This window comes from Actinoalloteichus sp. AHMU CJ021 (assembly GCF_002895405.1).
GTDB classification, from domain to species: domain Bacteria; phylum Actinomycetota; class Actinomycetes; order Mycobacteriales; family Pseudonocardiaceae; genus Actinoalloteichus_B; species Actinoalloteichus_B caeruleus.
Genome location: NZ_CP025990.1, coordinates 4,257,940 through 4,373,282 on the forward strand (window position 1 = coordinate 4,257,940; position 115,343 = coordinate 4,373,282).

Genomic DNA, 115,343 nt, shown 5'->3' on the forward strand with positions numbered 1-115,343 from the left:
TGTTCGACGGGGCCTCCGAGCACGAGACCGGGCATGACGCGCCCCTGCCCGGACTGCTCGCCGCCCACTTCCACCTCAGCCTCGACGGGAGCCGCGTCCTCAACTACGCGGAGTGGACCTCTCCCGAAGCCCACCGCTCCGCCATCCCGGGCCCCGAGGCCGACGACCCCCTTGCCGCCCACGCGGGGCGGCCGGGGGTGCGGGTGATCCGGTTCCTCCCCCACGGCCTCCGGGAGTCCCGAGCCTGACCCGGCGGGCGCCCACGTCCGCCGTGCCGGTGACGATGCTCCTCGTCCCCGGCCGAGTGGCACTCGCAACCCCCGCCGGGGCCCCCGCGTCCACCGGGAGACCGGACACCCGGACCACGGCGAGTTCGCGTCCACGCCCAACCCCGGGAGGGGGACCCGCCGAGGCGCTCGGCGGGTGGACCGGACCCCGGGTCGAGACGATTGAGGACACCACCGCGATGCCACACGACCTGTCCCGCCGTTCCCTGCTCGCACTGGCCGCGCTCGTCCCCCTGGCGGGCTGCGCGTCGACCGGAGCCGGGCCGGAACCCGCGGGCGGGGCCGTGCCCTCCCCACCAGCCCCGCCGGCCCCCTCGCCCTCGCCGGAGGAGCGGGAGGCGGCCTTCGAACGCGTCGAACGGGAACACGACGTGCGGCTGGGGGTGTACGCCCTCGACACCGGGAGCGGCCGCGCGCTGGTCCACCGCCCCGACGAACGTTTCGCGTACTGCTCCACGATCAAGGCAGTCGCGGCCGGGGCCGTCCTGCTGGTGAGTTCCGACGAGCGGATGGGCCAGGTGATCCCCTACCAGCAGGGCGACCTCGTCTCCCACTCACCCGTCACCGAGGCGCACGTCGGGGCCGGGCTGGGCCTGGACGCGCTGTGCGAGGCAGCCGTGCGGTACAGCGACAACACCGCGGCCAACCTGATGCTCACCGAACTCGGCGGACCGGCCGGTTTCCAACGGAGGCTGCGCGAACTCGGCGACGAGGTGACCCGCAGCGACCGGTACGAGACGGAGCTCAACGACGCCGTCCCGGGCGACGACCGCGACACCAGCACGCCCAGGGCGCTGGCGACGACCCTGCGGACCCTGCTGCTGGGGGACGCGTTGACCGACGAACGGCGCGCGGTGTTGGAGGACTGGATGTCGGGCAACGCCACCGGTGACGAGCTGGTGCGCGCGGGCGTTCCCTCGGACTGGCGGGTCGTGGACAAGTCGGGAGGCGGCTTCTACGGGACCCGCAACGACATCGCGGTGGCCTTCCGGCCGGACGCCCCGCCGATCGTCCTCGCCGTGCTGACCAGCCGGACCGAGCGGGACGCGGGAGGGCGGGCCGAGGCCGTCGCGGCGGCGGCGGCCGTGGTGGCCGACACCCTCGGCTGACCCCACACGGCCCGAGGGGGTCGGAGCCTCACCGCCGCCGCCCGCCCCCTGTGAGGACCTTTTCCGCTCGGCGTAACGCGGCGACCCCGGCCGGTAACAGGCGCTGCCTAGCGTGGCTCCCGCCAGCCGCGAGAGGAGACCGCCGTGCCGGTGACGACGGACGCCACTGCCCACCCGTCCGGTGACCGACGCCTGGAGCGCTGGGACCCGGAGGACCACGAGTTCTGGGAGCGGACGGGCCGGCACGTCGCCAGGCGCAACCTGCTCTTCTCGGTGCTCTCCGAGCACGTCGGGTTCTCGGTGTGGAGCGTCTGGTCGGTGATGGTGCTCTTCATGACGCCGGAGATCGGCTTCCACTTCACCTCGGGCGAGAAGTTCCTGCTGGTCTGCACGCCGACGCTGGTCGGTGCCCTGCTCCGGTTGCCCTACAGCGGGTGGGTGTGCCGCTTCGGCGGCCGGAACTGGACGGTCGCCGCCACGGCGGTCCTGCTGGTCCCGACGCTGCTGGCCGCGATCCTCGTGCAGCGGCCGGAGACCCCGTTCTGGGTCTTCCTCGTCGTGGCGGCGGTGGCGGGTGTCGGCGGCGGGAACTTCGCGTCCTCGATGACCAACATCAACGCCTTCTACCCCGAACGGCACAAGGGGTGGGCGCTCGGGCTGAACGCGGGTGGCGGGAACCTGGGGGTCGCCGCCGTGCAGCTGGTCGGCCTCGCCGTCATCTCGGTGGCCGGGTCGACCAGCCCCGCCTACGTCGCCGCCGTGTACCTGCCCGTGATCGTGCTGGTCACCCTGGCCTGCGCCGTGCGGATGGACAACCTGCCCGGGCTCCGCGCCGACCGCGACGCCCAGCGGGAGGCGGTCCGCGAACCCCACACGTGGCTGATCTCCCTGCTGTACGTGGGAACCTTCGGGTCCTTCATCGGCTACGGCTTCGCCTTCGGTCTCGTCCTCCAGACCCAGTTCGGGTTCAGCGCGGTGGAGGCCGCCTCCCTGACCTTCGTCGGACCTCTTCTCGGTTCGCTGAGCCGCCCGGTCGGTGGCTGGTTGTCCGACCGGTTCGACGCCGCCCTGGTCACGTTCTGGACCTTCCTGGCGATGGCGGCCGGCACCGGGCTGCTGGTCCTGGCCTCGTCCCAGGGGTCGTTCCGGCTGTTCATCGGGGCATTCACGGTGTTGTTCGTGCTGACCGGCGTGGGGAACGGCTCCACCTACAAGATGATCCCGGTGGTGTTCCGGGCGCGGGCGACCAGCCGGGCACCCGGGGCGGCGCCCGGGACGGAGGCGAGGTGGGTGCGCCGGATCACCGGCGCGGTGATCGGCATCGCTGGTGCCGTGGGCGCGCTGGGGGGTGTGCTGATCAACCTGGCGTTCCGCGCGGCCTACGGCGGGGAGGCGGGCACCGGGACCGGCGCGTTCCTGTCCTTCCTCGCCTTCTACGGACTGTGCGTGCTGGTCACCTGGGTGGTGTACCTGAGGGCTCCCCGGACCAGGAACGGCGCCCTCGCCCCCGAGCGGGGAGCCCCGGCGGCGGTGGGGGGTGGAGCGTGACCTCCACACCACCCGCGTCGGTCCCGCCGCCCGTGGTCGCGGCCACCGCCACCCACTGCCCCTACTGCGCACTCCAGTGCGGGACGGAACTCGTCGAGGAGGGCGGGGGAGGGGGAGGACGGCCCACGATCGGGGTGCGCCCCACCGACTTCCCCGTGAACCGCGGTCGGCTGTGCCAGAAGGGGTGGACGGCGCCGCGACTGCTCTCCGCCGGCGACCGGCTGCTGGGTCCGCTGGTGCGGGACCACCGAGGCGGTCCGTCGCGGCCCACCGACTGGCCGACCGCTCTCGACCGCGCCGTCGCCGGGATCCGGGCCGCCGTCGACCGCGCCGGAGCGGACTCGGTCGCGGTGCTGGGAGGGGGCGGGCTGACGAACGAGAAGGCCTACCTGCTGGGGAAGTTCGCCCGGGTCGCGTTGGGCACCAGCCAGATCGACTACAACGGTCGGTTCTGCATGTCCTCGGCGGCGGCCGCCGGGAACGCGGCCTTCGGCGTCGACCGGGGACTGCCGTTCCCGGTCACCGACCTGGAGGCGGCGGAGGTGGTCCTGCTCGTCGGGGCCAACCCCGCCGAGACGATGCCGCCGCTGATGGCCAGGATCGCCGCCGCTGACCTCGTCGTGGTGGACCCGAGGCGGACTCCCACCGCCGAACGGGCGGCGCTGCACCTGCGGACGCGGCCCGGGACCGACCTGGCGCTGGCCCTGGGCCTGCTGCACGTCGCCGTCGTCGACGGGCACGTCGACCGGAGCTACGTCCGGGACCGCACCACCGGCTTCGACGAGGCATGGCGGCACGCGGTCGCCTGGTGGCCCGAGCGGACCGAACAGGTCACGGGCGTGCCGGTGGCCGACCAGCGGGCGGCGGTGCGGCTGCTGGCCGCGGCGTCCCACCGCTACGTGCTCACCGGGCGGGGCGCCGAGCAGCACAGCACCGGGACCGACACCGTCAGCGCTGTCATCAACCTCGCGTTGGCGTTGGGCCTGCCCGGCCGGCGGGGCAGCGGCTACGGCTGCCTCACCGGACAGGGCAACGGGCAGGGCGGCCGGGAGCACGGGCAGAAGGCGGACCAACTACCCGGGTACCGCTCGATCGAGGACCCCTCGGCTCGGAACCACGTCGCCGGGGTGTGGGGGGTGCGCCCCGAGGACCTGCCCGGGCCCGGCCGCAGCGCCTACGAACTGCTGGACGCCCTCGGCGGGCCCGACGGGCCGAGGGCACTGCTGGTCTTCGGCACGAACCCGGTGGTGTCCGCCCCGCGAGCCGGGCACGTCACCGAACGCCTCGCCGCCCTCGACCTGCTGGTGGTGGCCGACTTCGTCCCCTCGGAGACGACCCGGATCGCCGACGTCGTCCTGCCCACCACCCAGTGGGCGGAGGAGGACGGCACGATGACCAACCTGGAGGGGAGGGTGCTGCGACGCCGGGCCGCGGTGCCACCGCCCCCCGGGGTCCGCACGGACCTGGAGGTGCTCAGCGCCTTGGCCACCCGGCTCGGCCAGCCCGCCGGGCGGTTCCCCACCCGACCGGAGGTCGTCTTCGCCGAACTGGCCGCGGCCTCCGCCGGCGGCCGCGCCGACTACTCGGGGATCGACTACGACCGGCTCGACCGGGGTGAGGCGTTGCACTGGCCGTGCCCCCGCACCTCGGGCGCGCCGCACCCCGGCACCCCGAGGTTGTTCCTGGACCGCTTCGCCCACCCGGACGGTCGGGCCCGGTTCCGGCCGGTCGCCCATCGCCCGGGAGCGGAGCCGCCCGACGATGGCTACCCGCTGTACGGCACGACCGGGCGCGTGCTCGCCCACTACCAGTCGGGGGCGCAGACCCGCCGCGTCCCGGAGCTCGCGTCGGTGGAACCCGTCCCCTACGTCGAGGTCCACCCCGACACCGCCGGCCGCGCCGGGCTCGCCGCCGGGGACGTGGCCCACGTCGTCACCCGGCGCGGTCGCGTCACCGCCACCGTGCGCCTCGTTCCCCACCTGCGGGCCGACACCGTGTTCCTGCCCTTCCACTTCCCCGAGGAGGGACGGGCCAACCTGATCACCAACCCCGAGCTCGACCCGGTGAGCCGGATGCCCGAGTTCAAGGTGTGCGCCGTCCGGCTCGAACGAGCGGGCGGAACCACCTCGCCCGGACCGGGTGGCCCCGGCGGCTCGACCGGAGCGGAGGAGGTCCGATGAGCAGGATCGTCATCGTCGGGAACGGGCCGGTCGGTCACCGGCTCGCCGACCGGACGGCCCGAGGCGGTGAGCACCACCGGGTCACGGTGCTCGGAGCGGAACGGTGTCCCGCCTACAACCGGGTGCTGCTGCCCTCGGTGGTCGCGGGGACCCTGAGCGGGGACGACACCCGGTTGCCGCCGCCGGGGCCGGCGGTCGTCGTGCGGGTGGGGGAGCGGGTCACGGACGTGGACCGGGACCGCCGCCGTGTGCGTTCCTCCTCCGGCGCGATCCACCACTACGACGTGCTCGTGCTGGCCACCGGGGCGCGACCGGTCTGGCCCGAGGCCCCGGGGCTGACCGGTCCCTCCGACCAGCCGGGGGCGGCGGTGGTCGCCCTGCGCACCCTGGACGACGTCGAGTACCTGGGACGCCGCCTTCGCACCGGGCTGCCCGTGACCGTCCTCGGCGGCGGGACGCTGGGGCTGGAGACCGCTCGGGCGTTGGCCGCCCGGGGAGCGAGGGTCGACCTGGTCCACCGGTCCCGCTCCCTGATGGAACGCCAGCTCGACGACGTGGCGGGCGCCGTCCTGCTGGCCTCGACCCGTGCCCTGGGCATCACCGTCCACCTCGGCCACCAGCCGGTGGGCTACCGCGACGGGCACCTCGTCCTCGACGACGGCCGGGAGATCCACTCCGAACTCGTCGTCGTCGCCGTCGGCGCCAGCCCGAGGACCGAGCTGGCCACCGGGGCGGGGCTGGTGGTGCGTCGCGGTGTCGTCGTCGACGACACCCTGACCACCAGTGACCCCCACATCCGGGCCGTCGGTGACTGCGCCGAACACGACGGCGTGCAGTACGGGTTGCTGGCCCCCGGCTTCGACCAGGCCGACGTCCTGGCCTCCCTGCTCACCCGCGCGGCGCCCGTCGCCGCCTACCGGGGTTCCAGCGCGGTGACGAGGCTCAAGGCGCGGGACATCGACCTCACCGCGCTGGGTGACAGCAGGGCGTCGGAGCCCGCCGACCTGGTCACGATGGCCGATCAGCGGCGGGGCCGCTACGCCCGGCTGGCGGTTCGTGACGACCGGGTCACCGGGGCGATCCTGATCGGGTTCCCGCGTGCGGCGGCCACCCTCGGGCAGCTCTACGACCGGGGTGATCCACTGCCGGACGACCCGTTCCACCTGTTGCTCGGTGAGACCACCGGCGGCGCCCAGGGCCAGGAGCTCGCCGAGCTGCCCGACACCGCCGTGGTGTGCCGGTGCAACGCCGTCTCGAAACGGGCGCTGGTCACCGCCTGGCGGGTGGGTGCCAGGGATGTCCCGGCCCTGAGCAGGGTGACCCGCGCGGGCACGGGCTGCGGTGGTTGCGCCGCCACCCTCACCGGCCTGTGCCGGTGGCTGGAGCGTGCCGGGCCGGCCGCCGCGCCGGCGGGGGCGGCCGAGGGCGAGAACGGCGGGGCCGCGGCGGAGCCGGAACCCGCTGGGACGGCCCGGGCGCCCGGCCAACCCGAGTCCCGCGACCAGGACGTCCCGTCGTGCCAGGTCCCGCTCGCAGCCGCTCCCGCCGCGCGCCGCCCGCCCCCGGCGTCAGGCGCCGGGGACCTGGTCCGCGCGGGTGCCGCCCCTCCCGCTTCCACCGCACGCCCCGACCTGGACGAGGAAGGTGTCGCATGACCCGCACCCTGGTTGTCGTCGGCCACGGCATGGTCGGTCACCGGTTCGTGACCGCGTTCCGCGCCCGCGACCACGAACGTCGCTGGCGGGTGATCGTCCTCGGTGAGGAGCGCCATCCCGCCTACGACCGCGTCGGCCTGTCGTCCTACCTCGACGGGCGGGGCCTCGCCGACCTGCGCCTCGACGACGGGGAACTCGCGGGGGACACGGCCGTCGATCTCAGGTTGGGGGTCGTCGCCGAGTCGATCGACCGGGCCACCCGCACCGTGTGGACCTCCGCCGGCACGCCGGTGCGCTACGACGCCCTCGTGCTGGCCACCGGTTCCCGCCCCTTCGTGCCCCCGGTCCCCGGGCACGACCTGCCGGGGTGCTTCGCCTACCGCACCGTCGACGACCTCGATCGGATCAGGGCCGCGAGCGGGGAGGCGAGGGACGGGGTCGTCGTGGGCGGCGGCCTGCTCGGGTTGGAGGCAGCCAACGCGCTTCGACTGCTCGGGCTGCGGACCCAGGTCGTGGAGATGGCGGACTGGCTGATGCCGTTGCAGGTCGACGAGGGAGGCGGTCACACCCTGGGGCGGCTGGTCGAGCGGCTCGGCCTGGTCGTCCACACCGGTAGTGGGACGGGCGCCGTCGAGGCGGGCCAGGACGGCAGGACCCGGGCGGTGCGCCTGACCGACGGAACCGAGGTCCCGGCCGATCTCGTCGTGTTCTCCGCCGGCATCCGGGCGCGTGACGAGCTGGCCAGGGCGGCGGGCCTGCCGGTCGGGGAGCGCGGCGGTGTCCTCGTCGACGAGACCTGCCGGACCGAGGACCCACGGGTGTGGGCGGTCGGTGAGTGCGCCGCCGTCGCGGGGCGCACCTACGGCCTCGTGGCACCCGGTTACGCGATGGCCGAGACGGTGGTGGACCGGCTGCTCGGGGGTTCGGCCACCTTCGGCGGGGCCGAACCCGCCACCAAGCTGAAACTGCTCGGCGTGGACGTCGCCAGCTTCGGCGACGCGCACTCGACCACCCCGGGCGCCCTGGACGTCGTGCACGCGAACGCCGCCAGCGGCACCTACACCAAGCTGGTGCTCAGTGACGACGCCAGAACCCTGCTCGGTGGGGTGCTCGTCGGAGACGCCGGCGCCTACCCCACGTTGCGGGCCCTGCTCGGGCGACCGCTGCCCGCCAGCCCGGAGGAGGTGCTGGCGCCGGTCGGGGGCGGCGGGCTGAGCGCCGACGCGGTTCCCGACGACGCCACCGTCTGCTCCTGCCACAACGTCAGCAAGGGAGACGTCACCGCCGCCATCACCGAGCACGGGTTGACCGACGTCGCCGGGGTGAAGCGGTGCACCCTCGCGGGCACGGGGTGCGGGTCCTGCGTGCCGATGCTCGGCGGCCTGTTGGCCGGGTGCGGGGTGGAACCGGACCGGGCGCTGTGCGAGCACTTCCGGCACACCAGGGCCGAGCTGTACGAGATCGTGCGGGCCACCGGCATCACCACGTTCTCGGAGCTGGTCCGCACCCACGGGGCTGGCAGGGGCTGCGACGTCTGCAAGCCGGTGGTCGCCTCCATCCTCGCCGGTCTCGCGGGTGGCCACGTGCTCTCCGAGGACCAGGCGGGCCTCCAGGACACCAACGACCGCTTCCTGGCCAACATCCAGCGCAACGGCACCTACTCGGTGGTGCCGAGGATCCCCGGCGGGGAGATCACCCCGGAGAAGCTGATCACGATCGGCGAGGTGGCCAGGGACTTCGGCCTCTACACCAAGATCACCGGCGGCCAGCGGATCGACCTCTTCGGGGCCAGGGTCGAGCAGCTCCCGCTGATCTGGCGGCGGCTGGTGGACGCCGGGTTCGAGTCGGGCCACGCCTACGGGAAGGCGCTGCGCACCGTGAAGTCCTGCGTCGGTACCGACTGGTGCCGCTACGGGGTGGGGGACTCGGTGGCGATGGCCATCCGGCTGGAACTGCGCTACCGGGGCCTGCGGGCCCCCCACAAGATCAAGGCCGGGGTGTCCGGCTGCGCCCGGGAGTGCGCGGAGGCCAGGTCGAAGGACTTCGGCGTGATCGCCACCGAGAAGGGGTGGAACCTCTACGTCGGGGGCAACGGCGGCTTCACCCCCCGGCACGCGGAACTGCTGGCCGCCGACCTGGACGACCGAGCGCTCATCGCCCTCGTGGACCGATTCCTCATGTTCTACATCCGGACCGCGGACCGCCTGCAACGCACGGCGGCGTGGATCGGGGCGATGGAGGGCGGGTTGGAGCACCTGCGCGCCGTGGTGGTGGACGACTCGTTGGGGATCGCGGAGGAACTGGAGGCGGCGATGGAACGTCACGTGGGCGAGTACGCCGACGAGTGGGCGGGGGTGCTGGCCGATCCCGAGAAGGTGGCGCGGTTCGTGTCCTTCGTGAACTCCCCAGACGTGCCCGATCCGACGATCCGGTTCACCACGGAACGCGGGCAGATCCGCCCGGGCGCCACGGACGGGCCCGTGCCGCTGCCCCTGCCGGTGATCCGTCCCGAGGCGGTGCGCGCATGAGGTGGCGCGAGGTGTGCCGGTGGGAGGCGCTGCGACCAGAACTGGGTGCTCCCGTGCTGGTGGACGGCCATCTCATCGCCCTGTTCCGCACGGAGGACGGGGAACTGTACGCCCTGGGCAACGTCGATCCGGTCAGCAGCGCCAGCGTGATGAGCCGGGGGATCGTCGGGGACCGAGCGGGGGAACCGGTGGTGGCGTCCCCCATGCACAAGCAGGTCTTCTCCCTCCGGTCCGGGCGTTGCCTCGATGTCACCCACCCGGAGTTGGCCCTGCCCACCTACGCTGTTCGACGACAGGGCGACGTCGTCGAGATCGGACTTCCGTGACCCCACCGCGCGACCCTCCACCGCCACTCGCCGGCTACACCGTCGGGGTGACCGCGGCCCGGCGTGCGGAGGAACTGGGTGCGCTCCTGGAACGGCGGGGAGCCCAGGTGGTGCACGCCCCGGCCATCAGGATCGTCCCCCTCGCCGACGACGCGGACCTGGTGGCGGCGACCCGACGATGCCTGTCGGGCCGACTCGACGCGGTGGTCGCCACCACCGGTATCGGCTTCCGGGGCTGGGTCGAGGCGGCCGACGGGTGGGGCCTCGGCGACCGGCTGATCGACCGGTTGCGGGGCGCGCGGCTCCTCGCCCGTGGCCCCAAGGCGCGGGGGGCCGTCCGCGCCGCCGGTCTGCCCGACGCCTGGTCGCCGGCGTCGGAGTCCTCCGGCGAGGTGCTCGCCCGGCTGCTCGCCGAGGGAGTGGCGGGCGCCAGGATCGCCGTGCAACTGCACGGGCAACCGTTGCCGCACTTCGTCGACGCCCTCCGCGGCGCCGGTGCGGAGGTCATCGAGATCCCCGTCTACCGGTGGACGCGGCCCGTCGACGTGGAGCCGTTGCGGCGACTCGTCACGTTGGCCTGCGCGGGGGAGGTGGACGCGCTGACCTTCACCAGCGCCCCGGCGGCCGCGAGCACGCTCAGCACCGCCGCCGAGATGGGGAGGCAGCGGGACCTGCTGGCCGCGCTGCGGGGCCGGGTGCTCGTGGCCTGCGTCGGGCCCGTGACCCGCGCCCCGCTGGAGGACCACGACGTGCCCGCCGTGATGCCCGAGCGGTACCGGCTGGGAGCGCTGGTCCGTGAACTCGCCGACGGGCTCGCCGTCCGCTCCCCCCGGCTGCCCGTGGCCGGGACCGAGCTCTGGCTGCGCGGGCGGGCCGTCGTCCTGGGCGGTGCGCTGCGGCCGGTGCCTCCGAGCGCCATGTGCCTGCTGCGGGTCCTCGCGCGGCGGCCGGGCCGGGTGGTCCCCCGGGGCGAACTGGTCGACGCGCTCCGAACCGCCCCCGGCGGCAGCCAGGACATCGACGAACACGCGGTGGAGACGGCGATGACCAGGCTGCGGGCCGCGCTGGGACGGGCCGATGTGATCCAGACGGTCATCAAACGGGGGTACCGGCTGTCCTACGACCCCCTCCAGGACGCCCCGCGCTGCCCTGGGGGTGCGGCCGAGCGCCCCGGGGCGCGCCGCTGAGGACCCGGGCGCCCCGTCCGGCCGACGACCTGGCACGGGGCCCGGCTCGGTTGGCCCGGCCCCCGCCCCGCGTGCCCTCCTCGCTCACACCGGCACCGTGCGCCTACCCATCGCCTCCACGGGCCGGCAGGCCGTCCGGTGCGCGATACCGGTGCGGTGGGCGATGGCCGCCGCCTCGGTCCGGTTCGACACCCCCAGCTTCCGCAGGATGCTGAGCACGTGCGACCCGACGGTGGCCCTGCTGATGAACAGCTCCACCGCGATCTTCGAGTTGGGCAGCCCCTCGGCGAGCAGCGCCAACACGTGCTGCTCGCGTTCGGTCAGCAGGTCAGCCGGCGCCGGCCCGCTCCGGAGCACGTTGACCAGGCTGGAGGCCTGGGTCGCGAGCACCTCGGGGGACAGGAACAGCTTGTGCTGCGCGGCCGAGTGCAGCGCGGCGGTGAGCACCCAGGGAGTGTCCGCCGTGGTCACCACGCCGGCGAGCTGGGACCGGAGCACGGCGTCGAAGTCCGTCGCGCCCTTGGGGTAGACCATGACCACGGGCGCGGGCTGGCCCTCGACCGCGGTGCGCGCCCTCAGGTCGACGAGGTCGTCGCCGTCCAACGCGTCGGAGTAGAGCAACCAGGCCGCGACCTCCGAGTTCGCCGAGTGGCGCAGGGATTCCCGCAGCGTCTCGTGCACCGCGTGGATCGAGATGTTGAAGCGGCCGAGGCCGAGCGCGATCATGAACTGGAGCTGGGTGTCGTTCTGCAGCCTGTCCCTGCTGCCGGTGATGATGTCGATGCTGAGCATGGGAAGCCTCCCGTTGCGAGTGGTCCGTGGCTGACGGAGTTGGTCGGGGGCGGTCTCGCCGCCCCCCGTCAGCCCGTGGCGCTTCCGCGTGCGTTCATCTGGGTGATGTCCATGCCGTTCCAACCTGTCGAGTTCGCCCCTGCGCACCCCAGCGAACCGGACCGCCGTTGAGTCGGCGTTGAGGATGCGTTGAGTGGTGGTGGCGTGACGTCCGGAACCGGGGGACCGCGCACCTCGCGAGCGGGCACGGGCACCGCCGACCCCGGACCGGGGTGGGGTGCCGGGTCGCGCCCGGGTGAGCCCGACGCTCGCGTCCCGGGCGGGGACGTTGGGAGGCGCGCGCCCGCCGACCTCGAACCTAGCGGCTACCCTCCGTGGCGACATCCGCCAGATCACCTAATGTCAGCTGTCCGGGGCTGGCCGGCCGATCGATGCCCGGTGCGCCTCGGCGCGGCGGACGCGCCGCCCCTCAGCAGGCCGCGCTGGGGCGCTCGCGGCGCGGATCGCACCGCTGCCGCACCCGGGCGAGGATCTCGGTGGCGGTCCGTTCCCGCCGATCGGCCCGCAGCTGACGCCAGAGCGTGACGGCCCGGGTCGCGGTCTCCTCGGCCGAGGAGTAGGCACCGGCGCGTTCGTGGGCCTCCGCGAGCCGGGTGAGGGCCATCGCCTGGAACGACTGGTGTCCGATGTCGACGCACCGGCGGTGGGCCGCCCCGAGCAGTGACAGGGCCTGGTCGTGGTCGCCCAGCCGGCTTCTGGCCTCCCCCGCGAAGCCGAGGAAGGTGATCTCGGCCAGCATCGTGTGCAACGACCGGGCCAACTCGACACCCCGCTCGGCCCGGCGGAGTGCTCTCGCCACCTCCCCCAGCCGCAGGTCGTGCTGTGTTCGCCCGTGCAGGTAGCGCAGTTCGCACCGGGGGTCGTCGACGGCGACCAACCGCGACTCGACGATGTCGAAGAGCTCGTCGGCCTCCGCCGTCCGGCCGGCGGCCGTGAGCGCGCCCGCCTCGCAGCAGAGGCCCTCCACCACCAGCGTCGGGGCGACCCCATCGACCCGTTCCGCCAGGGCCGTGAAGGCCCGGAACTCCCGCAGCGCGCCGAGCTGGTCGCGGAGCCCGGCGTGGCAGTAGCCCAGTGAGAGCCTGACCTGCAACATCTCCGTCGGTTCCAGGCTGCCGGCGTGGCGGCGGAGAACGTCCTCCAGGAGTCGGCGGGCCTCCGAGAAGTCCCCGAACTCGCCGATGGCCGCCGCCACCGCGAGCCGCGCCCTGGGCAGCAGGGGATCGTCCCCGGGCAGGGCGTCGGCGACCAGCCGCCACAGCGCGGTCAGCTCACGTTGTCGACCGAGGGATTCGAAGTAGGGCCGCACCGAGTCGAGGAGTCCCACGGCCTCCTCGAGCAGCCCGTGCCCCACCAGGTCGGCGACGACGCCGGACAGGGTGCGCTTCTCGCCGAGCAACCACTCCCACGGGGCCTCGACGATCGTCCGCACGGTCTCCTCCGGGACCGGTCGCGCCGTCACCGCCCTCGGACGCGGCAGGGTCGGGTACACGCCCGCCCGGTCCGCCGCGCGCTCGGCCACCTGCCGCACCCCGGCCACCAAGCGGCGCAGTACGTCGCGACGTTCGCCCACGTCCCGTTCGAAGAGCCGTTCCCTGGCGTAGTCCCGCAACAGGGAGTGGAACCTGTACACGGGCCACCCGTCGTACCCGGGGGCGTCGATGTCCAGGAGGTACCGGGAGACCAGCTCGTCCAGCGCCCGGTCCGCCTGCCAGGGGGCGAGCAGCCGGAACATCCAGTCGGACACCGTCTCGGTGTGCAGCACGCCCAGGGTGTCCAGCGACCGGGCGGCCACCGGGGTCAACGCGTCGTAGGTCGCGGAGATGGCGGCCCTCACCCCGGTTCCGCCGTCCTCCGCGCTGTCCAGCCGGGTGCGTTCCGCGCGCAGACCCCGCAGGAACGCCGCCAGCGGGAGGTGCGGGGTGGAGGCGAGCTTGCCGGCCACCACCCTGATCGCCAGGGGAAGGCCCTCGTACCGGGCGACGATCTCGTGCGCGGCCCCGCTCTCCCGCGCGGCCCGGTGCCGGCCGATGGTCAGCCCCAGCAGTTCGTAGGACTCCTGGTTCGACAGCGGGCCGAGCTGCACGTACCGCATCCCCGCGAGCCCGGTCAGGCGGAACCGGCACGTGATCAGCACGGAGCAGCCCGCCGTACCCGGGATCAGCGGTTCCAACGACTCCGGTCTCTCCCCGGCGTCGTCGAGTACGAGCAGCACCCGGCGATCGGCCAACCGGGACCGGTACAGCGACGCCCGTTCCTCCAGGGAAGCCGGCAGCAGTCCCGGCGGTACCCCGAGGGCGCGGAGGATCTCGCCCAGCAGCTCGATGGGCTCCTTGGGGTGGCCGGAGCCACCCCCGAGCCGGATGTAGAGCTGTCCGTCCGGGAACCACGAGCGGAGCTGGTGCGCCGTGTGCAGGGCCAACGCCGTCTTGCCCACGCCGGGTGGCCCGCAGATCGCCGCGACGGGCACCGCGGTGCCAGGAGCGGACTCCGCCAACACCGACCGAAGGGTGCGGAGTTGCTCCGCCCGCCCGGTGAAGTCGGCGATGTCCGCGGGAAGTTGGTACACGGGCTCGGACACCGGGAAGGCGTCGACCTCGTCGGTGGGGCGCCGGGCGCTGCCGACGCCCCTGGCGGGGGGCGCGGGTTCGGTGGGAGCGTGCTGGTGGCCGGCGGTCAGGATGGCCTGGTGCAGCTCGACCAGGTCGCGGCTCGGTGAGACGCCCTGCTGGTCCCGCAGCATCCCGTAGAACTCCCGGTAGGCCTCCAACGCCTCCGTGCGCCGGCCCGACGCGTGCAGCACCCGCATGAGCTGGCCCCAGCGCCGTTCCCGCCAGGGGTTCTCGCTGAGCAGGCGCCGCAGTTCCACCGTCAGCGTCACGTGCTCCCCGGTCGCCAGGTCGGCCTCGATCCGGTGGTCGAGGGCGAGGTCGCGGCGCTCGCCGAGCGCCCGGCGGGCCGCGGTCACCGACGGGGACGGGACGACGTCCGCCAGCGGTTCACCGGACCACAGGTCCAGTGCGTCCCTCAGCAGGGCGGTGGCGAGCGCGGGGTCCCCGGCCTCCAACTCGGCCACCCCCTCGGCCACCTGGTGGCGGAAGACCTCCGAGTCCACGTCCTCGGGAGGGCAGCGCAGGCGGTAGCCGGCCGGTTCGCGCACCAGCAGGGTTCCGCCGTCCGCACCGAGGAACCGGCGAAGCCGCATCACGTAGTTGCGCACCAGGTCGTTCGCCCGGGTGGGTGGTGTCTCGCCCCACAGCTCGTCCACGAGGCGGGACGTCGAGACCGGCAGGTCGCGGTTGATCAGCAGCACGGCCAGCAGCGACCGCCACTTCGGAGCGCCGACCGGGACCCAGGAATCGTCACGGCGGACGCGCAGTGGGCCGAGCACGCGGAATCGCATCGGTCCTCCCGTCCGTGAAACAGGGCATGGTGCGGTGCGCTGAATGCGCCGATCGTATGACGTGGGCTTCGTCCGGGAGGTTCCACTTCTCACGATCGTGGAGAACGGCTCGCGCCGTCGGCGCCGTGCGGCCACGCCCGGCTCGCCGTCGCTCGATCCGGGGGTTCCCGAGGGGCGAGACGCGGCCGAGCACCGCGAGGAGGACCATGATCAGCCCTGGTCAGGGGCGGTGTCGGTGTCGGTGTCGGTGTCGGTGTCGGTGCCGGTGCCGGGGGCCGGGTGGCCGGGGGTGCCCCGGCCACCCGGCGGTGAGGACGTCGTTCCGATCTCAGGCCGCCGTGCTCCTCGAACGCACCGAGCGCGGGTGCCTTCGCCGATAACGGATTCGGTCGTCCCCGGAATTCCGGGAATTCTCCCGCTCCATCCCGGGGACCCGGCTCACCCCGACCCGCGCGAGTCGGTGCCCAGCAGCGGCAACGCGATCGTCGCCACCTCGTGGGCCTCCTCGGCCACCTGTCCGTAGTCGGTCGTCCGTTGCCGCACGGGACGGCCGATCCCGGTCGCCAGCTCTCGGAGTTCGGTGATGCTCTTGCGGGAGCCGTGCCGCGATCCCGCCATGCGGCTGATCGTCTCCTCCATCAACGTGCCCCCGAGATCGTTCGCGCCACCCCGCAACAGCTGGCGGACCCCGTCGTCGCCGAGTTTCACCCAGGAGCACTGCACGTTGTCGATCCGGCCGTGCAGCACCAGCCTGGCGACGGCGTGCACGGCCCTGTTCTGCTCGGCCGTCGGGCCCGGCCGGGCGAGGCCCGCCAGGTAGATCGGCGCGTTGGTGTGCACGAAGGGCAGGGGGACGAACTCGGTGAACCCGCCGGTGTCGTCCTGGATGGCGGCCAGGGTCCGCAGATGGGCGACCCAGTGCTCCGGGGTGTCCACGTGGCCGTACATCATGGTCGCCGACGAACGGAGACCAACCCGGTGCGCCGTGGTGATCACCTCGATCCAGGTGGCGGCCGGGAGTTTGCCCTTGGTGAGGACCCAGCGCACGTCGTCGTCGAGGATCTCCGCGGCCGTGCCGGGTATCGAGTCCACACCGGACCGCTTCGCCTCGACGAGCCACTCCTCGATGGACATGCCGGTGCGACTGGCGCCGTTGACGACCTCCATCGGGCTGAAGGCGTGCACGTGCAGCCCGGGTGCGCGGTTCCGCACCGCCGAGGCGATGTCGAAGTAGGCCGTCCCGGGGAGGTCGGGGTGGATGCCTCCCTGCATGCACACCTCGGTGGCGCCCAACCGCCAGGCCTCCTCGGCCCGGTCGGCGACCTGCTCCAGGGACAGGGTGTAGCTGTCCGCGTCGCCGCGCCGCTGCGCGAAGGCGCAGAACCGGCAGCCCGTGTAGCAGACGTTGGTGAAGTTGATGTTCCGGTTCACCACGTAGGTGACCTCGTCACCTACGACGTCCCGTCGCACGTCGTCGGCGAGCCGGCACACCTCCTCGAGTTCCGCTCCCGTCGAGGTGAGCATCGCCAGCGCCTGGGCGTCGCTCATCGCCGCGGGGTCGTCCTCGGCGACCCGCAGCGCGGCACGCACGTCCCCGTCCAGCCGAGGGGGCGCCCCGGCCGCCGACCGGTCGAGCCTGGCCCGCAACTCGTCCCAGTCGCCGTAGACGCTGTCGAAGTCGTCGCGCCGGTCCCGGCTGCGGCCGGCGGTGTCGATGGTGTCGTGCAGGTCGGTCCGGCCGGACTCGGCCAGGCCCAGCTCGGGCTCCTGCCAGGGCGCCCCCCGCGGGATCGCGCCCTCCCTCGCCAGGCCGTCCTCGTCGGCGAGCGCGTCGACATGGGCCCGGAGACGCGGGTCCAGCCAGGGCTCGCGGAGGTAGGGCGGGTAGGCGGTCAGCCGTTCCCGCAGGACGAAACCCGACTCCGCGCAGCGCTGGGCCAGCTCGTCGATCTCCGGCCAGGCCCGCTCCGGGTTGACGTGGTCCGGGGTCAACGGGGAGATGCCACCCCAGTCGTCGATCCCGGCGCGGAGCAGGAGGGCGTACTGCTCGTCCACCAGGTTCGGCGGGGCCTGGATGCGGGCGGAGGTGCCCAGCACGAGTCGGGCGACGGCGATGGTGGCCGCCAGGTCCTCGACCTCCGCGTCGGGCACCCCGCGCATCGCGGTGTCCGGCTTGGCGCGGAAGTTCTGGACGATGACCTCCTGGATCCCGCCGTAGGCCCGCGAGATCCGCCGCAGCTCGAAGAGCGACTCCGCCCGTTCCTGGTCGTTCTCCCCGATGCCGATGAGGATCCCGGTCGTGAACGGGACCCCGCTCCGCCCGGCGTCCTCCAGGGCGCGCAGGCGCACCGCCGGTTCCTTGTCCGGGGAGCCGTAGTGGGGGCCGCCCGGTTCGGACCACAGCCTGGTGGCGGTGGTCTCGAGCATCATGCCCATCGAGGGGGCCACCGGCTTCAACCGCTGGAACTCCTCCCAGGTCAACACGCCCGGGTTGAGGTGCGGCAGCAGGCCGGTCTCCTCCAGCACCGCGATGGCGCAGGCGCGGAGGTAGTCCACGGTGGACGACCACCCGCGTTCGGCGAGCCACTCCCGGGCCGCGGGCCACCGCTCCTCCGGGCGGTCGCCCAACGTGAACAGCGCTTCCTTGCACCCCAGCCGCGCGCCGTCCCTGGCGAGGGCGACCACCTCGTCCCGTTCCAGGTACGGAGCCGCGACCCTGCCGGGCACGGTCGCGAAGGTGCAGTAGTGGCACCGGTCGCGGCACAGCCTGGTCAGCGGGATGAAGACCTTCCGCGAGTAGGTGACCACTCCCGGCCTGCCGGCCGCGGCCAGCCCGGCGTCCCGGACGCGGGCCGCGCTGGCCATCAGGTCCGTCAACGCCTCGCCCCGGGCCGAGAGCAGCACCCGTGCCTCGTCCACGTTGAGGGTGACCCCGTCCCGGGCACGACGCAGGGCCCGACGGAGTGCGGAAGAGCTCACCGGCAACGGCATGACACCACCTTCTTCCGGCGCCGCCCCAGCGCCGCCGGTTCGCCTGATCCGCTGGGAGGTCCCAGCCTGCACCCGCCGCCCTGGCTTGCCAAGTGATCGGTCGGCGTGCCGGCCGATCAGGTGGCCCGCCGGTGCTGCCGGGACCGTCCGAATCAGACCCAGAGCACCGCGATCGCGGCGTTCACGAAGGTCAGCGCTCCGGTTGCCAGGAACATTCCCGTCGAGGGGGTGGTCCGTCGGCGCGCCAGCAGGATCAGGACGACCACGGCGAGGGCGACGAGCAGTTTGATCCCGATCTTCATGTGGTCGACCGGGAGGTCCTGCGCCTCACGGAGCCCGACGAGGGCCGCTCCGGTGACGAGCTGGACGAGACCGCCCCACCACATCACCTCTCCGGGCTTGTGGTCCCCGGCGCGCCACTGCACGAGGAAGCCTCCCAGCAGCAGGGCCAGACCCACGAGATGGGCCAGAACGAAGAGGAGCCGCACGACGTCCATGGGGTGATCCGTTCCGTGGTGGTGGCGACGACCCCGCCTGGGTCCGCACCCGAGCGGCGGATCAGCCGCCACGTTGTGGTCAGTTCGGTGGCACGAACGTACCAACAGGATGAATCGGGCCCCTCGCACGAGGTCGCCAGATCGTGGTCGGTGTCACTCGGTGACGGTTGGACAGACGTCAGGGGCGGTCGGAGCACCGTGTGCTCCGACCGCCCCTGGTCGTGGAGGTGACGCCGGGCGTCAGCTACCGATGTTGGCCGGGCCGGCCTCCTGGGCCGCCTGGGCGCCCTCGGCCGAGCGGGTCTCGATGCGCTCGGTGATGTCGGCGTCGCGGGACTGCGTGGCCAGCGTCATGGTGCGGGCGGAAGCCTGCACCGGAGCCAGCTCGGCGCACTGACCCAGCGACTCACCGCGGACACGGTTGTCCGTGCCGCGCGGGGCGGGGTCGTTGTCGGTGCAGCTGAGGTCGCCGCGGACGATGTTGTTGCTCACGTACCCGTCGGCGCTGTTGCCCTCGAAGGACAGCCCACCACCGAACACGTTGGTGCCGCAGCCGCCGTAGGGCTGGGCGGCGCCGACCTGGAGGATCTGGCTGTTGCCGACGAAGGCGGCGTCGCCGTCGACCTCGGTGGAGCAGAGGACGCTGCCCTGCTCGGCCCCGCTGACGCGGAAGTCGCCGGTCACGACCGAGTCGTAGACGTCGGTGAGCAGGCTGCCCTCGGAGCTCAGGCTGCCCTCGACCCAGCTGGACTCGACCAGCACCTCGCTGTTCTGGGTCGCGACGTCACCGGTGATGTCCGAGTCGAAGCTGTAGAAGAAGCCCGAGTCGGTGGCGGTGGCACCGCTCAGCTCGCTGTCGTAGGCGTAGGTGCCGAAGGCGTTGGCGAGGGTCACCGAACCCGACACCGACGAACCGGCGGCGTCGAGGAAGCCGTTCTCCCGCACCGTGACCGAGCCGTTGATGGTCACGTCCTGGAGCAGCAGGTCGGAACCCTCGAAGACGGTGACGTCGCCGTTGATGACGGTGCCGGTCAGGTCGCACGACTCACCAGCGGGGACGACCAGGTTGTTGGGCACTGTCACGGCGCCGGCGGTGCCCACGCAGTGGGTCGTCAGCGCGGCGTGCGCGGCGGGGGCCGCGAGGAAGGTGGCCGCCCCGGCCAGGGTGGTCGTGAGGGCCGCGACGGCGGCGGTGCGCCGACGGGCGGGCTTCACACCCCGTCCAGTGGCCGTGTTCTGCTGCGCCGACGGAATTGCCGAGTTCGCGAGGTCCACGCTGTTCTCCTTGTTATACGCCTGTGAGCACCGGGTACAAATGTATGGGCGGGGCGCGGCAGGTCAACAAGACGGCAAAAAGGTTTGTCTGCCTGTGGCCAGGCTGTAACGGATTTGACCGACCGGAGTTATCGGTTCGTGTCCGACTTGGTGCACCGCGACGCATCTGTCTGGGACGGGCTCGTCGCTCCGCGTGCGCGGGACCATCGCCTGCCCGGGTGGTCGACCTGAAGGAGCCGCGGCCCCGGCGCCAGGGCGGGTGGCGCCGAGGTCCGCGAGAGTGCCGGGTCCGCGCAGCTCCCCGAGGGTGTTCCTCCTGTCGAGCTCCCGTCGTCGCCGTGCGGCGCGCCATGATTCCTGGTTCCGCTCCGTGTCCGCGTTCTCCCGTTCGGGGAACGGGTGACTCCCCGGCGATCCAGTGGGTGAATTGCTCACCTCGCGCGGGTGGCGGGAGGAGAGGTGGCGCGCAGCGGGTTGACCGGGTGGTGAGCCGCGGTTGGCGCGCCCGCCCGGTCGAAACCCCTCCCATTCACCGCCGCCATCGCGGGAATGGAAAAAAGCGGAACAATCGCCGGATGAACGGTTCGGCCTCCCGTGGAACCGTTCGGGAGTGCCATTGCCCGGCCGCCCGGCCGCCGGAATGCTCGACAGGATGCCGCCCGGCTGCGGCACCCGGCCGGCCGGCCTGGCTCCGGCGGCGGATTGTGGCCGTCCCGGACCGCTCCTAGTGTCGGAGGGCACGGGTGGCGGGCATGGGCGCTTCGCCTGCCGGGAGGGGAGCCGGCCCAGCTCCTCCGGTCCACCCCGAGCGCCGCCGAACGCACCCGTGGGGGGAACCATGAGAGGTCGACCCGGACTCGTGCTGGCCGCACTGGCGGCGGTCTTCCTGGCCGCGATCCCCACGACCAGCGGAACCGCCGGCGCGGAGCCCGGGAACTCGGAGGCCGCGGCGCCGACCGCCGTCGTCGAGGTCGCCGATGACTGGAACCCGCCGGCCCACCTGCGCCAGCCCCTCCAGGAGGTGTGGGACCACGTCGAGGCCACCTACCCGGACCTGCACGGCTTCCGCAACTACGGCTGGGACCAGGTCATGGCCAACGGCGGATACCTGAACTTCTGCGTGCGCTGGGACTCCTCGCGGCCGGTGTCCGAGGAGCTTCGGGACCGCATTCACGAGACCCTGCGTCGGCAGTACCGGAAATGGACGGACGTGATGCTCGACAACGGCCAGGGGCACAACGCCTGGCCCTACACCGAGGTGCCCGTCACGGTGGTGGGGTGGGCCGTCCGGGACAGGGACACCCTGCGATGGGATGACGACTCGGTCGACATCTACGTCAACGACATCCGCGAGGGCGCTCCGCAGTGCGCCGAGGAGTGCGGCCGGTTCTTCAACCAGGACGGCGACTACTCCCGGTGCCCCGGAGGAACGGCGCGGCACTACGACCAGTCGCTGTGGCTGACCGAGGGGATGAGCGGTGGCGCGGGCGGTGACTGGGGACAGCGCATGGGCAGCGAGTACTTCGTCGACTCGCTCGACGCGGAGAACGTCACGATCCTGTTGCACGAGATCGGCCACACCTTCGGCCTGGACGACTTCTACGACTGGACGCCGACCGGCGTCAGCGAGTTCATCATGCGGGCGGGCAGTTCGCCGCACATCACCGAGTTCGACGGGTGGATGCTCCGCGACTTCTGGCGGAACGTGAAGCACCGGTACGGCCTCTGACGGCCACGCCCCCACCCCGCCTCGGGCCGCCCAGCGGATCGGGTGGGCAGGGCCTGGCTGAGTCGAAGCCGGCACCGGCCGGTTACCTCGTCAGCGCGGCAGGGCCACCAGCTTCTCGGGGTTGACCACCTCGTACACCCCCAGCACCAACCCGTCCCGGATGGCGAAGGACGTCACCCTGCCCCCCGGTTCGTCGCGACCGCCCCAGCCCGAGCCGGCGGCGAGCATCATTCCGAGGTCGCCGTTGACCAACACCGCCCTGCCGGCCGTCACCGGCAGCGTGCCGTGCCGGCGCAGCAGGCCGAGGAACAGTCGCGCCACCTTCTCCGCGCCGACGACCACCCGGAGCGCCGTCCTGGCCCGACCGCCACCGTCGCTGATGAACCTGACGTCCGGGTGGAGGAGGGAGGTGACGGCGACGACGTCCCCGGAGCGGAGCGCCACGAGGAAGCGGTCCAGCACCTCCCGCTGTTCGACGAGGGCCGCGCGGGGAGGCGGGTCGGCGGCGGCCATCGTCCGTCGACCACGGACCGCGTGCTGCCTGGCCGTGGCGGGAGCGCAGCCCAGCGTCGCCGCCACCTCGTCGAAGGGCACCCCGAAGGCGTCGTGCAACACCACCGCCACCCGCTGCTCCGGCGTCAGCTCGTCGAGGACGACCATCGCCGCCATCCGCACGCCGTCCGCTCGCACCACGGCGGCCAACGGATCGTCCTCCCCGCCCTCGAGGGTGGTGACCAGGGGCTCCGGCAGCCACTGGCCCACGTAACGCTCCCGGCGCCGCTGGGCGGACCGCAACCGGTCGACGCAGAGCCGACCGACGGTGGTGGTCAGCCAGCCGCGCAGGTCCCGCACCTCCGCGAGTTCCGCATCCCCCAGCCGGGACAACCGGAGCCAGGCGTCCTGCACGGCGTCCTCGGCGTCGGCGCGGCTGCCGGTGAGGCGGTAGGCGACACCGACGAGGTGGGCCCGGTGGGTGCCGAAGGCCCGGGCCAACTCCTGGTCCCGCCCGTCGACCCCTCGCACCGCGTCCCCACCCACGGGCGGATCGTAGTACCGACGACCCGCTCCGCGACGGACGGCGGGTGAACGAGCCGACCGCGCGGCGTCGGGAGTCCCCGAGGGCAGGGGCCGGGCGCTTCGGGGTGGCCGAGCCGACGACGGTCTCGTCCTCGCAAGGGGAGTGGTACTCGTTGACCTCGGAAAAGGCGAGCGCGGACATCCCCGGCGCGCTGCTAGAGTCGCAGCGTGGCCACTGTGGGAGAGGGCGCGGACGCGCAGGGTGGTGTGCCGGACCCGACCGGCGCGGGTGCGCTCCTGGTCCAGGTGGGCGCCTACGCGGCCGGCTTGTTCGCCGAGAGGGCGGCCGCGCTGGGCCTGTCCGCGCCCCAGGTCAAGATCCTGCGAGCCGTGGACGCCGCACCGGGGCTGAGCCAGCAGGCGCTGGCGGACCTGCTCGGAATCCTGCCCAGCCGGGTCGTTGGTCACGTCGACGACCTGGAAGCCAAGGGCCTGGTCGAGCGCCGGCGGAACCCCGAGGACCGCCGGCTCCACGAACTGCACCTCACGGTGGCGGGAGCGGCGCGCATGGACGACGTCGACCGGATGGTCGCCGACCACGAGAGCGCGCTGTGCTCCTCCCTGTCCTCCGAGGAACGCCGGGTGCTGGCGGGGCTGCTGACGGCGATCGCGATCAGGCCATCCGGTGAGCAGGCGTCAGGAGGCCGGGGCACCACCAGGACGGCGGCCGACCGGGGCCACGCGACCCGCTGATCCGCGTCCGCTCCCCAGTGAACAGGACGAACGGGGACAGCGGAACCGGTCCCACCACGGGGATGGCGGAGCCGCCCGTGATCGGGGCCATCCCGCCGCACCCCTCCGCGCCTGGGGTGGCTCACGGCGAAGGCGCGACACGGCAGGGCGCACCCGGTGGCGCGCGTCGGCTCCGCCACCGGATCACCGGACGGCCAGCCGCCTGGCCCACCGCTCGGCTCGACGGCCACCCGGGCCAGCGGGAGTTCCTGGCGGACCTCGTCGTGGTCGCGGTCGCTCCGGCGGACCGGGAGGACGAGAACGCTGCGCCCGCGACGCGGCGGCGTTCCGCCGCGTGAGCCGACCGACCACGCCGGTGCGCGCCGGAGTCCCCGGTCCCTGGCCCGGGGCGGCGGGTCCGGCGGTCCCCGACCCGGGGCGGCCCGGTGCCGCGAGCGTTCCCCGGCCGGTCGTCCCGGCCTCGTCCGACCGGGGTCAGCGCCGGGACCAGTCGTGCCGGTCGGCCCCGGTGCGCAGCGCGCGCAGGCGTTTCCGGAGTTCCCCCGCTGCCCACTCGTCGTCGGCCCTGGCGCTCAACCAGCAGGTCATCAGCACCTCGCGGATGTCCGCGAGCCGCTGGTAACCGGGCCAGCGGCGGATGTCGTAGCCGTAGGCGTCCGAGAAGGCCCGGTACTCGGCCTCGGTGTGCCAGCCGAACCTGTCCGCGAAGAGAGCCGTCTGGAGCAGGTCCCACTCACGCGGACCCGTCGCCGCGTACTCGAGGTCGAGGAGCAGCGGTCGGCCCGCACCGTCCACCACCGCGTTCCCGGTGTTGGCGTCACCGTGCACCACCCCCGTCGGCAGCGCGAAGTCGAGGTCGGCCCAGTCGGCCCGAGCCTGGCGCACCCGCCCGCGCAGGTAGTCCAGGTCCTGCTCGTCGAGCGGGGCGGACGCCAGCCAGTGGTCGACGCGGGCGAAGGGGTTGAGGGCTGGCAGGTCCAGCTCCGGTGGTGCCGTGAGCTCGTGGAACCGGCGGAGCAGCGTGGCGAGTTGCCCGGTCGTGGCCGGGGCTGTGACCTCGACCGCCTCCCAGCAGGTGACGACCCGACCCAGCACCACCATCGGTTGGTCGAGGTCGAGCGGGACGGCGGCCGGGAAGTCCCGGGTCCGCAGCCACCGGGCGACGGCCACCTCCCGGCGTGCCGCCGGGAGCAGGGCCGCGGACCTGGCGATCCGGACGACGACCGGCCCGACGCGGTAGACCGCGTTGTCCCCGATCCGCACGAGCCCGGCGTCGGAGGCGGACATCCCCGTTCGCCGGCACACCTCCCGCAGGACCGTTCCGGCGGTGTCCGGGCTGAGTGGCTGGTTGCTGCTGTCGTGGTCGGGCGGCACCCGACGACCGTATCCCGGGTTCCGGCGGCGACCAGGGGACCGTGACCGAGGACGGTGGGAGGCGTGCGATGCTCCAGGAGGAGTGCGATGGCCCGGCGGAGGACGGAGATCGGTGTGGGCGAGTTCGACGAGTTGACGACGCCCGTGGTCGCGGCTCCGATGGCCGGTGGCGCGAGCACCCCGGACCTCGTCGTGGCCGTGAACTCGGCGGGTGGCCTCGGGTTCCTCGCGGGTGGCTACCGCTCCGCCCAGGAGATGCTCCACCAGGTGAGCGAGGTGCGGGGCCGCACCGACCGGGCCTTCGGCGTGAACCTGTTCGTGCCCGGCGAGGACCGGGCCGTCCCGGCGGAGCTCGACGAGTACCGGCGGCGGCTGGCACCCGAGGCCGCCAGGGTGGGTGTCGAACTGGGGGAGCCGCGCTGGGATGACGACGGTTTCCCCGCCAAGCTCGCCGCTCTCCTCGACGATCCCGTGCCGGTCGTGTCGTTCACCTTCGGGCTGCCGGACGCGAGCGCCGTCCGTGCGCTGCGCCGGGCCGGCAGCCTGGTGGTCGTGACCGTCACCTGCGTGGAGGAGGCCCGTGCGGCGGCCGAACGGGGAGCCGACGCGCTGTGCGTGCAGGGAGCCGAGGCCGGTGGGCACCAGGGGTCCTTCGACGACACCGAGGAACGGGTCCAGCCGCTGGCCTCCCTCCTGGCGGCGGTGCGAGCCAGTGTCCCGCTGCCCCTGTTGGCCGCCGGCGGCCTCGCCTCGCCGGCCGCGGTGCGGGCCGCGCTCGGTGGGGGAGCGGTGGCCGTCCAGGTCGGCACCGCCCTGCTCCTCGCCGACGAGAGCGGCGCGAGCGCGACCCACCGGGCCGCTCTCGTCGATCCGGAGCCGAGGACGACGAGGGTGACGAGGGCGTTCAGCGGTCGTCGGGCGCGTGGCCTGGTCAACCGCTTCCTCGCGGCCCACGACGAGGCCGCGCCGGCCGCCTACCCGCAGGTGCACCGCATGACGGCGCCGCTGCGGGCGGCGGCCGCCCGCGCGGGGGACACGGGCACGACACACCTGTGGGCGGGCACCGGCTTCCGGTCCGCCAGCGCCCGCCCGGCCGCCGCGATCTGCCAGGAGCTGGTCGGCTGACCCGTCACGGGGCGGACGGTCGTCGTCGCCAGCAGCGGGAGTGCGGTGTCAACCCCAGCCCACGGCGTTCGGCGCCCCGCCGCCCGTCCTCGGCGCTCCCGTCCACCGGTCATGAGTACTGGTCGGCGAAGTCCACGGTGGGTGCCACCGGGGTGATGACGTCCACCAGCACGCCGTTGGGGTCCCGGGTGATGAAGTGGCGCTGCCCGAAGTCCTCGGTGCGGAGATCGAGCAGGCAGGGGAGTCCCGCCCGTTCCACCAGGCGCGCGTACTGGGCGTCCACGTCGTCGACTTCGATGTTGATCAGCACGCCGGTCGCGGTCGCGCCCCGGTGGCTCTCCGGCAACGTGGGGTGGTCGGCCGCGAGGAGGGCGAGCTCCTGGTGTGGCGCGCCGCGGTGGCGCAGGCTCACGTACCAGTCCGACTCGAAGGTGATGTCGAAGTCGAGGTGGAGGGTGTAGAAGTCGAGGCTCTCCCGCAGGCGGGTGGTGCACAGCACCGGATAGCAACTGGTCAGCGTCATGGTTCCCGTCCTTCCCTTCACATACCCTCGGTATGTGACCTGGGGGACGCTAGGACGCATACCCTCGGTATGTCAAACTGGGGTACCGGAAGGAGACCGATGGGAGCGACGACGTCGAGCAAGGCCCGGCAGCGCGAGGCGACGCGACAGGCGCTGATCACCACGGCCCGCGCGCTCTTCTCCAGGCGGGGATACGCGGAGGTGGGGCTCAACGAGATCGCACGGGAGCTCGCGCTGACCAAGGGCGCGCTCTACCACCACTTCGGCAGCAAGGCCGGCCTGTTCCGAGCCGTGGTGCGCCAAGCGCAGGAGGAGGTCGCCGACCGCGTCGTCGCAGCCGCCGAGCGGCAGGGTGACCCCTGGGAGGGCCTCCTCGCCGGCTGTCGCGAGTTCCTGGTCGCCAGCTCCGCCCCCGAGGTGCGGCGCGTCATGCTCGTCGACGGTCCCGCGGTGCTCGGCTGGGAGGAGTGGCGCGCCCTGGACGAGGAATCGTCGGCGCGTCACCTCGACGAGGTGCTCGACCAGCTGATGACCGCGCGCGTCATCGACCAGCAACCACGGGAACCACTGGTGCGCCTGCTCTCCGGCGCCATGAACGAGGCCGCGCTCTGGCTGGCCCGCGCCGACTCCCCGGCCCAACTGGAGGAGACCGTCGCCGCCCTGCGCCGACTGCTCGGATCGCTGCGTTCCTCCCCGGGCGGGTCACCCACCCGCCAGCCCCCGGTCGGAAGGACGGGCAGCGCCGAACAGCGGGCCTGACGGCGGCCTGGCGGGGAGTGCCTGGGAGTGCCGGGGCACGGGCGCCAGCACGGCCCAGGTCGGCGTTCCGCGCTCACCTCCCGGTCGCGGCGTTCACGACCGGGAGGCCGAGCCGCGGCGCGATCAGCAGGAGTCGTACTGGTACGTCGGCGACCCCGGCGGGGTGACGTTCACGTCCCGCAGGACCACCGAGACGCTGTCACCGATCTCGGCGCAGGTCGACTCGAAGTGCTGGCGTTCGTACTCGATGGCGATCAGGTTGTCGCCGAACACCTGCCGGTACAGCTGGCACTCCCGCCACATGCCGCAGTTCTCGGCGATCGCGAAATCGAACCCGATCTCCTCCAGCGACACCGCGCGCGGCAACTCCACCGTGTTCTTCTGGGCCGCGGCCATCCCCAGGTCGTGGGTGACCTCAGTCAGCCGGGCCGCGAAGTCCACCGCCTCGTCCTGCCCGAAGGGGACCAACTCCTCGACCGGCGTCCCGTCGAAGCGCATCCACGAGTCGAGGTTGTCGAACTCCACCGCCGAGAACCCCTTGTCGGCGCAGGTCTCCAACATCGGCCGCAGGTGCTCGACCGCGTCGATCCGGTTGCCCTCGGTCGAGATGTCGACGAGGTACTCGCCGCCCCAGTTCGGGTCGTCGCCCAGTTCGAGGAGCACCAGGTGGGACGGCCAGTTCGACAGCTCATCGGGTCGTGTCCCGGACCAGTCCGGTTGGGTCTGGAAGGCGTTGACGTAGCAGATGCCGTAGACGTCCTGCGGGACGGAACCGTAGTACCAGTCGCGGGACACCACCGTCACGTCCTCCGGTAAGGGGTACTCACCGCCGATCTGGTAGTCGAAGGAGGCGTTGACCGGCGGCGCGGCCCACCCCTGGGCGTCCTCCCGCGCCACCGTCGTCGATTCCGGCTCAGCCGGCTGCCCGGCGGCGGACCCGTACGCGCAACCCGTGGCGAGCAGGCACAGCGCGAGGGTGGCCGCGGTGGAGTGTCGGGACATGCTCTCGTCTCCTCGCAAGCGACTCGTGCGGTCGTCCCGCGCCGAGCGGGACCTCCCAGCCCGGCGCGAGAACGGGGCGGAGCGTACGACAGGTTGATCTTCCTGCCTACCGCCAGCCGGGCCCGTGGTGTGCGACGGCACACCCGGCCGGCCGCCGGCTCTCGGGACACCGGACGTGCGAGGCACCCGGCCCGAACACTCCCGCTTCCTGGCCGACCAGGGCCGAACCGGGGGCGGGGCGGATGCCGGGGGCGAGCGAGCATGTCCCATCGCCCCCTCGTTCGGACCAACGTGGCCACCCTGACGGTCCCGCCCACCACCAGGGCGTCGGCAAAGACTTCGGTCCCACCGCAGCGACTTCTCCCGGTAGGCCACCCACGCTGGAACCGACCGACCGGGACCGGGACGGGTGGCCAGCCGGAGCGGAGGGCAGCGCCGGGGCCCCTCACCCGGCGCCATGCTCCGAACCAACCCTGGGGGCCAGATGCGCGTGCTGTTCGCAGGTCTTTCCTCGATCGGCCACTTCTTCCCACTCCTTCCCCTCGCGACGGCGATCAGCCGGCACGGACACCACGTCGGCTATGCCATCGACGCCGGGCTGCACGGACGGGTGGCGGCGTTGGGGCTGGAACCGGTCGCGGCGGGGATGTCCATGCCGGCGGCGTTCGAGGAAGCCGCCCACCACGTGTTCGGGCGACCCGTCCGCATCGCGGACCTGCGCCCGGAGCAGATCCCGGGCTACCTGGCCGTCGTCTTCGGCTCGGTGCTCCCGCGCCGCTACGCGGATGACCTGGAGGTCGCACTGCGACGGTTCCGCCCCGACCTCCTCGTCTACGACGCGGTCTGCCCTGGAGCTGGGATCGCGGCAGTGGCGGTGGGCGTTCCCGCGCTTGCCCACGGACTGGGTCACCGCACGCTCACCCAGCTCTCACCCGAGTACGTGAGCAGGGTTCGGGACTTCGCGGCCGAACGGAAGCTGCGTCTCGACCTGACCGACCCCAACCCCCTCGGACATCCCTACCTCGATATCTACCCGCCCTCGATGCAGGACCCCGACTTCGTGGCCGGCGCGAGACGAGTCGAACTCCGTCCCGTCCCCCACGTCGACGATGCCCACCCGCTGCCGCCCCTACCGGCCTCCACCGGTCACCGCCCCCGGGTCTACGTCACCTTCGGCACCGAGGCCGGGGCGGAGGGCGCCTCGGCCGCGATCCGCGAGACGGTGGCGGGTCTCGCGGTACTCGACGCGACGGTCCTCGTCGCGACCGGTCCGAAACTCCCCGTGGACGTGCTGGGGGCCCCACCGGACAACGTCATCGTCCGTCCTTGGGTGGCGCAGGCGGCCGTACTGCCCCACCTCGAACTCGTCGTGAGCCATGCCGGTTCGGGAACGATGCTCGGCGCGCTCGCCAAGGGCCTGCCCCAACTGCTCCTCCCGCGAGGAGTCGACCAGTTCGTCAACGCCGACGCCGTCCTCGCGGCCGGCGCCGGTGAACGGCTGCTGCCCGAGGAACTCACCGCCTCGGCGGTGGCGGCCTCGGCGCGACGCCTGCTCGCCGAACCGACGTTCCGCGCGTCGGCGCGACGGGTCGCGGACGAGATCGCCGCGATGCCCGGCCCGGACGAGATCGCCGACCACTTGCCCGACATCCTCGCTCAGCTGACCGCGTGACCGCGTGACCGCGTGACCGCGATCGCAAGCCAACCGTCCACACCCGCGAAGGAGCGTCCACGATGGACGAGGTGCCGTCGAACCGGCTGATCAACCCCAAGGTCCTCAGCGGCGACCCGGGCCCGCCCCGCATCACCCCCGAGGACGCCCGGTACGAGGACCTCGCGCTCCGAGTGAGGAACGAGCGGTTCGAACACCGTCCCCGCTACTTCCGCGTCCCCCGGACGACCGAGCAGGTCGTGACCGCCGTCACCGAGGCAGTGCGGGCGGGGGACCGGATCACGATCCGCAGCGGAGGCCACTCGATGGAGAACTCCGTCGGCGAAGCCAGCGACGGCGTGATCATCGACCTGTCCGCCATGAACGGCGTCTACCACGATCCCGGGAGGAGGGCCTTCGTCGTGGAATCCGGTGCCACGCTGGGCGAGATCTACCGGGTCCTCTACCTGACCTGGGGGGTCACCATACCGGGAGGCTGGGGGCACTCGGTCTGCGTCGGCGGCCACATCCAGGGCGGGGGATACGGGGTGCTCTCCCGCAGCCTTGGCTCCGTCGTCGACTACCTGTTCGCCGTCGAGGTCGTCGTGGTCGACGCCGACGGCACGGCACGCGCGGTCATCGCCACCCGGGACCCGGCCGACCCCCACCACGAGCTGTGGTGGGCGCACACGGGCGGCGGCGGTGGCAACTTCGGCGTCGTCACCCGGTACTGGCTGCGAAGCGCCGTGACCCCGGGTGACGACCCGGCCCAACTCCTACCCCCACCGCCCGCCACCCTGCTCACCGGTGTGCGCCGCTGGACCTGGGACGGGCTGACCCGCGACGCCTTCCACCAGCTGATGGACAACCACGGGCGGTGGCACCAGGCCAACAGCTCCCCCGGCTGCCGGTACGCCGCACTCGCCTCCCGACTCGTGGTCACCGGGCGGGGCGACCAGGAGGACGGCGAAGCCGTCGTGGTCGCCGCCATGATCGACGGGGGACCGCCCGACGCTCGCCGCATGCTGGCGGACTACCTCGACGAGGTCGGCGACGGAGTGGGCGGTGAGCAGCACATCGGACAGGCGACACCGTGGCTCTACACGATGATGCCCCCTGTGCCCGATGGCGACGCCCACCGGGGAGCGGAGTACGACCGGTACAAGGGCAAGGCCGGGTATCTCCGGCGGGGCTTCACCCGCCAGCAGATCGACACCGTCTACGACTACCTGACCAGCCCCCGGGCCGGAGTCGAACTCGCCAGGCTGTGGCTGCTCGCCTACGGCGGCCAGATCAACGCGGTCGACCCGGCCGCGACCGCGCTCGCCCAGCGCGACTCCGTCCTCAAGGCCGTGTACATCGCCATCTGGTCCGACGCGGCGGACGACGCCGAGAACCTCGACTGGATGCGGAGGTTCTACCGGGACGTCTACGCCGAAACCGGAGGTGTTCCCGTTCCCGGTGAGGTCCACGACGGTACGTACATCAACTACCCCGACACCGACCTGGCCGACCCGGCCTGGAACACCTCCGGCGTGCCCTGGCACTACCTGTACTACAAGGACAACTACGAGCGGTTGCGACGGGTGAAGCGCGACTGGGACCCACGCGACGTGTTCCGGCACGCCCTGTCCGTCCGCCCGGCCGACCCGCCCGGCGAACCCGCACCCACCCCTTGAACCACCCGGGGGGTCAACTCGTGATCCGCCAGCTCCTCGCGTGCTCGTACTGGTCGTACAGGCGGGAGAAGATCCCGCCCGTGTTCCGCAGATCCGCCGGTGTCCCGACCTCCGCGATGCGCCCCCTGTCGAGGGCCACCACCTGATCGGCCGTGGCCAGCGTCCCGGGGCGGTGGGCGATCACGATGACCGTCCGTTCGGGGTCCACCGACAGGTTCGCGATGGCCTGGCTGACGGCACTCTCGTTCTCGGGGTCGAGCGCCGAGGCCGCCTCGTCGATGAGCACCACCCGGGCCCGCTTGAGGAAGGCCCTGGCGATGGAGACCCGCTGACGTTCGCCACCCGAGAGCTGGGTGCCGCCCTCCCCCACGCGGGTCCGCCACCCCGCCGGCAACCGTTCGATGACCTCGTCGAGGCGGGCGTTGCGAGCAGCCTCCTCCAACTCCGCCCGGCTCGCCTCCGGCCGGGCCAGCCGGAGGTTCTCCTCGATCGTCGTGTCGAACAGGTAGACGTCCTGGAAGACGATCGCGACGTCGTTCAGCAGGACCGGGTGGTCCAGCTCCCGGACGTCCACGCCGCCCACCAGCACGCTGCCGGAATCCACGTCGAAGAACCGCGCCACGAGCCGGGTGATCGTCGTCTTCCCCGACCCGGAAGGCCCCACCAGCGCCGTGGTGGTGCCCGGCCGGCACCGGAAGGAGACATCGGTCAGGGCGGGTGTGTCCCCGTAGGAGAAGGTCACCCGGGAGAACTCGATGTCGGCGCTCCGGAGAGAGCGCACCGGGTTCGGGTGGTGGGGGAGGGCGGGGATGCGCAGCACCTTCTCGACCCGCTCGGCGAGGTAGTCCATCGCTCCGATCCCGGACGCGTGGTCGATCATCGCCCCGAGCGGTTCCAGGAAGCGGATGGCCAGGATCAGCAGTGCGAGGGAGTCCGCCACGGACAGCGTGCCGGACAACAGGAACTGGACCCCGAGAACCAGCACCACCACGTAGCCGATCATCACGACCCCGCTGTAGGAGAGGTCGGGGAACAACATCCGGTCCAGGCCACGCCGGTACTGCGAGCGGTGGTCGTCCAGCGCCTCCCGCATCCGCGCGCTGCCCGTGGAGCTGGTGCCCGCCGCCCGGAGCACCGGCTGCGCCTGGCCGAACTCGATGGCGCGTCCGGCCACCTCGTTCGCCGCGATCTCCATGTCGACCGACACCCGGGCAACGGTCCGACGGGAGACCCGCATCACGGCCAGGGCGAGCGGGAGGGTGGCCAGCAGCACCAGCGCCAGGCGCCAGTCCACGGCGAAGGTCACCCCGATGACGGTGACGGGCACCAGGACGCAGGTGATCGCCGGTGCGGCGACGGTCACCGTCAGCTGGGACAGGACGCCCGTCACGTTCGTGACCGTGCGGACGAAGGTCGCCTTCCTGTCCGAGGTGAACCATCCCAGGGGAAGGGTGGTGACGTGGCGCATCAGGTGGTGCCGGAGCTGTTCGGCCAGCTTCATGCTCGCCGTGAACCCCAGAGGCGTGGCCACCACGCTCAGCACCGCGTACAGGGCCAGTCCGAGTCCGCCAACGACGAGCCACGGGGCGGCGGCCGCGAAATCTGGCTCCGGGCGCAACACCGCGCGCAGGATCGGGATCAGCAACCCGAGCAACAGCCCCTGCAGCACGGCGAGGACCGCCGTCATCAGCCACACACGGACCATCAGGCCGGGATGGGGCCACAAGCGGTAGAGCCTGCGAATCACCTGCTGTCTCCGTTCTGCTGGGCACGCCACATCCGGGCGTACAGGCCTCGTCGTCCGAGGAGTTCCGCATGGGTGCCGTTCTCGACGACGCGGCCCGCCTCCAGAACGAGGATCTGGTCGGCGTGCTGGATCGTGTGCAGCCGGTGGGCGATCACGACCACCGTCTTCCCCGCGACGAGCCGGGCGAGCGCGTCCTGCACCGCGGCCTCGCTGTCCGGGTCGAGCGAGGCCGTCGCCTCGTCGAGCACCACGATCGGTGCCCGCGAGAGGATCGCCCGCGCGATGGTCAACCGTTGACGCTCGCCACCGGACAGACCGCCCGTCCCCGACTCCAGCACCGTGTCGTACCCCAGCGGGAGCCGCTTGATGACCTCGTCGATCTGTGCTGCTTCCGCGGCCTCCCTGACCTCCTCGTCGGTGGCACCGGGGCGCCCCACCCTGATGTTCTCGGTGACCGTGTCCCGCAGCAGGGTGACGTCCTGGAACACCAGGGACATCGACGCCAGCAGGGTCCTGGAGGAGATATCCCGCAGGTCCACGCCCCCGATCCTGATGGCGCCGGCCGTGACGTCGTAGAACCGGGGAAGGAGGCTCGCGATGGTGCTCTTCCCCGCGCCGGACGGCCCCACGATGGCGGTGACCGTGCCGGGCTCGCAAACCGTGTCGATCTCCGCCACGGCGTTGGTGACTCCGTCATAGGAGAAGGACACCCGGTCGAACTCGATGCGGTACCCCTCGGGTTGGCGGGGGTGGTCGGGTTCGGGCAGCGGTGGGTGCCTGAGCAGGCTGTCGATGTGGCCGGCGGCCATCCGTGCCATCCGGAGACCCTGGGCACCGTGGATCATCGGGCTGAAGGAGGTGGGCAGGCCCACTCCCACCACGAGGAAGGGGAGGAGGTCCGCCACGGGGAGCCAGCCGGCGGCCACGAAGGCCAGCCCGCCGGCCATCACCACCCCGAAGACCGCCATCTCGGATCCGAGCACCCGGTTCACCGCGGAACTCCTGCGGTGGCCCGCCATCCAGGCCCGGTAGGCCGCGGTGTGTTCGGCCATCGCGTCGGCGAACCGGCCCAGGACCCGTCCCTCCGTGCCGCCGAAGGTCTTGACCACGCCGATGCCGTCGACGTACTCCACGCTCGCCGCGCTGATCTGGCCCTCCGCCGCGATGAGACGGGACATGTGCTCGGGCAGCGAACGCATCGACATCCGGTAGGTGATCAGCGTCAGCACGGGCACGGCCAGGGTGACCAGGGCCATCCGCCAGTCCACCAGGAAGAGGTAGGTCGTTCCGACGACCACCGCCACCGCCGCGCCGAGCAGGCCGCCCAGCGCGTGGGCGAAGAGCTCGTGCATCTCCTCGAGGTCGTCGGTCATCGCCTTCTTGACCCGCCCCGACCCCGCCGCGCGGAACCAACCCAGCGGGACGGTGCCGAGTCGCCCGACGATCCGCACCCGGAGGCTGTGCAGCATCTGGGCGTCGGCCTTGTGCCCGACGTGGGTGGACAGGCCGAGCAGCAGGAGCCGGAGGAGCGCGCCGCAGGCGCCGGCGATGGCCCAGGCCCACACCGTGCTCGCCACCGGACCACCGGTGTTCCCCAGTACGGTTCGCGCGATCTCCGCGACGGCCACGAACGGCAGGAAGCCCGCGGCGGCCGCCACGGCGGAGAACACCGCGCAGGTGATGAGGTGGCGTCGCACCGGGCGGAGCATCCGGGCCGTGTCGCGGATCGGAAGCAGACGGGGCTCGTTCGGTTCGGCCCTCGGCTGCTGCTCATCAGATGCCGGGGCGCCGGCGGGCTCGAATTGCTCCGCCGTCGTCTCCGTGCTTTTCATGAGGATCCCTCGCTCCGCTCGTCCTTCACCTTCCCGTCCCGCGGCTCTCGACATCCTCCGTTGGTGGCGAGTGACGCGGGCGGCACCCGGGTCGGCCAACAGTCGCGGAGGGCACGGATCAGCGACTCCATGTCCTGCGACGAACGAATGACCGACGGTCAGTCACCAGTGAGGTTAGTCTAAGCTAAGACCACGCGACCACGGGGTCCCGTGACACCGGTGCCGACGCGTCGGCCGCGTGGGCTCGCCGGGCGAGCCCGGCGAGCGGTGGCGGGGCCTGTGCTGGGCGTGCGTCAGACCGGCTCGCGGGGAATCCACGGCGGCGGCGCGTCCTTGGTGTTGAGCCCCTTGTCGACGAAGGCGATGTTGCGGTAGCAGTGCACGCCCGAGACATACCGTTCGGTCATCGACGGCGTGTGTTCGTCCAGCGAGCGGTACTCGAGCAGGTTCAGCCCGTCGAGAAGCGCCTTGACCCGCTCCACCGAGGTGCCGGTCACCCCGCTGCCGGGCGGGCCGCCACCGAAACCCTCCCAGTACGAGGTGTGCATGTCCTCGATGACGTAGATCCCACCCTCCCTGACGTGGGGGAAGAGGGCGTCGAAGGAGGTCGACACGTGCTCGTTGACGTGGCTGCCGTCGTCGATCACGACATCGAAGGGCCCCAGTTCCTCGGCGAGCCGCCCCAGGAACTCAGGGTCGTTCTGGTCGCCCCGGATGGTGCGCATCCTCGGACCGCGGATGGTCGACTTGTCGTGGATGTCGAGTCCGTAGACGAGGCCCCTGCGGAAGTAGCGTTGCCACATCCGCAGGGATGCCCCACCCGCCGTGGGGTCGTCGTACCCGCCGACGCCGATCTCAAGGAGGCGCACCGGCTCGTCCGCCAACCGCCGGAAGTGCTCGGCGTAGTGCTGGGTGAACCAGTGGAGGAAACCCCACTTGTCGGAGCCGAACCGCACCGCGAGGTCGTCCAGGCTCACGGGAGCCGACAGGCAGCCGGAGAGCACGGCCTGGATCGCCTCGGCATAGGGCCGCTGCGCCTGGAACATCAGGTAGCTGTCCTCGCGCGGGTCCCGCCCAGGAGGGGTGAGCAGGGATTCGACCTGCCTGGTGGTCCCGGATGGCCTGGTGGCGGGGCCGTACAGCGCGGTGACGAGGTCGGCGATCTCGAAGCGGACCAGCGCACCGGGGTCCCCGGCTCGCCCGGCGGTCACCTCCAGCTCTCCCCCGTCGAAGGAGAAGGTGTGTTCCGACCTGCCCTCGCCCCGTCGTAGTTCGAGCACCAGCGTCGCGGTCACCCCGCTCGGCGGTGCGCACCGGCTGACGATCTCGTCGATGACCAGCGGTACCACCGTCTCCAACGTCAGTTCGTCGACCAGCGCGCCGATCTCGTCGGGGGGTCCCGCCGCGGCGCGCAGCAGGGCTTCGACCGTGTTGCCCGGGGCTTTCCTCTGCATCGGTACTCCAGGGATCGTCGTGGCTGGGGGCGGCCGACGTCCGCCCTCGGCAGCCGACCGCCTGGTTACAGGCTGATGGTCGCCACGGCCGAAGTCCCTGCGGTGGGACCGAAGACTATGCCGAAGGTGCCGCTCCGAGGCGGTGGCGCGAACCAGGGCGGTCCCCCGCGGTCCCCTCCCGCTGCCGTGGTCCACCCGCGCCCACCGGTCCACGGCCGTGTCGTGGTACCGCTCCGCCCAACTGGGTGGCCGACGCCGGTCCCCGTCCTGATCTCGCCTGGGTCCGGGGCGGTCGGTCACGGAAGGAGGCAACCATTAGCCCCGATCGTGTGATGGTCCGGGTGATCCACGATGAGTAATCTGATGACGACCACGACTCGTGTGGTCCAGAACGTGGTGAGGATTCGGTGGATCGCGTCCCGATCTGGGAAACCGAGCTGCCACGGTCGTTGGACTCGAATTGCCAGCCGATCCGATTGACCCCATTGTTCGCGGAAACAGCTGACCGACGGGCGACGGGGGCGGAATGGCCGTGAGAAACGATTCCACGCTGCGTGACTCCTTCGCGTTGTGCCGTCGGGTGCACGCCGTTGGCGACCGCCTGAGCTTCCTCACGGTGCGTGCGCTCCTGCCGGCCAGGACCCGCCCCCACGCGCACGCCGTCTACGCCTTCTGCACCACCTCGGACCGCATCGCCGACGAAGGGGAGACCCCGGGCTCACGGCGGAGGCACTTCCACCGGTGGGCCGAGGAGTCGTTGCGCGAGCTGCGCAGGGGGCACAGCGATCACCCGCTCCGCCGAGCGGTGGTGCACACCAGCAGAGAACGGGACCTCGACCCCACGCTCTTCGAGGCCTTCCTCGACGCGACGGCGCGTGACGCGGCCGGCCCCGCCGAATTCCCCACGTTCGAGGACCTCCGCCAGTTCCTGCGCGGGGTGGCCGGGGTGCCCGCTCTGCTGGGAGTGCGGCTCCTCGGCGTCGTCTCCGAGGAGGCCGATCGGCTGGCCTCGAAGATGGGGGAGGTCTTCCAACTGGTCGACATCACCCGCGACTTCCCGGTGGACCTGCCACGGGGGCGGGTCTACGTGGCGGACGAGGACCTGGCGCGGTTCTCGGTCAGCCGGTCCGAGTTCCGACGCGGCCTCCCCAGCCCCGCCCTCGACGACCTGGTGCGCCACCTCGCCTCCCGGGCTCGGGAGATGTGCCGGGAGGGGGCCGCCCTGGTGCACCACCTGCCCCCGGTCGACCGGCCCTTCATGGCCGCGGCGACCAGGGTGATGATGACGCACTTCGAGCTGGTCGACCGGGCTGGTGCCCGGGCCCTGCGCCAGCGGGTCGAGCTGTCCCGCTCCACCCAGGCCCTGGTGCTCGGGACGCACCTCCTCGGTGCCCGCCGTGAGAAGGGACGGTTCGGTTCGTGAGGAAGACACGTCCGTTACCCGGCTCGCCACCGGGGACACCCCCGCCCGAACCCCGCCCGGGCGTCGGAGCGGCACCCGGGACGGGTCCCGCGAGTGGCGGCCGGACCCGCGATTCCCCGGCACGCGGATCGGGTCCCGGTGGCCTCGGAGCTCTCGGGAACCCGCCCGACGTGGGCGGCGGCCCCCGTGCCGGCGGCGGAGTCGTCGCCCACCCGGCAGGCGGTGACCACGACCCCGTGCTGCTGGTCTCCTCGGTCAGCAGGTCCTACGGACGACAGCGGGTCCTGACCGACGTCAACCTGGGTGTCCGGCCTGGGGAACTGGTCGGGGTGGTGGGGGAGAACGGAGCTGGAAAGACGACCCTCCTCCGGATACTCGCCGGGCAGCTCCGCCCCGACGGCGGGACGGTGCGAGTGCGGGGTTCCCTGGGGTACTGCCCCCAGCAGGCGGTGGTGAACGAGGCCCTCACCGTCGGCCAACACCTCAGGCTCTTCCAGGTCGCCTACCGCCTCCAGAACGACCACCGCGCACGGGAACTGGCCGAGCGGCTCGGGCTCACCCGCTACGAGCGGGTCCCGGCCGGTGTGCTCAGCGGCGGGAACCAGCAGAAGCTGAACCTGGTCCTGGCGCTGATGCACGACCCCGCCGTGGTGCTGCTCGACGAGCCGTACCAGGGCTTCGACTGGGAGACCTACCTCCGGTTCTGGGACCTCGCCGACGACCTGCGGGCCAGGGGCCGCGCGATCCTGGTGATCTCCCACCTGGCGCACGACATCGAACGTCTGGACCGGCTGCACCGCCTCCGCGCTGGTGCGCTGCGCGGGCCGGGAACGGAGGACCGACGGTGAGGACCGCCGGGACGGTCGCCTGGCTGACGCTGTACGAGCTCAGCCGGAACCGGCTCGCCATGCTCCTGCTGCTCGTGTTCATCCCCGTGTGGATCAGCCTCGCCCACCTGGTGTTCTCGCCGGTACCCCTCGACTTCACGCACCGGTCGACGGGGACGCTGCTCCAGGTCAGCGGTCGGGAACTCACCATGATCAGCGGCTCGCTGAACGCGGTCACCCTGCTGATGGGGTTCCTGATGTTCAGCGCCACCCGGCGGGCGAGGATGTTCGACCGGCGTCTCACCGACGCTGGCTGCCCCCGGCGCGCGCTCCTGCTGGCCAAACTCGTGGCCCTGACCGTCGGCTCGCTCCTCGTCGCCGGCTGGGCCACCCTGGTGATGTTGGCCTACTGGGACGTGCGGCAGCCGTGGCTGCTCTACCTGGCCCTCGTGGTGTCCGGGCTCATCTACGGCGGGATCGGCATCGTCCTCGGGGTGTTCCTCCCGGACGACCTGGAAGGCATGTTCACCATCATCATGGTCAGCATCATCGACCTCGCCCTGCAGAACCCGATCGCGAACCCCGCCGCCGACGCGGCGCTCATCGTCTACCTGCCCAACTACGGCCCGATGCAGCTCGGGGTCGCCGCCGGCTTCACCGACCTCGTACCGCGTGCCCCGCTGCTGAACTCGCTGGCCTGGTGCGTCGGCTGCGGGCTCGTCGGCCTCGTGGTCTTCCACCTGCGCACCCGGCGGCACCATTCCGCCGAGGGCCCGTCGGGCACCCGGCAGCAGGGGTGGTCCGACCCGGTCCGGCCCTGACCGACCTGGTGGCGCCCGGGGTCACGTCCCGGTCGGCGCGAGCGCGACGCCTGGCGCGGGTGTTCGCCCGCCGCGGCACGGGTACGACGGTTCGGTCCCGGGGGGTGCGCCACCCCTCAGGCCCGCGCGACTGGCGGTCGGTCGCCGAGAGCGTGGAGAGGAGTCGCCGCGTCGGGATCCGGGCCCCCGCCCCCGCCGCCTTCATGGAGCTCCGTCCTCGGCGTGGTGAACGCCCCGCGCCACCGGGGCGAGCCCGTCAGCGGCACCGGCCACCAATGCCTCGTCGAGCTCGCCGTCGGGGCGGTCGTCGCGTCCCGGCCGGTGGTCCCAGGCGGTGACCCGTCAGGAACAGAACGGGTCCTCGTACTCGTCGAGCGCGATGACGGCCATCGCCGTCTCCACCCCGCCAGGGCGCAGGATGTGACGCATCCGCGCCACGTCGAGGAAGGCGTTGTCGAGCGGGTGGGCCATGAGTCGGGACAGCGCCGCCGCGTACTTGGCGGCGGAGTCCTCACCGGGCATCTCGATCGACATCTCCGTGCGGGTCTCGAACAGTTCGTGCGTGACCCCGTCGGGCAGCCGTTCCGGCGGCACCTCCTCGAGATCCACCGGGACCTTCACCAGCCAGTGCGGACCTTCCGGAGTGTGGTAGCGCCGCCGCTGCTCCCGGGTCTCGATCGCCGAGCACCGCCAGGGCGCCCCCGATACCCGTGCGCCCAGGCCGTCGGCCAGCGACGCGAGTCGGTTGACGACCTCCCAGACCGCCTCGTTGAGCTCGTCCCAGTCGTACCACGCCTCGTGGGTCTCGCCGCGCTCCGCGGCTCGGGCGGGGACGGCGGCGGACAGCGCGAACGTTGCCGGTGTCGCCTGTTCCCGCACCTGCGGCCACGCGTCGACGAACACGCGAGCGTCGTCGAGCGCGGCGTCCTCGGCCTGACGCTGGCGGCGGATCGCCTCCCGGTGGTTCCGCAACAGTTCCGGCGTGTCCTCAGGGTGCGCCAGGGCGTGCCGGACGAGGCGGACGGCCAGCCCGGCCCGGCGCAACGTCGCCACGAGCAGCGCCCTTTCCACCTGGTCGAAGGTGTAGCGGCGGTACCCGGTCCTGGGGTCGACCTCCGCCGGCACGACCAGGCCCTCGGAGTGGTAGAAGCGCAGGGTCTGTGCCGGAAGTTGGCACACCTGGCTGAAATCGCTGATGGACAACACACCAGGAGCGTGGACCCTGCGGTAACCAGAAGGTCAAGCCCGGCGGCGGTAGGAGTGCCCGGCGCCACTGCCGTTCCCGCCGGGGAGGCGCACGGCGCACTCCCCGGGAGTGCGTGACGACCGCGGCGCGAACCAGCGGCGGTGGGTGCGCTCGGCGTCCACGCCCCAGCAGGTGGCCGGCCTGGCCGTCCTCGGCCCGGAGGTGCGAGTTCCCTGGAACTTTCCCGGCTCCCCGTCCGACTGTGTACGTGGGGGACGACCGGGAGGGCGCGATGGTCTCGACGACAACGACCGATGGCACTGGGCGGCGGCCTTCCGAGCCGCTGGCGGACCTGCGGGCCGCCGTACCGGACGCGGTCGCGGCTCTGCTGCTGACCGGGGCGATCTTCGCGTTCCTGCACCACCGGGTGCGGACCGGCGTCTCGGCCACGCTCGAGGTGATGCCCTACCTCGCCGACGCCAACGCCTACTGGATGTACTGGCTCTGCCAGGCCTTCGGCTGGTCAGCGCTGCTGTGGGCCTGGATGACGACGATGCTGGGCCTGGTGCGCTCCGCCCGGCCACCCCGCTGGCTCCCGGTGCCGCCCGCCCGGATCGAACGGTGGCACCGCGCGACCAGCCTCACCACCATCGGCCTGATGTTCGCGCACGCCTTCCTCTTCTTCACCGAACTCGTGCGCACCAGGGAGCCTGGGGGCGGCTGGGTCGGCCGCACGTGGAACGCGTTCGTCGAGGCCTTCGTGCCCGGCGGCTACTCCTCCGGCACCGGACGGGTCGCGATCCTGCTCGGGTTGCTGGCGTTCTACCTGGCCATCCCGCTCAGCATCGCCTTCTACCTCCGGCACCGCACGGGCGGGAGGACGTGGCGGGCGCTGCACCGATTCGTCATCGTCGTCTACGTCCTCAGCGCCTGGCACACCCTGCTGTACGGCACGAACGTGTGGTTCGACGGGTGGCCGAGGACGACGCTGTGGCTGCTCCAGATACCCGTGGCCGTCCTGCTGCTGGTCAGGCTGCTCGCCCCGGCCCGCAGGTCCGAACGCCTCCGCCGCCTGGCCGGCTGGCTGGCCGTCGGGCGGCGGGCGGTGGCCCTGCTGGCGGTGTCCGCGTCGATCCTCGTGGTGCTGGCGGTGGTGGTCACCGGACGGGACGGCGGTCGAACCCCCGGGGTCGACGGCGCCGGCCTCTCCGTGCACCCGTGGATGGTGTGGCTCGGGACAGCCGTGCTCCTCGTCGCCATGGTGGTCGCGGTCGCCGTGGTCCGGGCGGCGGAGCGGAGGCGGGTGGCCGAGCGCGGTGGGCCGAGGAGCTGATGTCGCGGGGGCCGCCGGCACCGGCTCGCGCCTCAGCCGCCCGCCCGACCAGCATGACCAACCGGCCCCCACGAACGCGGATCCGGCTCGGTACCGAACCCAGGTCGAGACGGGCACGCCGTGCCCGTCTCGACCTGCGGACCGCCCTGGTGGGGAGCACAGTGGGGCACATGGATCGGATCGCCGACGTCTGGGGGCCGCGCACCCCGCACGGCAAGGGGACGGTCTGGCCGGCCAGGGTGGACGAGTACCTGGCCGACGGCCTCTCCGGGGACGAGGTGGACCGGTGGGTCCCCAGCGCCTGCGTGCTGTGCAGCAACGGGTGCGGCTGCGACATCGCGGTGAAGGACGGCCGGATGGTGGGGGTGCGGGGGCGGGCGACCGACGTGGTCAACCACGGCCGGCTCGGACCGAAGGGCCTCTACGGCAGCACCCCGTGGGCGTCGTCCCCCGACCGGCTGACCCGCCCCCTGGTGCGGGAGGCGGGGCAGCTGGTCGAGACCGACTGGGACACCGCGATGGGTCGGGTCGTGGAGGTCTCACGCCGGTTGCTGGCGGAGAAGGGGCCGCTGACCCACGGTTTCTACAGCACCGGCCAGCTGTTCGCCGAGGAGTACTACGTCCTCGGGGTCATCGGCAAGGCCGGGCTGGGAACGCCGCACATGGACGGGAACACCCGCTTGTGCACCGCGACCAGCGCGGCAGCCTTCAAGGAGTCCTTCGGCGCTGACGGGCAGCCCGGTTCCTACACCGACGTCGAGCACTGCGACGCGCTCTTCCTCTACGGCCACAACATGGCCGAGACGCAGACCGTGCTGTGGATGCGGGTGCTGGACCGCACCCGATCACCGGACCCGCCGGTGGTGGTCTGCGTGGACCCGAGGCGGACCCCGGTGGCAGTGGAGGCGGAACGCACCGGCGGGGTCCACCTCGCACCCCGGGTCGGCACGAACCTCGCGTTGATGAACGGGCTCACCCGCGAACTGTTCGCCAACGGCTGGGTCGACGAGCGGTGGGTCCGAGACCACACCCTGGGCGTCGAGGAACTGCGCGGAATCGTCGAGCCCTACACCCCGGAGGTGGTCGCGCGGACCTGCGGGGTCGACGCCGACGACCTGCGCAGGGCGGCCCGGATCTTCGGGGAGAGCCGCGACGTCCTGTCGACCGTCCTCCAGGGCTTCTACCAGTCCCACCAGGCCACCGCCTCGGCCGTGGCCGTGCACAACCTCCACCTGTTGCGCGGCCTGATCGGTCGACCCGGGTCCGGTGTCCTCCAGATGAACGGCCAGCCCACCGCCCAGAACAACCGGGAGTGCGGCGCGGACGGCGACCTGCCCGGATTCCGCAACTGGGAGAACCCGCGCCACGTGGGGGAGTTGGCGGAGCTGTGGAACGTCGACCCGTTGACCATCCCGCACTGGGCGCCACCCACCCACGCCATGCAGATCTTCGGCTACGCCGAGGAGGGCAGCATCGGGCTGTTGTGGGTCGTGGGAACCAATCCGGCCGTGTCCATGCCCGAGTCGGCGCGCATCCGCCGGATCCTGGGCGGTGACCAGTGCTTCGTGGTCGTGCAGGACCTCTTCCTCACCGAGACCGCGCGGCTGGCCGACGTGGTGCTACCCGCCGCCGGCTGGGGCGAGAAGACGGGAACGTTCACCAACACCAACCGGGTCGTGCACCTGTCCGAGAAGGCCGTCGAACCCCCCGGTGAGGCGAGGAGCGACCTGGAGATCTTCCTGATGTACGCCGACGCCATGGACTTCCGCGACAGGGACGGCGCGCCGCTCGTCCCGTGGCGGGAGCCCGAGGAGGTCTTCGACGCCTGGCGGGAGGCGAGCCGAGGTCGACCCGTGGACTACACGGGACTGACCTACGCCAGGCTGCGAGGGCCCACCGGGATCCCGTGGCCGGTCACCGAGCACGCCCCCGACGGAACGGACCGGCTCTACCACGACGGGGTGTTCCCCACCCGCACCGACGAGTGCGAGACCTACGGCCACGACCTGCTCACCGGCGCGGTCGTCACCGAGCAGGAACACCGGGCGATGCGCCCCGACAGTCGCGCGTTCCTCAAGGGAGCGCACCACACCCCGCCGCACGAGGAACCAGGGCCGGAGTACCCGATGCTCTACACCACCGGCCGGACCGTCTACCAGTTCCACACCCGGACCAAGACCGGCCGGTCCCCCTCGCTCCGGGCGGCGGCACCCGACGCCTGGGTCGAGCTGTCCGAGGTCGACGCCGCCCGGCTGGGAGTCAGCGAGGGCGACGTGGTCCGGGTGGAATCGCCGAGGGGCGCCATCGAGGTCAGGGCCCGGGTCGGGCGGGTGAGACCGGGAACGGTGTTCGCGCCCTTCCACTACGGCTCCTGGGACCTCGACGACGCCGATCCCGAGCACCAGCACCGGCAGGCCAACGAACTGACCATGACCGTGTGGGATCCGGTGTCCAAGCAGCCCTACTTCAAGACGGCGGCCTGCCGCGTCGTCCGGGTTCGCGGCGGTGACGGCCCCGCGCCGGCGCCCACCACGGCGGCGTCCGCGCCGGTCGGCGGTGGCGTTCCGGGGACGTCCGGCGGGGCGCCGACCACCACGCGGCTGACGGACACCCCGGGCTACCCGGACGACCCGGCGGTGGACGCGGCCGGCGGGACCGGAGGCCGATGATGCACCTCGCCACCTACGTGGGGCTGGCCCACCGGTCCGAGCGGACCCTCGCCGAGTCCCTCCGCGTCGTCGGGGAGGGCCACGCCCGCCACCCCGACGTGCTCTTCACCTGTCGCACCCTCGCCGGGTTCAGCGACGACCACGTGCGCCAGCTCGAGCCCGTCGCCCGCCGTTACGGCGAGCAGCACGGGGGCGACGTCGAGGAACCCGACCGCCTCCACGCCGCCGGGCTCGCCGAGGTCCGCTCCGGGCCGGTCGGCCTGCTCCGCGACCTCCAGGACCTGCACGTCCTGGGCACTCTTGTCCTGACCACCTGGACCGTGATCAACCAGGCGGCCCAGGGGTTGCGGGACCACGAGCTGCTGTCCATCGCGCGGAGCGCCAGCGGGCAGACCTCCCGTCAACTGTCCTGGTTGAACACCCGCATGAAGGCGGCCGCACCGCAGGCGCTGATCGTCGCGCCGTGACCGCGTGCGTCGCCCTCGGATCCGGTCACCACGTTCCCGGTCGGGGTTGGTGTCCCCCGGTCCCTCCTCGTGGGCACCGGCGAGCTGGGCGGGCGCACCGGCTCGTCGTGACGGGTCGCGGCTCGAGGGCGGCCTGGACGGACCAGGAGCGCCCCGCTCCGAGGGGTGCGGCCCGCCGAGCGGGTCCGCGACCGAGGACGCACGGCGTCGAACGCGGACCGCCTCGTCCGACGAGGAACTCCCACCGACCCACCATGCCGGGGCCGTTGCCACCGGCCCTGCTCGGGACCCAGCGGGGACGCACCGCCTCGGAGTCGCGGTCTCCGAGCCGCGCACCGGGTGAGCGAGGCCGGGTACGACGAGGTCCGCGCCCACCCCGATGGCCGCCCGGTCCCCGGCGGGCGACGCCCGCTAGTCCTACCCGAGCACCGCCGCCTCGCCGACCGGGCCTTCCCGGAATGCCTCATCGTGAGTCGTCGCCCGGACCGCAGTTCCGTTCCGCCCGGCCAGGGCGATCGCCCTCGCCCGCTGGGGACCGGCGGAAACGGGGCGGATCGAGTGAGAACGCCGCGGTGAACGACGACGTGGTGGTGCCCCCGGCAGGATTCGAACCTGCGACCTCGGGATTAGAAGTCCCTCGCTCTATCCACTGAGCTACGGAGGCGTGCGCCAAACGCGCGGACAGGTTAACCGGTGTGAAGTCGGTGTTCAGCTTCAGCGGTGGACCGTTGCCGAGCCGGTACCTAACCGATGACGACCGCACACCTTCCCCGCGTGAGCCGGGGGAAGCCTAGTGGTCACCGCCCGGCTGACCGGCTCCTGGGCTGGCCAGGTGGAGATCGTTTTACCAGCCGAAACCCGGATGGGTTGCCACCTGATGCCGTGTCCGTGTGCTCTTGGTCACGGCGATTCACTCCCGGGCGGCTGACTCCGGTGCCGTCGCCGGGAAACCGCACGTGGCCGTAAGGACGGCCGGACCGAGCCGGGGGCATCTGTCCTAGGCTCGCGCCGTGTCCCCCACACTCACCACGGAACGGGTCGAGGCCGACCGGAAGGAACCGGCTCGGCGCTCCGCCGTCGGCGTCCTCGCGGTCGTCCTGCCGGGTACGGTGCTCGCCGCGCTGGTCGCGGCCCTCGTCCTGATGCTGTCCGCGACCGACACCTACCTGGCGCTCGGCCTGCCCGATCCCGGGGACGTGGTCCGGTACGGGTTGCCCGTGGCCCGTGTCGTGGCGGAGGTCGGTGCCGCGGTCACCATCGGGTCGTTGCTGCTCGCCGCGTTCCTCACCCCTCCGCAGCGCTCCGGGGAGCTCGCCGCCGACGGGTTCGCGGCGGTGCGCATCGCGAGCTGGGCCGCCGCCGCGTGGGCGCTCGGCGCGGCGGTCACCGTGCCCCTCAGCCTCGCGGACGCGGTCGGGTGGCCGCTGGCGCGGGTCCTGGACTGGGAGATGTTCGGCGAGCTGCTGGGTCAGCTGGAGCAGGCGCGGGCCTGGGCGTGGACCGCTGGTCTCGCGCTGGCGGTCGCGGTCGCCTGCCGGGTGGTGCTCACGTGGTCGTGGGCCGTCGCCTGGTTCTTCCTGTCGTTGGCCGCTCTCCTCCCGGTGGCGATGACGGGGCACTCCGCCAGCGGAGGCGCGCACGACGTCGCCACCAACAGCCTCCTGTTCCACCTGTTCGGCACGATGCTGTGGGTGGGCGGCCTGATCGCCCTGGTCACGCACGCCCTGCGAGGCGGCCGTCACCTCGGTCTGGCGGCTCGACGGTTCTCCCGGCTCGCCCTGGTCTGCTGGATCGCCATGGGCGTCTCCGGCGTGGTGAACGCCCTGTCCCGCCTCCGCCCCGACGAGTTGCTGACCAGCACCTACGGTCAGCTGGTGGTGGCCAAGGCCGTGGCCATCCTGCTGCTCCTCGTCTTCGGCTACCTGCAACGGGAGCGGTCGGTCGCCGAGATCGAGCGCACCGGCTCCGCAGGGCCGCTGATCCGCCTCGGCGCGGTGGAGATCCTGTTGATGCTGGTCACGGTGGGTCTGGCCGTCGGTCTGGGACGGACTCCGCCGCCCAGGGAGGTGGCCAACACCGAGATCAGCGCGATGGAGCTGGTGCTGGGCTTCGAGCTCGACGGGCCGTTCACCTTCGGGCGGATGGTGTTGGACTGGCGTTTCGACCTGGTGTACGGGACGTTGTCCCTGGTCCTGGCCGGGTTGTACCTGGCGGGTGTCCGCCGGTTGCGGCGGCGGGGCGACGCCTGGCCGGTCGGGCGGACGGTCGCCTGGTTGGGTGGCTGTGCCACGGTGCTGATCGCCACCAGTTCCGGTCTCGGCAAGTACTCGCCGGCGATGTTCAGCGCCCACATGGGTGCCCACATGATGCTGGCGATGCTCGCCCCCATCCTGTTGGCCCTGGGCGGTGCGGTGACCTTGGCGCTGCGCGCCCTGCCCACCGCCGGGAAGGACGGCCCGCCGGGGCCGAGGGAGTGGCTGCTGGCGGCCGTGCAGTCGCCGGTGACCCGGGTGCTGGCCCACCCGCTGGTCGCGCTGGTCCTGTTCGTCGGGTCCTTCTACGGCCTCTACTTCTCGGGGTTGTTCGACGTGGCCCTGGACCAGCACTGGGCGCACCTGGCCATGAACGCCCACTTCCTGGTGACCGGCTACCTGTTCTACTGGCTGGTGATCGGGGTGGACCCCGCGCCGCACCGGTTGGCGCCGATGGGGCGGCTTGGTCTGATGTTCGCGTCGATGCCCTTCCACGCGTTCTTCGGCATCATCCTCATGGGGTCCAGCACCATCATCGGGGAGTCCTTCTACCGGGGGTTGTCCCTGCCGTGGGTGTCCGACCTGTTGGAGGACCAGCGACTCGGCGGTGGGTTGTCCTGGGCCAGCGGGGAGGTCCCGGTCCTGGTGGTGATCGTGGCCCTGCTCGTCCAGTGGGCGCGCAGCGACGCCAGGGACGCCGCTCGTTCCGACCGGCGGGCCGAGTCCGACGGGGATGCCGACCTGGCCGCCTACAACCGGATGCTCCGCGACCTCAACGGCCCCGGGAAGTAGCGGAGTCGCCCTCGCGGACCTCGGCCGTCGTGTTCCGCCAGCGGGCGAGGCGGTGGGCTGGGGTCGGGCGGCGTTCGAGCATCTCGGCCTCGCGGGGCGTGCCTGGCGCGACGGCCTGGACGCGGTGGCGGGAACCGCGCGTCGCCGGTGTGTACCGCTGGGTGGTCGTTCCGGTCGACGCACCCCCTCACGGGTGAAGGGGTGTCGCCTCCCACCCGAGTTGTCCACAGCCCCCGGTTATCCACAAGGCGGCCGGCGGTGAGCTGCCGGGAGCCCTCTCGATGGGCCAGCCTGGCTTCCGGAAAACGAACACGAGGGGGCGGGGCGGACCACCGGCGTCCACGGCGGTGCGGCGGACCGCCGTCGGCGCGCGGTGCCGGTGCCTGCCCGGCCTCCCTCCGCTCACCGGAAGGGCTGCGACAGTGAACGAGACGATGACGACCGTGGTGGGAACCGTGATCAGTGAGGTCCGGGCTGGCCAGACCCGGGAGGGGCACGCCTCGGCGAGCTTCCGGGTGGCCAGCAACGAGCGCCGGTACGACCGGGGCACCGGGCAGTGGGTCGACGGGGATCGCCTGTTCCTCACGGTGCGGTGTTGGCGCCAGCTGGCCGAGAACGTGACGGCGGCGCTGCGCAAGGGCGATCCGGTGGTGGCCCAGGGGCGCCTTCATACCCGTGACTACGACATCGAGGGGCAGCGCCGGTACGCGGTGGAGCTGGTGGCGACGACCCTGGGCCCTGACCTGGCTCGGTGTCGCGTGGACCTGCTCCGCGACCGGCGGGAGATCCCGGCCGGGGGCGGTTCCGACTCCTCGGAGCCGGGGGCCTCCCCTGTTCCTGGGGCGGGCGGTGACGGCGCCCCTGGAACCCGGACCGCCCCGGGTTCCTCTCCCAGCCGGGTTCCCGACCACCCCGCTGCCGCGCCGTTGGTGCCCGCCTGAGCGGGTGGGCGCGGCAGGACGGTCCCCCTGCCGCGCCCACCTCGGTCGGTCGGGTGAGTTCGGGGTGGCCGCGCCCGGCGAAGGCGTCTCGCCGGCGGGTACCGCCGTCCGGCCGCCCGCTCGCCCAACCGGGGCTGGACGAGGACGCCGCCTCGTCCAGCCCGTGGCCGTGGGGGGAAGCGGAGCGACCGAGGCGAGGCCCGGTGACGTCGACCGGCGCCGACGGCGGTTCGGCTCGGGAGGGGCGCCGTGCCGGGGACAGCGCGACCGGAAGGGGCTGGCCGGTGTCCGGGGGCTGGCCACGGACCGTCGGGTTTCGGTTCGGCGGCCTTCTCGCGGCGGGCCTCCGCCGGTGGGGAAGGCCGCGAGGAAACGCCCTCGCACCGCCTGGCGGCCGCCGCCGGGGCCCTGGTCGAGGGCGCCGCAGCGGGGGATCGTCGCCGTCCGGTTGACCGACATACCGGGTGCCACGGCCACCGCTCTACGATCGCGGCCATGGCCGAGTTCATCTACACCATGAAAAAGGTGCGCAAGGCACACGGTGACAAGGTGATCCTTGACGACGTCACCATCATGTTCTACCCCGGCGCCAAGATCGGTGTCGTCGGCCCGAACGGGGCCGGAAAGTCGTCTGTGCTCAAGATCATGGCCGGACTCGACCAGCCGAACAACGGTGACGCGTTCCTGTCACCGGGCTATTCGGTCGGGATCCTGCAACAGGAACCGCCACTCAACGAGGACAAGACGGTTCTCGGCAACGTCGAGGAGGGCGTTGGGGAGATCAAGACCAAGCTGAACCGCTTCAACGAGATCGCTGAGCAGCTCGCCACCGATTACACCGACGAGCTGATGGAGGAGATGGGCAGGCTCCAGGAGGAGCTGGACCACGCTGACGCCTGGGACCTCGACTCCCAGTTGGAGCAGGCGATGGACGCCCTGCGGTGCCCGCCGCCGGACGCCGACGTCAAGGTGCTCTCCGGCGGTGAGCGCCGCCGGGTCGCGCTGTGCAAGCTCCTGCTGAGCAAGCCGGACCTCCTGCTGCTCGACGAGCCGACCAACCACCTGGACGCCGAGAGCGTGCTGTGGCTGGAGCAGTTCCTCGCCAGCTACCCCGGTGCCGTGCTCGCCGTCACGCACGACCGGTACTTCCTCGACAACGTCGCCGGTTGGATCCTGGAGCTCGACCGGGGACGCGCGTTCGTCTACGAGGGCAACTACTCCACCTACCTGGAGAAGAAGTCCGAGCGGCTCGCGGTGCAGGGCAAGCGGGACGCGAAGCTGCACAAGCGCCTCCAGGACGAGCTGGCCTGGGTCCGGTCGAACGCCAAGGCGAGGCAGGCCAAGTCGAAGTCCCGTCTCCAGCGCTACGAGGAGATGGCGGCCGAGGCGGAACGCACCCGCAAGCTCGACTTCGAGGAGATCCAGATCCCGCCGGGTCCGCGTCTGGGCACGGTCGTCGTCGAGGTCGACAAGCTCCAGAAGGGCTTCGACGACAGGGTCCTGATCGACAACCTGTCCTTCGACCTGCCGAGGAACGGCATCGTCGGTGTCGTCGGCCCGAACGGGGTCGGCAAGACGACGTTGTTCAAGACGATCGTCGGGCTGGAGGAGCCGGACGCCGGTTCGGTGAGGGTGGGCGAGACCGTCAAACTCTCCTACGTCGACCAGGGCCGGGCCGGGATCGACCCCAAGAAGACCGTGTGGGAGGTGGTGTCCGACGGGCTCGACTACATGCACGTCGGCAACGTGGAGATGCCCTCCCGCGCCTACGTGAGCGCGTTCGGTTTCAAGGGGCCGGACCAGCAGAAGCCGGCGGGGGTGCTTTCCGGTGGGGAGCGGAACCGCCTCAACCTGGCCCTCACCCTGAAGCAGGGTGGGAACCTGATCCTGCTCGACGAGCCCACCAACGACCTGGACGTGGAAACCCTGTCGTCGTTGGAGAACGCCCTGGAACAGTTCCCCGGCTGCGCCGTCGTGATTTCCCACGATCGGTGGTTCCTGGACCGGGTGGCTACCCACATCCTTGCCTGGGAAGGTACGGATGAGAACCCAGCGCAGTGGTTCTGGTTCGAGGGCAACTTCGAGGGGTACGAGCAGAACAAGGTGGAGCGCCTCGGCGTCGAGGCGGCCCGCCCGCATCGGGTCACCCATCGCAAGCTGACGCGCGACTGATCGGAGACCGGATGACGGCGGCCTGGGGCGCCGCGCCAGCAGGCGACGAACGTGACTCACTCGTGCGTGCGGCACGGGAGTTGCGCTGGAGCGCGCCCGAGGTCGCCCTCGTCCTCGCCGACCGGGCGGCGGCGATGGGTGGGACGGCCCGGGACCTGACCTGGTCCCGGGCCCAGTCGGTGGCCTGTTATGCCCTGAGCCGGCTCGATCGCGAACCGGCGGCGGCCGAACGGGCCGTGCCGGCCCTGCGGCTGCTCGAACGGTGGTTCGCCGGTGCTACCGGGACCGCCCGGGCCGAGATGTCGGAGGAGACCGAGCTCCTCGCCGAGCTCCGGGTGCAGGTGGCCAGGAGCGCTCGTCGACTCGGGTCGCCGGCGGTCTCGGTGCCGCTCCTGCGTCCGGTGCTCGCCGCCGGGGGCGTGGCGTCGGGTGCGCGGGCGGACGCCTTGCTCGAACTGGCATCGCTGTTACCAGGGGATACCGGGGAGTCGGAGTGGGCGCGGGTGCTCACCGAGGCGGAGGAGCTCTGCGACGGGGGCGAGGCGGACCGTGACGCCACCTGGTCGCGACGCGCGGCGGTGCGGGGAGCGTGGGCTCGACGCCAGCGGAGGGCGGGCGATCTGGACGCCGCGATCCTGTCGGCGCGGGACGGTCTCCGGCTGCTCGAGCAGCTCGACTCGCCGGCCCGCGACAGCGGGCGGGTTCGGGGGCGTCTCGTCGTGGAGCTGGTCAACGCGCTCCTGGACTCCGGCCAGCCCCGCATGGCCGTCGCGGTGTCCGAGGAGCTGCTGGCCGCGCCGGCGAGGTTGCCGGCCCTGTCCTCGCACGGCTGGTTGCGAATCCTGCTGGCCACCCGCGTTCGGCTGCCGGCTGGGGACGCCGAATGCGCTCGGGAGCTGTTGGTCTCCGTGGCCGAGGACGCCAGGCACCACCGCCTGGACCCGCTGTTGTCACAGGCCATGCGTGAGCTGTCCTTCGTGCACGAGAGGCTCGCCGAGACCACCGAGGCCCTGGACTGCCTGCGGGCCGCCCATGCCGCGGAGCGTCGGGCGCAGCGGGAGGTGCGGACCGCGCGCCTCCGGCTGGCCGATGAGTTCGCCGACTCGGCGGAGGGGAAGGACGGGGTCGGCGACCTGCTCACCGTGCTGGGGGAGGCGGACCGGCTTGGTGCTTCCTCCTCGTCTCGCGTCGCCGGCCGCCGTCGACGGGAGCGTCAGCAGGACTCGCCCTTCCTCAGCCGGTTCCGGGTGGGCCGAGGTGTGGGCCAGGACCCGGAGGTCTGGGATGGGGGCGCAGCGGCCCTAGCCTCGGGCCGTCCTGGCGGAACGCGGTCGTCCGCTCCCGGCCAACCGCTGCCCGAGGACCCGGCGTCCACCCGGGCGGCTGACCGGGCCGCCAACGAGCCTGACCTGTCGCGCGCCGGGGGAGCCCTCCCCGGGGGGACTTCCGTTGGTTCCACCACCGAGCCCTCCGCCGTGGACGGGCCGGAACCCGAGGGGGGGCCTGGCGCGCCGCTCGGGGCCGACGACCTGGTCCCCGGGGAGGCGGCCGGCCGGTGGTCCGATGGTGGCCGGAGGTCGGTCGACGAGGGCAGCGGCGGTCGGCGCCGCGCCGCCGCCTGGGACGTCGAGCGTGCCGGCACGGATCAGGTTGACGCGGTGGAGACCGAGCCCGCTGGCCGTCCCCCCGCGTGGTCGTCCGCCGACGATCCCTTCGACCAGTGGGACCCGGGCATCGGGCTGCCGGGTGCCGGTGAGCCGGCGAGCTGGTCGCCCGCTGGCCAGCCAGGCGCGCCACCGCTGCCCCCGGCGGCTGACCCCTCGGGTGGGGGCGGCTTCCTCGCGCTGACCGGCGGTGCCGTCGAGGAGGCACGGCGTGGCCTGCTGGGCAGCACCCTCGACCTGTTCCGGGGCATCGGCGCGGCGGAGCGGCGGGACCACGGCGCGACCCCTCCCTCGGGGCGGGGCCCCGGGGACGGGGAGCTCGAGCTGGCTGGCCCGCCTGACCACGGTGCTCGGGGTTTGCCCGACGGCGGACCACCGCCGGTGGTGTCGTCACCTCCCTCGGATGAGCCGGGGGAGCTGCCCTTCGATCCTGCGGTCGATCCGTTCTCGGTGCCCGTGGAGTCGTGGTCGGCCGGCGAGGGCCCCGCTCCCGAGGTGGCCCACGGACCTCCCCCCGACGACCCGGCTCCCCGCGGGTTCCTGGCGGGCGGGCGCGATGACCACGACGAGTCCGGCGGTGCCGACCGCGACCGGCCAGCGGCCGGCTCCACCCCGCCCACCCCGTCCGCCTCGGCTCCGGGTGAGCCGGGTGCCGTGGACGCCGCACCGGCCCGGCCCTGGGCGGTCGGGCTGCCCGTCGAGACGGGACCGTCCACCGAGGGGACAGCCGTCGGCCCTGCCGCACCGCGCCAGTCCTGCCCGCAACACCGGGGAGGGGGCGGTGCCCCGGTCGGAGACGTGGCGAGGGCATCGGGGGCCTGGGGCGCCGGGCACGAGCCGGACCTCGGGGCGAAGCCGCCCCGAGGTGGGGCATTCACCGGGCCCGGCCAGTCAGCGGCGACCGTTCCGGCGGCCGGCACCCGGTCGAGCGGTGGTGCGGACGGGCCGCCGCCCGCCGAGCGGCCGGACGGCACGACATCGGCTGGTCGCGGTACCACGACATCGGCTGGTCGCGGTACTGGGGCGCGGGGGGAGAGCGCTTCCTCCAGCCCAGCTGCCGAGCCCATGCCGGTGGCCTCGGCCGATCCGGGGACGCACTCCCCGGTGGCGAGCGGGGACGATCTGGGCGGGGCCAGTCTCGCCGAGCTCCTCGCGGGAGCGATGGTCGCCTACGAGACCACCCGCCAGTCCCTGCGCCGGCGGATCGACCAGGAGCGTTCCCGGCAGCGAGCACATCTGCGGGCGGTGCCCACCGATCCCTCGGAACCCCCGGACCTCCCCCATCCCTCGGTGACGGGCGGGCAGGGGCCCGTGGCGGCCCCTGCCGTCGGGGCCGACCACCCGCCCCGGGGCCTGACCCCGCCGGCGGGGGCGGACGCGGAGCCCCCGTCGAGCCCAGCGCCCACCGATGCCACGTCAACCGCCGAGGGCCCGCCCCCCGCGTGTTGGGTCGACCGGCCGACGGGGGTGGACGGCGGTGAGGGGCGGCGCGCCAGCGGGTCCGGCCGGAGCCCGGGCGGTGCGTGGTGCGCCAGGGGCGATGCGAACCCGACCGATGGCCAGGGCACGGACGACGCCCCCGCCGGGAGCGCGGCAGCCGGAACCGGACCGGGCCACCACCCTGAGGCGCTGACCGAGGATGCCCGGCCGCACGCGTCTCCCGGCGGCCGGCACTCGGCGTCGGCGGGACGGAGGGGGGAGGACGGCGCCCTCGTCCCGACGAGCGAGGCAGGTGAGAACGCCGTACGAGAACCACCCGGGAGGACCGCGGTCAGTGAGGGACCATCACCGGGTGGGGACCTCTCCTGGCGGACGAGCCATCACCAGGAGTTGGCCGGGGCAGCTGAGACCCCGGTCCCCGAATGGCGGGTCGCGCCGTCCCTGCCCCACGAGGTGTCGGGGCCTGGCACGACGCGGTCCGAGGTCCACGGCGTGTCCGACGGCCCGGGCGCCCCGACCGGTTCCGCGGTCCCCCCTCCCCCCGATCCCGGCCGGGAGTACCTGCTGGATGGGCCAGGGGCGTCGGCTCCCGTCGTGGAGGCCGGCGGCGCCCACCCGGTCGCGGAACCCGCTCTGACCTGGGCGGTCGAAGCGGAGGTGTCCGGCCCGCCGGCCCCGGCTCCGGCGCCCCGGCACTCGTCCGTCCCCGGTGCGGAGACCGTCCAGGAGGAGGGGCTGACGACAGGGCGGCGGCGGAGGCGAGCGCGCCACGAGGACGGCACGGGGACGGCCCTCGAGCGGCCGGGAGGCGCCGTCGAAGATCAGCACGCCGCGCCGGTGCTCCCGGCGTACGGAACCACCATCGGGAGCCCGACTCGGCGGCACGGCCGACCCGGTGGCGCGCCCACCTCAGCCGCCCCGACGCCCGGTGCGGACGAGGAGGCGGCCCCCACCATGACCGGCGGGGCCTCCGAGGTGCTGAGGGGGCGGCATCGCGGCTCGGGGGACGACGACGTCGATCCGGGGCTCGACCGGTGGGTCGCCGCTCGGCACCAAGCGGACCCGGACCAGGACCCGGACCCCAGCGGCCCGCTCGTGTCCGGTCGGGCCGCCCACCGGACTCCGGAGCCGACGCGTTCCGGCGGTACGCACCGGGCGACCACGGATGCGCGCCACCACGGGGAGCCGAACGGTTGGCGGGCGCCGTCCGGTGGCTCCCCCACCGGGCCGCCGGAGGCGGAGGGTCCCCGGCCGCGAAATCGGCGGTGGACGCCGCCGGCGGACTGAGGCGTTCCCCGCCGACCGCCCCGCGCGCCACCGCCCGCCCTCCGAGCGTGAGGGCATCTCGCACACCACCTGAGCTGGGGCACCACCCGTCGGGGCCGGCACCGGAACGGGACCACCCGGGACACCAACCGCGGTGGGCGGCCTCGGCCAGCGCACGCGGGAAGCCCCCGAGTCCGGTTCGAGTGGAGCGGACGAACGTGTGCTGGGTCTCGCTGGCCCGTCTCCGGCGGAGCGTCGGCGGGACCAGGCTCTAGCATCGTGGGCAGTTTCCGCAACGGATCGTCAGACCGCGGTCACCACCGTGCCGCCTGTCGTCCGCGTCTACCCGTCGGCCCGCCACCACCGGGGGCACGCTTAGGGTGGAGACGGTCGCGGTACAACGGGGTACCGCACAGTGTGGAGTCGTTTGGTGATGAGCTCAACAGGAGCACAGTCTCAGGCCGCGGGTGACGCGGCGAGGATGTCGACCGGTCCGGTGGACCGGTCGACCGGGTCGGACGTCAATCGCGAGGACCTGCTCAACGAGGCCGCGTCGGCGGTGCCCGACGTCGAGGACCTGCTGCGCCTCTACTACCGACACGTTCCCGGCGACGAGCTGGCCGACTACGACCCCGCCGGGTTGGCGGCCATCCTGCGCGCCCACCTCGACCTCGCCCGTTCGCGGGTGCCGGGGCGGCCGGCGCTGCGGTCGCTGACCCCGGACGGCCGGGTGTCGGAGACCGTCAGCACCGCCATCCAGCTGGTCACCGACGACATGCCCTACCTCGTCGAGTCGGTGGTGTCCGGCCTGAACCGCCAACAGGTCCAGGTGCAACGGGTGGTGCACCCCATCGTCGTGGTGCGTCGCAACCTGGCCGGTGACCTGCTCGAGGTGCTGGCCGACGCCGATCCCACGTCCCCGCCACCCGACGCGCTGGTGGAGTCGTGGATGTACCTGGAGATCGCCCAGCTCCGGGACGGCGAGGTGCTCGGGGAGGTCGAGCAGCGGCTGTACGCGGTGCTCAACGACGTCCGCGAGGTGGTGGAGGACACCGACCGGATGACCGAGCGGGCGCACGCCCTCGCCGCCGAACTGCGGCGGACGCCGCCGCCGCTGGACCCGGACGAGGTCCGACGGGGCGCCTCACTCCTGGACTGGTTGGCCACCGGCCACTTCACCTTCCTCGGCTACCGGCACTACGAGTTGGTGCACGGCACGGGCGACGGGGACGAACCCGCGTTGCGCGTCGTCCTCGGGTCCGGTCTGGGGGTGCTGCGGCGGGACAGCCTGGACGCCAAGGGGCTGGGAGCCGCCCCCGACGGCGGGGCGCACGCCCTGGCCCCCACCCTGCTGGTGCTCACGCAGGGGAGCGAACCCTCCGCCGTGCACCGGGCGACCCACCCGTACTTCGTCGGTGTGAAGACCTTCGACGACCAGGGCAACGTCAACGGCGAACACCGCTTCCTCGGGTTGTTCACCCCGGCGGCGCTGCACGCGGACGTCCTCGACATCCCGGTCGTCGCGGACAAGGCCAGGGAGGTCGTGCGGCGGGCGGGGTTCCCCCTGGAGTCGTACTCGGGGACCAGGATGTTGGAGGAGATCCAGAACTACCCGAGGGCGGAGCTGTTCTCCACCGAACCGGACACGCTGTTGGAGACGATCTCCGGCGTGCTCGCTATCGCCGAGCGCCGCATGCTGCGGCTGTTCCTGCGCCGCGACCCCTACGGCCGTTTCTACTCCTGCCTGGTGTACCTGCCGCGTGACCGGTACACGACCACGAGCCGGTTGGCGATGCAGGAGGTGCTGCTCCGGGAGCTGGGGGGCCACAAGCTGGAGTACAGCGCCCGCATCGGCGAGTCGCAGCTGGCCCGGGTGCACTTCGTGGTGAGCACCACTCCCGGTGAGCCGGTCCAGGTCGACACCGCCGCCCTCCAACAGCGGCTGCTGGAGGTTTCCCGCACGTGGGAGGACCTCATGGTGGAGGAGGTGGTTCGCCGCAGGGACGACCCCGAGCGCCTCGCCGACGACGAGACCACGGCCTCCGAGACCGCCCTGGAACGGGGCCGCCAGTACGCGTCGGCGTTCTCCGAGGCCTACAAGGAGGACTTCACGGCCGCCGAGGGGCTTGACGACCTGCACCGGTTGTTCCGCCTCGGCGGGCCGGGCGACCTCGACATCTCGTTCTACGCCCCCGCGGACTCGGCGCCGGGGGAGCGCCGTTTCAAGCTGTACATGGTGGGCGAGCGGGTCACGCTGTCCCAGGTGTTGCCGGTGCTCCAGCGGATGGGCGTCGAAGTCGTCGACGAGCGGCCCTACGAGGTCAACCGGCACGACGGCGTCCAGTGCTGGGTCTACGACTTCGGGCTCCGGCTCGACCCCCGCGCCCTCGCGGAGGGGGAGCGGGACCAGCTGGCCGAGGTGCAGACCCGCTTCCAGGAGGCGTTCGTCGCGGCGTGGCGCGGCGACGTCGAGGTGGACGGTTTCAACGCCCTCGTGCTGCGGTGCGGGATCACCTGGCGGCACGCCGCGCTGCTGCGCGCCTACGCGAAGTACCTGCGACAGGTGCGCACCCCCTACAGCCAGGACTACATCGAGGACACCCTGCTGGGCAACCCGATGCTGACCGGTGCGCTGGTGCGCCTGTTCGAGGCCCGGTTCGACCCGGAGGTGTCCGAGGAGGGGCGGGCGAAACTCGTCGACGAGCAGACCGAGGAGATCACGGACCTCCTCGACGAGGTCGCCAGCCTGGACGTGGACCGCATCCTCCAGTCCTACCGCGCGTTGATCATGGCGACCCTGCGCACCAACTACTTCGTGCGGGACGCCACGGGGGAGCCGCTGCCGTACTTCGCCTTCAAGCTCGACCCGGCGTCGCTGCCGGACCTGCCCCAGCCGCGACCGGCCTTCGAGATCTTCGTCTACTCGCCGAGGGTGGAGGGCGTGCACCTGCGGTTCGGTTCGGTCGCCCGGGGCGGCCTGCGGTGGTCCGACCGCCGTGAGGACTTCCGCACCGAGATCCTGGGGTTGGTGAAGGCCCAGGCGGTGAAGAACGCCGTGATCGTGCCGGTGGGCGCGAAGGGCGGCTTCGTGGTGAAGAGGCCGCCGACGCGCACCGGGGACGCGGGGGTGGACCGGGAGGCGCTGCTCGCCGAGGGCATCGCCTGCTACCGCACGTTCATCTCGGGCATGCTGGACCTGACGGACAACCTGCGGGACGGGGAGGTCGTGCCGGCACCCCAAGTGGTGCGGCACGACCCGGACGACACCTACCTGGTGGTCGCGGCCGACAAGGGCACGGCGTCGTTCTCCGACATCGCCAACGAGGTGGCGTTGTCCTACGGCTTCTGGCTGGGGGACGCCTTCGCCTCGGGCGGGTCGGCCGGGTACGACCACAAGGCCATGGGCATCACGGCCCGGGGCGGGTGGGAGAGCGTCAAACGGCACTTCCGTGAGCTCGGCGTCGACACGCAGCGGGACGAGTTCACCGTGGTCGGTGTCGGTGACATGTCCGGGGACGTCTTCGGCAACGGGATGTTGTTGTCCCCGCACATCCGGTTGGTGGCCGCCTTCGACCACCGGCACATCTTCGTCGACCCCAACCCCGCGGCGGCCAGCTCCTACGCGGAGCGGCGACGCCTGTTCGACCTGGGGCGGTCGAGCTGGGACGACTACGACCGCAGCCTGATCAGCGCCGGAGGCGGGGTGTGGTCGAGGACGGTCAAGTCCGTTCCGCTGAGCCGGCAGATGCGCCGGGCGCTGGGCCTGGCGGAGAGCGTGACGAAGCTGTCCCCGCCGGAGCTGGTGCGGGCGATCCTGCTGGCACCGGTGGACCTGCTGTGGAACGGCGGTATCGGCACCTACGTGAAGGCGGCGGACGAGAGCCACGCCGACGTGGGGGACAAGGCCAACGACATCGTGCGCGTCGACGGCCGTGACCTGCGGGTCCGCGTGGTGGGCGAGGGAGGGAACCTCGGCCTCACCCAGCGGGGGCGGATCGAGTTCGCCCGGACGGGCGGCAAGATCAACACGGATGCCTTGGACAACTCCGCCGGTGTCGACTGCTCCGACCACGAGGTCAACATCAAGGTGCTGCTCGACAGGCTCGTCGCCCGGGGCCTGTTCGACCGCGAACAGCGCAACGAGCTGCTCGCCGAGATGACCGACGAGGTCGCCAGCCTGGTCCTGGCCGACAACTACGAGCAGAACCGGGTGTTGGGGGTGGCGCGCTCGCACGCGGCGCCGATGCTGTCCGTGCACGCCAGGTTGCTCCACCACCTGGAACAACGGCACGGGCTCGACCGCGAGTTGGAGGCCCTGCCGGACTCCGAGGAGATCAAGGCCAGGGAGAAGGCGCGGGAAGGGTTGTCCAGCCCGGAGCTGGCCACCGTTCTGGCGCACGTCAAGCTCGCCCTGAAGGACGAGCTGCTCGCCAGCGACCTGCCCGACCAGGAGATGTGCCTGCGCCGGCTTCCCGCCTACTTCCCCACGCCGCTGCGGGAGCGGTTCGACGCCGAGATCCTCCGGCACCCGCTGCGTCGGGAGATCGCGACGACCCTGCTGGTCAACGAGGTCCTCGACGGGGCTGGGCTTTCCTTCGCCTACCGGTTGCTGGAGGAGACCAGCGCCACCGCCACCGACGCCGTTCGCGCCTTCGCCGTGGTGAAGGAGGTTTTCGGGATGGGGTCGCTGTGGCGGGCGATCGACCAGCTGGACAACGTCGTTCCCTCCACGGTCACCGACGAGCTGACGCTGGAGACGCGTCGGTTGCTGGACCGGGCGGTGCGCTGGCTGCTGGCGAACCGTCCCCAGCCGTTGGCGGTGGGAGCGGAGGTCACCCGCTTCGCGTCCACGGTCGCCGAGTTGGGTCCGAAGGTCCCGGAGCTGCTGCTGGGCAGCGAGCGGGAGGTGGTGTCCGGGCGGGCCGCGGAACTCGTCGACCAGGGCACCCCGCCGGAACTGGCCAGCAGGGTCGCGGCGTTGCTGAACACCTACTCGCTGCTGGACATCGTGGAGGTGGCGGAACTCGCCGAGCGCGACGGCGGGGTCGAGCGGGAGCGCAGCCCCCAGGAGGCGGCCGAGACCTACTTCGCGGTGTCGGCGCACCTGCGGATCGACGAGTTGCTCCACTCGGTCAGCGCGCTCGAGCGCGGGAACCGGTGGCACAGCCTCGCCAGGCTCGCGTTGCGGGACGACGTCTACTCCTCGCTGCGGCGGATCGCGTTGGACGTGCTGCGCAGCAGCGAGCCCGGTGACGCGGCCGCGGACAAGATCGCCCAGTGGGAGCAGGCGAACGCCTCCAGGCTGGCCAGGGCCCGGTCGACGCTGCGGGAGATCGACCGGTCGGGGCGCAACGACCTGGCCACCCTCTCGGTCGCGGCCAGGCAGATCCGGAGCATGGTGCGGTGACGGGTGGACCTCGCCGCGGTTAGGCTGCCGGGAATTCGTACGGATGTGAACGAAAGGGCGCGCTGACTTGGCCGCGTACGTCACCGACATCGCACCTCGCTGGTCCGACATGGACTCCTTCGGGCACGTCAACAACGCCAAGATGGTCACGTTGCTGGAGGAGGCGAGGGTGGGCCTGCTGTTCGATCACCCCGCCGGTTCCGGCCTGGACGAACTGTCCAGGGGGGTGGTGATCGCGCACCTGGCGATCGACTACCACCTGCCCATCGTGGTCACCGGGGCGCCGCTGCGGGCGGAGATCGCCGTGCGCGAGGTGCGCACGGCGTCCTTCACCCTGGACTACGCGCTCCGACAGGGGCCCGGGGCGTCCGACCCGGTGGCGGCGTCGGCGCGGACGGTGCTGGTGCCCTTCGACGTCGACGCGGGCCGGCCACGACGGCTGAGCCCCGTCGAGGTGGAGTACCTGAGCAAGTGGGTACCGGGCCCGGAGGGACCGCGCTACGAGCCCCGCCGGCCGAAGGCCACCGGGGCGGCCTCCGAGGGGTCGGGGGTCGGCGGTGCCTGAACTCCGACTGGCCGACGGCAGCGAACGTGACGATCTCGGCGCGTTCGTGGCCAGGGCCGTCCGGCTCGACCAGCAGTGCGCGATCCGGTTGCGGACGCGGTCGGGGGAACCGGGAGCCGAGGTGCTGGACGCGTGGATGGCCACTCCCTTCGACACCCTGGTGACGAGGTCGGTGCGGGGAGCGGTCCACCCCAACGACCTCACCGTGCACGGGTCCGAGCTGTTGGCCTCGCTCGCCGTCAGCAGGGGGGACGGCGTCGACCCGGGCGCTCCCCAGGACCTGTTGTGGCGTTCGGCCCTTCCCCCCGCCGACGGGTGGGTCCGCGTCGACGACCTGCCGGCCGGGGTGGTGTCCGACCTCGCGGACCGTGGGGTGGCGGTGGCCAGGGAGAACGCCGGTCCCAAGGGGAATCCGCCTGCCTCGCTGTTGGACCAGGCGGTGCTCACCGTCAGCGGTTCCGGATTCGAGGTGAAGGTCCCGATGCGGTGCCTGTTCTCCCTGTCGGGGATGGGCTTCGTGGGCGGCGCTGACTCAGACGACCTGATCAGGGTCAGCGCCACGGACTCCTGGTTGCGGATGGACGCGCGTTTCGGAGCGGTGGTGCGGCGGCGGCACGCGCTGCTGCCGTTGCTGTTCTGAGCCTGTGGGTCGACGGGTGCCCGGCCGGCCCTCCACGGGGAGGGCCAGCCGGGCACGTCGAGGTCAGTGCAGCCAGGCCGCCGTGTTCGGGGGGAGCTCCCCGTTGTCGTCGAGCGGGCCGCTGGCCAGCAGCACCTCTCCCGGCGGCAGCGGAACCGAGGCGTCAGAGGTGTTCAACGCGCAGATGAGCCGCCCCTCGCTGCGGCGGAACGCGAAGCAGCGGTCCGGCGCCCCGTACCACTCGACCTGGTCACCGGCGAATCCCGGGTGGGTCCGGCGGATCTCCATCGCCCTCCGGTACAGGGAGAGCATCGAGTCCGGGTCCTCCAGCTGGCGTTCCGCCGTGAGCGCGGCCCACTCCTCCGGCATCGGCAGCCAGCTCGTCTCACCGGAGGAGAAACCGAAGGCGGGCTGGTCGCCCTCCCACGGCATCGGGATGCGGCAGCCGTCCCGCCCCCGGTCGGTGCCGCCCGACCGCCGCCAGATCGGGTCCTGAAGGGCCCAGTCGGGCAGCTCGACGTTGGGCAGCCCGAGCTCCTCCCCGTAGTACAGGTAGATCGTGCCGGGCAGGGCGAGCTGGACGAGGGCCATGGCCCGTGCGCGCCGCACCCCCAGGTCGCCGCCGCCGTAGCGGGTGGCGTGCCGGGGAACGTCGTGGTTGGACAGCGTCCAGGTGGGCGGAGCTCCCACCTCGGCGACCGCGGCGATCGAGTGCTCGATCGCCGCGCGGACCTCCCCGGCGTCGAAGGACGCCTCGACGAGCCGGAAGTTGAAGCCGAGGTGGAGTTCGTCGGGACGGACGTACCGGGCGAAGCGGTGGTCCTCCTTCACCCAGATCTCCCCGACGGCGACCTTCCCGCTGTACTGGTCCAGCGTCTTGCGGACCATGCGGTGGATGTCGTGCACACCGTCGTTGTCGAAGCGGGGGTCCAACCGGTTGTCGTGCAGGACGGCCGAGCCCTGGTCGGCGTCCTCGGACATGTCCGGCAGGTCCGCCGGCTTGGCCATGCCGTGCGCCACGTCGATGCGGAAGCCGTCGACGCCCCGGTCCAGCCAGAACCGCAGCGTCGTCTCCAGGTCCAGCCAGACCTCCTGGTTGGCCCAGTTCAGGTCCGGCTGTTCCGGCGCGAACAGGTGCAGGTACCACTGTCCGTCGGCGACGCGGGTCCACGCCGGGCCGCCGAAGATGCTCGTCCAGTTGTTCGGGGGCAGCTCACCGTCCGAGCCGAGCCCGTCCCGGAAGATGTAGCGGTCACGTTGCGGGCTCCCCGGCGGTGCCACCAGCGCCTCCTGGAACCACACGTGCTGGTCGCTGCTGTGGTTGGGCACCAGGTCAATGGTCACCTTGATGCCGGCGGCGTGGGCGTCCTCGATGAGCCGGTCGAAGGCCGCCAGGTCACCGAACTGGGGGTCGACGTCCCGGGGGTCCGCGACGTCGTAGCCGTGGTCGGCCATGGGGGAACGGAAGAACGGCGTGAGCCACAGGGCGTCCACCCCGAGTAGCTCCAGGTAGCCCAGCCGTTGCCGGATGCCCTCGAGGTCTCCGACGCCGTCACCGTTCGAGTCGGCGAACGAACGGACGTACACCTGGTAGAAGACAGCGTTGCCCCACCAGTCGGGCCCGTCGATGGCCTCGCGCTGAATGTCGGCGGATCGTCGCACAAAGAGCCATATTGCCATCTCCGAGGCGCGGATTCTCCCGTACGGGTGATCCATTTCGGGTGATCCACGTCGTTACTGCGTACACCTCGCCTCGTTGGGCCGTCCGCAGTAGTGGTCACCGTCGCCGGTTGGGCCGACCGGATCAGGGGGGTGGAGGTGAACCGATCAGGAAGCCCGACGGGTGGGTGGTGGCGCGGGGAGGAGGTCCCGGACCCCTCACTCCCAGCTGTTCAACAGGCTGTGCGCGGCCATGTCCAGGTACTTCCAGAGCTGGTCGCGGTGCTCCTCGGAGAGGTCGGCCTCGTCCACGGCCACCCGCATGCACCGCAGCCACGCGTCCCGCTCGGCCGGCCCCACGTGGAAGGCGGCGTGCCGCATCCGCAGCCTCGGGTGGCCCCGGCGGTCGGAGTAGGTGTGCGGACCGCCCCAGTACTGCTCGAGGAACAGGCGCAGGCGCTCCTCGGCAGGGCCGAGGTCCTCCTCGGGGTACATCGGCCGCAGCAGGTCGTCCTTGGCGACCTCCTCGTAGAACCGGCCGACGATCGCGCGGAAGGTCGGCTCGCCGCCCACCGCCTGGTAGAAGTTCTCGGGTGCTGCCACGTTCTCCATCCTCACCCACGTGCGCCGCGGACCGACGACCGCCCGTCAGGGCTGCTGCTGTTGCTGGTAGAAGGCACGGCCGGCGGGGTAGGGCGCGGTGATGCCCTCCCGGTCGTAGACGTCCTTGATCCTGGCCCGCAGCGAGCGCTGCACGGCCCACTGGCGTCCGGGCCGGACCTTCACGGTGAGCCGGATCGTGATCGTGTCCGCCGTGATCTGGTCGACGCCGAGCATCTCCGGGGGTTCCAGCACGTCCGCTGAGAAGCTGGGTTCCTCGGCGGCCTCGGTGGCCGTGTCGAGCGCGAGTTGGATCGCCCTGTCCACCGGAACGGTGTGGGCGACCGGCAGGTCGACGACGGCCACCGAGAAGCCCTGGCTGAAGTTGCCCACCCGCAGGACCTCGCCGTTGCGCACGTACCAGACGGTGCCGTTGAGGTCCCGTAGCGTCGTCACCCGGAGGCCGACGGCCTCCACCGTGCCGATCGCGTCACCGAGGTCGACCACGTCACCGACGCCGTACTGGTCCTCCAGCATCATGAACATGCCGGACAGGAAGTCTCGGACCAGGTTCTGCGCGCCGAAACCGATGGCGACGCCCACCACACCCGCCGAGGCCAGGATCGGGGCCATCTGGATGCCGAGTTGGTCGAGCACCATCAGCGCGGCCACCCCGTAGATCACGAAGCTGGCGACCGACTTGAGCACCGAGCCGATGGTCCTGGCGCGCTGGGCCCGACGTTCCGACAGCAGCGGCCCCAGGGCGTCCGGTGCCCGCTCCCGCAACGGCGCCAGCAGCGCCGGCACCCGGCCCTCGCCGCCACCCCTGGTCGCCCGGGAGATCATCCGGTGCACCAGCCAGCGGAGCACGAACGCGGCGATCACGATGAGGGCGATCGCGATGCCGTTGACCACGAGCGGGGACAGCTCGGCGACCGTCGCGTTGCCGGTCACCTCGAAGACGCGGTCGCAGATGGACCCGTCCTCGTTCACGCACGCGGGCTCGGGGCCGGGGGAAACGGTGGACACGTCGGCCATGCTAGCCACCCGCGACCGGGGACCCGGTGTTGTCTTCGTTACCCGAGCGTGACCTCCGGGGTGGTGTCGTCGCCCGGGGCACGCGAGGTGGGACGGGTGCGAGGTCACAGGGGGGCCGGATGGGAGGCTCGCGAGGACGCCGAGGGCGAACGACGAGGTCAGAGAAGGGCGGAGGGTCATGGACCTGTTGCTGTTGTCGAACTCCACCAACCACGGGCGGGGCTTCCTCGAACACGCGGGGGACGAGGTGCGGGACTTCCTCACCGGGGTGGACCGGCTCGTGTTCGTCCCCTACGCGCTGGCGGACCACGACGGGTACACCGAGAAGGTCCGCACGGCGCTGCGGGACGTCGTGGAGGTCGTCGGGGCGCACGAACGGGAGGACCCCCGGGAGGCGCTGGCGGGAGCCCGAGCGGTGTTCGTCGGGGGCGGCAACTCGTTCCGCCTCCTGTCGAACCTGCGCACCCGGGGACTGCTGGACGCGCTGCGGGGACAGGTGCGGTCGGGGCACCTGCGCTACATGGGGGCCAGCGCCGGGACGAACATGGCCTGCCCGTCGCTGCGCACCACCAACGACATGCCGATCGTGCAGCCGCCCTCGTTCGAGACGCTGGGTCTGGTGCCCTTCCAGATCAACCCGCACTTCCTGGACGCCAGCCCGGGCAGCACGCACATGGGGGAGACCAGGGAGCAGCGGATCGCCGAGTTCCACGAGGAGAACGACGTCCCCGTGCTCGGCCTCCGTGAGGGCGCCTGGGCGCGGGTGTCGGGGACGGCCGCGACCCTCGGTGGCGAGACCGGAGCGGTCCTGATGGAGCGGGGCCGGCCGGCCCGCGAGCTCGCTCCCGGCAGCGACCTCGGGTTCCTGTTGGACGCCCACCCGAGGTTCGACGAGCCGGCCCGCTGAACGGGACACCGGCAGCGGGGGACGGGGCCGGTCACCGCACCCGCCCCGCCCCTCCCCGGCCCACGCCCGGTGCGCGCGGGGTCAGCCCCCGGTCTGCAGGTGGGTCATCGGCCCGTACAGCTCGACGAGGCGGTCGAACTCGGCGGTGTCGTGGAACGAGCAGGTGCCCCGACCGAACCGCTTGGCCACCTCCACGCAGAACCGGACGGCCTGCTCCACCACGTGCGGGTCGGTGGCCCCCGTCGCGGAGCCGGCCACCGCCGTCTCGGTGGTCAACGCGACGCCCACCACGGGCGCCGTGGTCGCCGTCGCCGGCTGGAGGATCGAGTTGACGTGGTACACGCCGTTGCCGTAGGGCGTGATGTCCTGGGTGGTCAGCGGGAGGACGGCCGGGAGCCGGCCGGTGACCTGCTCGACGATGCCCAGCAGGTCCTCGCTGGTGCGCAGGATCCAGCCCTGCCGGACAGTCGGGGAGATCGCGAACCCGTGGTGGTTGAGCACCCGGTTGCCCTTGGTGGTGTCCACCGACAGCACCGCGTCGGCGTCCGCGCTGACCTCGTGCTCGTTCATCTGGCCCATGTCGACCGGCGAGCCCATGAACGGGACCGGGTCGTGCGGCATCGTGGGGGCGTCGGGGCACACGTGGGTGGAGATGACCACGTCCCCGGCGAGCACGTCACCCCGGGCGCGCATGGCCGAGAGCTTCGCCGCCGTGGACAACGCCGTCAGCGCGCCGTCCCCGTCGGAGACGAAGCCGATCTGCTCGGGCCGGGCGCCGAGCCCGCCCAGCCGTCCGATCACGCCCAACGTGGGCGCGGTTCCCCCGGCGAGGCGGCCCTGAGAACCCGGAACGACGCACCGCAGGAAGTCGGTGCGCCCCGACTCGCCGGTCACCCTGGTGACCTCCACCCGGTCGGCTTCGTGGGACCGGAGCCACTCGGCGGCTGCCTCCCCGTCCACCCCCGGGTCGTCGAGCAGGTCGTAGGCGTCCATCACGTGTCGCAGGCTCATGCCTGGTCTCCTTCCTCGTAGCGTTCCCGCCCTCCCAGGGCGAGCGTGGCGACCGCGCCGCCGGCCAGGACCGCGTCGACCACGGGTACTCCCAGGTGGGAGCGCACCCACGGCGCGAGGCGGATCGTGGTGAGGCCGGTGCAGGCGAACAGCAGCACCTCGGCGCCGGCCGCGACCAGGTCGGCGGCGGCGGCGCGGGCGGCGGCGGCGCCCTGGTCGGTGAGCAGGTCGGTCGTGCGGGTCACGCCGTCCGGTCGGCGGGCCGCGACCAGGCGCGCGCCGAGGACGTCACCGACCGCCGGGGGGACCTCGTCGGTGATGCCGAGGACACCCACCCGGTCGCCGGTGGCGAGCGCGGCCGCCGCCGCGGCGGAGCCCGCCCCGATGACCGGGATGCCCACCGCGGCCCGGGCCTCGCGCAACCCGGGGTCGGCGGCGCAGCTGATCAGCAGTGCCGCGCAGCCGGTGCCGGCGAGCGCCCGCGCGGTGTCGACGATCTTGGGAACCGCCAGGGCGTGGCTGGCCTCGTCGTGCACCCCGTACGGCTGGTCCGGGATGCACGCCGACCGGGTCGGCACGTCCCACTCGCGTTCCACCGCCCTGCCGTGCGCGGCGACGAGGTCGGCGTCGGTCGAGCTGACCACGCGGATGACGCCCACCGTGGCCCTGCCGTCCTGGTTGACGGCGGTCATGCGATCACCTCCGCCGCCAGCCGGGCCACCACCGAGCGGGCCAGTGCCACCGGCCGGCCGCTCGCGTTGGCCGCCAGCCGGCGCATCCGTTCCGAGTAACCCATGCAGTCGAGGACGATCCAGTCGGCGCCGCGGTCCGCGAGGTCGGCGGCCGCCCTGGCCACCCCCTGCTCGGCCAGGGCGGCCGGCTCCGCGTAGGGGGTGGCCGCCTCGACGAGCACCCGGTCGGCCGCGTCCCGCCACGTGCCGGCCGCCGTGTCCCGCTGGTCCGGGAGGGGGCACACCACGCCGAGCGTCGCCGCGCCGGCGGCGCTGACCAGGCCCCGCACCCCGTGCACGACGAGGGGCTGGGCGGTGATCAACGGGCGCCGGTGGGGGATGTCGACGAGGTGGCCGGTGCACACGAGCAGGGTCGCCGTGACCCCGGCCTCCTCCACCCAGCGCACGGCGGCCCGCAGGTGCGGCGCCACCAGCGCCCCGTCGAGCGCGACGCCCCGACCGTCGGCGAGGCGGGTCGCCAGCCGCTCGACAGTGGTCTCGCCCGGTGCCAGTGCCGCGATCTCCGCCCGGCCCAGGTCGTCCAGCGCGCCGCGCTCGACGACCTCCACCCGACCCAGCCGGGGCAGCAGCTCCGGCACCAGGTCGACGCGGGGCGACTGGCCGATGGTGACCACGCCGAGCCGGGGGAGACCGCCGGTCACGACAGTCCGCCAGCCATCGCCAGCAACCGGTCCAGGACCGCCGCGTCGGCGCGGACGCCGTCGTGGGCGTAGTCGTTGGTGATCCACGGTCGCAGACCGCGCACCGCCGACGCCGTCGCCAACGAGTGCTCCCGGGCCACGAACATGTCGTCGTAGTACACGGCGGCGAACGCCGGCACCTCGTTCGCCGCCAGCCGCGCCGGGTCGTACAGCGCCGGCCAGTCCGTGCGGGAGGCCAGCAGTTCGGCCGTCTCCCGCAGCGGCGTCAACGCGGGCACCTCAGCGAAGTGCAGCGGGTAGATCATCTCCCCGGTGAACAGGAAGTCCTCCGCGTCCACCGCGAACTCCGGCCGGCGCTGGTACTCGCGTTCGGCCGCCCACGACGAGGCCGTCCCCTGGTTGTAGATCGGCTCGTGCAGCACCGCGTACAGCGGGTTCGCCGCGAAGGACAACGCGGCGCCCAACTCGGCGAGGAACGTGTCACCCAGCCGGTCCCGACCCGGCGAGCCGGCGAAGGCCTGCTCCAACAGGAAGTGCAGGGAGTCGAAGCCCGACCTCGTCCCGAGCTGGATGCCCGCCGTCTGGAACCGCCGAGGGGTCAGGACCTCCCCCGTCGGCAGCCGGGTCTCCCCGGCGGAGAGGACGTCGACGACCCGCCGGACCAGTTCCCGGTCAGCGGGGTGCCGGGCGAAGTAGAGCTCGTTCTGCTCGACTGTCCGGTCGTAGGTGAGCCGGTACACGTCGTCGGCCGTCCCGGCCAGCGGGGGCAACCCGCCGGTGACGAACGCCTCCCGCAGTCCCTCCGGTGCGAACGACAGGTAGCTGAGGGTGACGAACCCGCCGAAGCTCTGGCCGAGCACGCTCCACGGTTCGTCACCCCCGAGGTGCCGGCGCAGCACCTCGGCGTCACCGACGATCGAGTCGGCCCGGAACAACGACAGGTAGTCCGCCTGGGCCTCGGGGCCACCCACCTCCGCCAGGGTGCGCCGGTTGGCGGGAGTGGACAGCCCGGTGCCCCGCTGGTCGAGGAGCACCACCCGGTAGTCGCGCAGCGCCCTGCCGAGCCAGGTGCTCGGGGCGGTGGGCCGCTGTGCCCGGTTGCCGGGACCTCCCTGGAGCCACAGCAGCCTGGGCAGGTCCCTCCCGGCGTTCGCCGAGGAGACGACCTCCCTGGCGAACACCTCGATCGAGCCCCGCGCGGGGTCCCGGTGGTCGAGGGGGGACTCGACCACGTGTTCCGTGATGACCATGCCTGCTTGGCGGTACTCGTTCACGCGCATGCTCAGTACCCTGACACGCCGAGCTCGCGGCAGATCTCCACCAACTCGGGGTGCACGTAACGACCGTCGATCTCGATGGCCTCCCCATCGAGGTAGATGGAGGGGTTGAGCAGGCTGCCGTCAGTGTGGGCCGCCGCCACCCAGGGCTCGCCGCCGATCCACGCGCCCTTCGTGCCCAGCCCCAGCTCGACGCACCCGAACACGCGCTCGTCCTCGACGATGCGGCCGGTCGGGCGCAGCACTCCGGGGTTGAAGCCCAGCGACCAGTGGGCGATCCGGAACATGTTCGGGTCGTCCAGGCCCTCCATCCAGCGGCGGAACACCGTGGCGTCGGCGTCGCCCTCGATGCCGGTGACGACGCCGTCCTTGACGGGCATCCGCACCGGGGTGCGGAGCAGGCCCAGCTCGTCGGGCGGCCACACGGCGCCGTCGAAGACGAGGACTCCCTGCTGCGTCTCCTCCAGCGGGTTCCAGGAGATCTGCCCGGCCAGCATGATGGTCTCGCCGGGGCGCTCGGCCGGCTTGCCCCGCAGGTTGATCGGGCGATCCCCGTTGCGGGCGGTCAGGTCGGTGCCGGCCGGGGTGGTGATCCGCACCTCGTCGGCCTGCTCCAGCAGGCGCACCAGCGCCTTGCCCAGGCGCATCGTGCCGGCGAAGTCGACCCGGCCCACGGTGTCGACCAGCATCGCCACGTCCATGCCGGTGAGGTTGACGTAGCGGGGCTTGCCGGTCTCCATCGCGTGACGGAACGCGTTGCTGTGCATCAGGTAGCCGACCGCGTACTCGATCCACACGTCGGCCGAGGCGATGGCGCCGGCCACCGGCGACGGTGGCTCCATCGCCGAGCTCGGGTTCGTCGGGTACCGCACCACCACGGGGCTGGCGCCAGCGGCCTGCACGGCCTGCGCGGTCAACTCGGCGACGCGGTCGTCGCCGGCGGTGTCGACCGTGATGACCACGGACTCACCGGGCTTGACCAGCATGATCTCCTCGACGAGCTTGCGCGCTCCCAGCGCGGCCTCGTAGCTGAGATACCCGCTCCGGGACTCCACCCGGTTGACGACCTCCACGGTGAGCTCCTCTCAGTGCACGCCTGCCGGCGTGCTCGGTGTCGTGTTCTGGAACAACCCGGGGGGCCGGTCCGGCCCCCCGGGACGGATCAGGACCGCAGGACCTGCGCGGTGGCGGCCACCGAGTCCCCGGCGATCAGGCCGGCGCCGACGAGGGACAGTTCCTGGTCGGCGGCGGCGCCGCGAACCCGGCGGTAGATCACCCGTCCGAGCAAGGCGGCGAAGACCAGCCAGCACGCGTTGACGCTGCCGACCAGCAGGCCGGTGGCGAGCAGGACGCCCATCTGCCGGCGGGAGCCGCCGATGAGCTGGATCAGCGCGCCGGGCACCGCCCAGATCAGCATGTTCGTCAGCACGCCGTCCGCGCCGAGACCGGCCTTGATGGTGTCGGCGTAGACCGTGGCGACCGGCGGGATGCTCCCGCCTTCGAGGAAGGACCGCCACAGCAGCGCGACCATGCCCAGCGCGACGAGGCAGCCGATGGCCGAGGCGAGGTACTGCTGGCGGCGGCCCGCCAGCTCGAAGGCGGTGTTCTGCTCCTCGCGGCGGAGCATCCACCCGGCCTTGAGGTCGTAGCCCATGTCGGCGAACGCCGGTCCGGTGGTGGCCGTGTAGGCGGTCAGCAGCACCAGGGGCACGGTGGGAATCCCCACGAGGAGGCCGAAGACCAGGAAGATCAACGTGACGGCGAAGGCGGGGAACCAGCCGGCGTGCATGGCGGCCAGGCCCACGATGATCTCGTGGACCAGGGCGGCGAAGCCGGCGAAGAGGACCCAGCCGATGAGCGCCATCGGGCTCATGTCCGCCCACAGCCCCGAGAGCACGGCCAGCAGCACCGCGCCCAGCACGAAGAGCGCGAAGCCCTCCCCGAAGGCCCGGCGCAGGCGGGCCGGGTCCACCGTGGGACGGCCGGGCTCGACCTCCTCGACGGCCGGCTGGCCGGCCTTGGACGCGGTGGCCGCTGCCCGGGCTGCCGCCTTGGCGGAACGACGTCCCACCAACAGGTGGATCGCCTGCCCGAGGGCGACCAGACCGGCGCCGATCATGACGCCGTGCGGGATGTAGAGCGCGGTCAGGTCGACGTCGAACAGGCCGGGTCCGTACTGGTTGACGAACAGCCCGACACCGAACATCAGCAGCGCCCACATGTTCCCGATGAGGGCGACACCGGCGGCGGACATCGCCAGCCCCGCGAAGGCGCCGACGACACCGACCACGGCGCCACCGGCGAGGATCAGCGCCCGCCGGCCGCCCCGGTCGCCGGCGAGGATGGTCTCGGCGGCGGCGACGCCGGGCGGCCAGGTGCCGGTGGCGGGGAGGAAGGCGCTGTCGAACGCCCGGTAGAGCACCCAGATGTCGATCATCAGCCCGGCGGCGCTACCGATCAGCATCGGCCACACCAGGTCGGGACGCCCGAAGGCGAAGGGGATGGCGATCGGGGTGAGCAGTGCGTTCGCGGCGGCGAAGGTGGCGGCGGAGATCGCGCTCTGCGTCAGGTTCTGCCGGTGGATGCTCCGCATCTTGCTGAGCCCCAGGATCGACACCCGGCCCAGCAGCATGGCGAGCAGCGCGCCGATGACCGAGGTGTTCGCCGAGATGCCCAGCGTGGTGATGAGGTGCAGGCCGATCAGCGCCCCGAAGGCGCTGAGCGCGACGATCAGCACGAACGTCAGCGGCTCGAACACCGTGGGGTGGTGGAGCGGACGAGCCGGGGTGGACCGAGTCCGAGACATACCGGCTTCCTTTCTGGGACGAGCCGCCGCGACGGGCACTGCTCGGGTGGGGATCAGATCGGGAGCGGAGCCCCCAACCCGACTGCGGATCAGTCGGGTTGGGGGGCTCCGGGTGGGGAACCGAAACGCTGGGTGAGCGCGTCGGCGGCTGCGACGACCCGTTCGGCGATCGCGTCGAGTTGGGGGCGCAGGTGCGCGGCGGCGCCGACGACGGCGACCGAGCCGAGGACGGTCCCGTGGGCGAACACCGGAGCGGCGACCCCGACGACCCGGGCGTCGTGTTCTCCGAACGAGACCGCGTAACCGCGCTCCCGCACCTCGGCGTAGCGCCGTCGCAGCTCGGCGCGGGTGCCGATCGTCGCGTCGGTCGCTCCCTCGAGCTCGGGTGCGAAGAGGGCCGGGATCTCCTCCTCCGGGTAGAAGGCGAAGATCGCGTGCCCGCTGGCCCCGCCGTGCCCGGGGAAGAGCTGGCCGACCGCCGAGGTGTACCGGAACGGGCCTGGCTGGTCCACGGCCACCGAGCACCGGTAGCGGCCCCCGTCGGCGACGTTGAAGACCGTGCTCTCCCCTGTCGTCTCGGACAGGTCGAGCAGGATCGGGCGGACCACCGTGCTGATGCCGTCGCCACGCTCGGCCAGCCGGCCCAGGCCGACCAGCGCCGGCCCGAGGCGGTAACGCCGGGTCCTCGGGTCGGCGACCAGGAAGTCCCGTCGCGCCAGGGTCGCCATCAGGCGCTGAACCTGGGACTTGTCCAGGTCGAGGCGCCGCGCGAGGTCGGAGACCCCGTGCTCGGGTTCCCGCTCGGTGAACGCGGCGAGCACCAGCAGCGCGCGGTCCGCGGTCTGTAATACGCCGCTGGGGGCGCGGGAGGACGACGACATGAACGCTCCGAGGGAGGAATCGTTGCGATAATCGCAACGGCGTTTCATTTATGTCACCCATAACAGGCCCGCTACGGCTTGTTGTCAAGACAAGAAGCCCGGGAAACACGCGAACGAAATCTGGATGACGTCCCACTGTCACCCGTCCAGCTGGGAGCGGCTGGACCACCTCGGCGCCGAGACGCGGTCAACCCACGACTCCCGGCCTGGTCACGGGGCCTGCACCGGTACAGCCCTCGCGTCGGGCGGCTGGCCGCGGCCCATCGAGCGGTGGGCCATGAGGAACCCGTCGCCGAGGGCGACGGCGGGCACACGGACAGCGAGAGCACCAGCCGTCGTCACCGACGGTGACGGGCTGGTGCCCAGGATGGAGCCGTCCCGTCGCCGGCCACCACCTCCTCCGTCACCTCCTGGTGCCCCCACGTTCACGTGGCCGCGCCAAGCTCGTGGGTCGACCATCGACGCGGGGAGGTTCAAGGTGAACAGCGTGTCCGGGGACGGTGCCGCCGACCGGCTGTCGCGGCAGCTGGGGACCGGGGGAGCGGTGGTCGTCGGCCTCGGGGCGATGCTGGGCGCCGGGGTCTTCGCGGTCCTCGCCCCCTCGGCCCAGGTCGCCGGTGCCAACCTGCTGCCCGCGTTGGCTGTCGCGGCCCTCGTGGCCTGCTGCAACGCGATCTCCTCCGCCAGGCTGGCCGCACGCCACCCCGAGTCCGGCGGCGCGTACGTCTACGGGCGGGAGCGGCTCGGGCCGTTCTGGGGACACCTGGCCGGCTGGGGCTTCGTGGTGGGCAAGACGGCCTCCTGCGCCGCCATGGCGCTCACCGCCGCCGCCTACCTGCTCCCCGCCGCGAGCGGCCCAGGCCGCACGGCACTCGCCGTGGGGGTCGTGCTCGCGCTGACCGCGCTGAACTACCGGGGAGTGCGGAAGTCAGCGGCGCTGACGAGGGCACTCGTCGCCATCACCCTGGCGGTGCTCACCCTGGTGGTCGTTCTCGCCCTGACCTCGGACGGCGCGGACGCCGCCCGCCTGGCCCCACCCGCCGGCACCGGCGGAGCGGGCGTGCTCCAGGCCGCCGGTCTGCTGTTCTTCGCCTTCGCCGGTTACGCGAGGGTGGCGACCCTGGGGGAGGAGGTGCGCGACCCGAGCCGGACCATCCCCCGCGCGGTCGCCGTGGCGCTTGGCCTCACCCTCCTGGTGTACGTCGCGGTCGCCGGTGCCGCCCTGGCCGCGGTGGGACCGGCGGAGCTGGCCGCCGCCCCCGACCCCCTCGCCACCGTGGTCGCCGCCAGCGACGTGCCCTCCCTCACCCCGCTGGTCCGGGTGGGGGCGGCCGCGGCCGCGCTCGGGGCGCTGCTCGCCCTGGTCCTGGGCGTCTCCCGCACCGTGTTCGCGATGGCCAGGGATGGGCACCTGCCCCGCCGGCTGGCGGCGGTGCACCCCCGCTTCGGAGGCCCGCACCGCGCGGAGGTCGCGGTCGGGCTGGTCGTCGCGGTCCTGGTGAGCCTCGTGGACCTGCGCGACGCCATCGGGTTCTCCTCGTTCGCGGTGCTCGTCTACTACGCCATCGCCAACGTCGCCGCGTGGACCCTGTCCCGCGAGGAACACCGCCCGCCGCGAGTCGTGCCCGCGACGGGCCTGCTCGGTTGCCTGGTCCTCGCCGTCACCCTGCCCGCGGGTTCGGTCCTGGCCGGGATCGCGGCACTCGGCCTCGGCGTCCTCAGCTGGGCCGGCCGGCGCTGGGTCGGCGGCCGACGACGACGCTGAGCGGGGTGCGGGGCCCGGACCGGCGCGGCCGTCAGCCGAGATCCAGACCGGTGGCCTCCGCGAGGAAGGCGAGCTGGTCCACGGACAACGCCACCGACCGCGACACCGACCTCGCGCCGTGCCCGACCTCGGTCTCGCGGCGGAGCAACACCGGGCGCTCCGCCGGCTCACCCGAGGTCGCGTGCTGGAGGGCCGCGCACATCTTCCTGGCGTGGCAGGGATCCACCCTGGTGTCGGAGTCGAAGACCGTGAACAGCACGGAGGGGTACCTCGCCCCGGAGACCACGTGGTGGTAGGGGGAGTAGGCCAGCAACCAGTCCAGCTCCTCCGGGACCTCGGCGCTCCCGTACTCGTCGTTCCACGTGCGGCCGAGCAGGAAGTGCTCGTAGCGCACCATGTCCAACAGGGGGGCCGAGCACACCACCGCCCGGTACAACTCGGGCCGCTGGGTCAGCGCCGCGCCCACGAGCAGACCGCCGTTGGACCCGCCCATGATCGCGAGCTGCTCGGGCGTGGTCCAGCCCTGGGCCACGAGGTGTTCCGCCGCCGCGTGGAAGTCGTCGAACACCCGCTGCTTGTGCTGGCGCATCCCGGCGCGGTGCCAGTCCTCGCCCTCCTCACCACCCCCGCGCAGGGAGGCGACGACCCACACGCCACCGGCGGCCACCCACGCCAGTGCCGCCGACGAGTAGCCGGGGCGCCGGCTGACCGAGAACCCGCCGTAGCCCGTCAGCAGCGTGGGACGAGGGCGGTCCGGCACGCCCGCCGGGGAGACGACGAACATGCGCACGAGCTGCCCGTCGGCCGAGTGGTACGAGATCTGGTCCGTGCGCACCTCGGGGGGCCGCACCGCTCCCGGTGCCGGACTCACCAGCCCGGCTGGCCCGGTGAGCACCGAGTGCTCCAGCACTCCCGGCGGCGTGACGAAGTCCGTCCACCCGATCCAGATGCGGTCCTCGTCGTGCCCCGTCTGGTCGTCGACGGTGGAGAGGCCGGTGACCGCTCCCGGCCCGGGCAGCGGCACGTCTCCGAGCGGCTCCCCCGTCGTGGGGTGGTGCAGCGACAGTTCCGACCTGGCATGACGCGAACGGAGCACGACCAGGCTGGACGGGTGTTCTGGGCCACCTGGCAGGTACCGCGCCCCTTCCAGGACGGCGTCGGGCTCCTCCGGGACCAGCTCGCGCCACTCGGCACGCTCCGGCCGTTCCGGGTCGGCCACGCACAGCCGCCAGCGGGGCGCGCCGTCGGTCGTGCGCACCACCAGAACCCCGGTCCGGTCCACCCAGGGGTCGACCCGGATCCCGTCACGCTGGTCCACCAGTTGGGTCAGGGTGCCGCCGGCCTGGAGGTCCGCGATCCACACCGAATCGCGGGGGGCGGTGCCCGGGCGCGCGGTCACCAGCAGCCACCGGCCCCGGGGGCACACCCGCACGCCGTAGTAGTTCGTCGGGTCGAGTCCCTCACCGAGGACGACCTCGTCCTCCGAGCTGTCCTGGCCCACGACGTGCCGCAGGACCCTGCGGTGGAACTGCTCCTCACCGGCGGGGACCCGTTCCGGCGGCAGGCGGCGGACGTAGTAGAACTCCTTGCCCCCCGGTAGCCAGGCCACGGCCGAGTAGCGGCACCGGTCGATGGGGCCGTCCACCCGCTCGCCGGTCCGCACGTCCACCACGAACAGCACGGAGTGCTCGTCGCCGCCAACGGACAGCTGGTACGCGAGCAGATCGCCCTCCAGGCTGGGCGACCAGGTGTCCAGGGTGGTGCGACCGGACGGGTCGATCTCCGCGACGTCGATGAGTGGGCGTTCCCGCCAGGATCCGTCGTCGGCGCGTTCCCGGACGTGGAGCACGACGTGGTCCTGCCCGGGAACCCGCCGGGTGAGGAAGGCGCGGCCGGCGCGCCAGGTCGGAACGGAGACGGAACCGGCCGAGGTCAGCTCGGTCAGACGGGCGTCGAGCGCCTCCCTGCCGGGAAGTCCGTCGAGGCGACGCCGCGTCAGTTCGTCCTGCTCGCGGTGCCAGGACTCCGTCTCGGGGGAGTCGCCCCGTTCCAGCCACCGGTAGGGATCAGGGACCGGTCGGCCGTGCAGGTCGTCGACGAGATCGAGCCGACGTGCCCGGGGGTAGCCATCGACTGCGCCGTTCGGGGGTGCGGAGCTGGCGGTCACCCGCTGACCTTAGAGAACCGGGCGCGGTCGGCCGCCGTCAGGTTCGGTTCCACCACGTGGCTCGCTGTGAGTTGCGACACGAATGGGCGGGTCCGGGGGACCTGTTTTCGGTGTATCGGCTTTTCACAGGTGCGCGGAAGCCACCAGATGTGGTCGACTAGTCCACGCTAGCGGTGGAGGTGGTCGAGTGCCCGACCGACAACCCACTCCGATCGGCGTGGCTGACGGGTTCGCATCCCGGTCCGTCCTGCGTGCCCCACGGCCGCACGCGGACGCCGCGGCCGACGGTGGAGGAGAACGACACGGCCCAGTGGGCGTGCTGGCGCCAAGTATGGACCATGCCCGGAGAGCATCGACCGGCGGGTCGATCATCCCGGCACGTCGGCGGGTCCTGCTGCTCAACGCGACCTACGAGCCGTTGACCGCCCTGCCGTTGCGCCGGGCGGTGGTGCTGGTGGTCTGTGGGAAGGCCGAGGTGGTGCACCGGGACCCAGCTGGCAGTGCCCTGCGGGCGGCCGCCCTGGTGCAGGAGGTGCCCTCGGTCATCCGGCTCAGCCGGTACGTCCGGGTCCCCTACCTGGGCCGCGTGCCGCTGACCCGCGCCGGTCTGATGCTGCGGGACCGGCACCGGTGCGCCTACTGCGGTGGCCGTGCCGACACCGTCGACCACGTGGTGCCCCGGAGCCGAGGGGGGCAGCACGTGTGGGAGAACTGCGTGGCCAGCTGCGCGCGTTGCAACCACCGCAAGGCTGACCGCCTGCTCCTGGAGATCGGGTGGAGGTTGCGGGTCCTCCCGAGGGCGCCGCACGGGCCCCACTGGCGTCTGCTGGCGGGCGCCGGCGAGACCGATCCGCTCTGGTTGCCCTACCTCGGGGAGGCGGCCTAGCCGCACCCGGCCGAGGCGGGGTGCTGGCGGCTGCGGACCACCTCCGGTGGAGCCTCGGGCGTGGCCGAGCTGGAGGAGGCACGAGCGCCCGCCCATGTCCCGCCCGGTGCGCTGCGCCAGGTCGCGCGGTCGACCACTGGTCATGCTCGGGTGTCCCGGCTGCCGTGAGACCCCGGTCCGGCTCCGTGCCGAACCGGGGTCTCACCGGGAACACGCCGCCGAGGCTGGCGGCGGGCCAGCTCAGCGCGTGACGCGGATGCCGGCTTCGGTGACGCGGATGCGATCACGGGTGACCCGGATGCCGGCGTTGGGCGTGGAGTGGTTGGGGGTTCGGGGGGTGACGCGGATGCCGGCTTCGGTGACGCGGATGCCATCACGAGTGACGCGGATGCCATCACGAGTGACGCGGATGCCGGCCTTGGTGACGCGGATGCCGTCGCGGGTGACGCGGATGCCGGCGCGGGATGAGCGGTGGGGTGGCTTCTGCGGGGTGACGCGGATGCCTGCTTCGGTGACGCGGATGCCATCACGAGTGACGCGGATGCCGGCTTCGGTGACGCGGATGCCATCACGAGTGACGCGGATGCCGGCGTTGGGCGTGGAGTGGTTGGGGGTTCGGGGGGTGACTCGGATCCCGGATTCGGTGACGCGGATCCCGTCGCGGGTCACGCGGATCCCGGCGCGGGTCACCCGGATGCCCGCGCTGGTCGGTGCTGAGCACCCCGCACCGCTGGTGCGCCCCCGGCTCGGCACCCGCTCGCCGGCGCTCCCGCACCGGGGACCACCGGGACGAGAGACGAGGGCACCGGACGGCTGGGGCGCGAGTCCGCGCGTGCTGCTTCCACGACGAATCACCAAGTGGCCGGACATGCGGATCCTCCTCGGACAGCTGATCACGAGAATGGGAACGAGCTGGAACTGCGCGAGTGCTCGTCAGCATGCGCACGGGGCCCGGGCCGCCCACCACAGAAGCTAGGAGCGGGGTGGACGTGGCACAAGCGGCCAGGTGGCGGCCTGGCGTACGCCGTTTCCACCGGTGGGATGAGTAGCGGAGCGAGGGAAGTGCACGGGTAGTGCGCAAACGCTGTGACGCAACCGAGGGATGGCGGGGAAATGTCACCCACACAGCGAACTGTCGGTGAGTTGGTCACACCTGGTTCACCTTGGCCGAGTGGCTGGCCCGGGCCGCCGTCCGAGGACCCGCAGGAGGCGCTTGGCCCAGGTCATCGGTTACCGTACGGGCCGTGACCATCATGGAGACAACACTCGTCTTCGTGCTGATCCCACTCGTCCTCTATGGGCTGGTCGCGCTGCTGACGCTGCGGAAGCAACCCGTTCGCGACACACGCTACCGCCCGGGGCAGGAGTGGACGCACGAGCCGATCTGGTGGACCGCCAACCCGGCAGGGCTGCGCGGATCCCAGCGACACGTCGCCGAGGAACCGACCGAGGGCCTCCAGACGACGACGATCCAGGGAGGCGCCCGTGGGAACTGGTGAAGTGGCGCAGCGCAGTGCGGAAGCTGACGCCGAACTGGGGTACGGGGAGGCCAGGACGGTGACCGGGCGGGTCTCGGTCGCCAAACGGGTGCTGCCCGAGGAGTCGGACTCCCCGTTCGGGCACAACGAGCTCGCGCGACTCGACGAGGCCCTCACGCTCACCACGAGGGCTACCGGACTGGACTTCAGCATCTACCTGGGTGGGCTCGGCGAGAACACGCGCCGCCAGGCCGAGGAACTGCACGCGTCCCTCGGCGCGAGGGCGACCGACTCCGTGCTGATCGCCGTCTCGCCCGAGCAGCGGTCCGTGGAGTTGGTGACCGGAGAGGAAGCCGGCCGTCGCATCCCCGACCGCAGCTGCAAGCTCGCGGTGATGAGCATGGTGGCCTCCTTCAAGGAGGGCGACCTGGCCGGTGGCCTGCTGGACGGGCTGCGGATGCTGTCCGACCAGGCGGGCGTGGACATCCAGCGCGACTGACGCCGGGCGGGGCGGTCAGCGCGGCCCGCCCTCCACCACGTCCCACGTGCGCCCCGGCCGGTGCGGGCCCCGGGGACGACCGCCTTCCCCCCACCCGCGCGGCCCCCGCTCGGGGCGTGCCCGGTCGGCGCGTCCCGAGCGGGTCGGTTCCGGCCGAACTCCGGCTCGTACCGATCTCGGGTTCGCTCCGCCCCCGGAGGCGACCCGCCAACGGGACGCCTCCAGGAACGGTCCGCGTCACTGCCCGTCGAACTCCCGGGCCGCCAACGCCCGCACCACACCAGCACGCCCCTCGGACACCAGCCGGCGCAACGCGGGCGGGTGCTCGGCGGCGAGCCACTCGTCGGCGGCGGACACCGTCTCCTCCGACACGGCCCACGACGGGAAGAGCCCGACCACGGCCGGCTGGGCGCGTTCGATGGAACGCCTGCTCCACACGTCCGCGATCTCGGCGAAGTACCGCCCCACGTAGTCCGCCAACAGCTCGGACTGGCCCGGGTGCGCGAAGCCCGCGATGATGGCCTCGTTGACCGCGTTGGGCAACTCGTCGTCGAGCGTGGCCCGCCGCCAGGCCTCGGCCTTGTCGGCGGCCGTGGGGCGCAGCGCCAGTGCCCGCTCGGCCTGTCGGCGACCCGTCGCGGTGTCGTCCCGCTCCCGCTCCGCCTCGACCTCGTCCGCGCCAGCCGAGCCGTGGGCGACCAGCGCCTGGAGCAGCCGCCAACGCAGGTCGGTGTCCACCGTCAGCCCCTCGGGGACGTCCACCCCGTCGAGCCAGCCGCGTACCGCCGCCTGCTCCGCCGCACCCAGCACCGCGCCGCTCAGCGAGTTGACGAAGGCCAACTGGTGGTCCGATCCCGGCTCCGCCGTCCTGACCAACTCCAACACCCGGGAGCTGAACCGCGACCAGCCCTCGGCCCGCCAGTCCTCGGCGGCGTAGAAGTTCAGGGCGGTCTGGGCCTGGAGCAACAGCCGTTGCACCACGCCGACCTCCGGTTCGCGGTGCACCCCGTTGAGGACCAGGTTCACGAAGTCCCTGGCCTTCAGCTCCGCCTCGCGTGCCATCTCCCACGCCGCCGACCAGCACAGCGTGCGCGGCAACGACTCCTCGACGTCGGAGATGCGGTCGATCAGGGTGGTCAACGACTCCGGGTCCAGGCGCATGTGGCAGTAGGTCAGGTCGTCGTCGTTGACCAGGACGAGCCGCCCCCGGTGCTGCCCGACCAGCTCCTCGACCGGGGTCCGCTCGCCGGAGACGTCCAGCTCGACCCGCCGCACCCGGACGAGACGGCCGGTCGCCGGGTCCTCGTCGTACACGCCCACCGCGACCCGGTGGGTGCGCAGTTCTCCGGCACCGGGCCTGGCCGGTCCCTGGATCACGTCGAAGGAGGTGAAACGGCCCTCGGAGTCCAGCTCGAAGCGGGGTCGCAGCGAGTTCAGGCCGGTCGTCTCCAGCCACTCGGCGCTCCACCAGGACAGGTCGCGGCCGGACGCCTGCTCCAGTGCGGACAGCAGGTCGGCGAGGGTGGCGTTCTCCCAGGCGTGGCGCTCGAAGTAGAGCCGCAGACCAGCCAGGAAGTTCTCCAGACCCACGTAGGCGACCAGCTGCTTGAGCACGCTGGCGCCCTTGGCGTAGGTGATGCCGTCGAAGTTGACCTCCACCGCGTGCAGGTCGGGGATGTCGGCGGCGACGGGGTGCGTCGAGGGCAGCTGGTCCTGCCGGTACGCCCAGGACTTCTCGATGTTGGCGAAGGTGGTCCAGGCGTGCGTGTACTCCGTCGCCTCCGCCTGAGCGAGCACACTGGCCCAGGTGGCGAACGACTCGTTGAGCCACAGGTCGTTCCACCAACGCATGGTGACCAGGTCGCCGAACCACATGTGGGCCATCTCGTGCAGCAGCGTCTCGCACCGGCGCTCGTACAGGTACCGGGTGACCCTGGACCGGAAGACGTAGTCCTCCAGGTAGGTGACGCAGCCGGCGTTCTCCATCGCTCCGGCGTTGAACTCGGGCACGAAGCACTGGTCGTACTTGCCGAAGGGGTACCGGACCCCGAACGCGGAGTTGTAGAAGTCGAAGCCCTGCTTGGTCTCGGTGAACAGCCGCTCCGCGTCGAGGTGCTCGGCGAGCGAGGCCCGGCAGTAGAGGCCGAGGGGGATGCCGTCGTGCTCGTCCCGCCACTCCGCGTAGGGGCCCGCCACCAGTGCGACCAGGTAGGTCGACATGCGTTCCGTGCGCCGGAAGACGTGGCGCACCCCGCCGTCGGCGGTGTCCTCGGTGCGATCCGCCGCCGCGTTGGAGATCACCTTCCAGTCGGCGGGCGCGGTCACGACGAGGTCGTAAACGGACTTCAGGTCGGGCTGGTCGAAGCAGGCGAACATGCGCTTGGCGTCGGCCGTCTCGAACTGCGTGTACAGGTACACGCCGCCGTCGACGGGATCGACGAACCGGTGCAGGCCCTCGCCGGTGTTCATGTAGCGGCAGTCGGCCACCACCACCAGCTCGTTGTCCTCGGCGAGATCGGGCAGCGCGATCCCGTCCTCCTCCCGGTAGGCGCTGACGTCCAGCTCCGTCCCGTTGAGGACCGCGCGCTCGACCCGGTCGGCGACCAGGTCGATCCAGCTGCTCGCGCCGGGTGTCCCACCGCGGAACCGGACGGTCGTCGTGGAGCGGAAGGTGTGCTCCCCCGGCTTCCCCCGGCCGTCGGTGAGGTCCAGTTCGACGGCGTAGGACTGCACGGAGAGCAGGGCGCTCCGTTCTGCGGACTGTTCTCTGGTCAGGTTCGGTGCGGCCACTGGCTACCTCGGTTACACGACGTCGTGGGTGAAGGGACACCGCATCCAATCACGATCAACCGGTGCCGTGCGGCCACGGCTCGCCGTCGTGCGGGCCGCCGCCAGGGTCGCCGTCCCACCGAGGGCGGGGAAACCGTCGGGGTGGGCTGGTAGGAGTTGGCGCGCGTTTCGGAGGCCGATCCAGTCCGGCGCCGGGAATAGGACCGGCGACGGCGGTGGTTGAGTGCGGACGTAAGCCCCACCCCGGCACCGATCAAGTTGGAGGCGTGACAGTGTCCGCAGACTCCCCGTCCAAGCCGCGCGTTCGTTTCTGGTTCGACCCGGCGTGCCCGTTCGCCTGGATCACCTCCCGGTGGGTGCTCGAGGTCGAGAAGGTGCGGGAGATCGACCTCTCCTTCCACGTCATGAGCCTGTCGGTCCTCAACGAGGATCGGGACCTGCCCGCCGAGTACCGGGAACTGATGACCAAGGCCTGGGCGCCGGTCCGGGTCGCCGTCGCCGCGGCCGCTCAGCACGGCGAGGAGGTGCTGCGCCCGCTCTACACCGCGTTCGGCACCCGGATCCACCTCGAGAAGGACCGGGACTACGACCGGGTGATCAGCAAGTCGCTGGCGGAGGTGGGTCTGCCGGCCGACCTGGCGGACGCCGCGACGAGCACCGAGTACGACGAGCGGCTGCGCGCCAGCCACCACGAGGGGATGGACCCGGTGGGGATGGATGTCGGCACCCCCGTCATCCACGTCGACGGCGTCGCCTTCTTCGGCCCCGTCCTGACCAGCATCCCCCGGGGTGAGGAGGCGGGGGCGTTGTTCGACGCGTCCCGGACCCTCGCGGCCTACCCGCACTTCTTCGAGTTGAAGCGGACCCGCACGGGAACGCTGGACTTCTCCTGACCGGTCAACTCCAGCCCCAGTTCATCCCGTAGATGCCGGCGGCGAGATCGACCTCGATCATGGCGGCGGCGTTCGACGCGCCCAGGGGGACCTCGCGGACGTCCTGCCTGGGCGCGTCCCCGCTGGCCTGGTAGTAGCGCTGGCAGTGGGTGGGCAGCGAGGTGGGGGCGAACTGGACCTGGAGGACGTACTGCCGGGTGGGGAAGAGGAAACGCCGGTCGTGGTACCCGGCGGGCTCCGAGGGGGGCAGCTCCATCTCGTACTCGAAGACGGTCGGTTCGCCGGTGCCCAGGACGCGGTCAAGGACGAGTTCGGCCATCACGAAACCGCTGGCCGGGTCGCGGTGCACCTCCCCGAGGGTGCAGTAGCGGGTGCTGATGGCGGCGGCGGTGCGCTCGGGATCGTCACTCCGGTACACGAGGAACGTGCTCGACACCCCGTCCACCGCCGCCTGCATCACCATCCTGGTCCGGATCGCCAGCTCGTCGCGCCGCGCGTCGACCACCAGCAGGTCGTGCACGGCCAGCGGGATGAGCTGGTCGGGGGAGGGCACTCCGAGGCTCGCCCGCAGGTCGCGCAGCGTCTCCTGGTCACCGAAGAGCTGGTCCATGTCCAGGCTCCTCGGTGTCCGGGACACCCATCGACCCCGGGGGCGTCGCGGGCCCAGCAGGGCGGTGAGGGAGGAGTCGGGGAGGGCGAGCACCTCCTCCAGGATCTGGACGCCCCGCAATGATTCGGGACGTTCCGGTCGGCTCCGACCGTGCCGCCAGTAGCTGAGGGTCGTCAGGCTGATGCGCACGCCCCGCTCGGCCAACCGGTGCTGGATGCGGTCGAGGCTCAGACCGCTCGTCTCGATGGCGAGCCGCAACGCGTCGCTGAACGGTCCGTGTTCGAGGGCGTCCTGGAGCTCCCGGTGCAGGGAGTCCCGGCGTGGTGGACCGGACGTGGAGGACGGTGGCCCGGTGACCCGCCGGTTCGGTCGCATGTCCACCTCCCCTCGGTAGCGCGACGTCCGTCGCCCTGAGCACCGTTGCGGCACAGGATATGCCACCCGGGCAGCACCCGCCGTCAAGATCAACTGGCGGGACGTGATTGGTCAGAGGGACGGGCAGCCGTCGTCGCGCCACCAGTCGGGGGGCTGGTCGGAACCTCGGGGCGGGTCGCGCGCACCCGCGCCGCGATGACCGCCATCGTCTCCTCGGGATAGGGCGGCTCCCCACTGCCGGGAGCGGCCCGGTCGGGCGAGCCGGACTGGCACGACACCACCGCCCGCTCCACATCGTCGGCCTGTGCCAGGACGAAGGCCGCGTCCACCGGTTCCCCGTGACCGGGCACGACCACCCCGTTCGCCGGAACCAACCCGGCGAGGCGCCGGAGGGCGCCCGGCCACTCCAGCGGGTAGGAGTCGCCGAAGTCCGGTGGCGCGCCCTGCTCGACGAGGTCACCGGCGAACACCGTGCCGGTGTCCGGTACCTCGACCACCACGTCGTGATCGGTGTGGCCGCGCCCGAGGTGGCGCACCAGCACCGTGCGGCCGCCCAGGTCGAACGTGGTCGGGTCGGCGGGGAGCGGACGTGGGAGGACGGGGCGACGGACCCGGTCCAACCGGTCGGCGATCGCCGACCGCCCCTCGGCCCGGTACCGGGCCACCCACTCCGTGCGCTGCGCGGCGGCGGTCCGCTCCAACGCCTCGACGGCGTCGGGGTGCGCCCACACCGGGCACGGCAGGAAGGCCTCGCTCCCGAAGCAGTGGTCGAAGTGGACGTGGGTGAGGACCACCGTCCACGGCAGTTCGGTCAGCGCGCGCACCTCGGCCGCGAACTCGGCCCCCTGTTCCCGGTCGCCCCGGGTGTCGACGACCAGGCAGCGGTCGCGTCCGACGACCAGGCCGACGGACAGGTCCAGTTCCCGGTACCGGCGCGCCCACACCCGGTCGCCGACCTCGATCCAGGTCCCGGCGCCGATGTCCTCGTCCTCGTGCGGTCCCACCCGTCCAGTATCGCGTGGCGGGCCACGGCGCGGAGCGGCCGTGGACGTCCCTCGCGTGGGCGGGTCCCGGCCGTGCGAGGGGCTCAGCCTCCCCGGAGCACGCCGTCCCGCAGCACCGGCACCGCATGGGAGACGTCGTGGCACCCCGCGAGCTCGAGGTCCGCCCCGAAGCCCGCCGCCCGCAGCTCCCGGCCCGACACGCTCTCGGCCAGCACGGTGCCCAGGGCGCCCGCGTACGACTCGAACGCGGTCGCGGCCACCTCGGCCTCCGCCGAGACGTCGATCAGCGGCTCGACGGCGCGCAGGGCCGAGACGATGGAACCCGCTCCCAACAGGTCCTCCACCGCCGGTCGCGGCGTGTCGTCGGGCCACCGCTCACCGGCGGCGATGACGCCCACCGGCCGGCCGGCGCGCCACGCCGCAGCCGCTCCCGCGACCGCCGCCGCGTTGCGCGGGCACCCGACGAGGACGGTCGCGGAGGATCCCGCCGCGAGGGAGCAGAGCGTCGCCCCGTTCGGCGACGGCAGGGCCAGCAGGGTCCGCGTCTCCAGCGTGGACAGGGATTCGGGGCTCAACGACCAGCCCGCGCCGCGCTGACGGCTGGCCAGCACCGCTCCGGCCCGCGCGGCCGCCTCCGCCGCGCGGGCGTCCCGCCAGCGCAGGGGCAGCACCGAGGCGCCACGCCCCACCGCGACGTCCACGGCGGTGGAGAAGGAGAGGACGTCGACCACCACCAGCACACCGCAACGGGGGGCGAGGTTCGCCATGCCCCGCTCTCCCCAGTCCAGCCTGACATCGAAGCCAGCCTGTTCGAACACCCCGTCGCCCGGCGCCGCCAAGGTCACGGCGCGATGGTGGCACGGCGGGACGTCGTGGCGGGGGCACGGGTTCCCGTGCGGCCCGCGGCGTTTGGCAGACTGCCCCCGTGCGCGTCTACCTGGGAGCCGACCATGCCGGCTTCGAACTCAAGGAACACCTGGTCGGGTGGCTGACCGAACAGGGCCACGAGGTCGTCGACGTCGGCCCCCACGCCTACGACCCGTTGGACGACTACCCGCCGTTCTGCGTGGAGGCCGCCCGCCGGGTCGTCGCGGACCCGGGCAGCCTGGGCATCGTGCTCGGTGGCTCCGGCAACGGTGAGCAGATCGCCGCGAACAAGGTCCCCGGGGCCCGTGCCGCCCTCACCTGGAGCGTGGAGACCGCGCGACTGGCGCGGCAGCACAACGACGCCCAGTTGGCCGGGGTGGGCGCGCGGATGCACACCCGGGAGGAGGCCACCGCGATCGTCGCGGCCTTCCTGGAGACACCGTTCTCCGGCGAGGACCGGCACGGTCGACGGCTGGAGCTGCTCGCCGAGTACGAGCGCACCGGCACGCCGCCCGCCCTGCCGGCGTCCTGACCCCGCACGCCGGGCGCCTGGCCCCGGTCCCGGCGGGGCACGAGGACGCGGGCCGGCGCCGAGGAGGCCAGGTCCTCGCCCGCCGACCGAGGAGGCCCTGATGCCGGAAGGACACACCCTGCACCGGCTGGCCCGACGTCACCGGGAGCTCTTCGTTGGAGCCCCGGTGGAGGTCACCAGCCCGCAGGGACGGTTCGCCGCCGAGGCGTCGCGGTTGGACGGTCGGGTGCTGGTCGCGGCCGAGGCCCACGGGAAGCACCTGTTGCACCGCTACGAGGCCGCCCCGGTGGTGCACATCCACCTCGGTCTGTACGGGACGTTCACCGAAGGAGCTCGCCCCGCGCCGGAACCGGTCGGGCAGGTGCGCCTGCGCCTGGTCGGCGGTGACCACTGGACGGACCTCCGGGGGCCCAACACCTGCCGCCTGCTCGACGACCACGAGGTCGACGCGCTCGTCGACCGGCTGGGACCCGATCCGCTCCGGCCCGACGCCGACCCCGAGCGGGCGTGGGCGCGGCTGAGCCGGTCTGGCAGGTCCGTGGCCGCGTTGCTGCTCGACCAGTCGGTGCTGGCGGGAGCCGGCAACGTCTACCGGGCCGAGGTGCTGTTCCGGCACGGCGTGGACCCGATGACACCGGGCCGGCTGATCGACCGCGAGCTGTGGGAGGCCCTCTGGAAGGACCTGGTCGACCTGATGGCCGACGGGGTCCGCACCGGACGCATCGACACGGTCGCCGAGGAACACGAGCCACACCGGATGGGGCGGCCGCCCCGCCAGGACCGGCACGGCGGCGAGGTCTACGTCTACCGGCGGGACGGGCAGCCCTGCCTGGTCTGCGGCGTGGAAGTCCGGATGCGGGACCTCGGGGGCCGCAAGCTGTACTGGTGCCCGAGCTGCCAGCCGGAGCGTTGAGCACCGGGGCCGGCCGTCGACGTTCCGCCTGGTGACGCGGCGGCGGAGATCGGACGTCGCCGTGCTCGCCATCGCCGACGCGGCTCGCCGGGACTTGGCGGGGCCAGGACGATCTCCACGACGGGGCGGCCGTCGGACCCGTCGCGGGGTACCCGCTGACGAGGGGACACCAGACCACGGTTCGGGTGCCCGGCAGGCCCCTCGGCCCGACGCCGTGAGCACGCGGTGCGCGTCCTGGACGGGGAGGCTGTCGGCTCCACACGGAACGAAGGGCCCCGGGCGAACCCGGGGCCCTTCGGCGCGATCAGTCTGGGGCGATCACCTCGACGGAGTACTCACTCCATCCCGATGTCGAAGTCCATGTCCCCGCCCATGTCGCTCATGTCGTAGTCGCCCGAGTCACCGGAGTCACCCGAGTCGTCGCCGCCCGAGTCGCCGGAGTCGTCACCGTTCTCGTCGGCCGCCGCCTCGACCACGACGACGTCCGGCACGCCCATCATCCCGGAGAACAGGGCGGTGAACAGCAGCGCCGAGCCCATGCCCCACGCGCCGGCCACCAGCGCCGGCTTCCACCAGGGCTCGCTGTACCAACCCTGCGGAACGGGCCGCCCCGCGACCTCGCCGCCGGGGTAGTAGTGCGGGGTCTGCTCGCCGGGGTTGGGGGACGCGGCGAGCTGCCGGCCCTCCAGCTCGATCTGCCGGTCCTCTCCGACCGAACCCGCCCGCGACTGGCCGTTGAGGTCGGGGAGCTCCGGGCCCGGGTCCATGCCCATCGCGGTCCTCGCCGCGCGGACGTAGTAGAGCCCCTCCATCGCGGTGGCCGTGACCAGCGCGCACTGTTCGGTGCTCTTGGCCTGCTCCATCTGCGAGCCGGCGGCGGTGTAACGCTCCGAGGCGTCCGCCAACGCCTGCTGGGAGGCCTCGTTCGAACCGACCAGGTTGATCACCTGCCCGCCGAGCCGCTCGACCCAGCGGCGAGCGTCCGCCTGGGCGTTCTCGAGTTCGCGTTGCCGCGCGGCCGCCTTCTGCCTCAGCATGAGGGCGACACCTCCGACCACTGCCACCAAGAGCACGATCAGAATGATTGTGCCCATCATCGTTCCTCCTGCCTCGGGCGCGTCCGCGTGTGTGCGAACCGGACGAAGTTGACGTTACCCGTCGGGTGTCAGCTCACGATCAACACCCGGAGGTACCGCGCCCCGAAGGGGACGTGCGTCCGAACGACCTCGCGGGGCTGGGCTGGGCCGCGCTCGACCGTCCGCGGGGACCCGCCGCCCCGGAGGCCCGGCAGGGTTCAGAAGTCGATGAGGCAGTGCGGGGACCGATCGGCGAGGAAGGCGCGGGTCAGGGCCCGCACCGAGCCCCTCCGGTGCTCGGAGACGAGGCCCGCGGCGGCCAGCGCGGTCAGCGTGGTCCCGCCGAGGTAGGCGGCGGCGAGAGCGCTGATGTCCAGCGAAAGCGCGGGCTCGGCGTCGGTGCGGCGCACCTCGGCTCGCCCGTCGGCGTCCACCGCCATCCGCCACCGCCCCGCGTTCCAGGGGCACAGCCGGTCCGAGACCTGGAACACCACGTCGGCCTCGGCGGCGTAGGCGCGGGCCGGCAGGGCGCGGTCGAGGTCGACGATCCGCAGCCACAGCGCGTCCTCCACCTCGACCCGGGCTCGCCGGGGGTCGGCGAGGAACCACCGGATCGGGTCGTCCACGGCGGCGCCGAACCACTGGACCTCGCTGACCAGGTCGATGTCGAGCAGGTAGCGCCACAGCGCCGCGGCGGCCACGGCGTCCAGGGACTGGATCTCCAGCACCTCCACCCGCGCCCTGGCCTCCCGCCTGCCCTCGCCGTGGAGCAGGCGGTACACGGCGTACCCCCGGGGGTGCGTGGCGAAGCGGTAGGCGGTCCGGTCGGCACGGGGGGTGTCGGCCAGCCAGAGGTCCCAGACCGGGGCACCGCGGTCCAGCCACCCCACGCGGCCGGCGGCCCGGTCGTGGAGCTCCCGCAGCCGGGGCAGCGCGTCCTCCCTCGGCGCCTCCCGCACCGGGTCCGGGCCGGTGTCGACGTCGGCCCGGAACTCCGCACCCCTCGGTACCCGGATGTCGGCCCACTCGGTGGCGGGCGCGTAGCCGTAGCGCCCGTAGATGCCCGCCTCGGACGCCTCCAGTCCCGCCACCGGCTCCGCGCCGGCCTCGTGCAGCGCGTGGAGCTGCGCGCGCATCATCATGCGCATGATGCCGCGGCGGCGGTGGCCCGGCTTCACCCCCACGTGGGTGATGGCGGCCAGCGGTCAGGGTTCCCCGCCCGGCACGGTGAGGGTCCTGGTCATGACACCGCAACTGCCCACCTGCTCGGCGCCGTCGAAGACGCCGTGGTGGCGTTCCAGCTCCAGCACCCGCCGCAGCAGCGGTTCGCGGTCGGGGTCGGGGTCCTTCAGGAACGCGGAGACGAGGACGGCGAGGTTCTCCGTGAAGTCGTCGTCGGTGAGCTCGCGGACGCTCAGCTCGCTGGTCATGGCTGCTCCCCTCGTGTACCCGGCGCCGGCGTGCCCCCGTTGCCCCCCGGAGGCCCGGTCCCACGCCAGCGCGCGGCGGCCGCCACACCGCCGGGGCGGCCGGGAACGTCGGTGCTCCCGTCGATACTGCCGGGGTGGCCCACTCCGAACCAGCGCGACGCGACCCGGTCACCGCCGAGGACCTGGACAGGGCGGCAGAGGGGGTGCTGGCCGTGCTCGCCGCCGCCACGGACCGGGAGTGGCGCGAGGTGCGCGCCGCCGGGCTGGACTGGACGTGCCACGCCACGGCGGAACACGTCGCCGACGACCTGTTCTTCTCCGCCGTCACCCTGGCCGGGCGGAGCCACGAGCAGCTGGCCTGCTGGCTCCGGGCCGAGGACGGCGCGACCGCCGCCCAGCTCGTGGAGGTCATCCGGGCCAGCGCCGCGCTGCTCACGGCCGCCTTCCGCACCGCGCCACCGGGGGCACGGGGAGCCTGCGCCGACGGCCGAGCCGATGCCGAGGGGCTGCTCGCGGTCGGGGTCGCGGAGCTGGTGCTGCACGGGTACGACCTCGCGCTTGGTCTCGGGTTGGACTACCGGGCCCCGGTCGACGTGGCCCGTCGCCTGCTGGGACGGCTGTCCCCGCAGATCCCCGAGGAGGGCTGGTCGGTCGACTCGTGGCACGTCCTGCTCTGGTCGACCGGCCGGGCTGACATCCCCGGCGTGGACGCGGTCGGGCGCTGGCAGTGGCAGGTCGAGCCGCTGGACGAGCCGAGGCCGGATCTCGCGCCCGTCGTGACCCGCGCCCGGTAACGCCTTCGTCCCTGTCCCGCTGCCCCTTCCCCCGCCCAGTGACGCGGATGCGGGCGAATACCCGGTACTGGTTCCGCGAATGCGGAACTACAGTGGGGGTTGGCCGGTGGATCGCGCAGGAGGGGGAGACGGGTGCGGCGACGAGCGGGTGGGACCGGTCGGGCCTGGCGGACACCCGTCGCGGTGGCCCTGGTGTCCGGGCTGGCGGTGGCGGCCTGCTCGGCCCCCGACCAGGACGTCGCCCAGGTCGGGGAGACCTCCCGGTCCGCGGTGGTGTTCGCGGCGGCGTCCCTGACCGAGGTCCTCACCGAACTCGGAGCGGAGTTCGAACGTGGCCACCCGGGCACGAGCATCGACTTCAACTTCGCGGCGAGTTCCGCGTTGGCCCAGCAGATCGCGGCCGGGGCGCCCGCCGACGTGTTCGCCTCGGCCAGCCCCGAGCCCATGGACCAGGTGGTCGACCTCGACCTGGTGGCCGAGCCCCCCGTGATCTTCGCGGCCAACCGGCTCCAGATCGTGGTGCCGTCCGGGAACCCGGGCGGGGTGATCGGCCTCGCCGACTTCGCCGATCCGGACAAGGTCATCGCGCTCTGCGCGCCGGCGGTCCCCTGCGGCGGCGCCGCGCGGGAGGTGCTTGAACTGGCGGGCATCGATGCCAAGCCCGACACCTACGAACGGGACGTGCGCGCCACCCTCACCAAGGTCAGACTCGGTGAGGTGGACGCGGCGCTGGTGTACCGGACGGATGTCCTCGTCGCGGGTGACGAGGTGCGGGGGGTGGACTTCCCCGAGTCCGAGCGGGTCGTCAACGACTACCCGCTCGCGGCCCTCGCCGAGGCATCCGACGCCGACCTCGCCTCCGCCTTCGTCGACTACCTGCGGTCCCCGGCCGCCGAGGACGTGCTGCGGACCGCCGGGTTCGACGTCCCGTGAGCGGCCCACCGGCCGGCGCTCCCCGGCGGGGGACGGCGGAGCGGGGTGGGGCACGGCCCCGCAGGGCCGGCGCGGTGGCCCCGGCGCTCCTCCTCGTGCCCGCCCTGTTCGGACTGGCGTTCCTGCTGGTTCCCCTGCTCGGACTGGTCCTGCGGGCGCCGTGGGGGGAGTTGCCCGCGCAGCTGGGCAGCCCGGAGGTGCTCGGCGCGCTGCGGCTGTCCCTGGTGTGCGCGACCGCCGCCACCGCGCTCAGCCTGCTGCTCGGGGTTCCGCTGGCGTGGCTGCTCGCCCGGTCGACCTTCCCCGGGAAACGGCTGGTGCGAGCCCTGGTGACGGTTCCGCTGGTGCTCCCACCCGTCGTGGGTGGCGTCGCCCTGCTGGTGGTCTTCGGTCGGCGTGGCCTGGTGGGGGAACACCTGCACGAGTGGTTCGGGGTGTCCCTCCCGTTCACCACCGGCGCGGTGGTTCTCGCCGGGACCTTCGTGGCCATGCCGTTCCTCGTCGTGTCCGTGGAGGGTGCGTTGCGCGCCGCCGACGTCCGGCTCGACGAGGCCGCCGCCACGCTGGGCGCCTCCCGCTGGGTCACCTTCCGCCGGGTGACACTGCCGCTGGTGGCGCCGGGCGTCGCGGCCGGTGCGGTCCTCGCGTGGACCCGGGCCCTCGGGGAGTTCGGCGCGACGATCACCTTCGCGGGCAACTTCCCCGGCCGCACGCAGACCATGCCGCTGGCCGTCTACCTGGCGATGGAGTCCAACCCGGAGGCCGCGATCGTGCTCAGCCTCGTCCTGCTGCTCGTGTCGGTCGCGGTGCTGGCGCTGCTCCGCGAGCGTTGGATGGGAGGTGCGTCGAGGTGACGCTGTCCGCCGACGTCCGCGTGACCCGGGCCGGGGACTTCACGTTGTCCGCGGCCGTGTCCGCACCGGCCGGCACGGTCACCGCCCTGCTCGGGCCCAACGGCGCGGGGAAGTCCACGTTGCTGCGTGTCCTCGCCGGTCTCCTCCCCCTCGACGCCGGTCGGGTGGTGCTCGACGGGACGGTGTACGACGATCCCACCGCCGGGGTTCTGCTGCCGCCCGAACGGCGACCGGTGGGCGTGGTGTTCCAGGACTACCTGCTCTTCCCGCACCTCACCGCCCTGGACAACGTCGCCTTCGGGCCCCGGTGCCGAGGTCTGTCCCGGGCGCGGTCGCGACAGGTGGCCCAGGAGTGGCTGGACCGGGTGGGGCTGGGGGACCTGGCGGGCAGGCGCCCCCGGCGGTTGTCGGGCGGCCAGGCGCAGCGGGTGGCCCTGGCCAGGGCACTGGCGACCGAACCACGACTCCTGTTGTTGGACGAACCGTTGGCCGCGCTCGACGCGGGCACCAGGATGCGGATCCGGACCGAGCTCCGCCGGCACCTCGACGACTTCGGGGGAGTCGCCGTCCTGGTGACCCACGATCCGCTGGACGCGATGGTCCTGGCCGACCAGGTGGTGGTGTTGGAGGAGGGGCGGGTCGTGCAGTGCGGTGCGCCCCGCGAGATCGCCACCCGTCCCGCCAGCCGCTACGTTGCCGACCTGGTCGGGGTGAACCTCGTCCCGGGTCGGGGCCTGGGTGGCGACCGCGTCGCCCTCGACGGCTGCGCTCTCACCCTCCCGGGCGCCCCCGTCGGGAATGTCCTCGTCGCGTTCCCCCCGGCCGCGCTGCGCCTGCGCGCCGTGGCGCCGGCCGACGAGGGGCGGTCCTGGCCCGTGCGGGTCGTCGGCCTGGAGTCCCAGGTGGACCGGGTCCTGGTCTCGGTCGAAGGCCCTCCCGACCTCCGGGTCTCCCTCCCCACCGGCGCCGTCGCGGACCTGGGTGTGCGGGTCGACGCCCGGTTCTGGGTGGAACCGAGGACCGAGGAGGCCGTGGTCTACCCGCGTCCGACGACGGACGGACCGACTCCGCCGCTCGGGTGAACGTTCCCGTCCTCGGCGGTGGGACCGCCACCGAGCGTGGCGTCCCCCCTCGGCGGGGCCCCGACGGGGGAGGGCGATAGTGGGGGCATGGGTGACGGGCGAACGCTGGGGCTGGTGTGCTGCGCGGCCGAGGGCTGCTCGACCGTGCTGGAGGGCATGATCCTCCCGGCCCAGGCCTCGGGGTGGCGGGTGGCGGTGACGGTGACCCCCACCGCGGCGAGCTGGTGGCGGGAGTCGGGAGACCTGGAAAGGGTCGGCCGGGTCACCGGTTTCCCCGTCCGGTGGCGGGGGAGGCTCCCGAGCGAGCCGAGCCCGGGGCCCAGCCCGGACTGCTGGGCGGTGGCTCCCGCGACTGCCAACACCGTCGCCAAACTGGCGTTGGGCGTTGCCGACAACCTGGCGCTGACGAAGGTGGGCGAGGCGCTCGGCGCCGGGGTACCGCTGGTGCTGAGCCCGAGGGTGGGGCCGTCGCAGGTGAGGCACCCGGCCTGGGCCGGCCACCTCGCGGTGCTGCGGTCCGCCGGGGTGCGCCTGGTCAGCGCCGAGGCCGAGGACCCGGCCATCCCGTGGTCCGCCGTGCTGGCGGCGGTCGACGGGCTCGTCCCCGCCCCCTCCGCGCCCGGCGCGGAGCGGGTCGGCGGGGTGCGGGGGAGCTGAGGCCGCTCCTCCTCCTCCTCCGAGCGGCGAGGTGGCGCGATGCTGCCTACGCTCCGGTCATGGCAGAGCGAGACGACCCGAGGACCTGGTGGCGGGACTTCGTCGCCGAGGAGCCGGCGAAGACCGCCAAGGTGGCCACCGTCCGCAAGGACGGGTCTCCACACGTCGCCCCGGTCTGGGTGGCACTGGACGGCGACGACGTCGTCTTCACGACCTCGGCGAGCAGTGTCAAGGGGCGGACGATCGCCAGGGACGGGCGCGTCTCGCTGTGCTTCGACTACGAGCTGCCCCCGTACCACTTCCTGACCGTCGACGGTACGGCGCGGGTGGACGACGACCTGGACGCCGTCCGGCGGTGGGCGACCGCGATCGCGGCGCGGTACGTGGGAGCCGAGGTCGCCGAGGAGTACGGGCGGCGGAACGCGACTCCCGGCGAAGTCGTGGTCCGGGTGACGCCGACGCACATCGCGGGTGCGCGCGCCCTGGCCGAGTAGGGCAGCCGGGGATCGTCGGGAGTCGCCGAAGGGGTGATGGGCCACCGCCGCTCGTCCTCGGTGACTCCCGGCTGCCCAGCCCCCGCCGAGGCGGCCCTCGGGGCCCAGGGCCCCGGTGGTTCTCCCGCGCGTCACCGGCCCGTCACGGAAAAGCTGTTACGGACAGGTTTCCTTGGTTACCGTCGTGTCATGGAGCAGGTCAGGTGGGCGCACGGGGTGGCGCGCGACCGGTTGGCCACGACGGCGCCCGGCCGGTGGCGGCACGCCCAGGCGGTGGGCGTGCGCGCGGTGCAGATCGCGGACCTCTACAAGCCGGACCACGGCCTGCTCGTGGCCGCGGCCGTCCTGCACTGCATCGGCTACGCGCCTGATCTGGTCGACACCGGCTTCCCGCCCGTCGACGGGGCGCGTCACCTGCGTGACCTCGGGGCGCACCCTCGGCTGTGCGGCCTGGTCGCCCACCACCGGGGAGCGGCGGTGGAGGCCGGGCTGCGGGGGCTGGCGGACGAGCTCGCGGAGTTCCCCGACGAGCCCGGGCCCACGAGGGACGCTCTCTGGTACTGCGAGCTGACCGTGGGGCCCAACGGCGAACGGCGGACGTTCGACCAGTGGAGCGCCGACATCGAGGCGCGCGATCCGGTGGGTTCGGTTCCCCGCCGGTTCCTCGAACTCGGCCGGGACCAGTTGCGGGGCGCGGTCGACCGCACCCGGGAACGCCTGTCGCACGTGGGGCTGGAGCGTTGGGACCCGACGGTCCCCGAATCAGCCTGAGCGGCCGAGCTCCCGGCCCTCCCCGGCCCGGACCCAGCGCCGGGCGACCAGGCGGGCGGCCCGTCGGCGAGGACACCACCGAACGAACGGTGGCGCCATCCGTACGGATGGCGCCACCGTCGTGTGGAGCGGGTGACGGGAATCGAACCCGCATAACCAGCTTGGAAGGCTGGGGCTCTACCATTGAGCTACACCCGCGAGCCTGGTGTCCAGGTCGTCGTGCGGGAAGTCTAGCCGATCGTCGTCGCACCCCTCGCGGCGCCCCGGATCCGGTCGTGGACCAGCGTGGCGGTGGCGGACGCGATCCCGTCGACGGGGTCGGTGCGCGCTCTGGCAGCCGGCCACCGCCGGGCCCTCGCCGCGCGCTATGCTCCAGTGGCACCGGACGACGGTGCGGCCGGGGTGTGGCGCAGTTTGGTAGCGCACTCGCTTTGGGTGCGAGGGGTCGTGGGTTCAAATCCCGCCACCCCGACGGCCAGGGCCCGCGATCCGTGGAGCGACGGACCGCGGGCCTTCTCTCGTTCCAGCCGGCCTGCTGGAGGCGCCACCGGCCCCCCAGCCGAACCGGCCGGTCACCGGACTCCCCGCTGGGCGGCGCGTGTCCGCTCGCCGAACCGCCGCTCGACATCGCCGCCGCCCGCGGTCCTCGGGGTGGCACCGGGTGGCCGCGCCCGCGTCGCGGAGGGCGGCCTCGGGAGCGTGCGGCGCGGGGGAGTGGCGGGGCCTCACCCGGCTGGCCGCACGCATCGGCCCGCTCGGTGCGGCTGGTGGTGGCCCGCCAGGCGAACGCCGCCGGCCGGCGGGTCCCATGCCCCGGAAGGACCAGGGAGACGCGGTGGGTCCGACACGCGGAGTAGCCGTCCTACTGCGCCGTCCCCCCGCTGTTCCACCCGCACTGCGGTACCGGCGGCCTCCGGGTCCTCATTAGAGTTGGCTGGGGTGGTGTGGGGGCCGCTCGTCGAAGGAGACGCCTGTGTCTGAGTTGGTGAGGATGCGCCTGCCCAGCGGGCAGGAGATCTGGGCCCGGGTGTCCTCGGCCGACCGCGGGCCTTCCGACGTCGGCTTCCGCAAGGTCATCCCCTCCGTCGAAGGGCTCGCCGAGACGATCCAGGGAGTGGCCGAGAGCGTTCAGCGGGGTCTCGTCCGGGTCAGGCCGGACACCGTCACCGTCGAGTTCGGCCTGGAACTGTCCGTCAGTGCCGGCAAGATCGTCAGCGTCCTGACCGACGCGGGCGCCAAGGCGACGGTGAAGGTCGCGCTGGGCTGGTCGAAGTCGACCCGGGGCCGAGGAGCCGAGGCGGACGGAGACGACGGGGATGATGCGGAGGAGCCGGACGGTGGCCAGGACGATGCCGCTGAGGACGGTTCGGCGGGAGAGTGACCTCGTGACGTGGACACGGCCGGAGTAGCGCCGCCATGTTCCACGGTGGATCCAAGACGGGCGAGCTGAGCCGGAAGCTCGCCGACTGCGTCGTACTCGTCGAGGGCGACGACATCGAGGGCGGCACCGGCTTCTTCGTCGCGCCCGGGTACGTGCTCACCTGCTCCCACGTGGTGGGGTGGCGGCGTGGGCCCGTGACGGTGACGTGGCCCGCCGGATCCCTCCACGGCACGGTGGTGTTCGCCGACCCGGAGGCCCCCGACCACCTGACCAGCGCCGGGCTCACCCAGTACCCCGACCTCGCCGTGATCGAGATCGAGGACACCACCTCGGTCCCCGGGTGCGTCTTCCTCGGTGACCGCGTGTTCCTCGGCGAGCAGCGCCCCGGTCTCGAGGGCTCCGCGCATGTCGAGGGGTACGCCACCATCTACAGCGACGAACCCCACCTGAGTTCGGCGCGGCTGACCTACTCCGGGTTCACCGATCTCCAGAACCAGCCGTTGCTGCGGGTCAGCGGGGACGAGATCCCGAGCGGGATGTCGGGCAGCCCCCTCCTCGACATGCGGACGGGGGAGGTGCTGGGACTGGTCCGCACCAACCGCAACGCCAACCAACCCCACGGGGGACTGGCCCTGCCGGTGGCGGCGCTCCGCCGACTTCCCGGCGACCTGCTCCGATCGATCTGGCGGGCGCACGACCTGTTCCACGCCGACGAGGGCCCGTGGACCTCGTTGCGCACCCAGCTGCTGACCCAGCAGCGCCAGGACGTCTCGCCGCCCCCGTTGATCAACCCGGCCGACGAGGCGGCCCTGCTGGGCATCCTGGCCCGGCTCGACCGGGTGGAGGACGTCAACGCGGTCTTCCACCACGCCGCCTACCCGCAGGTCCCCTCGCTCAACATCGAGCTGTTGGACTACCACGACACCGTGCAGGTCCTGGCGAACCTGCCGCTGGGCGGGCAGTTGCACCCGGTCCTGCGGTTCCTGGCGGCGTTGCTCGACCGGTGCCACGACCCGGTGCTCCAGGTGCTGCTCCGGGAGAACCTCCGCCGCCTCGCGGTGATGTTCGACCAGAAGGCGGTCCTCGACGAGCACCTCGGCAGCGAGAGCGGACCGTCCCCCAACCTGCGGCGCACCTCCTCGGTGCTGGCGGAGGTGGTGCCCAGTGCCCACGACCCCGACCAGTACCTGTTCACGCTCTGGTTGTACCGGGGGCCGGGCCAGTGGGACACCCAGTTCCGGGAGACGACCCCACGCCCCGAACCGGGGCTGTGGCAGCGGATCCAGGACGAACTGCCGAAGGCGTTGCGCCGCTTGGGGGAGCGGCACGCGATCGTCGAGTTCGTCCTCCCCCTCGAACTGCTCAACGAGCCGATCGACCGCTGGCAGCTGTGGCCGGAGCAGACCGCCACCCGGCTCGGCCAGCGGCACGCCGTCGTCCTGCGGTCGCTGGACAACTGGCAGGACGAGGAGGAGACCCGGCGGGAGGACAGCGCCGCCCGGTGGGAGTACCTGCGGGACCTCACCGGTCCGGTCCCCCTGACCCTGGTCCGGTGCCGGGACGACCGGGAACGGGAGGCCTGGGCGGGGCTCTTCCAGCTCCCCGCCGGTCAGACGGCCCTCGCCCTGGCCAACCCCCCGACCGAACCGTCCACGGGGGAGGTCATCGTCGAGGGGCTCTTCGCGGGCGTGCCCGTGCTGCTCTGGCGGCGCGACCTGTGTGATCTGCACTACTCGGACTCACCTAGAAGTGGGACAGGGGAGTCGTGCGCGGGTACCCGGTTCCTGGACACGCTCGACAGGAGCCTCCAGGGCGTCGGCGTGACGGACCTGCCGTGGAAGGTGCGGGACCTGCGCAACATGGCCACCCAACCGGGGGCGGACGATGATCACCCCGGCCACCAGGTGGTGCTGCTCTGGGAGGATCCGGAACGGCGTCCGCCCGACGAGTACCCGTTGGCCTCACCTTCGTGAGAGGAAGCAGTGACGTGGACGACTGGTTGATCTTCCGCGGCAGCGGGCAGCCGCACGAGGGCATCGAACGGCTGCCCGAACCGCCCCCGTGGCGGTACTTCGACGGTGGTCCCCCGCTTCCCGTGCCCGACGCCGACGACCCCTCGGTCGCGCGTCGGCTGGGTGACGTCGCCAGGGCCAGGGTGTACCGGCCCTACGGCGACGAGCTGGAGCTCGTGAACTCCGCCCTGTACCTCCGCCGGCCCCTGCTTGTCACCGGGAAACCCGGCATCGGGAAGTCCACCCTGGCCTACTCCATCGCGAGCGAACTCCGCCTCGGCCCCGTCCTGACCTGGTCGATCACCAGCCGCTCGACCATCGAGCAGGGCCTGTTCAGCTACGACGCCATGGCCCGGCTCGAGGAGGCGAACCTGCGTCGGCACCTTCCCGACGCCACCGAGCCGCTGGACATCGGCCGCTACATCCGCCTGGGACCGCTGGGCACCGCGTTGCTGCCCTACGAACGGCCCAGGGTGCTGCTCATCGACGAGATCGACAAGAGCGACATCGACCTGCCCAACGACCTGCTCCACGTCTTCGAGAACGGGGAGTACACGGTCCCGGTGCTCCAGCGGATCGCCGCCACCCAGCCCGCCGTGTCGGTCGCGGTGTCCGGGAGCGAGCGGCAGGCGGAGATCCACCGGGGGCAGGTGCGCTGCCGGGCCTTCCCCTTCGTCGTGCTCACCAGCAACGGTGAACGGGACTTCCCCCCGGCGTTCCTGAGGCGGTGCATCCGGGTCGAGCTCCGCGAGCCGGGGCCCGAGCAGCTCGCCAGCATGGTGGAGTCGCAACTGGGGCCCGAGATGTACGAGGAGAGCCAGGACCTCGTGGAGCGGTTCCTGGCTCGGCGGGCCGACGGCACGTTGACCACGGACCAGCTCCTGAGCGCCATCTACCTGACCTCCTACGCGGCCCAGGAACGGGGCGAGACCCGCGAGCGGCTCGCGGACCAGATCCTCCGGTTCGTCGACACCACCTGACGCCATGAGCATGCGCCGTCTGATCAAGGTCCTGGACGACCTCGGCCTGGAACCCACCTACCGTGAGGTGGCCGAGGCGCTGTGGCTCGCCCGGCACCTGGGGGGCCCGACCGGCGGTTCGACGGTCCGGGTGACCCGACCGGCCAAGCAGGAGGCCGCCGAGCCGGAGGGGTGGCCGGCGCCCTACCGGCCGCCGGCCGAGGACGGCCGGGGCGTGGACGGCAGGGACGGCAACGAGGTCGGGGACGACTGGCGGTACGGCCTGTACTCGAACGGGCTGACCGAGGAACGCCCCAGCACCGAGGCCAGGGGCCACAACATCCGCGTGCCCGCCGTGAGCGCGCTCCCCGACCAGCTCGAGCTGATCCGCCAGTTGCGCGCGTTCAAGAGACGCCTGGTCGCGGGGCGGACCCAGCAGCTCGACGAGGAGGGCACGGTCGCCTGGATAGCCAGGACCCAGGTGTGGAGGCCGGTGTTCCGGCCCGTGCCCGAACGGTGGTTCGACGTGGTGCTGCTCGTCGACACCGGCGCCTCCATGGTGATCTGGAAGGCGTTGGTCTCCGAGCTGGCCAGCCTGTTGCAGTGCCTCGGGGCGTTCCGGGACGTGCGGGTGCGTTACCTGCACAGCACCGAGGACGGTGAGGTCTCGCAGAGCAGCTCTGACCGCCGGGACAGCACGCGGCTGCGTCCGCTGCCGGAGCTGCTCGACCCGGCCGGGCGGCGCGTGGTGATCGTGGTCAGCGACTGCGTCGGCGAGGGGTGGGACAGCGGGGTGATCGGGCGGGGGCTCGCGGAGCTCTCCCGCAGCGGCCCGGTGTCCGTCTTCCAACCGCTGCCCCAGCACCTGTGGCGGCGGACGGGCGTCCGGCCGGTGAGCGGCCGCATGTCGGCGGCGACCTTCGGGCGGGGACGCCGCCGGTTCCGGTTCCGGGCGCGGCGGTCGTTGGCCGACCGGCGCAGGAGCACCCGCGCGACCAGCATCCCCGTCCTCCAGCTCGGGCCGGAGTGGCTGGGGCCCTGGGCCAGGCTGGTGGCGGGTCGGGGGAGCGCCACGATGGACTGCGCGGTGCTCGGGCTGCCCGCGACGCGTCCCTCGACGAGCCCGGTCCAACGGCAGCGGCGGTACCTCCCGGCGTCGCCCCTGGAACGGGTGTGGTCCTTCAGGGCCGCCGCGAGCCCGGAGGCCTTCCAACTGGCGACCTACCTCTCCGCGGTTCCCCTGGACCTCTCGGTCATCCGGCTGGTGCAGCGGGTGATGATGCCGGAGTCCCGGCCGTTCCACCTCTCCGAGGTGCTGACCGGGGGCCTGGTGACGCTGTCCTCGGCGATGCCGGCCGAGGAGTCCGCCGTCCCGGTGGGGCCCACCACCGACGTGCACTACCAGTTCCTGCCCGGGGTGCGCGAGGTGCTGCTGTCGATGTTGAGCAGATCGGGGCAGCAGGCCGTCCTGGAGGCCCTGTCGCACTTCCTGGAGGACCACTTCGGGATCAGCCCCAGGGAGTTCAGCGCGACCCTGGCGATGCCGGGTCGGCCGCAGAACGGCCAACGGGTGTTCGGCAGCCCGTTCGCCTACGTCTCGGTCTCGGTGTTGCGGCGGGTGCACGGTCAGCTGGCCACCAGTCTGCGAGGGGAGAACCCGAGCAGCCTCCGGCACGACCGGGACCACCACCGCGCGTTGTTGGAGCAGGCGGAGGACGCGTTGGCCTCCTTCCGCAGGTCCGGCACCTCCGACGAGCTGGACAAGGCGATCACGGCGTTCCGCGACTCGCTCCAGTTCTTCGCGCTGGACCGCAACGGCCGCTTCCGGTCCCTGGTCGGGCTCGCCGGGGGGCTGCTGCTGCGCTACCAGCGTTTCGGGCGCGCCGGCTCGCTGGACGAGTCGATCCGCTTCTACCAGGAGGCGCTGCGGGTCGGCGGCGGCCGCGAACAGGACGAGGCCACGTTGCTGCACCGGCTCAGCACGGCGCTGTTCGCCCGCTACACGCTGTCCCAGATCCCCGACTACCTGGACGACGCGGCCCGCGCCGGCCGGTCCGCCCTCGACGCCACGCCCGAGGACGACTCGCGTGCCCGGGTCTACCGGGAGTCGCTCGCCGACGTGCTGCACCGGCGTTTCCTGCTGATCGGGGAGCTCGGGGAGCTCGCCGAGGCGGCCACGCTGTACCGGGCCGTGCTGGAGGACCTCGACCCGGAGGGACCGGCCCACGCCGACGTGCTCGCCAAGCTGGCGGGTGTGCTGGGCGACCAGGCGGAGAGCACGGGCCTGGAGACCGACCTGGCCGACTCCTACGACGCGTGGCGGCGCGCGGCCAGGGCGACGAGGCCGGGCGAGCAGGAGTACCCGAAGCGGCTGTTCACCGCCGGGCGCTTCGCGATGCGCCTGCGCTACTTCGAATCGGCCATCGATCTGCTCTCGGACGCCGCCGGGGCCTTCGCCCAATTGCTCGGCCCGGAAGCCGAGGAGACCCTGCGGTGCCGGATTTATCGTGCTCGTTCGCTGTACCAGTCCGGCGAACGGTCGGCTGGGGTGGGGGAGCTGACCGAGGTCCTGGAGATTCGGGTGCGGCTGCTGGGGACGAATCACCCGGAAACGGAAGAAATCCGACGGGAACTCGGCGAGTTGGTCTGATCGGGCGTATCCACCCCGGTTCCGGGTGACGGTGGGGGTTACCCGAGGTCGGTCGGGCGACGTATCGGCCGCCGGTTTTCGGGTCAGTTCCGGTTCGGCCGAACCGGGCAACAAACGACGCACTGGTCCGCACGGTGTGACCGTCCGACCGCTCCCGGGTACGCAGTGTGATTGCCCGCTGGCAACCTTGGTTGTCAGCGGACGACGTTATGGCGATAATGGCGTTGCATACGTCGGGGAGTTGTCATGGTCAGCAACAACGTCGCCACGGCGATTGTCGTGGTTCGTTCGTCGAGAATGTCCCTCGTGGCCTACGACCGATACCGTCCCACCACCCCGGCCCTCACCGCGCTGGCCGGTATTCTACCCACCGGGTCGTCCCTCCGTCCCGTTTTCGGTGGGGTCAGGAGGGTGGACCGTGTGGGAGACTGACGCCCGTCTCGATTCCGGCCTCGCGGACCTCACCGACATTCGGCTGGACCATTTGTGTGAGGCCGATGATTCGGTGCTGGTGAATTCGCTGCGGCGGGTCCTGCGGGAGATCGCGTCCCCCCGCCAGGTGCTGGCCGACTTCGACAACGAGCCCCCGGGGCCGCCGCTGGACTCGGGATGAGGGGCCCTGCCGTGACCGCGGGGAGTGGGGGCGAGCCACGGCGGGCGGGAGGCGACGACCGCCCGGGCTCCGGTCGGGAATGGCCGGGGGGCCTGGATGTCGCGGGACTGCGTGAGCGTGGCCAGCCACGTCTGCCGTTCTCCCGGTTCGTGCTCAAGGTGCACGGGCGCTGCAACCTGGCCTGCGACTACTGCTACCTCTACGAGATGGCCGACACGTCCTGGCGCCGGACTCCGGCCGTGATGAGCCAGGAGACGGTCCGGGTGGTGGCCGACCGGGTCGCGGAGCACGCGCGGCGGCATGACCTGGCGGACGTCCGCATCACCCTGCACGGAGGTGAACCACTCCTGGTCGGCCCGGTGGCGCTCGACCGGGTCCTCCGGGTGCTGCGGGCGTCCGTGGAGCCGGTCGCCCGCATCGGGTTCGCCATCCAGACCAACGGGGTGCTGTTGACCGACGAGGTCGTGGGGGTGCTCGCCGAACACCGGGTCCGGGTCGGCGTCAGCCTGGACGGCGGCGCCGACGCGCACGACCGGCACCGGCGCCGCCGGGGCGGCGGCGGAAGTCACGCGGCGGCCGCGGCCGGGATCCGACGCCTGACCGCCGCCCACCCCGAGTTGTTCGCGGGACTGCTCGCCGTCGTCGACCTGGACAACGACCCGGTGGAGGTCTACGAGCACCTCCTGTCCTACTCCCCGCCGGCGGTGGATTTCCTCCTGCCGCACGGGAACTGGACGACCCCGCCCCCACCGGGCCGGGTGCCGGACGGGAACTACGCCCGGTGGCTGATGGCCGTCTACGACCGGTGGTACGGGGCGCCGCGACGGGAGACCAGGGTCCGGCTGTTCGAGGAACTGGTCAACCTGCTGTTGGGCGGCCGGAGCAGGTCGGAGGCGGTGGGGCTCGCCCCGGTCGCCTTCGTGGTGGTCGACACCGACGGGTCGCTCGAACAGGTGGACTCCCTGCGGTCCGCCTTCGACGGGGCCGCGGCGACGGGGCTGACCGTCGCGGACGGGTTGGAGGAGGCGATGGACCATCCCGCCGTGGTGGCCCGGCAGTTGGGACTGGCGGGCCTGTCCCCCACCTGCCGGAGCTGTCCGGTGGTGGCGGTCTGCGGAGGTGGGTTGTACGCGCACCGGTACCGGGCTGGCGAGGGTTTCCTGAACCCGTCCGTGTACTGCGCGGACCTGCGAATCCTGGTGGACCACGTCAGCCGGCGCGTGCGCGCGGACCTGGCCAGGCTCCGGGCGGGTGCGAGGTGAGCCGCACCCATCAGCTGCCCGCGGAGTCCTTCGACGCGCTCGCCGAGGGGCGGGGCGGCGCGGCGGCCGTCACGCTGCTGCGGGATGCCCGCCTGAGCCGGCACCTGTTGCTGCTGCGCGGCCTCCTCGAACACACCCCCTCGGGCGAGCCGGGCCGGGGATGGCTCGCCGAGGCGTTCCCCCTGCTGGTGAGGGTCGAGCGGAACCGCCCTGACGTGGTCCGGGACCTCCTCGGCCAGCCGCAGGTGGGGGTGTGGGCGACACGGTGCCTGCGGAGCGTCGTGGAGGCGGGGGGCCGGCGCCACGTGCGGGACGATTCCTGGTACCTGGCGGCCCTGGCCGCCAGTGCCGCGATCCGAGCCGCCGAACCCTTCGAGATCGCGGTCCCGCTGGTGGAGGGGCGCCTGGTGCTCCCCACGCTCGGCGTGGTCCTCGCGCCGGAGCCCACCCCGGGCGCCTCGACCGACGTCCGTGGGGAGGACCCCGGGATGTCCGACCCGGTGGCCCCGCCGCCGGCGTTGGTCCGGGCGGAGGGGGGCACCTCGGGACTTCGGGTGCGGGTGTGGTTCGGCGGTGCCGTCGTGACCCTGCCCACCGACCTGGGGAAGGCCGCGCCGGGGTGGCGTCCGATCAGCAGGATCGCCGTCAGCGGTCGGCTCAGCCTGCGCGTGCTGCTGGACGATGTGGACCCGTTCCGGGGCGGGGGCGATCTGGCGACCGCCCACCACCTGGAGGAGGGCCAGGAGCGCGACTGGCGGGACCTGGTGGAGCGCTGCTGGCACCTGTTGGAGCGGCACCACCCGGAGTCCTCCCGCGAGTTGGCGGCGGGACTGCGGGCCCTGGTGCCGATGGCGAGGCGAGTGGGTGGCAACCGCAGCGCCACCCACAGCGACGCCTTCGGCTCGGTCGCCCTCTCCCTCCCGGCCGACGCCGCGCAGTTGGGCGCCGTGTTGGTGCACGAGTTCCAGCATTCCAAGCTGAGCGCGCTCCTCGACCTCGTGCCGCTCGCCGACGGGAACGACCCGGCCCGCTACTACGCGCCGTGGCGCAACGATCCTCGGCCGGCCGGCGCGCTGTTGCAGGGTGTCTACGCCCATCTCGCGGTCGCCGATTTCTGGCGGCGGCAGCGGTGGCAGAGCGGGGACGACGCGGAGCGGGCGACCGCGCACTTCGAGTTCGCGCTGTGGCTCATCCAGACGCATTTCGCCGCCCGGGTGCTCGCCACCTCGCCGGCGCTCAACCCCGCCGGACGGCATTTCCTCACGACGATGTCACGCCGGTTGTCCCGCTGGCGCGCGGAACCGATTCCCGTCCGCGAGCGTGCCCTGGCGATCGACGCCGCCGCCGAACACCGCGCGCAGTGGAGGTTGCGGAATCTCCGCGCCGATCCCGTATTCGTCAACAACCTGGCCGAGGAATGGGCGGCGGGCGGCCCGGCACCGGCGAGGTTGACACCGGAAACCGAACTGTGCCCACCCCCGCTGGGCCCCGACAGCCCCCGTGCCGGTCTGCGGAGGGCGGCCGTGCGGGACCCCGATCTCGTCGCGCGCCGGCTTTCTCGGTCACAGGACGGCAACGGTATGGCGCGGGATGCGATACTTCGGGTGGAACTTGCCGATATAGCAGGGGAGGACGACGCGGCGAAACTCGGCTACCGGAATCGCCTGCTGGACAGTCCCCGCCATCGGGACGCCTGGGTCGGGCTCGGTTTGGTCGAGCGGCGGTCGGGTGATCCGGGGCTCGCGGAGTGGCTGCTGTGCCGTCCGGAGTTGGTCCACGCGGTTTACCTCCGCATCAGGCAATTGTGCGACGGCGTCGCCGACCCGATATCCGTGGCACGCTGGTTATTCGAGGGTCGGCCCGGACCCGGGTACGACGAACCGCTCGACATGGGAGGGTGGCGGCCTTTGGGCGACTAGCCTGTACCTGCTCACTACCGGGTGCCAGCTGAAGGGCGATGGGGATCATGGGTCCGAATGACAACTTCCCCGGCCGGCCGAACGTGCTGCCAGGTGGACTTCCGCCGCGGTCGGTGCTGATCTCCCACGCCAGCGCCGACCAGTTGTGGGCGGAGTGGATCCGCCAGCAGCTCGAACCCGCTGGGTACGCGGTCGAGCTGGTGACCTGGGCTCCGGCGCCGGAGGCGGACCTGTCGGAGCTGCTGCGCAAGGGGCTGACCGGCAACGACCTGACGATCGCCGTCCTGAGCGACGCGTTCTTCCAGGCCAGCGACTGGACCGCGGAGCAGTGGGACACCGCGGTGAACGAGGCCGCGCCCCACCTGGACAGGCTGATGCTCGCGCTGGTGGCACCCAGCGAGATCCCCGAGGTGAGCCGGCCCTTCGTCTACATCGACCTGCGGGACGTCGACGAGGCGGGCGCGCGGGAACGGCTGCTCGCCGGGCTTCCCGACTCCGACCGGGTGGAGGAACGTCCCTCCCTGATCCGCAAGATCACCGCTGAGGCGTTGACCCGTTTCCCCGGCAACCAGCCGCTGGTGTGGGGTCGGCACATCCCCCGGCCACACGGCCGGTTCACCGGCAGGGAGGAGGCGCTCGCCTCCCTCCGCGTCCAGTTACGACGGCAGCCGTTGACCCGGCAGCCGGCCGTGCTGCACGGCATGCCGGCCGTCGGGAAGACCCAGCTCGCCTTCGAGTACGCCCACCGGTTCCGCGCCGACTACGACCTCGTGTGGTGCGTGCGCGCCGAGAACGTGGCGACGGCGAAGAACGACCTGGCCGAGTTGATCGGGCCCATGCAGATCCGCACCGAGGGGCTGGAGGCCGACCAGGTCGTCTCCGTGGTGCGGGAGGCGTTGCGCCGGGGGCAGCCCTTCCGCCGCTGGCTGATCATCTTCGACGCGGCGACCGATCCGACGAAGCTGTGGCGGTGGGTGCCCGACGGCCCCGGGCACGTGCTGATCACCTCCCGCAACCCCGACTGGGAGACGGTCGGCGAGCTCATCGAGGTGGGGGCCTTCAGCCGCCCCGAGAGCGTCGACTTCCTGCACCGGATCGCGAACCTGTCCACGATGGAGGCCGAACGGGTCGCGCAGGTCCTGGGTGACCACCCGCTGGCCCTGGAACTGGCGGCCGGGTGGCTCCGGCACGGCAGGCAGCAGGTGCCCGAGTTCCTGCACCTGTACGGCAAGCACTACACGAAGCTCTTCGAGGACACCCAGCTGCCCCACTACGACCGCTCGGTGGCCGCGGTGTGGAACCTCCCGCTGAACCGGCTGCGCGAGGAGCAGCCCGCCGCCGAACAACTGCTGCGGTTGGGCGCCTACTTCGCGCCGATCAGCGTGCCGCTGCGGCTGTTCAGCCCCGAGGACATGATCGGGTCCCGGCCGCGTCCGCTGGTGGTGCTGCCGGAGCCGCTGCACTCCCAGATCAGGAACCCGCTGATGCGGGCCCGCATCCTCGACGCCATCGGGCACTACGCGTTGGCCCGGATCTCCCACGGCACCGACGAGTCCAGCGGAGCGGCCATCCAGTTGCACCAGATGGTGCAGGCCGCGCAACGAGGCCGGCTCACCCCCGCGCAGGCGGAGGAGGCCAGGAACACGGTCCACGAGCTGCTCGCGGTCGCTGACCCGGGTGACCCTGGCGACCAGCGGCAGTGGTCCCGGTACGCGGAACTCGCCCAGCACGTCGACCACTCCGACGCCGTCGAGCGGGTCGACAGCCCCGAGATCCGGCGCATGGTGCTCAACGTGCTGAGCTTCTTCGCGCACCGGGGGGAGAACGCGCCGGGCATCGAGCTGGGGCAGCGGGCGATGCGGCGGTGGGAGCCGAGACTGGGGGCCGAGCACGCGGACGTGGTGGCGCTGAGCATCCACTACTCGAACCTGCTGCGGTCGGCGGGCCGGGTGGCCGAGGCCCGGGAACTGGGTGCCCGGTTCCTCGACGTGGCCAGGGCCCGCTTCGAGGAGTACCCGGAGCACGCCATCCACGCGGCGATGGGCTACGCCGCGGACCTCCGGCAGCTGGGTGACTTCCGGGGTGCCCGGGAGCTGGACGAGCAGACCCTGCGGCAGCTCACCGACGCCTTCGACCGCGACCACCACAACACCCTGCTCGCGGGGCACAACCTGGCGATCTCGCTGCGGCTGGTCGGGGAGTTCGAGGAGGCGCGCAAACGGGACGAGAAGACCCTCGCCCGGCGGCGCAAGATCCACGGCGAGAACCACCCGAGGACCCTGTTCTCGGCCAACGCGGTCGCCAACGATCTCCGGGAGTGCGGTTTCTACGCCAGGGCGTACACCACCCAGCAGCGGGTGTTCGACAACTACCGGCGGGTGCTCGGCGACCGCAACCTGGGGACGCTGCGCGCCTTCCGGGGGCTGGCGGTGTCGGCGAGGAAGGCCGGCTACTACCCGAGGGCGCTCAGCCTGTCCGCGGAGGGCGTGGAGCGCCACCGCACCCTGCTGGGGCCCAACAACCGGGAGACGATCGCCGCCATCACCAACTTCGCCAACGACCTCCGGTTGAGCCGCGACTACACGGCGGCCGTCCACCAGGCCCGGCTGGCCTACGAGAACGGCAAGAGCCAGCTCGGCCAGCAGCACCCCTACACGTTGGTGGCCGGGGTCAACCTGGCCATCATCCTGCGCGCCCTCGGCGACCTCAAGGCCGCCAGGGCCCTGAACGAGAAGACCCACGGGCTGCTGGGGACCGTGATGGGCGAGGAACACCCCTACACGCTGGCGGCCGCCACGAACCTGTCGAGCGACCTGGCCGCGGAGGGCGACCAGCCGGGCGCCGTGCTGCTGGGGGAACGCACGCTCGAGCAGTTGCGGCGAGCGAGGGGCCGGAGCCACCCCCACACCCTGGCCTGCGCGTCCAACCTGGCCATCGACCTGCTCGACGGGGGTGACCGGGGTCGGGCCAAGGATCTGGAGGCCGACACCGTGACCCGTTACCGCGACTCCCTCGGGGAACGGCATCCCGAGGTGATCGCCGCCATCGGCCGGCAGCGCGCCGACTGCGACCTGGAGCCGCCGCCGATGTGACGACGCGGGTCGTACGCCCGGGACACCCCGGGCTCCCGGCTGGTCGCTCTCGCCTAGAATCGTCGGTCAGGGTGGCGCCCCGCCGGCCGCGCCGTGCGCGCGGTCGGTGACGTGATCAACGGGCCGGGTCCGCCGAGCCGGATCGGCCCGGCCTCGAACCGTTGACCTGCCGCCCCGACGGCGTCTCGGCAGTCATTTCTGTCTAGACTCCCGCGGCGCCCGTTGCCCTGAGGCAAGCCGAGACCGCAACGCACAAGGAGATCACGTGAAGAGCACCGTCGAGCAGCTCAGCCCGACGCGGGTACGGATCAACGTCGAGGTGCCGTTCGACGAGCTCAAGCCCGACTTCGATCGTGCCTACCGCAAGCTCGCGGGTCAGGTCCGCATCCCCGGCTTCCGGCCGGGCAAGGCCCCGGCCCGGGTGCTGGAGAGCCGCATCGGTCGGGGCGTCGTTCTCGAGGAGGTCGTGAACGAGGCCATCCCGGCCAAGTACCTGGAGGCCGTGAACTCCGGCGAGGTGCGGACCCTGGGCCGTCCGGAGATCGAGGTCACCAACCTCGACGACGGCAAGGAGCTGACCTTCACCGCCGAGGTCGACGTGCGGCCGGAGATCACCGTGCCCGCGTTCGGTGAGCTCGCGGTGACCGTGGACGACGTCGAGGTCGAGGAGAGCGACATCGACTCGCAGCTCGACGAGTTGCGCGCCCGCTTCGGTACCCTCACCGGCGTCGACCGCCCGGCCCAGCAGGGTGACTTCGTCGTCATCGACCTGTCGGCCTCGGTCGACGGGCAGCCCGTCGAGGAGGCCACCACCTCCGGCCTGTCCTACGAGATCGGTTCCGGTCAGCTCGTCGAGGGCATCGACGACGCCCTGGTCGGCGCCTCGCAGGGTGAGACGAGGAACTTCACGACCAAGCTGGTCGCCGGGGAGCACGCCGGGCGGGACGCCGAGGTCAGCGTGGTCCTCCAGTCGGTCAAGCAGCGGGAGCTGCCGGAGCCCGACGACGAGTTCGCGCAGCTGGCCAGCGAGTTCGACACCATCGAGGAGCTGCGCGGCGACCTGCGGGAGCGGGTGGCCCGGGTCAAGCGGATGCAGCAGGGCATGCAGGCCAGGGACAAGGTCCTGGAGGCGCTGCTGGCCACCACGGAGGTGCCGCTGCCCGAGAAGGTCGTCGAGGCCGAGATCGACGTGCGCAAGCACGACGCGGTGCACCCGTTCGACCACGACGAGAAGCAGTTCGCCGCCTGGCTGGAGCAGCAGGGCCAGGACCTGGAGAGCTTCGAGACCCAGACCCGTGAGGAGGCGGAGAAGGCGGTGCGCACCCAGCTGCTGCTGGACACCATCGCCGACGCCGAGCAGGTCAGCGTCTCCGACGAGGAGCTCACCCAGCGCATCATCTACCAGGCGCAGCGCTTCGGCGTGAGCCCGGACGAGTACGTGCAGCGGGCCCAGCAGTCCAACCAGCTCGGCGCGATCTACGCCGACGTGCGGCGGGGCAAGGCGCTGGCCGGGGTCGTCCGGCACGCGACGGTCACCGACGAGTCCGGCAACGCGGTGGACATGGACGAGCTGTTCGGTCCGGCCGAGGGCGAGGAGAAGAAGTCCGAGGAGACGGCCACCAGCGAGCAGTGACCGCCGGCACCGAGCCGGCGCACGCTCTCGGCGAACACGGGCGGTGTTGCGGGATCAACGCCGCCCGTTTTCGTTAGGGTCGACAGCACCAGTCCCCGGACAACCAACGGCGCAACCCGGCCATTCGACGCCCCGGGCAGCCGAGGCGGGGTGTACGACTGACTACTTGTTGGAGAAGGCAGGCAGACGTGACGCACCACCAACCCAACCTGACGCCTTACATGCGGGGAGCCAACGCCGGCCTCTCGCTGAACGACTCGGTGTACGAGCGCCTGCTGCGTGAGCGGATCATCGTCCTGGGCACGCAGGTCGAGGAGAACATCGCCAACCAGATCTGCGCGCAGCTGATGTTGCTGGAGGCCGAGGACCCCGAGGCCGACATCCGCCTGTACATCAACTCGCCCGGTGGTTCGGTCTTCGCCGGCATGGCGATCTACGACACGATGGAGCTGATCCAGCCCGACGTCGCCACCGTCGCGATGGGTTTCGCGGCGTCGATGGGGCAGTTCCTGCTGTCCGCCGGCGCCCGGGGCAAGCGGTACGCGTTGCCGCACGCCCGGGTGATGATGCACCAGCCGTCCGCCGGCGTCGGGGGCACCGCCTCCGACATCGCCATCCAGGCCGAGGTCTGGAAGAAGGACAAGGACGAGATGGCGCAGCTCATCGCCGACCACACGGGGCAGCCGCTGGAGCGGATCGTGGCCGACTCGGACCGGGACCGCTGGTTCACCGCGCAGGAGGCCAAGGAGTACGGCTTCGTCGACCACGTGGTCAGCCGCGCCACCGAGATGAGCCCGGGAAGCTCGGGCAGCGGGCGCTGAGCCCGACCAACCACCGACACCCAGCGCTCCCAGGCTGATCACAAGGAGTGACACCCGTGCGTGAACTGCACCAACCCACGTCCCGTTACGTGCTGCCGTCGTTCACCGAGCAGACCAGCTACGGCGTGCGGGAGATGACCCCGTACAACAAGCTGTTCGAGGAGCGCATCCTGTTCCTCGGCTCACAGGTCGACGACATCGCGGCGAACGACCTGATGGCCCAGCTGCTGGTCCTGGAGGGCAACGACCCGGACCGGGACATCACGATGTACATCAACTCGCCCGGCGGGTCGTTCACCTCGCTGATGGCGATCTACGACACGATGCAGTACGTCCGTCCGGACATCCAGACGACCTGCCTCGGCCAGGCCTCCTCGGCCGCGGCCGTGCTGCTGGCGGCGGGTACCCCCGGCAAGCGGCTCGCCCTGCCCAACGCCCGGGTGCTCATCCACCAGCCGGCGATGGAGGGCGCGTACGGCCAGGTCTCCGACCTGGAGATCCAGGCCAACGAGATCCAGCGGGTTCGCGCCCTGATGGAGGAGACGCTGGCCCGGCACACCAACCGGAGCGCCGAGCAGGTCCGAGAGGACGTCGAGCGCGACAAGATCCTCACCGCGCAGGAGGCCCTCGAGTACGGCATCGTGGACGAGGTGCTGCCCTACCGGAAGTTGTCCCGGAGCTGATCCGACACGCCGAGTGCGCCGGGGTGCCGGCGCGCTCGGCGCACACCGGGCAGGGTTGTGCTCCCGTTGTACGGGTTCGGAAAGGTACCGTCGGGAACGTAGACAGCCAGGCGCACCCCAGGGGGGCGCCGGAGGGGACAGAGGTCAGCGGCCATGGCGCGTATTGGTGACGGCGGCGACCTGCTCAAGTGTTCATTCTGCGGGAAGAGCCAGAAGCAGGTGAAAAAACTCATCGCCGGACCTGGCGTTTACATCTGCGATGAGTGCATCGACCTCTGCAACGAGATCATCGAGGAGGAACTCGCCGAGGCGGGTGACGTCAAGCTCGACGAGCTGCCCAAGCCGGCGGAGATCCACGAGTTCCTCGACCAGTACGTCATCGGTCAGGACGACGCGAAGCGCACCCTGTCGGTGGCGGTGTACAACCACTACAAGCGCATCCAGGCCGGTGACCGGGGCCGGGACGGCCACGACAACGTCGAACTGGCCAAGTCGAACATCCTGTTGCTCGGCCCGACCGGGTGTGGCAAGACCTACCTGGCCCAGACGCTGGCCAAGATGCTCAACGTGCCCTTCGCCATCGCCGACGCCACGGCGCTCACCGAGGCCGGGTACGTGGGCGAGGACGTCGAGAACATCCTGTTGAAGCTCATCCAGGCCGCCGACTACGACGTCAAGCGCGCCGAGACGGGCATCATCTACATCGACGAGGTCGACAAGATCGCCAGGAAGAGCGAGAACCCGTCGATCACGCGGGACGTCTCCGGCGAGGGCGTGCAGCAGGCCCTGTTGAAGATCCTGGAGGGCACCACCGCCAGCGTCCCCCCGCAGGGAGGCCGCAAGCACCCGCACCAGGAGTTCATCCAGATCGACACGACGAACGTGCTGTTCATCGTCGCCGGCGCGTTCGCCGGGCTGGACAAGATCATCCAGGACAGGGTGGGCAAGCGCGGTCTGGGTTTCGGGGCCGAGGTGCGGTCGAAGGTCGAGATCGACAAGACCGACTTCTTCCGGGACGTCCTCCCCGAGGACCTCATCAAGTTCGGTCTGATCCCCGAGTTCATCGGCCGGCTGCCGTTGGTGGCGAGCGTGACGAACCTCGACAAGGAGTCGCTGGTCCAGATCCTCACCGAACCGCGGAACTCCCTGGTGAAGCAGTACAACAAGCTGTTCGACATGGACGGCGTGGAGCTGGAGTTCACCCATACCGCGATGGAGGCCATCGCCGACCAGGCGATCCTGCGCGGAACGGGGGCCCGGGGGCTGCGGGCGATCATGGAGGAGGTCCTCCAACCCGTGATGTACGACATCCCCAGCCGCAGTGACGTCGCGAAGGTCGTCATCACCGAGCAGACCGTCCGGGAGAACGTGAACCCGACGATCGTGGCGCGGCAGCCCTCCCGTCGGGAGCGCCGGGAGAAGAGCGCGTGACCCTCGGTTGAGGGAATTCCGCGCGGTGAGGAGCGCGGTGGCGGCACCGGCACTATCGTCACGGTGTGGTCGGGAGCGTGACCGCCGCGGGCGCCGT

General features: G+C 72.4%; 85 protein-coding genes, 3 tRNA genes and 1 pseudogene (1 of these 89 running past the window's edge). 56 read left to right on the forward strand and 33 right to left on the reverse strand.

Annotation, left to right across the window (positions count from 1 at the left end; genetic code table 11):
- The 8 genes from C1701_RS18020 to C1701_RS18055 form a co-directional block, all read left to right on the forward strand.
- On the forward strand, positions 1-248 hold the 3' portion of the coding sequence (locus C1701_RS18020; protein ID WP_103056301.1) for an antibiotic biosynthesis monooxygenase. The gene continues 397 nt to the left of window position 1, outside the view; the window shows 248 of its 645 coding nt (coding positions 398-645); its start codon lies off the left edge, out of view; it ends in the stop codon at positions 246-248.
- A gap of 218 nt (positions 249-466) precedes the next feature.
- On the forward strand, positions 467-1,396 hold the full coding sequence (gene bla, locus C1701_RS18025; protein ID WP_103056302.1) for a class A beta-lactamase: 930 nt from the start codon (positions 467-469) through the stop codon (positions 1,394-1,396).
- 144 nt (positions 1,397-1,540) lie between these two features.
- On the forward strand, positions 1,541-2,944 hold the full coding sequence (locus C1701_RS18030; RefSeq protein WP_103056303.1) for an MFS transporter: 1,404 nt from the start codon (positions 1,541-1,543) through the stop codon (positions 2,942-2,944).
- Positions 2,941-5,124, forward strand: coding sequence for a molybdopterin oxidoreductase family protein (locus C1701_RS18035; protein WP_103056304.1), 2,184 nt, complete (start codon positions 2,941-2,943; stop codon positions 5,122-5,124). Before C1701_RS18030 ends, C1701_RS18035 begins: the two co-directional genes overlap by 4 nt.
- A complete protein-coding gene (locus C1701_RS18040) occupies positions 5,121-6,779 on the forward strand; it encodes an FAD-dependent oxidoreductase (RefSeq protein ID WP_081715396.1) in 1,659 nt (552 codons plus the stop codon). The genes C1701_RS18035 and C1701_RS18040 overlap by 4 nt, the downstream gene beginning before the upstream one ends.
- Entirely contained in the window at positions 6,776-9,307 is a 2,532-nt protein-coding gene (gene nirB / locus C1701_RS18045; protein ID WP_026418565.1) for a nitrite reductase large subunit NirB, read from the forward strand. The genes C1701_RS18040 and nirB overlap by 4 nt, the downstream gene beginning before the upstream one ends.
- Complete coding sequence (gene nirD / locus C1701_RS18050) at positions 9,304-9,633, forward strand: nitrite reductase small subunit NirD (protein WP_026418564.1); 330 nt, start codon at positions 9,304-9,306, stop codon at positions 9,631-9,633. The genes nirB and nirD overlap by 4 nt, the downstream gene beginning before the upstream one ends.
- 47 nt (positions 9,634-9,680) lie before the next feature.
- Positions 9,681-10,820 (forward strand): uroporphyrinogen-III synthase, encoded by a 1,140-nt coding sequence (locus C1701_RS18055; RefSeq protein ID WP_337661802.1) that lies wholly within the window; start codon positions 9,681-9,683, stop codon positions 10,818-10,820.
- 84 nt (positions 10,821-10,904) lie between these two features.
- Here the strand turns inward: C1701_RS18055 and C1701_RS18060 are convergent, their stop codons facing one another.
- The 5 genes from C1701_RS18060 to C1701_RS18085 form a co-directional block, all read right to left on the reverse strand.
- Positions 10,905-11,612 carry a helix-turn-helix transcriptional regulator gene (locus tag C1701_RS18060; protein WP_051313876.1) on the reverse strand — a complete coding sequence of 236 codons (708 nt, stop codon included), beginning with the start codon at positions 11,610-11,612 and terminating at the stop codon, positions 10,905-10,907.
- A gap of 469 nt (positions 11,613-12,081) precedes the next feature.
- A complete protein-coding gene (locus tag C1701_RS18065) occupies positions 12,082-15,075 on the reverse strand; it encodes an AfsR/SARP family transcriptional regulator (RefSeq protein WP_103056306.1) in 2,994 nt (997 codons plus the stop codon).
- 438 nt (positions 15,076-15,513) lie between these two features.
- On the reverse strand, positions 15,514-18,066 hold the full coding sequence (locus C1701_RS18075) for a bifunctional FO biosynthesis protein CofGH (protein ID WP_035274334.1): 2,553 nt from the start codon (positions 18,064-18,066) through the stop codon (positions 15,514-15,516).
- A gap of 152 nt (positions 18,067-18,218) precedes the next feature.
- Complete coding sequence (locus C1701_RS18080; RefSeq protein WP_016696902.1) at positions 18,219-18,563, reverse strand: hypothetical protein; 345 nt, start codon at positions 18,561-18,563, stop codon at positions 18,219-18,221.
- A gap of 240 nt (positions 18,564-18,803) precedes the next feature.
- The gene (locus tag C1701_RS18085; RefSeq protein ID WP_103056308.1) at positions 18,804-19,838 is read right to left on the reverse strand and encodes a hypothetical protein; all 1,035 of its coding nucleotides are present in this window, start codon (positions 19,836-19,838) and stop codon (positions 18,804-18,806) included.
- 838 nt (positions 19,839-20,676) lie between these two features.
- Here C1701_RS18085 and C1701_RS18090 point away from each other — a divergent pair.
- Positions 20,677-21,567 (forward strand): hypothetical protein, encoded by an 891-nt coding sequence (locus tag C1701_RS18090; RefSeq protein WP_026418562.1) that lies wholly within the window; start codon positions 20,677-20,679, stop codon positions 21,565-21,567.
- A gap of 90 nt (positions 21,568-21,657) precedes the next feature.
- Here the strand turns inward: C1701_RS18090 and sigJ are convergent, their stop codons facing one another.
- Positions 21,658-22,605, reverse strand: a complete 948-nt coding sequence (gene sigJ, locus C1701_RS18095) for an RNA polymerase sigma factor SigJ (protein WP_103056310.1) — start codon at positions 22,603-22,605, stop codon at positions 21,658-21,660.
- A gap of 207 nt (positions 22,606-22,812) precedes the next feature.
- Here sigJ and C1701_RS18100 point away from each other — a divergent pair, with 207 nt between their 5' ends.
- Positions 22,813-23,337, forward strand: a complete 525-nt coding sequence (locus tag C1701_RS18100; RefSeq protein WP_337661803.1) for a MarR family winged helix-turn-helix transcriptional regulator — start codon at positions 22,813-22,815, stop codon at positions 23,335-23,337.
- Between the two features lie 77 nt (positions 23,338-23,414).
- Positions 23,415-23,675: a hypothetical protein gene (locus C1701_RS18105; RefSeq protein ID WP_337661804.1), complete on the forward strand. Its 261-nt coding sequence runs from the start codon at positions 23,415-23,417 to the stop codon at positions 23,673-23,675.
- Positions 23,676-23,811: 136 nt separating this feature from the next.
- Here the strand turns inward: C1701_RS18105 and C1701_RS18110 are convergent, their stop codons facing one another.
- The gene (locus C1701_RS18110; protein ID WP_103056313.1) at positions 23,812-24,711 is read right to left on the reverse strand and encodes an aminoglycoside phosphotransferase family protein; all 900 of its coding nucleotides are present in this window, start codon (positions 24,709-24,711) and stop codon (positions 23,812-23,814) included.
- Between the two features lie 87 nt (positions 24,712-24,798).
- Between C1701_RS18110 and C1701_RS18115 the strand changes: the two genes are divergently transcribed.
- Positions 24,799-25,836, forward strand: coding sequence for a nitronate monooxygenase (locus C1701_RS18115; protein ID WP_051313875.1), 1,038 nt, complete (start codon positions 24,799-24,801; stop codon positions 25,834-25,836).
- Between the two features lie 109 nt (positions 25,837-25,945).
- Here the strand turns inward: C1701_RS18115 and C1701_RS18120 are convergent, their stop codons facing one another.
- The gene (locus C1701_RS18120; protein WP_016696894.1) at positions 25,946-26,359 is read right to left on the reverse strand and encodes a VOC family protein; all 414 of its coding nucleotides are present in this window, start codon (positions 26,357-26,359) and stop codon (positions 25,946-25,948) included.
- A gap of 99 nt (positions 26,360-26,458) precedes the next feature.
- Between C1701_RS18120 and C1701_RS18125 the strand changes: the two genes are divergently transcribed.
- On the forward strand, positions 26,459-27,118 hold the full coding sequence (locus C1701_RS18125) for a TetR/AcrR family transcriptional regulator (protein WP_026418559.1): 660 nt from the start codon (positions 26,459-26,461) through the stop codon (positions 27,116-27,118).
- Positions 27,119-27,241: 123 nt separating this feature from the next.
- On the opposite strand, the gene C1701_RS18130 is transcribed toward C1701_RS18125, so the two are convergent.
- On the reverse strand, positions 27,242-28,120 hold the full coding sequence (locus C1701_RS18130) for an endo alpha-1,4 polygalactosaminidase (protein WP_016696892.1): 879 nt from the start codon (positions 28,118-28,120) through the stop codon (positions 27,242-27,244).
- Positions 28,121-28,604: 484 nt separating this feature from the next.
- Between C1701_RS18130 and C1701_RS18135 the strand changes: the two genes are divergently transcribed.
- Both C1701_RS18135 and C1701_RS18140 read left to right on the forward strand, forming a co-directional pair.
- Complete coding sequence (locus tag C1701_RS18135; RefSeq protein WP_026418558.1) at positions 28,605-29,792, forward strand: glycosyltransferase; 1,188 nt, start codon at positions 28,605-28,607, stop codon at positions 29,790-29,792.
- Between the two features lie 62 nt (positions 29,793-29,854).
- The gene (locus tag C1701_RS18140) at positions 29,855-31,450 is read left to right on the forward strand and encodes an FAD-binding oxidoreductase (protein ID WP_103056314.1); all 1,596 of its coding nucleotides are present in this window, start codon (positions 29,855-29,857) and stop codon (positions 31,448-31,450) included.
- Positions 31,451-31,463: 13 nt separating this feature from the next.
- On the opposite strand, the gene C1701_RS18145 is transcribed toward C1701_RS18140, so the two are convergent.
- The 3 genes from C1701_RS18145 to C1701_RS18155 form a co-directional block, all read right to left on the reverse strand.
- Entirely contained in the window at positions 31,464-33,155 is a 1,692-nt protein-coding gene (locus C1701_RS18145) for an ABC transporter ATP-binding protein (protein ID WP_245588766.1), read from the reverse strand.
- A gap of 38 nt (positions 33,156-33,193) precedes the next feature.
- On the reverse strand, positions 33,194-35,029 hold the full coding sequence (locus C1701_RS18150; protein ID WP_103056315.1) for an ABC transporter ATP-binding protein: 1,836 nt from the start codon (positions 35,027-35,029) through the stop codon (positions 33,194-33,196).
- Between the two features lie 293 nt (positions 35,030-35,322).
- Positions 35,323-36,483, reverse strand: coding sequence for a class I SAM-dependent methyltransferase (locus C1701_RS18155; protein ID WP_026418556.1), 1,161 nt, complete (start codon positions 36,481-36,483; stop codon positions 35,323-35,325).
- Between the two features lie 532 nt (positions 36,484-37,015).
- Between C1701_RS18155 and C1701_RS18160 the strand changes: the two genes are divergently transcribed.
- From C1701_RS18160 to C1701_RS18175, 3 genes are all read left to right on the forward strand, one after another.
- Entirely contained in the window at positions 37,016-37,906 is an 891-nt protein-coding gene (locus C1701_RS18160) for a phytoene/squalene synthase family protein (RefSeq protein WP_162182575.1), read from the forward strand.
- Between the two features lie 170 nt (positions 37,907-38,076).
- Complete coding sequence (locus C1701_RS18170) at positions 38,077-38,754, forward strand: ABC transporter ATP-binding protein (RefSeq protein WP_337661805.1); 678 nt, start codon at positions 38,077-38,079, stop codon at positions 38,752-38,754.
- A complete protein-coding gene (locus C1701_RS18175; RefSeq protein WP_026418554.1) occupies positions 38,751-39,554 on the forward strand; it encodes a hypothetical protein in 804 nt (267 codons plus the stop codon). Before C1701_RS18170 ends, C1701_RS18175 begins: the two co-directional genes overlap by 4 nt.
- A gap of 342 nt (positions 39,555-39,896) precedes the next feature.
- Here C1701_RS18175 and C1701_RS18180 read toward each other — a convergent pair whose 3' ends face one another.
- Positions 39,897-40,760, reverse strand: a complete 864-nt coding sequence (locus C1701_RS18180; protein WP_016697326.1) for a MerR family transcriptional regulator — start codon at positions 40,758-40,760, stop codon at positions 39,897-39,899.
- Between the two features lie 272 nt (positions 40,761-41,032).
- Between C1701_RS18180 and C1701_RS18185 the strand changes: the two genes are divergently transcribed.
- The 3 genes from C1701_RS18185 to C1701_RS18195 all read left to right on the forward strand — a co-directional run bounded on the left by C1701_RS18185 (position 41,033) and on the right by C1701_RS18195 (position 45,209).
- A complete protein-coding gene (locus C1701_RS18185; protein ID WP_337661806.1) occupies positions 41,033-42,073 on the forward strand; it encodes a ferric reductase-like transmembrane domain-containing protein in 1,041 nt (346 codons plus the stop codon).
- 170 nt (positions 42,074-42,243) lie between these two features.
- Positions 42,244-44,742 carry a molybdopterin oxidoreductase family protein gene (locus C1701_RS18190; RefSeq protein ID WP_337661807.1) on the forward strand — a complete coding sequence of 833 codons (2,499 nt, stop codon included), beginning with the start codon at positions 42,244-42,246 and terminating at the stop codon, positions 44,740-44,742.
- Positions 44,739-45,209: a hypothetical protein gene (locus C1701_RS18195; RefSeq protein WP_308208872.1), complete on the forward strand. Its 471-nt coding sequence runs from the start codon at positions 44,739-44,741 to the stop codon at positions 45,207-45,209. Before C1701_RS18190 ends, C1701_RS18195 begins: the two co-directional genes overlap by 4 nt.
- 588 nt (positions 45,210-45,797) lie before the next feature.
- On the opposite strand, the gene C1701_RS18200 is transcribed toward C1701_RS18195, so the two are convergent.
- Positions 45,798-45,873: transfer RNA gene (locus C1701_RS18200), tRNA-Arg, on the reverse strand.
- A gap of 346 nt (positions 45,874-46,219) precedes the next feature.
- Here C1701_RS18200 and C1701_RS18205 point away from each other — a divergent pair.
- From C1701_RS18205 to C1701_RS18235, 7 genes are all read left to right on the forward strand, one after another.
- Positions 46,220-48,253, forward strand: coding sequence for a cytochrome c oxidase assembly protein (locus tag C1701_RS18205; RefSeq protein ID WP_103056319.1), 2,034 nt, complete (start codon positions 46,220-46,222; stop codon positions 48,251-48,253).
- A 434-nt stretch (positions 48,254-48,687) separates the two neighbouring features.
- Entirely contained in the window at positions 48,688-49,194 is a 507-nt protein-coding gene (gene ssb / locus C1701_RS18210) for a single-stranded DNA-binding protein (RefSeq protein ID WP_337661808.1), read from the forward strand.
- A gap of 495 nt (positions 49,195-49,689) precedes the next feature.
- Positions 49,690-51,366, forward strand: coding sequence for an energy-dependent translational throttle protein EttA (gene ettA / locus C1701_RS18215; protein ID WP_026418550.1), 1,677 nt, complete (start codon positions 49,690-49,692; stop codon positions 51,364-51,366).
- Positions 51,367-51,377: 11 nt separating this feature from the next.
- A complete protein-coding gene (locus tag C1701_RS18220; protein ID WP_337661809.1) occupies positions 51,378-55,757 on the forward strand; it encodes a hypothetical protein in 4,380 nt (1,459 codons plus the stop codon).
- Positions 55,758-56,169: 412 nt separating this feature from the next.
- Positions 56,170-61,143 carry an NAD-glutamate dehydrogenase gene (locus tag C1701_RS18225; protein ID WP_422647001.1) on the forward strand — a complete coding sequence of 1,658 codons (4,974 nt, stop codon included), beginning with the start codon at positions 56,170-56,172 and terminating at the stop codon, positions 61,141-61,143.
- Positions 61,144-61,210: 67 nt separating this feature from the next.
- Positions 61,211-61,708: an acyl-CoA thioesterase gene (locus C1701_RS18230; RefSeq protein ID WP_026418548.1), complete on the forward strand. Its 498-nt coding sequence runs from the start codon at positions 61,211-61,213 to the stop codon at positions 61,706-61,708.
- Complete coding sequence (locus C1701_RS18235; protein WP_026418547.1) at positions 61,701-62,348, forward strand: hypothetical protein; 648 nt, start codon at positions 61,701-61,703, stop codon at positions 62,346-62,348. The genes C1701_RS18230 and C1701_RS18235 overlap by 8 nt, the downstream gene beginning before the upstream one ends.
- 63 nt (positions 62,349-62,411) lie before the next feature.
- Here the strand turns inward: C1701_RS18235 and C1701_RS18240 are convergent, their stop codons facing one another.
- From C1701_RS18240 to C1701_RS18250, 3 genes are all read right to left on the reverse strand, one after another.
- Positions 62,412-64,064 carry a glycoside hydrolase family 13 protein gene (locus C1701_RS18240; protein WP_248783847.1) on the reverse strand — a complete coding sequence of 551 codons (1,653 nt, stop codon included), beginning with the start codon at positions 64,062-64,064 and terminating at the stop codon, positions 62,412-62,414.
- Between the two features lie 162 nt (positions 64,065-64,226).
- A complete protein-coding gene (locus C1701_RS18245; protein WP_030105424.1) occupies positions 64,227-64,619 on the reverse strand; it encodes a globin in 393 nt (130 codons plus the stop codon).
- 36 nt (positions 64,620-64,655) lie between these two features.
- Positions 64,656-65,645, reverse strand: a complete 990-nt coding sequence (locus tag C1701_RS18250; RefSeq protein ID WP_030105423.1) for a mechanosensitive ion channel family protein — start codon at positions 65,643-65,645, stop codon at positions 64,656-64,658.
- A gap of 178 nt (positions 65,646-65,823) precedes the next feature.
- Here C1701_RS18250 and pepE point away from each other — a divergent pair, with 178 nt between their 5' ends.
- Entirely contained in the window at positions 65,824-66,552 is a 729-nt protein-coding gene (pepE, locus tag C1701_RS18255) for a dipeptidase PepE (RefSeq protein ID WP_026418543.1), read from the forward strand.
- 81 nt (positions 66,553-66,633) lie between these two features.
- On the opposite strand, the gene C1701_RS18260 is transcribed toward pepE, so the two are convergent.
- The 7 genes from C1701_RS18260 to C1701_RS18290 all read right to left on the reverse strand — a co-directional run bounded on the left by C1701_RS18260 (position 66,634) and on the right by C1701_RS18290 (position 73,920).
- On the reverse strand, positions 66,634-67,563 hold the full coding sequence (locus tag C1701_RS18260; protein WP_103056323.1) for a DUF1177 domain-containing protein: 930 nt from the start codon (positions 67,561-67,563) through the stop codon (positions 66,634-66,636).
- Entirely contained in the window at positions 67,560-68,255 is a 696-nt protein-coding gene (locus tag C1701_RS18265; protein WP_030105421.1) for an aspartate/glutamate racemase family protein, read from the reverse strand. Before C1701_RS18265 ends, C1701_RS18260 begins: the two co-directional genes overlap by 4 nt.
- A complete protein-coding gene (locus tag C1701_RS18270; RefSeq protein WP_026418540.1) occupies positions 68,252-68,956 on the reverse strand; it encodes an AroM family protein in 705 nt (234 codons plus the stop codon). The genes C1701_RS18265 and C1701_RS18270 overlap by 4 nt, the downstream gene beginning before the upstream one ends.
- Complete coding sequence (locus tag C1701_RS18275) at positions 68,953-70,236, reverse strand: alpha/beta fold hydrolase (RefSeq protein WP_026418539.1); 1,284 nt, start codon at positions 70,234-70,236, stop codon at positions 68,953-68,955. Before C1701_RS18275 ends, C1701_RS18270 begins: the two co-directional genes overlap by 4 nt.
- 2 nt (positions 70,237-70,238) lie before the next feature.
- Positions 70,239-71,306, reverse strand: coding sequence for a hypothetical protein (locus tag C1701_RS18280; RefSeq protein ID WP_026418538.1), 1,068 nt, complete (start codon positions 71,304-71,306; stop codon positions 70,239-70,241).
- An 89-nt stretch (positions 71,307-71,395) separates the two neighbouring features.
- Complete coding sequence (locus C1701_RS18285; RefSeq protein ID WP_337661810.1) at positions 71,396-73,039, reverse strand: OPT/YSL family transporter; 1,644 nt, start codon at positions 73,037-73,039, stop codon at positions 71,396-71,398.
- Positions 73,040-73,128: 89 nt separating this feature from the next.
- Positions 73,129-73,920: an IclR family transcriptional regulator gene (locus C1701_RS18290; RefSeq protein WP_162147298.1), complete on the reverse strand. Its 792-nt coding sequence runs from the start codon at positions 73,918-73,920 to the stop codon at positions 73,129-73,131.
- A gap of 478 nt (positions 73,921-74,398) precedes the next feature.
- On the opposite strand from C1701_RS18290, the gene C1701_RS18295 reads away from it, so the two are divergent.
- A complete protein-coding gene (locus C1701_RS18295) occupies positions 74,399-75,685 on the forward strand; it encodes an APC family permease (RefSeq protein ID WP_051313868.1) in 1,287 nt (428 codons plus the stop codon).
- Between the two features lie 31 nt (positions 75,686-75,716).
- On the opposite strand, the gene C1701_RS18300 is transcribed toward C1701_RS18295, so the two are convergent.
- A complete protein-coding gene (locus tag C1701_RS18300; protein WP_103056324.1) occupies positions 75,717-77,852 on the reverse strand; it encodes a prolyl oligopeptidase family serine peptidase in 2,136 nt (711 codons plus the stop codon).
- A gap of 187 nt (positions 77,853-78,039) precedes the next feature.
- Between C1701_RS18300 and C1701_RS18305 the strand changes: the two genes are divergently transcribed.
- Complete coding sequence (locus tag C1701_RS18305; protein WP_372492998.1) at positions 78,040-78,738, forward strand: HNH endonuclease; 699 nt, start codon at positions 78,040-78,042, stop codon at positions 78,736-78,738.
- Positions 78,739-78,978: 240 nt separating this feature from the next.
- Here the strand turns inward: C1701_RS18305 and C1701_RS18310 are convergent, their stop codons facing one another.
- Positions 78,979-79,407 carry a hypothetical protein gene (locus tag C1701_RS18310; RefSeq protein WP_337661811.1) on the reverse strand — a complete coding sequence of 143 codons (429 nt, stop codon included), beginning with the start codon at positions 79,405-79,407 and terminating at the stop codon, positions 78,979-78,981.
- Between the two features lie 584 nt (positions 79,408-79,991).
- Here C1701_RS18310 and ctaJ point away from each other — a divergent pair.
- On the forward strand, positions 79,992-80,237 hold the full coding sequence (ctaJ, locus tag C1701_RS18315) for an aa3-type cytochrome oxidase subunit CtaJ (protein ID WP_051313895.1): 246 nt from the start codon (positions 79,992-79,994) through the stop codon (positions 80,235-80,237).
- Complete coding sequence (locus C1701_RS18320) at positions 80,224-80,715, forward strand: DUF5130 family protein (RefSeq protein WP_103056326.1); 492 nt, start codon at positions 80,224-80,226, stop codon at positions 80,713-80,715. The genes ctaJ and C1701_RS18320 overlap by 14 nt, the downstream gene beginning before the upstream one ends.
- A gap of 237 nt (positions 80,716-80,952) precedes the next feature.
- On the opposite strand, the gene pepN is transcribed toward C1701_RS18320, so the two are convergent.
- Positions 80,953-83,505, reverse strand: a complete 2,553-nt coding sequence (gene pepN, locus C1701_RS18325; protein ID WP_103056327.1) for an aminopeptidase N — start codon at positions 83,503-83,505, stop codon at positions 80,953-80,955.
- 266 nt (positions 83,506-83,771) lie between these two features.
- Here pepN and C1701_RS18330 point away from each other — a divergent pair, with 266 nt between their 5' ends.
- Positions 83,772-84,398: a mycothiol-dependent nitroreductase Rv2466c family protein gene (locus C1701_RS18330; protein ID WP_269808366.1), complete on the forward strand. Its 627-nt coding sequence runs from the start codon at positions 83,772-83,774 to the stop codon at positions 84,396-84,398.
- Positions 84,399-84,402: 4 nt separating this feature from the next.
- Here C1701_RS18330 and C1701_RS18335 read toward each other — a convergent pair whose 3' ends face one another.
- The 3 genes from C1701_RS18335 to C1701_RS18345 all read right to left on the reverse strand — a co-directional run bounded on the left by C1701_RS18335 (position 84,403) and on the right by C1701_RS18345 (position 87,232).
- Positions 84,403-85,383, reverse strand: a complete 981-nt coding sequence (locus C1701_RS18335; RefSeq protein WP_081715377.1) for a hypothetical protein — start codon at positions 85,381-85,383, stop codon at positions 84,403-84,405.
- A gap of 89 nt (positions 85,384-85,472) precedes the next feature.
- Entirely contained in the window at positions 85,473-86,387 is a 915-nt protein-coding gene (locus C1701_RS18340) for an MBL fold metallo-hydrolase (RefSeq protein WP_103056328.1), read from the reverse strand.
- A gap of 83 nt (positions 86,388-86,470) precedes the next feature.
- Positions 86,471-87,232, reverse strand: a complete 762-nt coding sequence (locus C1701_RS18345; RefSeq protein ID WP_337661812.1) for a 2-phosphosulfolactate phosphatase — start codon at positions 87,230-87,232, stop codon at positions 86,471-86,473.
- Between the two features lie 80 nt (positions 87,233-87,312).
- On the opposite strand from C1701_RS18345, the gene C1701_RS18350 reads away from it, so the two are divergent.
- Together C1701_RS18350 and C1701_RS18355 are read left to right on the forward strand one after the other, a co-directional pair.
- Positions 87,313-87,786: a ribose-5-phosphate isomerase gene (locus C1701_RS18350; RefSeq protein WP_026418526.1), complete on the forward strand. Its 474-nt coding sequence runs from the start codon at positions 87,313-87,315 to the stop codon at positions 87,784-87,786.
- 100 nt (positions 87,787-87,886) lie between these two features.
- The gene (locus tag C1701_RS18355) at positions 87,887-88,699 is read left to right on the forward strand and encodes an Fpg/Nei family DNA glycosylase (RefSeq protein WP_026418525.1); all 813 of its coding nucleotides are present in this window, start codon (positions 87,887-87,889) and stop codon (positions 88,697-88,699) included.
- Positions 88,700-89,034: 335 nt separating this feature from the next.
- On the opposite strand, the gene C1701_RS18360 is transcribed toward C1701_RS18355, so the two are convergent.
- Both C1701_RS18360 and C1701_RS18365 read right to left on the reverse strand, forming a co-directional pair.
- Entirely contained in the window at positions 89,035-89,793 is a 759-nt protein-coding gene (locus C1701_RS18360) for a hypothetical protein (protein ID WP_035274319.1), read from the reverse strand.
- Between the two features lie 200 nt (positions 89,794-89,993).
- Positions 89,994-91,205 (reverse strand): annotated as a pseudogene (locus C1701_RS18365) (GNAT family N-acetyltransferase).
- Positions 91,206-91,339: 134 nt separating this feature from the next.
- On the opposite strand from C1701_RS18365, the gene C1701_RS18375 reads away from it, so the two are divergent.
- The 7 genes from C1701_RS18375 (at position 91,340) to C1701_RS18405 (ending at position 96,790) form a co-directional block, all read left to right on the forward strand.
- Entirely contained in the window at positions 91,340-91,999 is a 660-nt protein-coding gene (locus C1701_RS18375) for a hypothetical protein (protein ID WP_103056331.1), read from the forward strand.
- Positions 92,000-92,131: 132 nt separating this feature from the next.
- A complete protein-coding gene (gene modA / locus C1701_RS18380) occupies positions 92,132-92,932 on the forward strand; it encodes a molybdate ABC transporter substrate-binding protein (RefSeq protein ID WP_103056332.1) in 801 nt (266 codons plus the stop codon).
- Positions 92,929-93,786 carry a molybdate ABC transporter permease subunit gene (gene modB / locus C1701_RS18385; RefSeq protein ID WP_026418521.1) on the forward strand — a complete coding sequence of 286 codons (858 nt, stop codon included), beginning with the start codon at positions 92,929-92,931 and terminating at the stop codon, positions 93,784-93,786. The genes modA and modB overlap by 4 nt, the downstream gene beginning before the upstream one ends.
- Positions 93,783-94,868, forward strand: a complete 1,086-nt coding sequence (locus tag C1701_RS18390) for an ABC transporter ATP-binding protein (protein WP_103056333.1) — start codon at positions 93,783-93,785, stop codon at positions 94,866-94,868. The genes modB and C1701_RS18390 overlap by 4 nt, the downstream gene beginning before the upstream one ends.
- An 87-nt stretch (positions 94,869-94,955) precedes the next feature.
- Positions 94,956-95,525 (forward strand): flavoprotein, encoded by a 570-nt coding sequence (locus C1701_RS18395; RefSeq protein ID WP_103056334.1) that lies wholly within the window; start codon positions 94,956-94,958, stop codon positions 95,523-95,525.
- A 59-nt stretch (positions 95,526-95,584) separates the two neighbouring features.
- Positions 95,585-96,019 carry a PPOX class F420-dependent oxidoreductase gene (locus tag C1701_RS18400; protein ID WP_026418518.1) on the forward strand — a complete coding sequence of 145 codons (435 nt, stop codon included), beginning with the start codon at positions 95,585-95,587 and terminating at the stop codon, positions 96,017-96,019.
- Between the two features lie 189 nt (positions 96,020-96,208).
- The gene (locus tag C1701_RS18405) at positions 96,209-96,790 is read left to right on the forward strand and encodes a phosphohydrolase (protein WP_337661813.1); all 582 of its coding nucleotides are present in this window, start codon (positions 96,209-96,211) and stop codon (positions 96,788-96,790) included.
- A gap of 124 nt (positions 96,791-96,914) precedes the next feature.
- Here C1701_RS18405 and C1701_RS18410 read toward each other — a convergent pair.
- A tRNA-Gly gene (locus C1701_RS18410) sits at positions 96,915-96,988 on the reverse strand.
- Positions 96,989-97,188: 200 nt separating this feature from the next.
- Here C1701_RS18410 and C1701_RS18415 point away from each other — a divergent pair.
- The 13 genes from C1701_RS18415 to clpX all read left to right on the forward strand — a co-directional run bounded on the left by C1701_RS18415 (position 97,189) and on the right by clpX (position 115,246).
- Positions 97,189-97,262 (forward strand) — tRNA-Pro (locus tag C1701_RS18415).
- A gap of 501 nt (positions 97,263-97,763) precedes the next feature.
- On the forward strand, positions 97,764-98,171 hold the full coding sequence (locus C1701_RS18420) for a CU044_2847 family protein (protein WP_155886095.1): 408 nt from the start codon (positions 97,764-97,766) through the stop codon (positions 98,169-98,171).
- Between the two features lie 35 nt (positions 98,172-98,206).
- Positions 98,207-100,144, forward strand: coding sequence for a VMAP-C domain-containing protein (locus tag C1701_RS18425; protein ID WP_103056335.1), 1,938 nt, complete (start codon positions 98,207-98,209; stop codon positions 100,142-100,144).
- Positions 100,141-101,163, forward strand: a complete 1,023-nt coding sequence (locus C1701_RS18430) for an AAA family ATPase (protein WP_245588764.1) — start codon at positions 100,141-100,143, stop codon at positions 101,161-101,163. The genes C1701_RS18425 and C1701_RS18430 overlap by 4 nt, the downstream gene beginning before the upstream one ends.
- A 4-nt stretch (positions 101,164-101,167) precedes the next feature.
- Positions 101,168-103,792, forward strand: coding sequence for an SAV_2336 N-terminal domain-related protein (locus C1701_RS18435; protein ID WP_026418515.1), 2,625 nt, complete (start codon positions 101,168-101,170; stop codon positions 103,790-103,792).
- Between the two features lie 418 nt (positions 103,793-104,210).
- Positions 104,211-104,405: a hypothetical protein gene (locus tag C1701_RS18440; RefSeq protein WP_026418514.1), complete on the forward strand. Its 195-nt coding sequence runs from the start codon at positions 104,211-104,213 to the stop codon at positions 104,403-104,405.
- Positions 104,406-104,416: 11 nt separating this feature from the next.
- The gene (locus C1701_RS18445; protein WP_245588763.1) at positions 104,417-105,667 is read left to right on the forward strand and encodes an FxsB family cyclophane-forming radical SAM/SPASM peptide maturase; all 1,251 of its coding nucleotides are present in this window, start codon (positions 104,417-104,419) and stop codon (positions 105,665-105,667) included.
- Positions 105,664-107,586, forward strand: a complete 1,923-nt coding sequence (locus C1701_RS18450) for an HEXXH motif domain-containing protein (protein ID WP_337661814.1) — start codon at positions 105,664-105,666, stop codon at positions 107,584-107,586. Before C1701_RS18445 ends, C1701_RS18450 begins: the two co-directional genes overlap by 4 nt.
- 47 nt (positions 107,587-107,633) lie before the next feature.
- Positions 107,634-110,678 carry an FxSxx-COOH system tetratricopeptide repeat protein gene (gene fxsT, locus C1701_RS18455; protein ID WP_162147297.1) on the forward strand — a complete coding sequence of 1,015 codons (3,045 nt, stop codon included), beginning with the start codon at positions 107,634-107,636 and terminating at the stop codon, positions 110,676-110,678.
- A 265-nt stretch (positions 110,679-110,943) separates the two neighbouring features.
- A complete protein-coding gene (tig, locus tag C1701_RS18460) occupies positions 110,944-112,311 on the forward strand; it encodes a trigger factor (RefSeq protein WP_026418511.1) in 1,368 nt (455 codons plus the stop codon).
- A gap of 221 nt (positions 112,312-112,532) precedes the next feature.
- On the forward strand, positions 112,533-113,132 hold the full coding sequence (locus C1701_RS18465; protein ID WP_030105395.1) for a ClpP family protease: 600 nt from the start codon (positions 112,533-112,535) through the stop codon (positions 113,130-113,132).
- A 56-nt stretch (positions 113,133-113,188) separates the two neighbouring features.
- Positions 113,189-113,815 carry an ATP-dependent Clp protease proteolytic subunit gene (locus C1701_RS18470; protein ID WP_026418509.1) on the forward strand — a complete coding sequence of 209 codons (627 nt, stop codon included), beginning with the start codon at positions 113,189-113,191 and terminating at the stop codon, positions 113,813-113,815.
- Positions 113,816-113,968: 153 nt separating this feature from the next.
- The gene (clpX, locus tag C1701_RS18475) at positions 113,969-115,246 is read left to right on the forward strand and encodes an ATP-dependent Clp protease ATP-binding subunit ClpX (protein ID WP_026418508.1); all 1,278 of its coding nucleotides are present in this window, start codon (positions 113,969-113,971) and stop codon (positions 115,244-115,246) included.
- Positions 115,247-115,343 lie beyond the last annotated feature (97 nt).

Bases quoted from the DNA above. Each gene is read 5' to 3' on its own strand.
- bla (WP_103056302.1), top strand. From the start codon at position 467: ATGCCACACGACCTGTCCCGCCGTTCCCTGCTCGCACTGGCCGCGCTC.
- C1701_RS18040 (WP_081715396.1), top strand. From the start codon at position 5,121: ATGAGCAGGATCGTCATCGTCGGGAACGGGCCGGTCGGTCACCGGCTC.
- nirB (WP_026418565.1), top strand. From the start codon at position 6,776: ATGACCCGCACCCTGGTTGTCGTCGGCCACGGCATGGTCGGTCACCGG.
- nirD (WP_026418564.1), top strand. From the start codon at position 9,304: ATGAGGTGGCGCGAGGTGTGCCGGTGGGAGGCGCTGCGACCAGAACTG.
- C1701_RS18060 (WP_051313876.1), bottom strand. From the start codon at position 11,612: ATGCTCAGCATCGACATCATCACCGGCAGCAGGGACAGGCTGCAGAAC.
- C1701_RS18065 (WP_103056306.1), bottom strand. From the start codon at position 15,075: ATGCGATTCCGCGTGCTCGGCCCACTGCGCGTCCGCCGTGACGATTCC.
- C1701_RS18075 (WP_035274334.1), bottom strand. From the start codon at position 18,066: ATGCCGTTGCCGGTGAGCTCTTCCGCACTCCGTCGGGCCCTGCGTCGT.
- C1701_RS18080 (WP_016696902.1), bottom strand. From the start codon at position 18,563: ATGGACGTCGTGCGGCTCCTCTTCGTTCTGGCCCATCTCGTGGGTCTG.
- C1701_RS18090 (WP_026418562.1), top strand. From the start codon at position 20,677: ATGAGAGGTCGACCCGGACTCGTGCTGGCCGCACTGGCGGCGGTCTTC.
- C1701_RS18115 (WP_051313875.1), top strand. From the start codon at position 24,799: ATGGCCCGGCGGAGGACGGAGATCGGTGTGGGCGAGTTCGACGAGTTG.
- C1701_RS18120 (WP_016696894.1), bottom strand. From the start codon at position 26,359: ATGACGCTGACCAGTTGCTATCCGGTGCTGTGCACCACCCGCCTGCGG.
- C1701_RS18125 (WP_026418559.1), top strand. From the start codon at position 26,459: ATGGGAGCGACGACGTCGAGCAAGGCCCGGCAGCGCGAGGCGACGCGA.
- C1701_RS18130 (WP_016696892.1), bottom strand. From the start codon at position 28,120: ATGTCCCGACACTCCACCGCGGCCACCCTCGCGCTGTGCCTGCTCGCC.
- C1701_RS18135 (WP_026418558.1), top strand. From the start codon at position 28,605: ATGCGCGTGCTGTTCGCAGGTCTTTCCTCGATCGGCCACTTCTTCCCA.
- C1701_RS18140 (WP_103056314.1), top strand. From the start codon at position 29,855: ATGGACGAGGTGCCGTCGAACCGGCTGATCAACCCCAAGGTCCTCAGC.
- C1701_RS18145 (WP_245588766.1), bottom strand. From the start codon at position 33,155: ATGGTCCGTGTGTGGCTGATGACGGCGGTCCTCGCCGTGCTGCAGGGG.
- C1701_RS18150 (WP_103056315.1), bottom strand. From the start codon at position 35,029: ATGAAAAGCACGGAGACGACGGCGGAGCAATTCGAGCCCGCCGGCGCC.
- C1701_RS18155 (WP_026418556.1), bottom strand. From the start codon at position 36,483: ATGCAGAGGAAAGCCCCGGGCAACACGGTCGAAGCCCTGCTGCGCGCC.
- C1701_RS18185 (WP_337661806.1), top strand. From the start codon at position 41,033: ATGGTCTCGACGACAACGACCGATGGCACTGGGCGGCGGCCTTCCGAG.
- C1701_RS18190 (WP_337661807.1), top strand. From the start codon at position 42,244: ATGGATCGGATCGCCGACGTCTGGGGGCCGCGCACCCCGCACGGCAAG.
- C1701_RS18195 (WP_308208872.1), top strand. From the start codon at position 44,739: ATGATGCACCTCGCCACCTACGTGGGGCTGGCCCACCGGTCCGAGCGG.
- ssb (WP_337661808.1), top strand. From the start codon at position 48,688: ATGACGACCGTGGTGGGAACCGTGATCAGTGAGGTCCGGGCTGGCCAG.
- ettA (WP_026418550.1), top strand. From the start codon at position 49,690: ATGGCCGAGTTCATCTACACCATGAAAAAGGTGCGCAAGGCACACGGT.
- C1701_RS18220 (WP_337661809.1), top strand. From the start codon at position 51,378: ATGACGGCGGCCTGGGGCGCCGCGCCAGCAGGCGACGAACGTGACTCA.
- C1701_RS18225 (WP_422647001.1), top strand. From the start codon at position 56,170: ATGAGCTCAACAGGAGCACAGTCTCAGGCCGCGGGTGACGCGGCGAGG.
- C1701_RS18240 (WP_248783847.1), bottom strand. From the start codon at position 64,064: ATGGATCACCCGTACGGGAGAATCCGCGCCTCGGAGATGGCAATATGG.
- C1701_RS18245 (WP_030105424.1), bottom strand. From the start codon at position 64,619: ATGGAGAACGTGGCAGCACCCGAGAACTTCTACCAGGCGGTGGGCGGC.
- C1701_RS18250 (WP_030105423.1), bottom strand. From the start codon at position 65,645: ATGGCCGACGTGTCCACCGTTTCCCCCGGCCCCGAGCCCGCGTGCGTG.
- pepE (WP_026418543.1), top strand. From the start codon at position 65,824: ATGGACCTGTTGCTGTTGTCGAACTCCACCAACCACGGGCGGGGCTTC.
- C1701_RS18260 (WP_103056323.1), bottom strand. From the start codon at position 67,563: ATGAGCCTGCGACACGTGATGGACGCCTACGACCTGCTCGACGACCCG.
- C1701_RS18265 (WP_030105421.1), bottom strand. From the start codon at position 68,255: ATGACCGCCGTCAACCAGGACGGCAGGGCCACGGTGGGCGTCATCCGC.
- C1701_RS18275 (WP_026418539.1), bottom strand. From the start codon at position 70,236: ATGCGCGTGAACGAGTACCGCCAAGCAGGCATGGTCATCACGGAACAC.
- C1701_RS18285 (WP_337661810.1), bottom strand. From the start codon at position 73,039: ATGTCTCGGACTCGGTCCACCCCGGCTCGTCCGCTCCACCACCCCACG.
- C1701_RS18290 (WP_162147298.1), bottom strand. From the start codon at position 73,920: ATGTCGTCGTCCTCCCGCGCCCCCAGCGGCGTATTACAGACCGCGGAC.
- ctaJ (WP_051313895.1), top strand. From the start codon at position 79,992: ATGGAGACAACACTCGTCTTCGTGCTGATCCCACTCGTCCTCTATGGG.
- C1701_RS18335 (WP_081715377.1), bottom strand. From the start codon at position 85,383: ATGCGACCGAACCGGCGGGTCACCGGGCCACCGTCCTCCACGTCCGGT.
- C1701_RS18355 (WP_026418525.1), top strand. From the start codon at position 87,887: ATGCCGGAAGGACACACCCTGCACCGGCTGGCCCGACGTCACCGGGAG.
- C1701_RS18360 (WP_035274319.1), bottom strand. From the start codon at position 89,793: ATGGGCACAATCATTCTGATCGTGCTCTTGGTGGCAGTGGTCGGAGGT.
- C1701_RS18395 (WP_103056334.1), top strand. From the start codon at position 94,956: ATGGGTGACGGGCGAACGCTGGGGCTGGTGTGCTGCGCGGCCGAGGGC.
- C1701_RS18400 (WP_026418518.1), top strand. From the start codon at position 95,585: ATGGCAGAGCGAGACGACCCGAGGACCTGGTGGCGGGACTTCGTCGCC.
- C1701_RS18405 (WP_337661813.1), top strand. From the start codon at position 96,209: ATGGAGCAGGTCAGGTGGGCGCACGGGGTGGCGCGCGACCGGTTGGCC.
- C1701_RS18425 (WP_103056335.1), top strand. From the start codon at position 98,207: ATGTTCCACGGTGGATCCAAGACGGGCGAGCTGAGCCGGAAGCTCGCC.
- C1701_RS18435 (WP_026418515.1), top strand. From the start codon at position 101,168: ATGAGCATGCGCCGTCTGATCAAGGTCCTGGACGACCTCGGCCTGGAA.
- fxsT (WP_162147297.1), top strand. From the start codon at position 107,634: ATGGGTCCGAATGACAACTTCCCCGGCCGGCCGAACGTGCTGCCAGGT.
- C1701_RS18465 (WP_030105395.1), top strand. From the start codon at position 112,533: ATGCGGGGAGCCAACGCCGGCCTCTCGCTGAACGACTCGGTGTACGAG.
- clpX (WP_026418508.1), top strand. From the start codon at position 113,969: ATGGCGCGTATTGGTGACGGCGGCGACCTGCTCAAGTGTTCATTCTGC.